88 protein-coding genes, 1 other RNA gene, 2 pseudogenes and 1 riboswitch (1 of these 92 running past the window's edge) are annotated in these 115,343 nt (G+C 67.0%); of the genes and pseudogenes, 27 read left to right on the top strand and 64 right to left on the bottom strand.

Annotated elements, in window-relative coordinates; genetic code table 11:
• On the bottom strand, positions 1-2,535 hold the 5' portion of the coding sequence (secA, locus tag H3005_RS13810; protein WP_099820293.1) for a preprotein translocase subunit SecA. Its footprint begins 183 nt before the window's first position; the window shows 2,535 of its 2,718 coding nt (coding positions 1-2,535); its start codon is at positions 2,533-2,535; its stop codon lies beyond the left edge, outside the window.
• A 264-nt stretch (positions 2,536-2,799) separates the two neighbouring features.
• Complete coding sequence (locus tag H3005_RS13805) at positions 2,800-3,753, bottom strand: M23 family metallopeptidase (RefSeq protein ID WP_089238787.1); 954 nt, start codon at positions 3,751-3,753, stop codon at positions 2,800-2,802.
• A gap of 12 nt (positions 3,754-3,765) precedes the next feature.
• Here H3005_RS13805 and H3005_RS13800 point away from each other — a divergent pair, with 12 nt between their 5' ends.
• The gene (locus H3005_RS13800; protein ID WP_162292002.1) at positions 3,766-4,215 is read left to right on the top strand and encodes a DUF721 domain-containing protein; all 450 of its coding nucleotides are present in this window, start codon (positions 3,766-3,768) and stop codon (positions 4,213-4,215) included.
• A gap of 280 nt (positions 4,216-4,495) precedes the next feature.
• Here the strand turns inward: H3005_RS13800 and lpxC are convergent, their stop codons facing one another.
• The 15 genes and pseudogenes from lpxC to mraZ form a co-directional block, all read right to left on the bottom strand.
• Positions 4,496-5,407, bottom strand: a complete 912-nt coding sequence (lpxC, locus tag H3005_RS13795; protein WP_089238783.1) for a UDP-3-O-acyl-N-acetylglucosamine deacetylase — start codon at positions 5,405-5,407, stop codon at positions 4,496-4,498.
• A gap of 206 nt (positions 5,408-5,613) precedes the next feature.
• On the bottom strand, positions 5,614-6,849 hold the full coding sequence (gene ftsZ, locus H3005_RS13790) for a cell division protein FtsZ (RefSeq protein WP_025876577.1): 1,236 nt from the start codon (positions 6,847-6,849) through the stop codon (positions 5,614-5,616).
• Positions 6,850-7,010: 161 nt separating this feature from the next.
• A complete protein-coding gene (gene ftsA, locus H3005_RS13785) occupies positions 7,011-8,246 on the bottom strand; it encodes a cell division protein FtsA (protein ID WP_025876580.1) in 1,236 nt (411 codons plus the stop codon).
• A gap of 68 nt (positions 8,247-8,314) precedes the next feature.
• A pseudogene (locus H3005_RS13780) lies at positions 8,315-8,992 on the bottom strand (cell division protein FtsQ/DivIB); the annotation flags it as partial.
• Positions 8,989-9,951 (bottom strand): D-alanine--D-alanine ligase, encoded by a 963-nt coding sequence (locus tag H3005_RS13775; protein ID WP_191078410.1) that lies wholly within the window; start codon positions 9,949-9,951, stop codon positions 8,989-8,991. The gene H3005_RS13775 and the pseudogene H3005_RS13780, both read right to left, overlap by 4 nt.
• Positions 9,948-11,384 (bottom strand): UDP-N-acetylmuramate--L-alanine ligase, encoded by a 1,437-nt coding sequence (gene murC / locus H3005_RS13770; RefSeq protein WP_089238777.1) that lies wholly within the window; start codon positions 11,382-11,384, stop codon positions 9,948-9,950. Before murC ends, H3005_RS13775 begins: the two co-directional genes overlap by 4 nt.
• Positions 11,385-11,424: 40 nt before the next feature.
• Positions 11,425-12,513, bottom strand: coding sequence for an undecaprenyldiphospho-muramoylpentapeptide beta-N-acetylglucosaminyltransferase (gene murG, locus H3005_RS13765; protein WP_191078409.1), 1,089 nt, complete (start codon positions 12,511-12,513; stop codon positions 11,425-11,427).
• Complete coding sequence (ftsW, locus tag H3005_RS13760; RefSeq protein ID WP_191078408.1) at positions 12,510-13,829, bottom strand: putative lipid II flippase FtsW; 1,320 nt, start codon at positions 13,827-13,829, stop codon at positions 12,510-12,512. The genes murG and ftsW overlap by 4 nt, the downstream gene beginning before the upstream one ends.
• Positions 13,829-14,914, bottom strand: coding sequence for a phospho-N-acetylmuramoyl-pentapeptide-transferase (gene mraY / locus H3005_RS13755; RefSeq protein ID WP_100551564.1), 1,086 nt, complete (start codon positions 14,912-14,914; stop codon positions 13,829-13,831). Before mraY ends, ftsW begins: the two co-directional genes overlap by 1 nt.
• The gene (gene murF, locus H3005_RS13750; RefSeq protein ID WP_191078407.1) at positions 14,904-16,298 is read right to left on the bottom strand and encodes a UDP-N-acetylmuramoyl-tripeptide--D-alanyl-D-alanine ligase; all 1,395 of its coding nucleotides are present in this window, start codon (positions 16,296-16,298) and stop codon (positions 14,904-14,906) included. Before murF ends, mraY begins: the two co-directional genes overlap by 11 nt.
• Positions 16,295-17,854 carry a UDP-N-acetylmuramoyl-L-alanyl-D-glutamate--2,6-diaminopimelate ligase gene (locus tag H3005_RS13745; RefSeq protein ID WP_223880239.1) on the bottom strand — a complete coding sequence of 520 codons (1,560 nt, stop codon included), beginning with the start codon at positions 17,852-17,854 and terminating at the stop codon, positions 16,295-16,297. The genes murF and H3005_RS13745 overlap by 4 nt, the downstream gene beginning before the upstream one ends.
• Positions 17,851-19,695, bottom strand: a complete 1,845-nt coding sequence (locus H3005_RS13740) for a penicillin-binding protein 2 (protein WP_100551562.1) — start codon at positions 19,693-19,695, stop codon at positions 17,851-17,853. Before H3005_RS13740 ends, H3005_RS13745 begins: the two co-directional genes overlap by 4 nt.
• A complete protein-coding gene (ftsL, locus tag H3005_RS13735) occupies positions 19,692-19,955 on the bottom strand; it encodes a cell division protein FtsL (protein ID WP_025876599.1) in 264 nt (87 codons plus the stop codon). The genes H3005_RS13740 and ftsL overlap by 4 nt, the downstream gene beginning before the upstream one ends.
• Positions 19,952-20,920, bottom strand: a complete 969-nt coding sequence (gene rsmH / locus H3005_RS13730) for a 16S rRNA (cytosine(1402)-N(4))-methyltransferase RsmH (protein WP_100551561.1) — start codon at positions 20,918-20,920, stop codon at positions 19,952-19,954. Before rsmH ends, ftsL begins: the two co-directional genes overlap by 4 nt.
• 14 nt (positions 20,921-20,934) lie before the next feature.
• Positions 20,935-21,381 carry a division/cell wall cluster transcriptional repressor MraZ gene (gene mraZ / locus H3005_RS13725; protein ID WP_025876601.1) on the bottom strand — a complete coding sequence of 149 codons (447 nt, stop codon included), beginning with the start codon at positions 21,379-21,381 and terminating at the stop codon, positions 20,935-20,937.
• A 324-nt stretch (positions 21,382-21,705) separates the two neighbouring features.
• On the opposite strand from mraZ, the pseudogene H3005_RS13720 reads away from it, so the two are divergent.
• Positions 21,706-22,481: pseudogene (locus H3005_RS13720) on the top strand (NRDE family protein).
• A 316-nt stretch (positions 22,482-22,797) separates the two neighbouring features.
• Positions 22,798-23,277, top strand: a complete 480-nt coding sequence (locus H3005_RS13715; RefSeq protein ID WP_100551559.1) for a DM13 domain-containing protein — start codon at positions 22,798-22,800, stop codon at positions 23,275-23,277.
• 78 nt (positions 23,278-23,355) lie between these two features.
• Here the strand turns inward: H3005_RS13715 and rnpB are convergent.
• The 3 genes from rnpB to rsmI form a co-directional block, all read right to left on the bottom strand.
• Positions 23,356-23,707: RNase P RNA component class A (gene rnpB, locus H3005_RS13710), an RNA gene on the bottom strand.
• 115 nt (positions 23,708-23,822) lie between these two features.
• Positions 23,823-24,590 carry a PDZ domain-containing protein gene (locus H3005_RS13705; RefSeq protein WP_165780959.1) on the bottom strand — a complete coding sequence of 256 codons (768 nt, stop codon included), beginning with the start codon at positions 24,588-24,590 and terminating at the stop codon, positions 23,823-23,825.
• Between the two features lie 163 nt (positions 24,591-24,753).
• Positions 24,754-25,572 (bottom strand): 16S rRNA (cytidine(1402)-2'-O)-methyltransferase, encoded by an 819-nt coding sequence (rsmI, locus tag H3005_RS13700; protein ID WP_100551557.1) that lies wholly within the window; start codon positions 25,570-25,572, stop codon positions 24,754-24,756.
• A gap of 81 nt (positions 25,573-25,653) precedes the next feature.
• Here rsmI and H3005_RS13695 point away from each other — a divergent pair, with 81 nt between their 5' ends.
• From H3005_RS13695 to H3005_RS13685, 3 genes are all read left to right on the top strand, one after another.
• Positions 25,654-27,375, top strand: coding sequence for a penicillin-binding protein activator (locus tag H3005_RS13695; RefSeq protein ID WP_100551556.1), 1,722 nt, complete (start codon positions 25,654-25,656; stop codon positions 27,373-27,375).
• Positions 27,341-27,733, top strand: coding sequence for a YraN family protein (locus H3005_RS13690; protein ID WP_100551555.1), 393 nt, complete (start codon positions 27,341-27,343; stop codon positions 27,731-27,733). Before H3005_RS13695 ends, H3005_RS13690 begins: the two co-directional genes overlap by 35 nt.
• A gap of 124 nt (positions 27,734-27,857) precedes the next feature.
• Positions 27,858-29,243, top strand: a complete 1,386-nt coding sequence (locus H3005_RS13685) for an FAD-linked oxidase C-terminal domain-containing protein (RefSeq protein ID WP_100551554.1) — start codon at positions 27,858-27,860, stop codon at positions 29,241-29,243.
• A gap of 207 nt (positions 29,244-29,450) precedes the next feature.
• On the opposite strand, the gene H3005_RS13680 is transcribed toward H3005_RS13685, so the two are convergent.
• Positions 29,451-32,705, bottom strand: a complete 3,255-nt coding sequence (locus H3005_RS13680; RefSeq protein ID WP_100551553.1) for an autotransporter outer membrane beta-barrel domain-containing protein — start codon at positions 32,703-32,705, stop codon at positions 29,451-29,453.
• A gap of 356 nt (positions 32,706-33,061) precedes the next feature.
• On the opposite strand from H3005_RS13680, the gene H3005_RS13675 reads away from it, so the two are divergent.
• Both H3005_RS13675 and H3005_RS13670 read left to right on the top strand, forming a co-directional pair.
• The gene (locus H3005_RS13675; RefSeq protein WP_100551552.1) at positions 33,062-35,449 is read left to right on the top strand and encodes an autotransporter outer membrane beta-barrel domain-containing protein; all 2,388 of its coding nucleotides are present in this window, start codon (positions 33,062-33,064) and stop codon (positions 35,447-35,449) included.
• A gap of 504 nt (positions 35,450-35,953) precedes the next feature.
• Positions 35,954-36,364 carry a hypothetical protein gene (locus H3005_RS13670; protein ID WP_191078406.1) on the top strand — a complete coding sequence of 137 codons (411 nt, stop codon included), beginning with the start codon at positions 35,954-35,956 and terminating at the stop codon, positions 36,362-36,364.
• A gap of 94 nt (positions 36,365-36,458) precedes the next feature.
• Here the strand turns inward: H3005_RS13670 and H3005_RS13665 are convergent, their stop codons facing one another.
• From H3005_RS13665 to H3005_RS20965, 3 genes are read right to left on the bottom strand one after another with little or no spacing between them, the layout of a single operon-like run.
• The gene (locus H3005_RS13665; RefSeq protein ID WP_223880238.1) at positions 36,459-36,968 is read right to left on the bottom strand and encodes a fimbrial protein; all 510 of its coding nucleotides are present in this window, start codon (positions 36,966-36,968) and stop codon (positions 36,459-36,461) included.
• A gap of 38 nt (positions 36,969-37,006) precedes the next feature.
• Positions 37,007-39,523, bottom strand: coding sequence for a fimbria/pilus outer membrane usher protein (locus tag H3005_RS13660; protein ID WP_191078405.1), 2,517 nt, complete (start codon positions 39,521-39,523; stop codon positions 37,007-37,009).
• On the bottom strand, positions 39,520-40,374 hold the full coding sequence (locus H3005_RS20965) for a fimbrial protein (protein ID WP_223880237.1): 855 nt from the start codon (positions 40,372-40,374) through the stop codon (positions 39,520-39,522). Before H3005_RS20965 ends, H3005_RS13660 begins: the two co-directional genes overlap by 4 nt.
• A 325-nt stretch (positions 40,375-40,699) precedes the next feature.
• On the opposite strand from H3005_RS20965, the gene H3005_RS13650 reads away from it, so the two are divergent.
• From H3005_RS13650 to H3005_RS13640, 3 genes are all read left to right on the top strand, one after another.
• On the top strand, positions 40,700-41,212 hold the full coding sequence (locus tag H3005_RS13650) for a fimbrial protein (RefSeq protein WP_191078404.1): 513 nt from the start codon (positions 40,700-40,702) through the stop codon (positions 41,210-41,212).
• Between the two features lie 60 nt (positions 41,213-41,272).
• Positions 41,273-41,995: a fimbria/pilus periplasmic chaperone gene (locus H3005_RS13645; protein WP_191078403.1), complete on the top strand. Its 723-nt coding sequence runs from the start codon at positions 41,273-41,275 to the stop codon at positions 41,993-41,995.
• 99 nt (positions 41,996-42,094) lie between these two features.
• The gene (locus tag H3005_RS13640) at positions 42,095-45,088 is read left to right on the top strand and encodes an ATP-binding protein (RefSeq protein WP_191078402.1); all 2,994 of its coding nucleotides are present in this window, start codon (positions 42,095-42,097) and stop codon (positions 45,086-45,088) included.
• A gap of 10 nt (positions 45,089-45,098) precedes the next feature.
• On the opposite strand, the gene thiL is transcribed toward H3005_RS13640, so the two are convergent.
• The 5 genes from thiL to H3005_RS13615 form a co-directional block, all read right to left on the bottom strand.
• Positions 45,099-46,064: a thiamine-phosphate kinase gene (thiL, locus tag H3005_RS13635; protein ID WP_191078401.1), complete on the bottom strand. Its 966-nt coding sequence runs from the start codon at positions 46,062-46,064 to the stop codon at positions 45,099-45,101.
• A gap of 125 nt (positions 46,065-46,189) precedes the next feature.
• On the bottom strand, positions 46,190-46,669 hold the full coding sequence (gene nusB, locus H3005_RS13630; protein ID WP_049469504.1) for a transcription antitermination factor NusB: 480 nt from the start codon (positions 46,667-46,669) through the stop codon (positions 46,190-46,192).
• On the bottom strand, positions 46,666-47,133 hold the full coding sequence (gene ribH / locus H3005_RS13625) for a 6,7-dimethyl-8-ribityllumazine synthase (protein ID WP_089238735.1): 468 nt from the start codon (positions 47,131-47,133) through the stop codon (positions 46,666-46,668). The genes nusB and ribH overlap by 4 nt, the downstream gene beginning before the upstream one ends.
• Before the next feature lie 149 nt (positions 47,134-47,282).
• Positions 47,283-48,383 carry a 3,4-dihydroxy-2-butanone-4-phosphate synthase gene (gene ribB / locus H3005_RS13620; RefSeq protein ID WP_100551545.1) on the bottom strand — a complete coding sequence of 367 codons (1,101 nt, stop codon included), beginning with the start codon at positions 48,381-48,383 and terminating at the stop codon, positions 47,283-47,285.
• On the bottom strand, positions 48,380-49,042 hold the full coding sequence (locus H3005_RS13615; protein ID WP_191078400.1) for a riboflavin synthase: 663 nt from the start codon (positions 49,040-49,042) through the stop codon (positions 48,380-48,382). The genes ribB and H3005_RS13615 overlap by 4 nt, the downstream gene beginning before the upstream one ends.
• Positions 49,043-49,119: 77 nt before the next feature.
• Positions 49,120-49,266, bottom strand: a riboswitch (FMN riboswitch).
• A gap of 243 nt (positions 49,267-49,509) precedes the next feature.
• On the opposite strand from H3005_RS13615, the gene H3005_RS13610 reads away from it, so the two are divergent.
• The 3 genes from H3005_RS13610 (at position 49,510) to H3005_RS13600 (ending at position 51,786) form a co-directional block, all read left to right on the top strand.
• On the top strand, positions 49,510-50,133 hold the full coding sequence (locus tag H3005_RS13610) for an outer membrane beta-barrel protein (RefSeq protein WP_108264804.1): 624 nt from the start codon (positions 49,510-49,512) through the stop codon (positions 50,131-50,133).
• Between the two features lie 149 nt (positions 50,134-50,282).
• Complete coding sequence (locus tag H3005_RS13605; RefSeq protein WP_191078399.1) at positions 50,283-51,164, top strand: hypothetical protein; 882 nt, start codon at positions 50,283-50,285, stop codon at positions 51,162-51,164.
• A complete protein-coding gene (locus H3005_RS13600; RefSeq protein ID WP_191078398.1) occupies positions 51,151-51,786 on the top strand; it encodes a hypothetical protein in 636 nt (211 codons plus the stop codon). The genes H3005_RS13605 and H3005_RS13600 overlap by 14 nt, the downstream gene beginning before the upstream one ends.
• 63 nt (positions 51,787-51,849) lie before the next feature.
• Here H3005_RS13600 and ribD read toward each other — a convergent pair whose 3' ends face one another.
• From ribD to H3005_RS13570, 6 genes are all read right to left on the bottom strand, one after another.
• Positions 51,850-52,935: a bifunctional diaminohydroxyphosphoribosylaminopyrimidine deaminase/5-amino-6-(5-phosphoribosylamino)uracil reductase RibD gene (gene ribD / locus H3005_RS13595; RefSeq protein ID WP_191078397.1), complete on the bottom strand. Its 1,086-nt coding sequence runs from the start codon at positions 52,933-52,935 to the stop codon at positions 51,850-51,852.
• 93 nt (positions 52,936-53,028) lie between these two features.
• The gene (gene nrdR / locus H3005_RS13590) at positions 53,029-53,550 is read right to left on the bottom strand and encodes a transcriptional regulator NrdR (protein ID WP_100551539.1); all 522 of its coding nucleotides are present in this window, start codon (positions 53,548-53,550) and stop codon (positions 53,029-53,031) included.
• A 94-nt stretch (positions 53,551-53,644) separates the two neighbouring features.
• Positions 53,645-54,088 carry a hypothetical protein gene (locus H3005_RS13585; protein ID WP_100551538.1) on the bottom strand — a complete coding sequence of 148 codons (444 nt, stop codon included), beginning with the start codon at positions 54,086-54,088 and terminating at the stop codon, positions 53,645-53,647.
• 52 nt (positions 54,089-54,140) lie between these two features.
• Positions 54,141-54,569 (bottom strand): hypothetical protein, encoded by a 429-nt coding sequence (locus H3005_RS13580; RefSeq protein WP_100551537.1) that lies wholly within the window; start codon positions 54,567-54,569, stop codon positions 54,141-54,143.
• A 67-nt stretch (positions 54,570-54,636) separates the two neighbouring features.
• Entirely contained in the window at positions 54,637-55,890 is a 1,254-nt protein-coding gene (gene glyA / locus H3005_RS13575; protein WP_191078396.1) for a serine hydroxymethyltransferase, read from the bottom strand.
• Positions 55,891-56,074: 184 nt separating this feature from the next.
• A complete protein-coding gene (locus H3005_RS13570; protein WP_100551535.1) occupies positions 56,075-56,551 on the bottom strand; it encodes an RcnB family protein in 477 nt (158 codons plus the stop codon).
• Positions 56,552-56,803: 252 nt separating this feature from the next.
• Between H3005_RS13570 and ettA the strand changes: the two genes are divergently transcribed.
• The gene (ettA, locus tag H3005_RS13565) at positions 56,804-58,468 is read left to right on the top strand and encodes an energy-dependent translational throttle protein EttA (protein ID WP_191078395.1); all 1,665 of its coding nucleotides are present in this window, start codon (positions 56,804-56,806) and stop codon (positions 58,466-58,468) included.
• Positions 58,469-58,628: 160 nt separating this feature from the next.
• Positions 58,629-59,945 (top strand): NCS2 family permease, encoded by a 1,317-nt coding sequence (locus H3005_RS13560; protein ID WP_025876668.1) that lies wholly within the window; start codon positions 58,629-58,631, stop codon positions 59,943-59,945.
• Between the two features lie 99 nt (positions 59,946-60,044).
• On the opposite strand, the gene H3005_RS13555 is transcribed toward H3005_RS13560, so the two are convergent.
• The 4 genes from H3005_RS13555 to H3005_RS13540 form a co-directional block, all read right to left on the bottom strand.
• Positions 60,045-61,079, bottom strand: coding sequence for a fimbrial protein (locus H3005_RS13555; RefSeq protein ID WP_191078394.1), 1,035 nt, complete (start codon positions 61,077-61,079; stop codon positions 60,045-60,047).
• Positions 61,070-63,634: a fimbria/pilus outer membrane usher protein gene (locus H3005_RS13550; protein WP_100551532.1), complete on the bottom strand. Its 2,565-nt coding sequence runs from the start codon at positions 63,632-63,634 to the stop codon at positions 61,070-61,072. The genes H3005_RS13555 and H3005_RS13550 overlap by 10 nt, the downstream gene beginning before the upstream one ends.
• Before the next feature lie 92 nt (positions 63,635-63,726).
• Positions 63,727-64,455 carry a molecular chaperone gene (locus H3005_RS13545; protein WP_089238705.1) on the bottom strand — a complete coding sequence of 243 codons (729 nt, stop codon included), beginning with the start codon at positions 64,453-64,455 and terminating at the stop codon, positions 63,727-63,729.
• 85 nt (positions 64,456-64,540) lie between these two features.
• Positions 64,541-65,080 (bottom strand): fimbrial protein, encoded by a 540-nt coding sequence (locus H3005_RS13540; RefSeq protein WP_049469455.1) that lies wholly within the window; start codon positions 65,078-65,080, stop codon positions 64,541-64,543.
• A gap of 421 nt (positions 65,081-65,501) precedes the next feature.
• Here H3005_RS13540 and H3005_RS13535 point away from each other — a divergent pair, with 421 nt between their 5' ends.
• Entirely contained in the window at positions 65,502-65,867 is a 366-nt protein-coding gene (locus H3005_RS13535) for a type 1 fimbrial protein (RefSeq protein WP_089238703.1), read from the top strand.
• Here H3005_RS13535 and pncB read toward each other — a convergent pair.
• The 17 genes from pncB to purL all read right to left on the bottom strand — a co-directional run bounded on the left by pncB (position 65,858) and on the right by purL (position 94,785).
• Positions 65,858-67,045 carry a nicotinate phosphoribosyltransferase gene (gene pncB, locus H3005_RS13530; protein ID WP_100551531.1) on the bottom strand — a complete coding sequence of 396 codons (1,188 nt, stop codon included), beginning with the start codon at positions 67,043-67,045 and terminating at the stop codon, positions 65,858-65,860. The two genes, H3005_RS13535 and pncB, sit on opposite strands and share 10 nt — an antisense overlap.
• Before the next feature lie 117 nt (positions 67,046-67,162).
• Positions 67,163-68,002, bottom strand: coding sequence for a glycosyltransferase family 2 protein (locus H3005_RS13525; RefSeq protein WP_191078393.1), 840 nt, complete (start codon positions 68,000-68,002; stop codon positions 67,163-67,165).
• Positions 67,999-68,853, bottom strand: a complete 855-nt coding sequence (locus H3005_RS13520) for a glycosyltransferase (RefSeq protein WP_100465672.1) — start codon at positions 68,851-68,853, stop codon at positions 67,999-68,001. Before H3005_RS13520 ends, H3005_RS13525 begins: the two co-directional genes overlap by 4 nt.
• A 583-nt stretch (positions 68,854-69,436) precedes the next feature.
• Positions 69,437-71,650, bottom strand: a complete 2,214-nt coding sequence (gene gspD, locus H3005_RS13515; RefSeq protein WP_100551529.1) for a type II secretion system secretin GspD — start codon at positions 71,648-71,650, stop codon at positions 69,437-69,439.
• A 9-nt stretch (positions 71,651-71,659) separates the two neighbouring features.
• The gene (locus H3005_RS13510; RefSeq protein WP_100551528.1) at positions 71,660-72,448 is read right to left on the bottom strand and encodes a general secretion pathway protein GspN; all 789 of its coding nucleotides are present in this window, start codon (positions 72,446-72,448) and stop codon (positions 71,660-71,662) included.
• Positions 72,438-73,157 carry a type II secretion system protein GspM gene (gspM, locus tag H3005_RS13505; protein ID WP_100551527.1) on the bottom strand — a complete coding sequence of 240 codons (720 nt, stop codon included), beginning with the start codon at positions 73,155-73,157 and terminating at the stop codon, positions 72,438-72,440. The genes H3005_RS13510 and gspM overlap by 11 nt, the downstream gene beginning before the upstream one ends.
• Positions 73,132-74,301, bottom strand: a complete 1,170-nt coding sequence (locus H3005_RS13500) for a PilN domain-containing protein (RefSeq protein WP_100551526.1) — start codon at positions 74,299-74,301, stop codon at positions 73,132-73,134. Before H3005_RS13500 ends, gspM begins: the two co-directional genes overlap by 26 nt.
• Positions 74,298-75,161 carry a type II secretion system protein GspK gene (locus tag H3005_RS13495; RefSeq protein ID WP_100551525.1) on the bottom strand — a complete coding sequence of 288 codons (864 nt, stop codon included), beginning with the start codon at positions 75,159-75,161 and terminating at the stop codon, positions 74,298-74,300. The genes H3005_RS13500 and H3005_RS13495 overlap by 4 nt, the downstream gene beginning before the upstream one ends.
• Positions 75,158-75,790: a type II secretion system protein J gene (locus H3005_RS13490; RefSeq protein ID WP_100462858.1), complete on the bottom strand. Its 633-nt coding sequence runs from the start codon at positions 75,788-75,790 to the stop codon at positions 75,158-75,160. Before H3005_RS13490 ends, H3005_RS13495 begins: the two co-directional genes overlap by 4 nt.
• A complete protein-coding gene (locus H3005_RS13485) occupies positions 75,787-76,206 on the bottom strand; it encodes a prepilin-type N-terminal cleavage/methylation domain-containing protein (RefSeq protein WP_100551524.1) in 420 nt (139 codons plus the stop codon). Before H3005_RS13485 ends, H3005_RS13490 begins: the two co-directional genes overlap by 4 nt.
• Complete coding sequence (locus H3005_RS13480; RefSeq protein WP_100551523.1) at positions 76,203-76,697, bottom strand: GspH/FimT family pseudopilin; 495 nt, start codon at positions 76,695-76,697, stop codon at positions 76,203-76,205. The genes H3005_RS13485 and H3005_RS13480 overlap by 4 nt, the downstream gene beginning before the upstream one ends.
• 6 nt (positions 76,698-76,703) lie before the next feature.
• Positions 76,704-77,147, bottom strand: coding sequence for a type II secretion system major pseudopilin GspG (gene gspG, locus H3005_RS13475; protein WP_032951922.1), 444 nt, complete (start codon positions 77,145-77,147; stop codon positions 76,704-76,706).
• 49 nt (positions 77,148-77,196) lie between these two features.
• The gene (locus H3005_RS13470; protein WP_100551522.1) at positions 77,197-78,417 is read right to left on the bottom strand and encodes a type II secretion system F family protein; all 1,221 of its coding nucleotides are present in this window, start codon (positions 78,415-78,417) and stop codon (positions 77,197-77,199) included.
• A 24-nt stretch (positions 78,418-78,441) separates the two neighbouring features.
• On the bottom strand, positions 78,442-80,163 hold the full coding sequence (gspE, locus tag H3005_RS13465; RefSeq protein ID WP_100462854.1) for a type II secretion system ATPase GspE: 1,722 nt from the start codon (positions 80,161-80,163) through the stop codon (positions 78,442-78,444).
• 135 nt (positions 80,164-80,298) lie between these two features.
• Complete coding sequence (locus H3005_RS13460) at positions 80,299-82,185, bottom strand: S8 family peptidase (RefSeq protein ID WP_180166718.1); 1,887 nt, start codon at positions 82,183-82,185, stop codon at positions 80,299-80,301.
• 161 nt (positions 82,186-82,346) lie between these two features.
• Entirely contained in the window at positions 82,347-90,461 is an 8,115-nt protein-coding gene (locus H3005_RS13455) for an ESPR-type extended signal peptide-containing protein (protein WP_100551521.1), read from the bottom strand.
• A 439-nt stretch (positions 90,462-90,900) separates the two neighbouring features.
• Positions 90,901-94,785, bottom strand: a complete 3,885-nt coding sequence (purL, locus tag H3005_RS13450) for a phosphoribosylformylglycinamidine synthase (RefSeq protein ID WP_100551520.1) — start codon at positions 94,783-94,785, stop codon at positions 90,901-90,903.
• Positions 94,786-95,631: 846 nt separating this feature from the next.
• Between purL and H3005_RS13445 the strand changes: the two genes are divergently transcribed.
• Complete coding sequence (locus H3005_RS13445) at positions 95,632-97,743, top strand: glycosyl hydrolase family 18 protein (protein WP_191078392.1); 2,112 nt, start codon at positions 95,632-95,634, stop codon at positions 97,741-97,743.
• Positions 97,744-97,863: 120 nt separating this feature from the next.
• Here the strand turns inward: H3005_RS13445 and H3005_RS13440 are convergent, their stop codons facing one another.
• Both H3005_RS13440 and xerD read right to left on the bottom strand, forming a co-directional pair.
• Complete coding sequence (locus tag H3005_RS13440; protein WP_032977259.1) at positions 97,864-98,655, bottom strand: thioredoxin fold domain-containing protein; 792 nt, start codon at positions 98,653-98,655, stop codon at positions 97,864-97,866.
• A 100-nt stretch (positions 98,656-98,755) separates the two neighbouring features.
• Complete coding sequence (gene xerD / locus H3005_RS13435; RefSeq protein WP_100551518.1) at positions 98,756-99,733, bottom strand: site-specific tyrosine recombinase XerD; 978 nt, start codon at positions 99,731-99,733, stop codon at positions 98,756-98,758.
• 56 nt (positions 99,734-99,789) lie between these two features.
• On the opposite strand from xerD, the gene H3005_RS13430 reads away from it, so the two are divergent.
• The gene (locus H3005_RS13430) at positions 99,790-100,278 is read left to right on the top strand and encodes an RDD family protein (protein WP_191078391.1); all 489 of its coding nucleotides are present in this window, start codon (positions 99,790-99,792) and stop codon (positions 100,276-100,278) included.
• Between the two features lie 41 nt (positions 100,279-100,319).
• Here the strand turns inward: H3005_RS13430 and lptG are convergent, their stop codons facing one another.
• Positions 100,320-101,426 carry an LPS export ABC transporter permease LptG gene (gene lptG, locus H3005_RS13425; RefSeq protein WP_099820361.1) on the bottom strand — a complete coding sequence of 369 codons (1,107 nt, stop codon included), beginning with the start codon at positions 101,424-101,426 and terminating at the stop codon, positions 100,320-100,322.
• Positions 101,423-102,505, bottom strand: a complete 1,083-nt coding sequence (gene lptF / locus H3005_RS13420; RefSeq protein ID WP_100551516.1) for an LPS export ABC transporter permease LptF — start codon at positions 102,503-102,505, stop codon at positions 101,423-101,425. The genes lptG and lptF overlap by 4 nt, the downstream gene beginning before the upstream one ends.
• A 104-nt stretch (positions 102,506-102,609) precedes the next feature.
• Here lptF and H3005_RS13415 point away from each other — a divergent pair, with 104 nt between their 5' ends.
• The 5 genes from H3005_RS13415 to H3005_RS13395 all read left to right on the top strand — a co-directional run bounded on the left by H3005_RS13415 (position 102,610) and on the right by H3005_RS13395 (position 108,663).
• Positions 102,610-104,088: a leucyl aminopeptidase gene (locus tag H3005_RS13415; RefSeq protein ID WP_049469788.1), complete on the top strand. Its 1,479-nt coding sequence runs from the start codon at positions 102,610-102,612 to the stop codon at positions 104,086-104,088.
• Positions 104,089-104,185: 97 nt separating this feature from the next.
• On the top strand, positions 104,186-104,611 hold the full coding sequence (locus H3005_RS13410) for a DNA polymerase III subunit chi (protein ID WP_025879359.1): 426 nt from the start codon (positions 104,186-104,188) through the stop codon (positions 104,609-104,611).
• Between the two features lie 19 nt (positions 104,612-104,630).
• Positions 104,631-104,822, top strand: coding sequence for a YqaE/Pmp3 family membrane protein (locus H3005_RS13405; protein ID WP_025879360.1), 192 nt, complete (start codon positions 104,631-104,633; stop codon positions 104,820-104,822).
• 34 nt (positions 104,823-104,856) lie between these two features.
• The gene (locus H3005_RS13400) at positions 104,857-107,685 is read left to right on the top strand and encodes a valine--tRNA ligase (protein ID WP_191078390.1); all 2,829 of its coding nucleotides are present in this window, start codon (positions 104,857-104,859) and stop codon (positions 107,683-107,685) included.
• 156 nt (positions 107,686-107,841) lie between these two features.
• The gene (locus H3005_RS13395; RefSeq protein WP_100551514.1) at positions 107,842-108,663 is read left to right on the top strand and encodes an EamA family transporter; all 822 of its coding nucleotides are present in this window, start codon (positions 107,842-107,844) and stop codon (positions 108,661-108,663) included.
• Between the two features lie 58 nt (positions 108,664-108,721).
• Here H3005_RS13395 and rimI read toward each other — a convergent pair whose 3' ends face one another.
• From rimI to pssA, 3 genes are read right to left on the bottom strand one after another with little or no spacing between them, the layout of a single operon-like run.
• Positions 108,722-109,219, bottom strand: a complete 498-nt coding sequence (gene rimI / locus H3005_RS13390) for a ribosomal protein S18-alanine N-acetyltransferase (protein WP_100551513.1) — start codon at positions 109,217-109,219, stop codon at positions 108,722-108,724.
• Positions 109,216-109,671 carry a hypothetical protein gene (locus H3005_RS13385; RefSeq protein WP_191078428.1) on the bottom strand — a complete coding sequence of 152 codons (456 nt, stop codon included), beginning with the start codon at positions 109,669-109,671 and terminating at the stop codon, positions 109,216-109,218. The genes rimI and H3005_RS13385 overlap by 4 nt, the downstream gene beginning before the upstream one ends.
• Positions 109,672-109,724: 53 nt before the next feature.
• Positions 109,725-110,504: a CDP-diacylglycerol--serine O-phosphatidyltransferase gene (gene pssA / locus H3005_RS13380; RefSeq protein WP_099820368.1), complete on the bottom strand. Its 780-nt coding sequence runs from the start codon at positions 110,502-110,504 to the stop codon at positions 109,725-109,727.
• A gap of 80 nt (positions 110,505-110,584) precedes the next feature.
• Between pssA and H3005_RS13375 the strand changes: the two genes are divergently transcribed.
• The 3 genes from H3005_RS13375 (at position 110,585) to H3005_RS13365 (ending at position 113,862) form a co-directional block, all read left to right on the top strand.
• Positions 110,585-110,962 (top strand): DUF4124 domain-containing protein, encoded by a 378-nt coding sequence (locus tag H3005_RS13375; protein WP_191078389.1) that lies wholly within the window; start codon positions 110,585-110,587, stop codon positions 110,960-110,962.
• Positions 110,963-111,553: 591 nt separating this feature from the next.
• Positions 111,554-113,257: a proline--tRNA ligase gene (locus tag H3005_RS13370; RefSeq protein ID WP_100551510.1), complete on the top strand. Its 1,704-nt coding sequence runs from the start codon at positions 111,554-111,556 to the stop codon at positions 113,255-113,257.
• Between the two features lie 221 nt (positions 113,258-113,478).
• Positions 113,479-113,862 (top strand): H-NS histone family protein, encoded by a 384-nt coding sequence (locus tag H3005_RS13365; protein WP_089238647.1) that lies wholly within the window; start codon positions 113,479-113,481, stop codon positions 113,860-113,862.
• A gap of 132 nt (positions 113,863-113,994) precedes the next feature.
• On the opposite strand, the gene H3005_RS13360 is transcribed toward H3005_RS13365, so the two are convergent.
• Positions 113,995-115,254: a threonine/serine exporter family protein gene (locus H3005_RS13360; protein ID WP_025878492.1), complete on the bottom strand. Its 1,260-nt coding sequence runs from the start codon at positions 115,252-115,254 to the stop codon at positions 113,995-113,997.
• Positions 115,255-115,343 lie beyond the last annotated feature (89 nt).

The raw sequence follows: 115,343 nt of genomic DNA, 5'->3' as shown, positions 1-115,343 counted from the left end.
CACCTGCTGGCGCTCGGCCGCTTCCAGTGCCTGCACTTCCTCGTCGCTGCGGATGCGCACACGAGCCAGCAGGGTCACCACTTCGCGCTTGACGTTCTCCAGCATGTCCGAGAACAGCTCGAAGGCTTCCTTCTTGTATTCCTGCTTCGGCTGCTTCTGCGCATAACCGCGCAGGTAGATGCCCTGGCGCAGGTAATCCATGCGGGCCAGGTGCTCCTTCCAGCTCTGGTCGAGCACGGTCAGCATCACGTGCTTCTCCAGTGCGCGCATGGTCTCTTCGCCCACACCCGCTTCCTTCTCGGCGAAGTGCTGGTTGATGCGTTCCTGCACCTTGGCGGTGATGCCTTCGGCGTCCAGTTCCTCGTGCGACTTGACCAGATCGGTCAGCGACATGTCCACGCCGAAGTCCGACTGCAGGGTGGCTTCCAGGCCACGCAGGTCCCACTGTTCGTCCACCGAGTTCGGCGGCACGAAGCGGGCGACGATGTCGAAGATCACGTCGTCGCGGATGCCATCGACGTTGTCCTTCACCGACTCAGCGTCAAGCAGTTCATCGCGCTGGGCGTAGATCACCTTGCGCTGGTCGTTGTTGACGTCGTCGAAATCCAGCAGGTTCTTGCGGATGTCGAAGTTGTGGGCCTCGACCTTGCGCTGCGCCTTTTCAATCTGGCGGCTGACCAGGCGGTCCTCGATGACGTCGTCTTCCTTCATGCCCATCATGCGCATGGCCTTCTGCACCCAGTCGGAGGCGAAGATGCGCATCAGGTTGTCTTCCAGCGACAGGTAGAAACGGGACGAACCCGGGTCACCCTGGCGGCCCGAACGGCCACGCAGCTGGTTGTCGATACGACGCGATTCGTGGCGCTCGGTGCCAACGATGTGCAGGCCGCCCGCCGCCTTGACCGCGTCATGGCGCTTCTGCCACTCGGCCTTGATCGCCGCCTTCTGCTCGTCGGTCGCGCCTTCGCCCAGCTCGTGGATTTCCGCTTCCAGCGAACCACCCAGCACGATGTCGGTACCACGACCTGCCATGTTGGTGGCGATGGTCACGGCCGCCGGACGACCGGCGTTGGCGACGATGGTCGCTTCGCGGTCGTGCTGCTTGGCGTTGAGTACTTCGTGCTTCACACCCGCCTTGCGCAGGTGCTCGGACAGCATTTCCGAGGTTTCGATCGAGGTGGTACCCACCAGCACCGGCTGGCCGCGCTTGGCGCACTCTTCGATGTCGGCCAGCACCGCATTGAACTTGCCCTTGCGGTTGAGGAACACCTGGTCCGGGCTGTCCTTGCGGATGGTCGGACGGTTGGTCGGGATCACCACCACTTCCAGGCCGTAGATGCTCTGGAACTCGAACGCTTCGGTATCGGCCGTACCGGTCATGCCGGACAGCTTCTTGTACATGCGGAACAGGTTCTGGAAGGTGATGCTGGCCAGCGTCTGGTTCTCGCGCTGGACCGGCACGCCTTCCTTCGCTTCCACCGCCTGGTGCAGGCCATCGGACCAGCGGCGGCCGGCCAGGGTACGGCCGGTGAATTCGTCGACGATGACCACTTCGCCATCGCGCACGATGTAGTCCACATCACGCTGGTAGATGGCGTGCGCGCGCAGCGCGGCGTTGAGGTGGTGGACCACGGTCAGGTTCTGCGCGGCGTACAGGCCTTCGGTCTCGGCATCGAGGATGCCCGCTTCGACCAGCAGCTGTTCGGCGTGCTCCATGCCCGCTTCGGACAGGTGCACCTGCTTGCCCTTCTCATCGACCCAGAAGTCACCCTCACCGTCTTCCGCTTCCTGCTTGACCAGGTTCGGCACGATGCGGTTGACGCGGATGTACAGCTCCGGGGAATCGTCGGCCGGGCCGGAGATGATCAGCGGGGTACGCGCTTCGTCGATCAGGATGGAGTCGACTTCGTCGACGATGGCGTAGTGCAGGCCGCGCTGGTAGCGGTCAGCCTTGGACAGCGCCATGTTGTCGCGCAGGTAGTCGAAACCGAATTCGTTGTTGGTGCCGTAGGTGATGTCCGAACCATAGGCTTCACGCTTGTCGCTGTGCGGCATGCCCGGGTAGACCACGCCCACGCTCAGGCCCAGCCAGTTGTACAGCTTGCCCATCTGCGCGGCATCGCGGCGGGCCAGGTAGTCGTTCACGGTGACCACGTGCACGCCCTTGCCTTCCAGCGCGTTGAGGTACACCGGCAGGGTCGCCACCAGGGTCTTGCCTTCACCGGTGCGCATTTCTGCGATCTTGCCCAGGTGAAGCACCATGCCGCCGATCAGCTGCACGTCGTAGTGGCGCATGCCGAGCACGCGGCGACCGGCCTCGCGGCAGACCGCGAAGGCTTCCGGCAACACCTTGTCCAGGGCTTCACCACCGGCGATGCGCTGCTTGAACTCCGGCGTCTTGGCCTGCAGCTGCTCGTCGGAAAGCTTCTCGATCTCCGGCTCCAGCGCATTGATCTTGGCGACGATGCGGTTGAGCTGGCGCAGCTGTCGTTCATTACGACTGCCAAATACGCGGGTAAGCAGGCTGTTGATCATTGAAGGAACCGGGTTGGATGGGAATGCCGCACGGCTCCGGGAGGATCCGTCCGCCGCAAACGAAACAGGGCGCCTGGCGCCCTGTCGATGGCAACACCCATTGTAGCTTGGGATGGGCGGCAGGGGTTTCAACCCTTTGCGGTCGTGTAGGCGGCCGGGACCGGGGTCCTGGCGGCCGCGCTTCGCGCTCGCGGGGCATGGCCCCGCGCTACCGCCGGGATCCGACGGCGTCCCGGTAGCGCCGGGCCATGCCCGGCGTTGGGATCAACCGCGGGTGATGCGTCCGACCGGGGTATTGCCGCCATCGCCGAGGAACTTGCGCGGGTTGACCACGTTGCCGTTCTCCCACACCTCGAAGTGCACGTGGGCGCCGGTCGAACGACCGGTGGAACCGGCCTTGGCCACTTCCTGGCCGGCGCGGACGAGGTCGCCGACCTTCACCACCAGGCGCGAATTGTGCGCGTAGCGGGTGACGTAGCCATTGCCGTGGTCGACATCGACCACGTTGCCGTAGCCGCCCTTGACCCCGGAGAAGCTGACCACGCCGTCGGCCACCGACATCACCGGGTCACCGACGCGGGCGTGGAAGTCCATGCCCTTGTGGGTAGCGGCACCGCGACCGAACGGGTCGGCGCGGGTACCGAAGCCGGAAGTGACATAGCTGTTGCGGATCGGCATGCGCGAGGGCACGGCGTTCTGCTGCAGCTGGTGGTCGAACATCAGCGATTCCATCACCGACAACTGGCGGCCTGAAGCAGCGAAGCGCTGCTCCAGCATCTGTAAGTCGGCGTTGACGTCCTTCACCGGGATGTCGGCAGTCGGGCCGCCGGCATCACCGTCACCGAGGCCGGGGGTCTCGTTGAAGTCGAATTCGCCGTCTTCCAGCTTGCCCATCTGGGTCAGCCGCTCGCCCAGGGCGTTCAGGCGGGTGGCCTGTGCCTGCAGCTCGCCGAGGCGGGCGGCCAGCGCGTTGACCTGGGTCTGCGCATCGCGCTGGACCTTGGCCAGCTCGGCCTCCTGGCGGTCGACCTTGGCCTGCAGGCGCGAATCATTGAGCGCACTGGCGCCAATGCCGCCGGCAAGGCCGATAATGCAACCTGCGCCGAGCACGCTGCCCAGCAGGGCTCGGGGGCGGTCCTCGAAGTAGAACCGCAAACGCGTGAGCGCCGATTTGGCCTGTCCTTCACGCGTTTTGATTACGATCTTTTTGAATGCCATCAGTGAGTTTTCATGTCTGAGCCGAAATCCAGCGTTCGTCCCGCATCCAGACCGAAACCGGCCCTGGATGTAGTGATGGCGGACAAAAGCGGGAACCCGCTGCGGCGTGCCCTATGGCTCGACGCGCTGGACCGTCAGTTGCGCCCCCAGTTGCCGCCACCTCTGCGCAGCCGTTGCCGGCTGGCCAATGTGGACGGGGAACACCTCGTTTTTCTCGTCGAGTCCCCGGTCTGGCATGCCAAGTTGCGGCTTGCCGAAGCCCAGTTGCTCGACGCGGCCCGGTCCATCGGGCTGAAGGCCACCAAGGTGACCGTCAAGACTGCGTCTCCCACTCCCACGCGCTCCCCAGCGCTCGACAACCGGAATGGACCCCACGCAGTTTCAGCCGCCACGCACAAAGGGCTACGCGACGCCTTGGCAGCTCTGCAGGACCTTCCTTCGAAACCGAAGCGGGAAACCTGAAAGCAGCGGAGCGTCCTGCTCCACTCCCCGTCGCGCGTGTCACCGCAGCGTGAAACATTTCGGGGGCCGGGTCGCATCCTAGCTGGCCCCGGTGGGGCAGTCGTTAGATTGTTGTTAAAACAACGTTAAATTCAGGCTTCCGATCCAACAGGTTCACAAAACCGTGACCTCGACCCGGCCGTCGCGTCACCCACTGCGCCAGCGCCTCAAGGAACGTCGGAAACGCAAACGCCGCCCTGGAAGGCGGCGCTTTTGTCTTTCAAATCAATAGCCTGTGGAATCAGGCATAGGCCGGCGTGGCGTACACCACCGGGTCCGGCACCGCCGGCGAGTCGTAGGTGACCCATTCCCAAGCGGTGGCATCGGCCATCAGCGCCCGCACCAGCTTGTTGTTGAGCGCGTGGCCGGACTTGAAGCCCTCGTAGGCGCCCAGCACCTGGCCGCCGGCCAGATAGAGGTCGCCGATCGCATCGAGGATCTTGTGGCGCACGAATTCGTCGGCGTAGCGCAGGCCGTCTTCGTTGAGCACGCGGAACTCATCGAGCACGATGGCGTTGTCCATCGAACCGCCCAGGCCGAGGTTGCGCTCGCGCATGTATTCCAGGTCGCGCATAAAGCCGAAGGTGCGCGCGCGGGAAATTTCCTTGGTGTAGGCCATCGTCGAGAACTCGATTTCCTGGCGCGACTGCTTGGCCGGGATCATCGGGTGGTCGAACTGGATGGTGAAGCCCAGCTTGTACCCCTCATACGGGGTGAAGCGGGCTACCTTGTCGCCCTCGGTCACTTCCACGGTCTTCAGCACGCGGATGAAGCGCTTGGGCGCATCCTGTTCCACGATGCCTGCCGACTGCAGCAGGAACACGAACGGGCCGGACGAACCGTCCATGATCGGCAGCTCGGCCGAGGACAGTTCGACGATGATGTTGTCCACACCCAGGCCGGCCAGGGCCGACATCAGGTGTTCGACGGTCTGGATCTTGGCGTCGTTGCAGGTCAGGCCGGTGCACAGGGTCACTTCGGTGACCAGTTCGGCTTTGGCAGGCACTTCCACCACCGGGTCCAGGTCCACGCGCCGGAACACGATGCCATGGTTGACCGGCGCCGGACGCAGGGTCATGTAGACCTTGTCGCCACTGTGCAGGCCTACGCCGGTGGCGCGGATCGTGTTCTTGAGGGTGCGTTGCTGGATCATGGGGGGACGACCGGAAGTGACACATTAGATTAACACGCAGGGTCCCCTACCCCGGCTGAAACGCAGGTAGAAGCCGCCGGCAGCACACACCGGCGCGCCGGTAGGACGCGCGTGAAGCAGGGCGGCCGGGCCCATCCTGGCCCGGCGCCCGCGTTTTCAGGACATGGTGGCGCAACCCGGGGGGGACAAGCCCCGGGCAGCGTCGATCAGTCCGCCTGGCGGCGCAGGAACGCCGGGATGTCCAGGTAATCGTTCGGCAGTTCCGCCGCGGCCGGGGCCGAGGAGGCCGGAGCCGACGGGGTGGAAGCTGCCACGCTGTCGCTGCTGGCCCGACGCAGGCCCAGGCCCATGCCGCCGACGGCCTTGGACACCGCATCGCCGCCGTTGTCGAACTCGCCGAACTCCGGCTGGCCGGTGGTAGCGTTGCGGACCAGCTTGATCGGTGCACGCTCGCCCGGACGCTGGGTCTTGCTGGCCGAGACGCGGTTCAGACCCGTGGCGACCACGGTCACGCGCACTTCGTCCTGCATGTCCGGGTCAAGCACGGTACCCACCACCACGGTCGCGTCTTCCGAAGCGAAGCCGTCGATGGTGCGGCCGATCTCGTCGAACTCGGCCATGGTGAAGTCGGCACCGGCGGTGATGTTGACCAGGATGCCGTTGGCACCGGCCAGGTTCACATCGTCCAGCAGCGGGTTCTGGATGGCCGACTCGGCTGCGGCCTGCGCGCGGTCATCGCCGCGGGCGGTACCGGTACCCATCATCGCCAGGCCCATTTCGGACATGACGGTGCGCACGTCGGCGAAGTCGACGTTGATCAGGCCCGGACGCACGATCAGGTCGGCGATGCCCTGCACGGCGCCCTGCAGCACGTCGTTGGCGGCACGGAAGGCCTGGATCATGGTCGCGTTGCGACCCAGCACGGTGATCAGCTTCTCGTTGGGGATGGTGATCAGCGAGTCGCAGTGCTGGCTCAGTTCTTCGATGCCCTTCAGCGCGACCTGCATGCGGCGACGGCCTTCGAACGGGAACGGCTTGGTGACCACGGCCACGGTCAGGATGCCCATTTCCTTGGCCAGTTGTGCCACCACCGGCGCAGCGCCGGTACCGGTGCCACCGCCCATGCCAGCGGTGATGAACACCATGTCCGCACCCTGCAGCGCGTCCATGATGCGCTCACGGTCTTCCAGCGCAGCCTGGCGGCCGACTTCCGGATTCGCGCCTGCGCCCAGGCCCTTGGTGACATTGGTACCCAGCTGCAGTTGCAGCTTGGCACCACAATTCTTGATGGCCTGCGAGTCGGTGTTGGCGGTGATGAATTCCACGCCATCCACTGCCGAGTTGACCATGTGCGCCACGGCATTGCCGCCGCCGCCGCCCACGCCAACAACCTTGATCACCGCATTGGGTGCCATCTTTTCGATCAGTTCAAAATGCGCCATGTCCGTGTCCTCGTTGTATCCGCTTTCGATTGCATGGGCCTTCGGGCGTCCTGCCTTCGTGCTGCATGCCGTCGTTGCGGCTGTGTGGGTTATGTGTTGCCGGTGTTGCGTCGTGTTGCCGGTGTTGCAACCGGGCGAGCCCGGGTAGTGCAGGTTCCGCGTCAGAATTCGCCGCGGAACCAGGTCTTGAGTTTCTTGAACATGCTTCCAGCGCGGCCAGTCGGCAGCGACGGCCGGCGCGGATGCTCGATCTGGCTGCCCATCAGCAGCAGGCCGACGCCGGTGGCGTGCACCGGGTTGCCAACCACTTCGCCCAGCCCGGTGACGTGCTGCGGGATGCCCACGCGCACCGGCATCTGCAGCATTTCCTCGGCCAGTTCGACCACGCCTTCCATCTTCGAGGCACCACCGGTCAGGACCATGCCGGCGCGCACCAGTTCCTCGAAGCCGGAGCGGCGCAGTTCGGCCTGCACCATTTCGAAGATTTCTTCGTAGCGGCCCTGCACGGCCTGCGCCAGCGCGTGGCGCGGCATGCGGCGCGGCGGACGATCACCGACCGACGGCACCTGGATGCTTTCCTCGGCGGTGGCCAGCTGGGCCAGGGCACACGCGTAGCGCACCTTGATCTGCTCGGCTTCCGGGGTCGGCGTGCGCAGCATGTGCGCGATGTCGTTGGTCACGTGGTCGCCGGCGATCGGCAGCGAGGCGGTGTGGCAGATCGCACCCTGCACGAACACTGCGATGTCGGTGGTGCCGGCGCCCATGTCGACCAGCACCACGCCCAGCTCGCGCTCGTCGGCGGTCAGCACCGCCACGCTGGAGGCCAGCGAGGACAGCACCAGGTCGTCCACCTGCAGGCCGCAGCGCTGCACGCACTTGCTGATGTTGGCGGCGGCCGACTGCGCGCACACCACCAGGTGCGCATGCACCTCCAGGCGCACGCCTGTCATGCCGACGGGGTTGCGGATGCCTTCCTGCGAGTCGTCCAGCACGTACTCGCGCGGGATCGCATGCAGGATCTTCTGGTCGGCCGGAATCGCCACCGCCTTGGCCGCATCGAGCACGCGATCCAGGTCGCCCCAGGTCACTTCGCCGTCGCGGATCGGCACGATGCCGGGCGAGTTCTTGCACTGCACGTGGTTGCCGGAGATGGAGGCGTACACCGAGCGGATCTCGCAGCCGGCCATCAGCTCGGCTTCTTCGACCGCGCGCTGGATCGACTGCACGGTCGATTCGATATCCACCACCACGCCGCGCTTGAGGCCGCGCGACTCATGGGAGCCGATGCCGATCACTTCGATCGGGTTGCCCGGCGAATACTCGCCCACCAGCGCCACCACCTTGGAGGTGCCGATATCCAGGCCGACGATCAGCGATTTGTCACCCTTGCGATTCATGTTCTTTCCTGCGTCCTTCTTGCCGGGGTGCCCGGTGCATTGGCGGGGGCGGCCGGAGTGCCCCAGCTCAGCGTGAAACCATTGGTATATCGGAGGTCGGCGCGCTCGATCGGCGCGGCCTGGTTGGCCAGCTGCGGCAGCACGCGCACGAAGCGCTGCAGGCGCGAACGCGCGTCATCGCGGCCGACCACCACTTCAGTGCCGTTGCTCAGCAGCAGCGACCAGCTGCCGCGCGCGTCCATGGTCAGCCGGCGCACATCGACACCAGCCGGCGCGAACAGCGCGCGCGAATCGTTGTAGAGCTTGACCACTTCTTCGGTCTGGCTGTCCGGGCCATCCAGCTCGGGCAGCTGCAGGTCGGCCAGCTTTTTCGGCGTGGGGAACAGCTTGCCCTGCTCGGACAGCAGGCGACCTTCGCCCCAGCGCGCGAACGGCTTGTGCTCGACCAGCGTCACTTCCAGCACGTCCGGCCACTGCTTGCGCACCTGCGCGCTTTCCACCCACGGCAGTTTTTCCAGCGCGTCCTGCGCGTCCTGCAGCTTGACCGCGAAGAAACCGGCATGTGCATACGGCAGCAGCACCTGCTGCAGCTGTTCCGGCGGCACCCGCTTGAACTCACCGTGCACGCGCAGCTTCGCCAGCGGCCAGCGCTCGGCGCCGACCCAGCCATTGACTACGGCCACCACCGGCAGTGCAACCACCGACAGTGCCAACAGCCAGACGAAGATGCGCAGCACCGCGTTCATGCGTGCGATGCCTCCAGAGTCTGTTCCAGCACGCGCCACACCAGCTCCTCGAAGCTGATGCCAGCCTGCCCGGCCGCCTTGGGCACCAGCGAATGGCTGGTCATGCCCGGCGCGGTGTTCACTTCCAGCAGGAAGAAGCGGCCGCTGGCGCGATCACGCATCACATCCACGCGACCCCAGCCACGGCAACCCGCGGCGCGGAAGGCCGCCAGCGCGATGCGGCGGATCTCTTCTTCGTCATCACCATCCAGGCCCGGGCACAGGTACTGGGTGTCTTCGGCGATGTACTTGGCGTTGTAGTCGTACCACTGGCCCTTGGGCACGATGCGGATCGACGGCAGCGCGACATCACCCAGGATGGCCACGGTCAGTTCATCGCCGACCACCATCTGTTCCATCAGCAGCTGGCCGTCGTAGCGCGCGGCCAGGGCCACCGCTTCGTCCAGGCCGGCGTCGTCGGTGACCCGGCTGATGCCCACGCTGGAGCCTTCGTTGGCCGGCTTGACCACTACCGGCAAGCCGAGCTCGGCCGCCAGCGCATGCACCGTCGATGCATCGACCTTCCGGTACTGCGGGGTCGGCAGGCCCAGCGACAGCCACACCTGCTTGGTGCGGATCTTGTCCATGCTCAAGGCCGAGCCCAGTACGTTGGAACCGGTGTAGGGCACGCCGAACGCGTCCATCAGGCCCTGCACGATGCCGTCCTCACCACCACCGTTGTGGCCGTGCAGGATGTTGAACACGCGATCGATGCCGCCAGCCGCCAGCGCCTTGGCCAGCGCCGGAATGCCATCGATGGCGATCGCATCGACACCACGCGCCTGCAGTGCTTCAAGTACGTTGCGGCCCGAATCCAGCGACACTTCACGCTCGCTGGAGCTGCCACCGAGCAGCACGGCAACGCGGCCGAACACGGCCGGGTCGGTGCTGCGCAGCGACGGGAAGGTCAGCGTGCTCACGCCTCGCCCTCCGCCTTGAAACCTTCCACTGCAATGTGGCTGGCGACGGCGCCGATGTCGCCGGCCCCCATCATCAGCAGCAGATCACCGTCCTGCAGTACGTCCGGCAGCACGGTGGCGAGTTCGGACGCCTTGCCGACCACCACCGGCTCGCTGCGGCCACGCGCACGGATGGCGCGGGCCAGCGCGTGCGAATCAGCACCGGCGATCGGCTCTTCGCCGGCCGGATAGACCTCGCTCAGCACCAGCGCATCGACGCTCGACAGCACCGCTGCGAACTTGTCGAACTGATCGCGGGTACGGCTATAACGGTGCGGCTGGAAGGCCACCACCAGGCGCTTGTCGGCCCAGCCACCGCGCGCGGCGGCGAACACGGCTTCCAGCTCGCTCGGATGGTGACCGTAGTCGTCGATGATGCGGACCTTTGCACCCGTGGCGGTGGTCACTTCGCCCAGATCGTTGAAGCGGCGACCGACGCCAGCGAAGCTGGCCAGCGCACGCGCGATCGTGTCCGGAGACACACCCAGCTGCCAACCCACCGCCGCAGCGGCCAGCGCATTGAGCACGTTGTGCTTGCCCGGCAGCGCCAGCACCACTTCCTGGCTGGTGCCCTGCGGCAGGCGCAGGGTGAAGCGCATGCGCGAACCTTCCTGCACCACGTTCTCCGCGCGCACGTCGGCCTGCGGGCTCATGCCGTAGCTCATCACGTGGCGCGGGGTCTTGGCGGCCAGTGCGGCCACTTCCGGGTCGTCGATGCACAGCACCGCCAGGCCGTAGAACGGCAGGCGCTGCAGGAACTCGGCGAACGCCGCCTGCACGCGGGCGAAGTCGTTGCCGTAGTTCTCCAGATGATCGGAATCGATGTTGGTGATGATCGACATCAACGGATTCAGGCGCAGGAAGCTGCCATCGCTCTCGTCGGCCTCGGCCACCAGCCACTGGCCTCCGCCGAGCTTGGCGTTGGCACCTGCCGCCAGCAGCTGGCCACCGATCACGAAGGTCGGGTCCAGCCCGCCTTCGCTCAGCACCGCAGCGGTCAGGCTGGTGGTGGTGGTCTTGCCATGGGTACCGGCCACGGCGATGCCGCGGCGGAAGCGCATCAGTTCGGCCAGCATCGCCGCGCGCGGCATGATCGGGATGCGCTGGCTGCGCGCTTCCATCAGCTCCGGGTTGTCTTCGCGGATCGCGCTGGAGACCACCACGCAGTCGGTGCCCAGCACGTTGGCGGCGGAATGGCCGCGCATGATACGCGCGCCCAGGCCGGCCAGGCGGCGGGTGGCAGCGTTGTCGGCGTTGTCCGAACCGGACACTTCATAGCCCAGCGTCAGCATCACTTCGGCGATGCCGCTCATGCCGGTGCCGCCGATGCCGACGAAATGCACGCGCGGGAATGCGCGCACCAGATCGTTGGTGTCATGCAGGCGGCGGATCATGCGCGGCCTCGCGCAGGGCAGGCGTTGGAGCGTGCCTTCTTCATACAGCTTCCTCGAGAATGATATCGGCGATGCGCTCGGCGGCATCGACCTTGGCCAGGGCACGCGCGGCTTGCGCCATCTGCATGCGGCGGGCGGGATTTTCGGACAGATCACGCAGCAGCGCGGCAATGCCGTCTGCCAGCGTTTCGTCCTGCTTCAGCAATACGGCCGCGTCGCGCTCGACCAGATACTCCGCATTGCGGGTCTGGTGATCGTCGACAGCAGCGGGGAATGGCACCAGCACACTACCGATGCCGACCGCACAGATTTCAGCCAGCGTGGATGCGCCGGAACGGCACACCACCAGGTCGGCCCAGGCGAAGGCTTCGGCCATGTCGGCGATGAACGGCGTCACGTCGCCCTGCACGCCGGCCTTGGTATAGGCCTCGACCGCTTCGGCATGCAGCTTTTCGCCGCTCTGGTGACGCACCACCACCGGCACCTGCGCACCGAGCGCTGCCAGTGCCTGCGGCACGCCACTGTTGAGCGCGCGAGCACCCTGGCTGCCGCCGAGCACCAGCAGGCGCAGCGGACCACTGCGATCGGCCAGCCGCTGTTGCGGCGGCGCGACGGCGGCGATTTCGGCGCGCACCGGATTGCCCACGAACTCCTCGCGTGCAGCGAAAGTGCCCGGGAAACCGGTCAGCAGGCGGCGCGCGTAGCGCGACAGGATGCGGTTGGTCAGGCCCGGCGCGCGATTCTGTTCGTGCACGATCAGCGGCAGGCCGTGCAGGCGCGCGGCCATGCCACCGGGGCCGGAGGCGAAGCCACCGAAGGCGACCACCGCACGCGGCTGGCGATCACGGATGATCAGGCCCGCCGCACGCAGCGCGCGCATCAGGCGCCACGGAGCGGCCAGCAACGCCAACTTGCCCTTGCCGCGCAGACCGGTGATGGCCAGCGTATCGATGTGGATGTCGTGCTGCGGAACCAGGCGGGTTTCCATGGCGCCATCAGCACCCATCCAGGTGACCGGCACGCCACGGGCGCGCAGCACGCGGGCCACGGCCAGGCCCGGGAAGATATGCCCACCGGTACCACCGGCCAGGATCATCACCGGCCGGGCGTTGTTCTGGACCGCGCTCATCCGAGCCTCCCGAAGGTAGGTTCGACGCGCGACTGCAGGCGGCTGGTGCCGCGCACGGCAGTGGACTCGGCCGCAGCCGGTTCAGCAGCCATCGGCACATTCTTTGCCACCGGTGCGGCCGGCGCATCGGCCGGAGCCGGGCCGGCCACATCGTCAGCAGCGCCCATGCGCACCGCCTGGCGGCGTTCGGCACGCTTCAATTCATAGGAGACACGCAGCAGCAGGCCCATCGCCACGCAGGTCATCAGCACCGACGAACCACCGGACGAAATCAGCGGCAGGGTCAGGCCCTTGGTCGGCAGGATGCCCAGGTTCACGCCGATCGACACGAAGGTCTGCATGCTGATCCACAGGCCGATGCCGAAGGCGATGTAGCCGGAGAAGTGGCGCTTCATTTCCACGCAGCGCATACCCAGCCAGAACGTACGGCCGACCAGCAGCGCGTACAGGGCCACGATCGTGCAGGTGCCGAGGAAGCCGAATTCCTCGGCGGTGACCGAGAAGATGAAATCGGTGTGCGCCTCGGGCAGGTAGTACAGCTTCTGCACCGAATTGCCCAGGCCGACGCCGGTCCACTCGCCGCGGCCCACCGCCATCAGCGCGTTGGACAGCTGGTAGCCGTCGCCCTGCTGGTCGGCCCACGGGTCGAGGAAGGAGGTGATGCGGCGCATGCGGTACGGCTCGATGATCGCCAGCGCGCTCATGCCGACCAGGCCGATCACCACCGGCATCGACATGCGCGGCATGTTCACCCCGCCCAGCACCAGCATGCCGGCGGTGATCGCCAGCAACAGCGTGGACGAACCGAAGTCGGGCTGCAGCAGCAGCAGCACCACCAGCGCACCGGCCACGCCCAGCGGCTTGAGCATCGCCGGCCAGGTGGCGTTGACCTCGTCGCGGAAGCGCACCAGGTAGCTGGACAGCCAGACGATGTAGAGCACCTTCACCGCTTCGACCGTCTGGAACTTCGAGATGCCCAGGTTGATCCAGCGGCGGGCGCCGTTGACGCTGCTGCCCAGGCCGGGAACGAACACCACCACCAGCAGCGCGAAGCAGCCCAGCAGCAGCATCTGGTTGTACTGCTCGATGGTCTTCAGCTCGGTGCGCGCAGCCATGATGGCCAGCACGATGCCGACCGCCAGGAAGATCAGGTGGCGGTTGAGGTAGTAGAACGGGCTGCTCATCAACGCGATCGAACTGGACGCGACCATCACCACGCCCAGCCCGGTGAGCGCGATCATCGCGCCGAGCAGCCACTTGTCGTAGCTGCCACCGATGGCCTCAAGGCGTGTTGCCTGGTGCGACAGGTCATTCATCAGCGTACCTTCAACGTGGCCAGGCCGATCAGCACCAGCACGACGGAGATGATCCAGAAGCGCACGATCACGCGCGGCTCCGGCCAGCCCTTCAGCTCGAAGTGGTGGTGGATCGGCGCCATGCGGAACACGCGCTTGCCGGTCAGCTTGAACGAGGCGACCTGGATCATCACCGACAGCGTTTCGATCACGAACACGCCGCCCATGATCACCAGCACCAGTTCCTGGCGGGTGATCACCGCGATGGTGCCCAGCACCGCGCCCAGCGACAGCGCGCCGATATCGCCCATGAACACCATGGCCGGATAGGTGTTGAACCAGAGGAAGCCAAGGCCTGCACCCGCAATCGCGGCGCAGATGATGACCAGCTCGCCGGCGCCCGGAATCTGCGGGATCTGCAGGTAGTTGGCGAACACCACGTTGCCCGAGGCATAGGCGAACACGCCCAGGCCGCAAGCCACAAGTACGGTGGGCATGATCGCCAAGCCGTCCAGGCCATCGGTCAGGTTGACCGCGTTGGAGAAGCCGACGATCCAGAAGTAGGCGATGGCCACAAAGCCGACACCAGCCAACGGCAGCGCCACCGACTTGAACATCGGGATATAGAAGGTCAACGCCGCCGGCACATCCGCGGTCTGCAGCAGGAAGATGCCCGCAGCCAGACCGAAGATCGACTGCAGCAGGTACTTCCAGCGCGACTTCAGGCCGTTCGGGTCGCGACGGACGATCTTGATCCAGTCGTCGTACCAGCCGATGGCGCCGAAGCACAGCATCACCGCCAGCACCAGCCACACGTAGCGGTTGCGCAGGTCAGCCCACATCAGCACCGACAGGGTGACGGTGAGCAGGATCAGCGAACCGCCCATGGTCGGCGTACCGGCCTTGGAGAAATGGGTCTGCGGGCCGTCCTTGCGGATCGGCTGGCCGCCCTTGAACTGGGCAAGCTTGCGGATCATCGCCGGGCCGAGCCACAGCGACAGGAACAGCGCCGTCAACGCGGCAAGGATGGCGCGGAACGTCTGGTAGTTGAACAGCCCGAACAGGCTCTCCAACTGCTGCAACCATCGAGCCAGTTCATACAACATGCGGGGATTCCTCTCCTTGCGCCAGCAGCGCTTTGACAATCGTGTCCATGGCGCTGCCACGGGAACCCTTGACCAGGCAGCGCACGCCGGCGTGCAGCTCGTCCTTCAGCGCCTGCGACAGCGCGTCATGGGTGGTGAAATGACGTCCGCCCTCGCCAAACGCGGCGGCAGCGGCAGCGCTGAGCGGACCCAGCGCATACAGGCGCTTGAGGCCGGCGGCACGCGCGCGGATGCCCGCCTGTGCATGCAGCGCCTCGGCATCGGGGCCCAGCTCGCGCATGTCGCCCAGCACCAGCCAGCCCTCTTCCGGTGCGGCGGCCAGCGCGTCGATGGCAGCGGCCAGCGAACCGGGATTGGCGTTGTAGCTGTCGTCCACCAGCACCGCGCCGTTGTGCAGCTGATGGGCGATCTGGCGGCCCGGCACCGGCTGTGCTTCAGCCAGGCCGGTAGCCACCAGTGACAGCTCGATGCCGGCGGCAAGCGCCAGGCTGGCGGCGGCCAGTGCATTGCTGATGTTGTGGCGGCCCGGCAGACCCAGCACCACGCCCGCCTCGCCCATCGGCGTGACCAGGGTGAAGCGGCTGCCCTGCGCACCGGCGCGGATGTCGCGCGCGGTGACGTCGGCAGTGTGTTCCAGGCCATAGCGCAGCACCCGGCAACGTGCCGGGGTACCGATGAAATGCTGTTCGAACCAGCGCCCGTAGGCGTCGTCGATATTGATTACCGCCACGCCATCGGCCGGCAGTGCGGCGTAGATCGCGCCCTTGGTCACGGCAACGCCGAGCAGGCTGCCCATCCGCTCCAGGTGCGCCGGGGCGATGTTGTTGACCAGGGCATAGCGCGGGCGCGCGATGTCGGTCAGGTAGGCGATGTCGCCCGGCTTGCCGGCGCCCATCTCGTAGACGGCGTAGTCGGCATCTTCCGGTGCGTCGATCACTGCCAGCGGCAGGCCGATCTCGTTGTTGCGGTTGCCCGGGTTGGCGTAGACCACCTTGTGTGCGTGCTGGGCCACCTGCTGCAGGATCGCCAGCAGCAGGCTCTTCACGCTGGTCTTGCCGTTGCTGCCGGTGATGGCGAACAGTTCGGTCGCACGGTCGCGCTGCATGCCGGCGGCGATCTTCGCCAGCGCGCGCTCGCTGTCGGCCACCAGCACCTGCGGCAGGTCCAGCGGCAGCAGGCGCTCGACCAGCAACGCGCTGCCGCCACGAGCCTGCGCGTCAGCGGCGAAGTCATGGCCGTCGAAGCGTTCGCCACGCAGCGCCACATACAGGCTGCCCGGGCCAAGGCTGCGGGTATCGTTGCTGATGGCGTCGATGGCCACATCGTCGCCGTGGATCTCGCCACCGGCCCAGTGCGCGATCAGCGAAAGCAGGGTGCGCTTCATGCCGCGCCCTCCCCTGCCTGCGGGCCCTCTTCCGCGTCCTGCGGCCGGGCCACTAGCGCATCCATGCGCGTCGCCGCCAGCACACCGACCTTGGCGGCCAGTGCAGCAGCGGCCACTTCGGTGTCGTCGAAGTCATGGCGCACCCCATTCACTTCCTGGTACGGCTCATGGCCCTTGCCGGCAATCAGGATGATGTCGCCGTCACCAGCGCGCTTCACCGCCAGGCCGATCGCGCGCGCGCGGTTGCGCTGCACGGTCACGGTGGAGGCATCAGCGAAGCCGGCCAGGATATCGGCCACGATCACGTCGCCATCTTCGCCACGCGGGTTGTCGTCGGTGACGATGACCTGGTTGGCCAGGCGTTCGGCAATCGCAGCCATCTGCGGGCGCTTGCCGGTATCGCGCTCGCCACCGCAGCCGAACACGCAGAACAGCGTGCCCTGCAGGTGGCCGTGCAGGCTGTCCAGCGCCTGTTCCAGCGCGTCGGGGGTGTGTGCATAGTCGACCACCACGGTCGGCAGGCCGTCTTCGCCGCCGAGGCGGTTCATGCGGCCACGGATCGGCTGCAGCGCCGACAGCACCTCGGCGATGCGCGGCAGCGGATGCCCCAGCGCATGCAGGCTGCCGGCCACGGCCAGCAGGTTGTCCACGTTGAAGCGGCCCAGCAGCGGCGACTGCACCGCAGCGCGCTGGCCGTCGATGACCAGCTCGAAACCGATGCCGCGGCCATCCAGCTGCAGTGCGTCTGCGCGCACGTTGGCGCCGTCGGCACCGCGCGAGCTCAGGCCGATCGCCTGCACGCCCGCCGGCAGGCCGGCGAACAGCTGGCGACCGAACGCATCGTCAAGATTGATCACCGCCGCCTTCAGGCCCGGACGATGGAACAACCGCGCCTTGGCCGCGCCGTAGCTGGCCATGTCGCCGTGGTAATCAAGGTGATCGCGGGTGAGATTGGTGAACACCGCCACGTCGTAGTGCACGGCATCCACGCGGCCCTGGTCCAGTGCGTGCGAGCTGACTTCCATCGCCACCGCACGCGCGCCGTCGTCGCGCAGCTGTGCCAGCAGCGCATGCATCTGCAGCACCAGCGGGGTGGTGAAACCGGTCGGCTCGACGGCACCATAAAGTCCGGCGCCCAACGTGCCGATACTGCCACTGGGCGTACCGAGCAGATGCCAGGCCTGGGCCAGCAGCTGCACGGTGGAGGTCTTGCCGTTGGTGCCGGTCACGCCAACCATGGTCATCGCCCGCGAAGGCGCGCCATGGAACTGGTCGGCCATCGCACCCAGCCGCGCGCGCAGGCCCGGCACGGCGATGGCATCGGCCGGTGCAGGCAGTTCGGCGGGCGCCGGCGCTTCGAACAGGATCGCGCCGGCACCGGCGGCGCGCGCCTGCTCGACAAAGCCCAGGCCATGCGCGCCGAAACCGGCGATGGCGACGAAGGCATTGCCGGGGCGCACGGCACGGCTGTCCAGCACCAGGCCGGTCAGAACGGGATCATGGCCCGCCAGGGCCACGTCCGGAAGCAACTGCGAAAGCAACATCGAAGGACTCATTGCGTGCCTCCCGTAGCGGGTGGCACATGGGATTGCGCGCTCGGCAGCGCGGCATCGAATTCAGCGGCGGCATCCACCGGCAGTGCGGCTTCGGCCGGCGGCACCGGCAGTACCGACGCCGAATGGCCGATCTTTCCGGACTGCTGCGCCGCCAACCACGACTGCAGGTCGTCCAGCGGCACGTCCATCAGGCGCAGGGTGCCTTCCATCACGTTGTGATAGACCGGCGCCGACACCAGGCCGCCGTAGAACTTGCCGCCCTGCGGATCGTTGATGACGATGACGGTGGCAAACCGCGGATTGGTGGCCGGCACAACGCCGGCGAACAGCGCGTTGTAGTGGCCCCGCTCGTAACCGCCAGGGCCGGTCTTGCGCGCGGTACCGGTCTTGCCGGCCACGCGATAGCCCAGCACCGCCGCCTGCTTGGCGCCGCCCTGGGTGACCACCGTTTCCATCATCGCCACCACCTGCTTGGCGACGTTCTCGTCGATGATCTGCTGACCTTCGTTGCGCTGGCCCTTGACGAACGTCGGCGCGATCAGCTTGCCGCCGTTAGCCAAGGCCGAATACGCGGTAGCGATCTGCAGCGGCGTGACATTCAGGCCATAGCCGTAGGACATTGTGGTCTTGGTGGTGCCCGACCAGCGGGCCGGACGCAGCACCACGCCACCCGACTCGCCCGGGAAGCCGCTATGCGGTACCGAGCCGTAGCCGAAGCGGCGCACACCGTCGTAGAACACCTGGTCGGGCATCTTCGCCGCGACCTTGGCCGCACCCACGTTCGAGCTGCGGGTGATCACGCCGGTGACGTTCAGCACGCCGTTGTTGCGCGGCACGTCGCGGATGGTGAAACGACCCAGGGTCATGTAGCCCGGGTTGGTGTCGATGACGGTGTCCTTGGTCACCGCACCGGCCTGCAGCGCGGTGGCGATGGTCAACGGCTTCATCGTCGAACCCGGCTCGACCAGATCGGTCACCGCGCGGTTGCGGCGCGTGTCCGGGGCCGCGCCGCCCACCGAATTCGGGTTGTAGGTCGGCAGGTTGACCATGGCCAGGATCTCGCCGGTGGTCACGTCCATGATCACCATCGAACCGCCTGCCGCCTTGTTGGCGACCAGCGCGTTGCGCAGTTCCTTGAAGGCCAGGTACTGGATGCGGCGGTCGATGCTGAGGGTCAGGTCCTTGCCCGGCTCGGCGGCACGCAGCAGATCGCTCTCGACCGTCTCGCCCTTGCGGTTGCGGATCACCCGCTTGCCGCCGGGCTTGCCGCGCAGCCATTCGTCGAAGGCCAGCTCCAGGCCTTCCTGGCCACGGTCATCGATGTTGGTGAAGCCCAGCACGTGCGCCATCGCCTCACCCTGCGGGTAGAAGCGGCGGAACTCGCGCTGTGCCGCCACGCCCGGAATCTTCAGGGCAACCACGCGCTCTGCCTCGTCCGGATTGATCCGGCGACGCAGGTACATGAATTCCTTGTCCGACTTCTGCGACAGGCGGCTGCTCAGCTCGTCCACCGACATGCCCACCGCCTGTGCCAGCTCGGGGATGCGCTCGGGCGAACGCAGCAGGTCCTGCGGATTCACCCAGATCGAAGCGACCGGCGTGGACACGGCCAACGGCTCGCCGTTGCGGTCGGTGATCATGCCGCGCGAAGTCTTGATCGGCAGTTCGCGCAGGTAACGTGCTTCACCCTGGCGCTGGTAGAAGTCGCTGTTGATGATCTGCACGTAGGCGGCACGACCGACCAGCGACACCGAGCACAGGCCGAGTGCCAGGGCCACCCAGCGCAGGCGCTGGCGCAGGTTGAAGGCGTTGCGGGGACGGTTGCGGCCGGTCTTGCTCATGGGCGCACCACCACGACGTCGGCGGCCTCGGGGAACTTCATGCCGAGCTTTTCGCGGGCGATGCTGTCCACGCGGTTGGCTTCGGCCAGGGTCGCCTGCTCCAGCTGCAGGCGGCCGAATTCGATGTTCAGGTCATCACGCGCACGCTCGGCGCGCGACAGCTCGATGAACGTCTGCCGGTGACGATGACGCACGAACACGACGCCGATCGCCGAGGCCACGGTGCAGGCCAACAGGATGATCAGCAACAGCCGGCTCATGCATCGGCCTCCCGCTTCTGGGCAACACGCAGCACGGCGCTGCGGGCGCGCGGGTTCATCGCCAGCTCTTCGTCAGTGGCCTTGATGGCGCCACCGATCAGGTCCAGCGTCGGCACGAACACCTGCGCCTCGGGCAGCCGGCGGTTGGCCGGCGGCGCCTTGGCCAGGCGGTTCATGTACTGCTTGACGATGCGGTCTTCCAGCGAGTGGAAGCTGATGACCGCCAGCCGGCCACCGGGCTTGAGCCGCTGCACGGCCGCATCGAGCCCGGCTTCGAGATCGGCCAGTTCGCGGTTGATGTGGATGCGGATGGCCTGGAAGCTGCGCGTGGCCGGGTGGATCTTGTCCTTGCCACGCGGCATCACGGAGGCGATCAACTCGGCCAGTTCTGCAGTACGCGAGAACGGCTGCTTGTCCCGGCGGGCCACGATGGCCTTGGCGATACGTCGGCCCTGCCGCTCTTCGCCATAGGTCCACAGCACGTCCATCAGCTCGCGCTCTTCAACGCGGTTGATCCACTGCGCAGCGCTTTCGCCGCTGTCAGGGTCCATGCGCATGTCCAGCGGGCCGTCCTTGCCGAAGCTGAAACCCCGCTCGGCGACATCCAGCTGCGGCGAGGACACGCCAAGGTCGAACAGCACGCCATCCAGGCCTTCGGCGGTCTCGTTCCACTGCAGCAGCTGGGCGAAGCTGCCGCGGAAGATCGACACGCGCGGGTCCGGCGCGAAATCGCGCTCGGCAACGGCAATGGCTTCCGGATCCTTGTCCATGACCAGCAGGCGTCCCTCGGGACCGAGCTGGGTGAGCACGCCACGTGCATGACCGCCACGACCGAACGTGCCATCCAGATAACGTCCGTTTTCGATCACCCTCAGGCCTTCCAGGACCTGGGTGTACAGGACCGGCAGATGCACCGCCGGCGACTGCGACACCGGAAGGTGACCGGTCTGCGCTTCTGGGCGCATCCGGGCACCCCGGCTCACAACTTCAGGTCGAGCAACCCATCACCCAGATCCTCATCAGACAACGTCTGCTGGATCAGGGCCCGATGCGCCTGCTCGCTCCACAATTCGAATTTGTCGCCCATACCGAGCAATACCGCCTTCTTCTCAATGCCCACCGCACCGCGGTGGCTGGCGGGAATGCTGATGCGACCGTTGCCGTCCAGCTCCAGGTGGGCGGCTGAACCGACCAGCTTCTGCTGCAGCAGACGTACGACGCGCTGTGTGTTGGGTTTGGACATGACGTCGTCGCGTACCCGCTCCCATTCCGACTCGGCATACAGCCACAGGCAGCCCGATTCGAAGGGGTTGTAGGTCAACACGAGACGGTTGTTGCTGACGCGCGCAACGAGGTCGCGGTGAGCGGTGGGAACCGCCATGCGTCCTTTGTCGTCAACTGTGATGGCCGTCTCGCCCTGGAACACGACGCCTGCACCTTATCCTTCGCCCGGTGAAACATTGAACCACGAAAATCCACAAAACACCCGGATTTCCCTCTGATGCCCACCTTAGCAGCGGCCAAAGGGTTGTCAACAACTTTTCAGCAGGGAAATCGCCAGCCGCATCAATGGCTTGCGCCAATGTTTAGAGAGTTGTTCAAGGTTTATCCACAAGTTGCTGATCCGTCTCAATTTTTGAGATTGAACGGAAGTTCAGGGGTGTGGAGGGCGCGTGAAACATGGCCTGCGCATTCATCCAGAACGGGCCGAAAGCGACGCCACTCTGCGCAAACCGGGCACAATGGCCCCATGTGCCTGCTTGCTCTTGGCTGGCTGCACCACCCGCGCTGGCGGTTGGTCATGGCCGGCAACCGTGATGAGTTCCACGCCCGCCCGACTGCGGCCCTGGCCCCCTGGCAGGATGAGACGTCCGTCATCGGCGGGCGCGACCTGCGCTCCGGCGGCGGCTGGGCCGGCGTCGGTGCCGGCGGCAGGATGGCGGTGGTGACCAACGTCCGCGATCCGCAGGCTGCCCAGACCGGGCCGTCACGTGGTGCGCTGGTAGCCGACTACCTGCGTGGCCGCGATCCGGCGGGTACGCATATAGAACGTCTGGCCGGAATCTCCGCTGCCTACGCACCGTTCAACCTGCTGCTGGCCGATGGCCACAGCCTGGAATACCTGGGCAACCACCCGGCCGAGCGACAGACGCTTGGCCCGGGCGTACATGGCATGTCCAATGGCGCCATCGACGCGCCCTGGCCGAAGACCCGGCGGTTGATGGACGCCCTTTCCGCTTGGCTGGAACAGGACGGGGTCAGATCCCGTTCCCAAGGGGAAAGGGATCTGACCCCACTGTGGAACGCCCTGGCCGACGAACATCGCCCGGCCGACAGCGACCTGCCCGATACCGGCATCGGCATGGAGCGCGAACGCTGGCTCAGCCCGCCTTCATCCGTGGCGACGATTACGGCACCCGCGCCAGCACCGTGCTGCTGATTGACGCGAACGGCCACGGCGAAATCCATGAACGCCGCTTTGGACCGCAAGGCGTACCCAGCGGACAGAGTCACGTCATTTTCTGACCCGGTAGTGCCGGCCGCTGGCCGGCAACCTCTGCACCTACGGGCAGGTCACGTGCCTGCCGGCCAGCGGCCGGCACTACCAGCGCCCCGCGTGTCGTGTTCTCCATCAAATGGGCCGTCGACGGGACAGACCAAACGCGTCATTCAGCTTCAGGGCGCGACCAATACCCGCCTCTGCCACAAGGGCTACAGCACCACAGACACCCCGCTGTGCCCTTTTCGCCTTCGGCACTGTGTCTATAAATGTCGCCCCCAGCCTCCCAAGGTGGTCCTGCCCGGCGCCATGCCGCGCGATCCACACCCACAAGGAGGCCCCATGCGCCGCATCCTCATCCTGCTCGCCACCCACGCACTCACCCTCGGCCTTGGCTTCGGCCTGGGCGTGTATTTCCTGCCCATCCTGATCGCCCCCGACGATCCGCCGGTCGAGCAGGTACAGACCGCGATGGCCGACGCTACTTACCGCACCACCTTCCGCCGCGACCTCAAAGGCAGTGACGCGGTGCATTGGGCCGATGGCAAGGTCAGCGTCAGCGCCCGCCAGGTCGCCTTCGACGGCAAGATGGGCCCGGGCCCGGACTACAAGGTCTACCTGGTCCGCGACTTCGTCGACAACAAGGCCGACTTCCTGAAGATCAAGGACAAGGCCCAGCGCATCGGCGAGGTCAAGACCTTCAACCGCTTCCTGGTGGATGTGCCGGCCGATGTGGACGTGGATGAGTTCACCACCGTGGTGGTGTGGTGCGAGCGCTTCTCGCAGTTCATTTCCGCCGGGCAGTACCGGAAGCCGGGCTGAGGCCGGCAGGTGATTCCGGGTGCCGGCCAGCGGCCGGCACTACCTGGTAGATCCACGCCATGCGTGGATGGAATGAAGGGGCGGAGCCGGCCGATAAGCCGGGTTCTGTCGTGGACAGTCATTCCTCTAGGCGTTACGTCGCCGCAACGCTCAAGCAACCTACCCGGATCCAACGCGGGCCGCGCCAATGGATCCCTATTTGGTCTTGCTCCAGGTGGGGTTTGCCGTACCGGTCTGTTGCCAGACTCGCGGTGCGCTCTTACCGCACCATTTCACCCTTACCGGCCTTCCGAAGAAGACGTAGGCGGTATCTTTCTGTTGCACTTTCCGTCGGCTTGCGCCGCCCAGGCGTTACCTGGCACCTTGCCCTATGGAGCCCGGACTTTCCTCGGCACCCCCGAAGGGATGACGCGACTGTCTGGCCGACTCCGCCGCGCGCATTCTACCGCACGTGGACCTGCCCTGCCGGGTTGATTACGGCGCGCGGTTCATCCATCCCGGCAGTAGAGCCACGCCATGCGTGGCTGCACAGGCCACCTGCAGGCTTAACGCGCCTGCGCAGGCGTCAGCAACGCCGCCCGTGATTCCAGCACCAGCGCGATCTCCAGCGCCTGCGACGAGGCACCGGTTGCCAGATCCAGCACCGTGCGGCGCACCTTCAGCTGTACGCGGTCACCAGGCGCATATGCGCGAAGGACCTGTTCGATGCCGTAGGTCGTCGCCACGGCGGTGCCCTGCACCGACAGCACCACGTCATTGGCGCGCAGGCCGGCCCGCTCGGCGTTGCTGCCGCTGAGCACGTGATTGACCAGCGTTCCTCCCGCCATTCCCAGCCCCAACGCCGGACGCAAGGCGTCGGCGCGATCATCGACGGCGCCGTTGGCAGAGCGCGACATCTCGGTGTGGGCGAGCAGGCGCCCCTCCAGCCGTTCATCGAAATGCGGCGCCTGCAAGGCAAAGGCGCCACATTCCAGCACGCCACGCAGCGGCGGTTGTTTGTAGCTGCCGTGCAGCGCTCGACGCAACTGCGTCCACTGGCGCGCACTGACATACCTGTGCTGGTCGGCCGCCATCTGCTGGTAGGCCTGCTCGATCTCTTCGCGCGCGGCGGGATCCACCTGCGGGCAGCCCTCGGCCAGGTCTACTGCTTCGCGCGCCGCGGTGTAGATGACCATCGCGTGGTTGCCTTCCACATACGGCCCCTGCTGCAGCTGCACCAGGCCAGGATCGAACAGCGCATAGCCGGTGAAGCCAGGCCCCAGCTCGGAGGGGCGGATCTCCTCGCCCGCCCACGCGTGGGCGGAAACCGCCATGGCCAACACCAGTGAAAATCCTTTTGCCGACATCATTTTCGTCCTTGTCTGCGGTTTCTTCATCCACGCATGGCGTGGATCTACCGTGCACGCGCAATGGGGTGGATCCCGCCGCACCGCAGTAGAGCCACGCCATGCGTGGCTGCGATTCACCCAACCTCGATCAACTGCCGTACAACGCCTTGCGCGGTGCACCGGTCAACTCGGCGGCCAGCTTGGCCGCGGTCGACGGCGGCAGGTGCTCGCTCAGCTTGGCGTAGACCTGGCGGCCGTGCGCCAGCTGCGCCTCGGCATCATCACCAGCGCCCTGCACCATCACCACGAACTCGCCCTTGCGCTGGTTGTCGTCCGCTTCCACCTGCGCCAGCAGCCCGGCCAGGTCGCCGTCCAGCACGGTCTCGAACAGCTTGGTCAGCTCACGCGCCAGCACGGCCGGGCGCTCGCCGCCAAAGATCGCCGCCATGTCGGCCAGGGATTCGGTGATGCGGTGCGAGGATTCGTAGAACACCATCGTGCGCACTTCGCCGGCCAGCCCCTGCAGGCGGTCGCGGCGGCCGCTGGCCTTGGCCGGCAGGAAGCCCTCGAACGTAAAGCGGTCGCTGGGCAGTCCGGCCACGCTCAACGCGGCAATGGCGGCGCAGGCGCCGGGAATCGGGCTGACCTTGATGCCGGCCGCGCGCGCCGCGCGCACCAGGCGGAAGCCCGGATCGCTGACCAGCGGGGTGCCGGCATCGCTGACCAGCGCCAGCGACTCGCCGGCCTGCAGGCGTGCCACCAGGCGCTGGGCCAGGGCCTCTTCGTTGTGCTCGTGCAGGGCCACCAGCGGCTGCTGGATGCCGAAATGGGACAGCAGCTGGCCGCTGCGGCGGGTGTCCTCGGCGCAGATGGCCGCCACCGAACGCAGCACTTCCTGCGCGCGCGGGCTCAGATCGGCCAGGTTGCCGATCGGCGTGGCGACGACATACAGGGTTGGGACACTCATTTCAGCGGTACTCACGGGGCAAGGGTAGAATCCTAGCGTGTACCTGGCCAAGGCCGCTGCCCTCATCGCATGGACCCGATCATGAACAAGCCCGCCGCACGCATCTCTGCCCTGTCGCTGTCGTTGATGCTGCTGGCCGGTTGTGCCACCACCAGCCTCGTCAGCGCGCCCGAATCGCCGGCCCAGAGCCAGGCGTTGGCGCTGATCGAACAAGGCAAGCCGCGCGACGCCGCCCTGCAACTGGAAGCGCTGGCCGCCACCCTGCGTGGTGGTGCCCGCAGCAACGCCCTGGCCGATGCGGCCTGGGCCTGGCATCTGGCCGGTGACAGCGCCCGCGCGCGCAGCCTGCTGGGCCAGGTGACCGCCCGCCAGGTGAACGGCGCCAGCCTGCAGCGCTACCAGCTGGCCAGTGCCGAACTGGCGCTGGCCGACAAGCAGCCGGCGCAGGCGCTGGCCCTGCTGAAGGATCATGGCGACAACGTGCACCCGAGCCTGCGCACGCGCTGGTTCTTGGCCCGCGCCAATGCCCTGCAGGCCACCGGCGACGCGTTCGGCGCCGCCACCGAACGCGCCCGTGCACATGCCGGTCTGGCCGGCGCTGCGCGCAGCGAGAACCAGGCGGCCATCTCCGGTCTGCTCGGCACCCTCGACGATGCCACCCTGCGCAGTCGTGCCGCTGCATTGCCGGCCAATGACCCGCTGTACAACTTCGCTGGCCGCGCGCTGATCGCCCGTGGCCTGCCGCTGCCGCGCCCGTTCGATCGCGATGGCGCCGCCCAGTTCGACACCAGCAAGCGCCCGCCGGCGATGAGCGATGGCTACCGCCCGCCGGCCAAGCTGGCCGTGCTGCTGCCGCTCAGCGGCCGCCTGGCCACGGCCGCGCAGCCAGTGCGCGATGGCCTGCTCAGCGCGTACTACGGCGAAACCCGTCGTCGTCCGGAGGTCAACTTCTTCGACACCGCCGGTACCCCGGCCGGTGCGCTGGCCGCGTATGACAAGGCCGTGGCGTCCGGCGCCGACTTCGTGGTCGGCCCGCTCGGCCGCGACGAGGTGGATGCCGTGTATGGCCGCCAGCAGCTGCCGGTACCGGTGCTGGGCCTGAACCGCGGCAAGGATGCGCCGCCGGCCGGCAGTGCCGGTTTCTCGCTGGCGCCGGAAGACGACGGCATCGTCGCCGCCGAATACATGCGTGGCCGCGAGCGCAGCAAGGCGCTGGTGATCAACAGCAGCGACGACACCGGCCGCCGCGCCGCTGCCGCATTCGCACAGCGCTTTGCCCAGCGTGGCGGCAGCGTCGCCGCCACCATTGCTGTCAGCGAAACGGTGGGTGATGTCAGCGCGCAGGTGCGCAACGCCGGCGCCGTCGATGCCGTGTTCCTGGCCGTACGTGCACCGCAGGCCCGCCTGCTGGCGCCGCAGCTGGCGCTGGCCGGTGCCGGTGGTGCCACCCGCGTGGGCACGTCGCAGCTGACCACCGGCAGCGGCAAGGTCGAAGAAGACGTGGCGCTGGACGGCATCATCTACCCGAACGAAGCCTGGAACGTGCGCAGCGTGTCCGGCGTGCCGTCCGCTGCCCAGGTCGCTCAGACCCTGCCCAGTGCGCGCGGCGCGGCCAGCCGACTGTTCGCCTTCGGCGCCGATGCCTGGAAGATCAGTTCCTACCTGGACAAGCTGGCCACCGAAGGCGGCCTGGACGGCGCCACCGGCACGCTGTACCTGGACAGCAACGGCAACATCCTGCGCCAGCCGGCATGGTCGACCTTCAGCGGTGGCCGGCCGATGCCGATCGCCGGTGGTCGCTGAGCACCTGCAACGTGGCTCGGCGGTGGAAACCGCCGCCGAGCAGCATCTGCAGCAGGCCGGCTTGCAGCCGCGCGCACGCAACGTGCGTTATCGCGGCGGTGAACTGGATCTGGTGATGGATGACGCCGGCACCGTGGTCTTCGTGGAAGTGCGCTACCGCGCACGACAGGACTTCGGTGGCGGCGCGGCCTCGGTCGATCCACGCAAATGCCGACGGCTGGTGCATGCCGCACAGCTGTACCTGCAGGAACATCCCGCCGTGGCCAATGCGCCCTGCCGCTTTGATGTGGTTGAAGCTACCGGTGATCCGCCGCAGCTGCATTGGCTGCGGGATGCGTTCCGGCTGGATGACTACTGATGCCTTCCATCATCACCCACGCGGTGGTGCCCCGCTTTGGTAGAGGCCGACCTTGGTCGGCGCCGTTATGCCAACCAAGGTTGGCATCTACCAACTGATTCCCTGCTGCCCCACGAGATCCGTCATGAGTACTGCCCTGCCCGCCGCATTGGTTGCCGAACTGTCCGCCCTGCTGGGTGCCGGTGGCTGGCGCATGGATGACGGCGCACTGGAAGCGAACGCGCAGGACAACTCCTGGCGCCACCAGCGCCCGGCAGCCGTGGCACTGCCGGCAGATGTCGAACAGGTGCAGGCGCTGGTGCGCGCCTGCCGTACGCATGGCGTGGCACTGGTCGCACGTGGAGCCGGCACCGGCACCACCGGTGCGGCGGTGCCATTGCCCGGCAGCATCGTGCTGTCGTTCACCCGCATGGACCGCATCCTCGAGATCCGCGCCGGTGACCGCTGCGCGGTGGTGCAGCCAGGCGTACTCAATGGAACGCTGCAGCAGGCGCTGGCGCCGCACGGCCTGTTCTGGGCGCCCGATCCTTCCAGCGCGGAGATCTGCAGCATCGGCGGCAACCTCGCCTGCAATGCCGGCGGCCCGCGCGCGGTGAAGTACGGCACCAGCCGCGACAACGTGCTGGGCCTGGTGGCGGTGACCGGTACCGGTGAGGTGATCCGCTGCGGCGGCGCCTACACCAAGGACGCCACCGGTTACGACCTCACCCACCTGCTGGTAGGCAGCGAAGGCACGCTGGCACTGATCGTGGAAGCGACGCTGAAGCTGACCCCGCTGCCGGTCAGCCAGGCTGGCCTGCGCGTGCTGTACCGCGATGCCGATGCGGCCGCCGCTGCAGTGTCGCGGCTGATGTCGCAACCCGTGGTTCCGACTCGATTGGAATTCATGGACGCACGCAGCCTGCAGCTGTTGCGCCTCAACGGTGCCGACGTGCCGGAAGCCGGTGCGATGCTGCTGGTCGAGGCCGATGGCGACCACGACACTCTGCCCTACCTGCTGCAGGCACTGGCCAACGCCGCCGAGGGCGACGGCATGATCGAGCTGGACGTGGCGATGGAAGGCCGTGCGCGCGATCAGTTGTGGGCCGCACGCAAGGCGCTGTCGCCCGCGCTGCGCAGCGTCGCCCCGGGCAAGATCAACGAAGACGTGGTGGTACCGGTGTCGCGCATTCCGGAACTCGTATCCGGCGTGCAGGCATTGGCGCGCGAGTACACGCTCACCATCGTCACCTTCGGCCATGCCGGCAACGGCAACCTACACGTCAACATCCTCTACCACCCGGACGACGCCGACGAGAACGCACGCGCACATGCGGCGCTGCCGAAGATCTTCGAACTGACGCTGGCATTGGGTGGCACGTTGTCGGGCGAACACGGGATTGGCCTGGCCAAGCGCGATTTCATGGCCCAAGCATTTACCCCGGCGACGCTGGCGGCGATGCGCGCGATCAAGCACGCGCTGGACCCGGATGGGATTCTCAACCCGGGCAAGGTGCTGCCGCCGGTGTGACACCCGCCGGGCATGGCCCGGCGCTACCGGGGCGCGCACCTGTAGAGCCGAGCCCATGCTCGGCTGCTCTCCGTTCAGATCACGATGCACCCGCGCTTCGCGCGGTGAGCCGAGCATGGGCTCGGCTCTACAGAAGTCCGTGTGCAGGAGTGGTTGGGGTCAGAGCCCATTGCCTTCGCAATGGGATCCGACCCCGGCATTCGCCGCTTACCAGGCCACGCGCATACCCACCTGACCACCCACGTTGCGGTAGCCATGGTCACCGTGCTGCACGGTCATTCCGCCCCACACGCCCCAGCGCTGGCCCAGCTTCAGCTCGGCACCGGCCTGCACTTCATAGCGATTGCGCGGCACATCCGCACCCAGCGTCTGTCCATTGAAATCCAACGTACTGGTGCCGCTGCTGTGCAACCAGTTCACGCCCAGATAGGGCTGCACCACGTTGCCGTCCACCGTGCTTCGGCCGAACACGCGCACACCCAGGCGGCTGCTCAGACCGCCTGCATCACTGCCATCGACCACCGTTCCGTTGCTTTCCACGTGACGGCCGGCCCGGAAATCCAGGTAGGACAGCTGCAGCTGCGGCTGCAGGTACAGCGCTGACGATGCCCCCTGCCACGCGTTGATGGTATAGCCACTTTCCAGCGACGCACTGGTCATGCGCGCGTCGTAATTCTCGCGCTCCAGCCCGACACCGTGCACGCGGTTGTCGAAACGCCCCACCTGCACGTTGGCATCCACGTACGCCCCCTCTTCCCCGCCGCCGTTCTGCAGCCAGGTGCCGTACACGCCCACAGCGTTGCCGCGCACGCGGCCCTTGGCGCCATAGCCGGTCAGCTGCGAAACCACGCTGCTGTCGGCGCGACCACTGCCCAGCATCACACCGAACACCACGTCACCGCGACGCAGCAGGTCACTGCCGATCTGCAGCACCGACGTCGAACCATCCACGCTCAGCTGCCCGCCCACCGCGCTGAAGTCAGCCTGCTGGCGGCCCACGCGGGCCCAGGCATTCCGCCCGTCGCCACTGTTCAGTGCACCGGTCCGATCGCTCAGGCGATGGGCGAACATGTTCACCGCCGCCGACTGGTTGGCCAGGTAAGCGCCAGCCTCCGGGCGCAACACCGGCGGTGGCCGGATCGGATCGACCGGACCGATGCCCTCCCCACCTTCACCGCCTTCACCCGGATCAGGCCCCGGGCCCGGGCCCGGATCAACCGCACAGCCCGGCGCCGCCGGGTCGTCCTCGCAGACATCGAACCACTGCGAGCGCAGGTACCAGTGGCCATCGTTCGGATCGGTCATGCCGCCCTGGAACAGGAAGTACTCATACGAACCACCCACGGCACGCCCGGTCAGCGTGTAGCTTGCCAGCGATGCACCCTCCACCTCGATGAGCTGGATGCCATCCACAGTGGGCGCGCCCACACCACCGATGTTGTTCACCGCAATCAAGGCATCACCGGAAGTATCGCCACGCACATGCAGGTGGTCGATGGCCGAATCATCACCAGCCAGCGCACCCTGGAACAGGAACAGCGCGCCCTCACTGTGCAGATCACCGTCCACGGTAAGCGTATTGAAGCGGCCGCTGCCATCGGACAACGCCACCACGCTGTCGCGCGCCTGCAGCTCGCCCACGGTGGCGTCACCGGTCAACGTCCACTGGCTGCCGCCTTCCAGCGCCAGGGTCTGCACCAGATCGGACGTACCCGCCCACAAGGAACCGTCGGCCAACCGCACATGCACGTCCGACTGCGGTACCAGACCCGCATCCTCGTCTGCCGGGGTGATGACGATGTCGCCCAACAGCTGCGAACGTCCCTCCAACGCCACATCGAAGCGCCCGGCCACGGCAGCATCCAATGCCAGGCCAATGCCGTTGCCGCCCGATACCACCGCGCCGTTGCTCAAGGTCAGGCCCGGATCGCGGCTGCTGCGCAGCCACACGCCGCCATGCCGGGCGCTGACCAGCGAGCCTCCGTCGATGGTCATGCGGCCGTTGTCGTTGATCACTGCGGCCCAGGCACCTTCACCTTCGGTACGCACATGGGTGCCGACCAGCCCCAAGGTGCCGCTGCCACCGGCCAGCACACCATGCGCACCGGCTCCCTGGGTCAGCACCTGACTTTCCAACAGTTCAAGCGAGCCCCCGTTGCGGGCAAGAGCGCCAACAGCGTTCGCACCGGAAGTCGCGATGCGGGATTCGGCGGCCTGGATCCGTGGGCGGCTGCCAAAACCGGCGAACTCCGAATACAGGCCATGGCTTGACACGCCTCCGGTCTGCACATCGACACTCTGCAGTGTCACCTCGCCCGCCCGGTTATCGATCCCCACTGCTCGGTCACCCTCGGTACGGATCGTACTGTTGGTCATGTCCAGGGTGGACGACTGGTAGATCTGGATGCCGGCTGCGGCGTTGCCCGTGCTGTGCAGGATGGAGTCCTGCACGTTCACTACGTTGCCCATGCCGTTGATGTCCAACGCCACCCCACTGGACATCACCGTGCTCCCGACCAGATCCAGGCGGCTCCGCTCGTGCAGGAGGATGCCGTTGGTTCCCTGCACCTGCACGTTTTCCACACGCGCCTGCCCCTCGTTGAGGCTCACCGCTGTACTGCCCGCACCCAGCGCGGTGATCGATCCGCCGGTCATGACAATCTCGCCACCACCTGACAGGCCAAAGGAATTGTCGCCCTGCATGAGGATATCGACGTTGTTCAACGTGGCTTGACTGCCCGCGTGGACGATCACGCCAAAGCCGTTGCGCTCGTTCACCACCCGGGTGTCACGCAGCTCCAGCGTGCCGCCCAGCGTCGCCAGTGCGGTCGTGGCGCCGGCGGCGCGAGTGGTCAAGGTTGCCGATTCAACATGCACGATGCTGCGTGCACCACTGGCCACTGCAGCATGTGCGTTGGCACCTTCGGCAACCACGGTCCCGCCGAGCAGATTGATGTAACCGCCACTGCTGGCGGTCAGACCATGCGCACCTTGCCCACGGGTGATGATGTCGCCCGCGCTTACGCCCGCGACTCCAGCGTCGGCCTCGATACCGTGGCTGTTCACACCTTGGGTATCGATGCGTACGTTCTCAGCACGCAACTGTGCGCGATCCTGCACCGAAATGCCTGCAGCACCATCACCCACTGTGACGATTTCCGCATACCCCATCAGGTCGACAGTAGTTCCGCTGTTCTCCAACCGGACGGCCGCGGCACCCGCACCTTCGGAGCGCAGCGAAATGGCATCCATCGCTTCGATGCGGCCACCATTGAGCGCATGGAAGACATAACCGGCCGGGTCACCAGGCAGGACCGGATCGGTGGTGTGGTACTCGCCAGCGGGCGGCTGCTGCAGGTCGCCGTCGGCCACCACCTGTTGCGCAAGCACGGTTGGCGAAGCAATAAGGGCACCTGCCAGGGCAGTAGCCAAGCGGTGGCGATGAAGAGGTGCGGTATGCATGGGGGGCTCCTGAGCGGGGGGCACAGGCTCCCGCCTTGCGGTACCGCACACCATCGAATTGCTTGCAATCGCACCTGCGCTCCATTGTCGCAGGCGACCGTGCCGTGTCCGGCCACACGTTGATCCGGGCTTAACCCTTCCCATATCGCCCTGGGTAAGAAGCGGCCTTTGCAACTAATTGCATGGGAACTGCCGGGGCGGAGTTGGACACTGGCGGCCGATCAGGACACAGCCGTTCGTATCTCGCCCGGAACTTCACAAGAATTTCACGATGTGATGATCATATCCATCTGCCTGAACAGGGGTGTTGTCGAACGTTGAGGTGTCCCCAGCCGTTTCCAGCCAAAGGACCCACCATGACTCACTCCCTTCCCCGAAGCCTGCCCGCACTGCGTCCCTTGGCGCGTGGCCTCCTGTTGGCCCTCGCTGTTGCACCGGTGGGCGCAGTTACCGCCGGTGATCTTGATGGACAGACCGCCGAGGTGGTTGCCGGCGACCTAGTGGAAGTCTGGAAGCTGATCAACGGCTCGACGCTGACGGTCAACGGCGCGCAGGCCGACTCCATCAATAGCTTCGACTCGGTGGTAAACCTCAATGGCGCGACGATCGCCTCGACCACCGCGGGTGACCGCGCCCTGGTGCAGATGAGGGGCAACTCTCATCTGAAAATGTCCGGCTCCTTCGTGCGCGACGGCACTGTCAGCCTCTACGAAACGGCGTCCGCAAACATCGTGGGCAGCAGGATCACCAGCTCCAGATTTATAGGCGTTGACCTTACTCAGAGCTCCAGTGGGAGTACATCCAACGCATCCGCCATCATCGATTCCAGCTTCGTCCGCGCCGAACAGACCGCCGGTGCACCCGACTTGAACAATGGACATGGCATTCGGATGTTCTTCGGCAGCATGACCATCCAGAACGGATCCCGCATCGAGGGTGGCAACACGGCGGCCTACCTTGCCGCTCGAAGTGATCTGCCCGGCTTCACCGGCGTTATTGCGGTCCGCGTCGACAACTCGGTACTGAAGTCCGATACAGGTGCTGCCATTCGTGTGGTTCCGTTCTCGCTGACTCCGGACGCGCGGTACGACATCACCGTGACCAACGGCTCGCAGCTGATCTCCGGTGACGGCAACCTGCTGCTGCTCCGCACCTCCAATCCGGCAGTGGGTGCCGGCGAAGGCACGGTCAATTTCACCGTGGATGACGCGCGATTGATCGGTAACGTCAACTTCGATACTGCTACCACGCTCGGGGAATTGAACGTAGCCCTGCGCAACAAGGCGCAGATCAATGGCCGCTTCCTCAACGTCACCAGCGCCACCATCGACACCGACAGCGCCTGGCTGATGACCGGCGACAGCAACGTCGGCCACCTCACCCTGGGCGGCACCGGTACCGTGGCGCTGGGCGATGGCAGCACCTTCAACACCCTCAGCGTGGATACCTTCACCGGCAATGGCGGCACGCTGGGCTTCAACACCGTGCTGGGCGATGACGCCTCGGCCACCGACAAGCTGATCATCGCCGGTGATGCCAATGGCCAGGCCAACGTGCGCGTGCTCAACGCCGGCGGTGCCGGTGCGAAGACCGACAAGGGCATCGAGCTGATCCGCGTGGGCGGTGCGTCCAATGCGCAGTTCGACCTGAGCGGCCGCGCCGTGGGTGGGCAGTACGAGTACTTCCTGTTCAAGGATGCGACCAACGGCGGCTGGTATCTGCGTTCGGAGCTGGCCACCGCGCCGGACCCGTGCCTGGCCGACCCGACCCTGCCGCAGTGCAAGCCGATCGTGGATCCGATCGACCCGGTGGACCCGATCGATCCCATCCCGGTGCTGCGCCCGGAGACCGGCGCCTACCTGGCCAACCAGTTCGCGCTGGACCAGCTGCTGCGTCATGGCTGGCGCGACCGCCAGGGCGGCGCCGCTGCAGCGGATGGCGTCCGTGGCTGGGCCCGTGTTGACGCTACCCAGAGCAAACTGGGCGCAGTGGATGACCAGCTCGACCTGCGCGTGGACCGCTCGCGCCTGCAGCTGGGCGCGGACATCGGCGTGTTCGACAACGGCCGTGGCCGTGTGGGCGTGATGGGTACCGTCGCGCAATCCAGTGCCACTTCGCGCTCGCAGCTGACCGGCTACAGCGCACGCGGCAAGGTGGAAGGCGGCGCGCTGGGCGTGTACGGCAACTGGAACAGCGATGCGTTGTATGTGGATGCCAGCGTGCAGCGTGGCCAGTTCCGCAACCGCGTGCAGGGCGAAGGCCTGGCCGAAGAGCGTTACGACTCGGGTCTGTGGCAGTCGTCGTTGGAGGCCGGTTACCGCATCGGTATCGGTGCGATCGGCAGCACCGCGCTGAGCCTGCAGCCGGAATTGCAGCTGGTGTACACCGACGCCAACACCGACCGCCACGCAGAAGCCAACGGCACCGTGGTGCGCAGCCTGGGCGACAGTGGCCTGTCAGGCCGTGCGGGCCTGCGCCTGCAGGGTGAAGGCCACAGTGCCGCCGGCGCCTCGGTCAGCCCCTACGTGGTGGCCAACTGGTACCGCGATGGCGCCAGCAACGGCATGGCGTTTGACGATGAAGCGTTGAAGGCCAGCGTGCCGCCCAACCGCTACGAGTTGAATGCCGGTGCACGCGTGGACTTCCGTTCGGGCCTGAGCGCATGGGGTGGCTTCGGTGTGATGCGCGGTGACCATGGTTACCGCGAGGCGACTGCCAATCTGAGTGTTGCGTACAAGTGGTGAAGTAGAAACACGCACGGCGCCGGATGATTCCGGCGCCGTGCTCTGCTTTCTGTAGAGCCGAGCCATGCTCGGCTGCTTTTCGATAGAACGCGGTGAGCCGAGCATGGGCTCGGCTCTACAGAAGTGTCGCAACTGCCACGCCGATGTGAACCTGGCTTCGCGCATTGCATGCTCAGTGAATCTGCAACGTTTTCGAAATTGAAACTTTTCTGATTGGTATAGCAGCACTTCCGTGCACATCATGGCGCGCCACCGACAACGGGTGGCACGGGCTTGCAATCCCGTTTGGCAAAGACGTTGTTTACGCTTGCCTGTCGGCGTCGCTCTTTCCTTGTTGGGCGGCGTCGGCAGGCAATCCGTCCGTGTATCTATGGCGGGCGGTGCGTGGGGGCTTCGTGCCCGCCGGCGTTTCGCGTTTTTGCCACCGGTATTGCAACCACGCACCGTCCGCCGCCCTCGCCCAGCGCGAGGGCGGCCCCTTGCTTCGCACTCAAGGACGCCGCCATGACTTCTTCGCTCTATCCCTACCTCTTCGCCACCCTGGGCGATGCCGTCGAACGCCTGCCGGAGGACCTGGCAAAGGCATTGGAAACCACCCTGGGCAGCACGATGGGCGCCCACGCTGACGCAGGCATCACTCTGCTCGGCTGCCTGCAGCGCATTCGTCATGTGGAAGCCGCCGATGGCCGACCCTGGCCCTGTAAAGGCCGCAATCAGGGCCAGGGCATCGCGATGGCACGCATCGACCGCGCCAATGCCGGGCTGACACTGCTGCTGGAACTGCTGCACGCCATCGAGCGTGTGCGCGTGGATGGCGACGAGGGGCAGCAGGTAGGCGATGACGTGCGTGAGGGATTGCTGCTGGCCTGCCGTGGGCTGGCCGAGTATGTGGATGTGCAGTTGCGGGCTGCTTAGCGGCACTTGTAGAGCCGAGCCCATGCTCGGCTTGCCTGGATCCTGATCGAAGAGCAGCCGAGCATGGCTCGGCTCTACAGGGCCGGATCGGCGATCAATCGTAGGCAGCTGTTACCACGATCTCGGTGGAAATGTTGCCGGCGTTGATGCCACTGGTGTTGGGGATGAAGTAGCCCGCCCGCAGCGGATAAGAGGCCGTGGCACCAGAAACCGCCACCGGAATGTCGGCGTCGCCTTTCTTCAGGTACGTGTTGCCGGTCGCGCCAGCCAGCAGCGCGACCGTCACACCCGTTGCTGGCGTGGCGGCGGCAGTGTTCTTCCAGCGCTCCGGGTCGCCGTCGGCGGCCGTGCCATCGAACGACAGGCGCGCGCGGCTGACGCCCACACAGCCGGTGAAGTTCAACGCACCTGCCTTCACGCTGTTGGCGGCACCTGGCGTCATCTCATCGGCCTTCACCGGGTCCAGCGCGATCGCCGGGGCTGCAAGCGTGCAGGTGCCCGGCAGCACGCGACCGCTGATGGTGAGGGTGGCCTGCGCACCTGCGGCCGACGCGATCAGGCACAGCATCGGCCCCCCGATCAACTGAAGAAGGGAACGGGACATGGCTGGACTCCTGTGAACGATGAAAGGAAAGACGAAACTCATGGGGCGGCGCCCTCTTCCCGCTCCGGCGTGCCCGCCTGCTGGCTCTCCGGCGGCAACGGCTGCGGCACGCACACCGTCTGGCTCCATGACAGGCCGTAGGCGTCCGGTGCATCGGGCATGCGGTAGTCGATGCGGCAGCGTCGCTTGCCATCGGGGTCGACAATCAACGCGCCACTGTCCTGTGCACCCCGCAGCTGGATCACCCCGCCCTGCCCCACCGCACCGGCCGGCGTACCGTCTTCGGTCTGCACCACCGCGGCAAACGGCAGCGGCTGGCCCAAGGCATCGGTGGCGTCGATGAACAGCGTGCGTTCGCGACGCACCTGGAACGGCACGCGCACGATGCCACCGGCGGTGGGCGCCACACGCTGCGAGGTCTGCAGCAGCTCCACCTCGATCGGCAGACCGGAGGGATCCAGATCAATGGTGTTCCAGCGATAGGGGCTGATGTGCGGCAGCAACGCGTAGCCATTGCGCGCAACGCGCAGGTCGGTACTGCTGCCGATGCGCGCGCCCTGCGCACCTGGCGCCTGCACCAGCGCGAAGCCCTCGCCCACCGGCGCGCCCAGGTTGAGGCCACCGCCATGCAGCACCACGCTGCCGGACGCACCCAGCGACAGGCTGCGGTAGTCGCCGCTGCGGCTGTAGCCGGCGTTGAGGTTGCCACGGCTGCCCTGCCACGCGGCATAGGCACTGTGGCTGTTCTGTCCGTTGCCCTGCGCGCCGGACAGGCTGTAGCTGAGCGCACGTGACTCACCCAGGCTGCCGCTGATGCCCAGCTGCGATTGCCGCCCACTGTCGGCCTGGCTGAGCTGGGTGCTGGCACGCGGTGCGTTGGCACTGCGGCCCAGCGGCACGCTGAGGGTGAACGCATAGCGCGTGTCCTGGCGGCCATCGCCCAAGCGGTAGCGCAGTGCCGACACGCCATAGTTGACCCGCCCCAACGTGCTCTGGAAGCCCAGCTGGAAATCGTTGCGGCGTCGCGCACTGTCCCAGTACGCCACGTGGCCGCCGCTGAGATACAGGTTGCTGCGCTGCCCCACCTTCTGCGAGAAGTTCACCTGGTAGCGCTGGCGGGCGCGCTGGCCATAGCCCCAGTCGTCGTTCTGCGCACGCGCCACGTCGTTGAGGCTGAGGAAGCCACGCGTGCTGTAGCGGTACGCGGCCAGGCCGAAGTTGGTACCGGTGCGCGCCACGTAGCGCTGATAATTCAAGCGGAAGCTGTTGCCGGTGACCGTCTCGCTGCCGCGCAGGCGCGCGCGCGAATGGGTCACATCGGCACCGAACGCACCGATGGCCGTGTTGACCGCGGCACCGGTGAGCAGCGCGCGATAGTCCTCACCCAGCTGCGCGCCACCCAGCACGGTAAGCCGGTTGTTCACGCCGCGCGCGTAGGTACCTTCGGTGAAGCGCAGCGCCTGCAGCGTATTGCCGGTGTCGCGCAGCTCGCCGGCGGTGACCGCAAAGCGCGACGACCCGGCACGCAACGCCTGCGGCACGGCGGAGAAATTGACGCTGAAGCGCTGCACGCGCCCATCGGCTTCGGTGACGCTGACGTCCAGGTCGCCGCCGAAGTTGGTGGGGTAGAGATCCTCGATGGTGAACGGACCGGGCGCGACGTTGCTCTCGTGGATGATGTTGCCGTTCTGGCGGATGGTGACCACCGCGTTGCCTTCGGCAATGCCCTGCACTACCGGTGCATAGCCACGCAGTGAATCGGGCAGCATGCGTTCGTCGCTGGCCACGCGCACACCGGTGAACGGCACGCTTTCGAACAGCTCGCCACCGGTGTTGCCCTGGCCCAGCAGCAGCTGGCTGTTCCAGCGCGGAATGTCGCGCTGCAGGTGGCTGCTGATGACCTGGTGGCGGGTGCCCTGGCTGCCATGGGTGAGCGACGCGCGGTGGCGCAGGCGCCATGCGCCCAGGTTCAAGCCCGCCTGCAGGCCGAGGTAGCTGCTGTCGTTGCCCTGGCTGCGGTAATGGTTGGCGCTGTAATCGATGAAGGCAGCGGTGATGCCGTCGTCGCGCAGTTCCGGCGCCACGAAGCCGCGCGCGGCGATGGCTTGCGCCGCTTGCGGAATGCTGAGGGACAACTGCAGTTCGCCGCTGTCGAAGGTGGTGCTGGCGCCCTCAACCAGCGCAGGCAGATCCACGCAGGTGTTTTCCTCGGACGGCAGTGCCTCCAGGAACGCAGGCTTCAACGGCAGCCCGCGCACCAGCGTCGGTGACAGGCAGGCCACGGCAATCTGCGGATCGTCTTCAATGACGAAACGGATGTCCTGGCTGCGCAAGTACTCGCCGTTCACGTGCACGTCCACCGCGTAGTCGCCGGCCGGCAACGGATTGCCGTTGGCGTAACGCGCCATGTCGATGGCTTCGCCGCCGATCAGGAAGCCTTCGCTGAACTCGACCGGCGCGGCGGCGGCATCGAACGCCAGCCCCGTCGACAACACCGCACCGATGGCGCCGCAGAGCGATCGCGTGACGGCTCGGGCATGGCCAACGGCAATCATCGGTAGTCAGCGGTCAGCACCGCCTCGCCTTTGACGTCGCCGGGCACCAGCGGGTCGGCCGTACGCAGATAGCGCGCACTGAACGGAATGGCCTGCTGGCCCTTGCTGGACCAGCCGTGCGACCACGCCTGGCCGAACTGCACCGGCTGGCCACCACGCAGCAGCTGCACCTGCACGCCGCCAGCGGTGGCACCGGGGGCTGGGGCAAGCTGGCCGTTGCTGCTGCCTGGATCATTCGCGTCGGCCAGCGACAGCTGCACGTCGATGTTGTCCATCGGGCAGTTCATCGCGACGTCGAAGCTGGATTCCTTCGCGTTGCTGCCGCTGGCGGCGAGTTCGTTGGCGAGAACGTCGTCGAGAGTGTGGGAGGCGTTGGCAAGGGTGCAGGTGACGGGGGGAACGGTAAAACCCAGCGCGATGGGCGAAAGCAGGCGTTGACTGGGATCACTCACCGGCCAGGCTTCGACTGTGCCGAGATGCCTGTAGGGCACGCTTTCCATGGCGCCCCCCCGAAAGAAGTACCGGATGATCACACCAGCATTCTTCTTGCCGTTGCTCGTAACGGAAGCATCAAGGGTGATGCGCTGCCCAGGGTGCAATGGTTGGTTTGAGCTGCCAGTCAGCTGGTACACCATGCCAATCAACGGCGAGCGATCGCTGAATCCGTAGGCTGCCCATACCATGCCGTCATAGACGATGTCGCGCACATAGGTCAGGCCTGCCAGAGATACATCCACCACGAACTCGGCCGTTCCCGCCGGGCACTCGTACGCATCGGTCAGGTAGCCCCCCGTGCCACGGTAGTAACGGTCTGGCAGGTCCAGATTGGGCATCGTAATGTTGTCGTCCAAGGTTTGATCACCGAGGACCAGTCGCTGGCAGGCGACAGCCGGAGATGCCAGCAACAGCGCTGCCGGTGCCAACAGCAGCAATCGCCATGACAGCGCGCGCCAGTAGTTTCGGCGGAGTACCAATTCAAGTCCTTCGACAACCAATCGAGGCCGCGCAGTCTAGGCAGCGGCACTGCCACTTCCAATCGGATTAATTGCAGTTCGCGAACGTCAACGCGCTTTTACAACTTGTTGCATACCGCAGCCTGACGCGCGCATCGAAACTACCCGGGCTGACTGCCATGGGCGGTCACCGCGTGCCTCCATTCCACTACAGAGAACTGTCATGCCACTTTCACTCCGCCTCCTGTCGCTTTCGGCCCTCGCGGTCGTCGCGCCGTCGGTGTCTGCCGAAACGCTGGAAATCACTGGCGAACTGATGACCTCCACCTGTTCGGTGGGCTCCACCGGCGGCACCATCACCGTGCCGATGGGCAAGGTCGATCTGGCCTCGGTCAACGCCAGCACCCGCGCCGGCCAGAAGAACTTCACCATCGCGCTGGATTGCTCCGGCTCGGGTGCATCACAGGATGTGGGTGTGCGCTTCGGCGGCACGCCCGATGGCAGCACCGGCAACCTGGCACTGACGGCAGCGTCTTCTGCAGCCAATGTTGGCGTGGCCCTCTACGACGCCGCGGGCAACCAGCAGAAGATCGGTGAAGACCCGGCCGTGTGGGTGACCATCGCCGCTGGTGGCAGCGGCCAGCTGGACTACAGCGCGTGGTACGCCTCACCGGCGCAGAACGCGCAGGCAGGCACCGCCAATGCCTCGGGCGACTTCGTGGTGCTCTACAAGTAATCCACTTCCGGCAGGCCAGCACCACGCTGTGCTGGCCTGCACCTTTCAATGAGGTTGACCATGAAACTCCGCGCCAGGACGTGGATATGCGCGCTGCTGGCCGTGTCGGTGGCGCTGCCGGCATCGGCTGCGGTGACACTGCAGGGCACGCGCATCGTGCACGACGCCAGCAAGGGCCGCGACGTGACGGTCAAGGCCAGCAACGTGGGCGAGTTGCCGGCGATGACGCAGGTGTGGATCGACGACGGCGACAGCCAGTCGCGCCCGGAGAACGTGCGCACTCCCTTCAGGCTGACACCGGCCGAGCCACGCCTGCTGCAGCCGAAGCAGGGCCAGGCATATCGCGTCACCTACGCACCGCGCCCATCGGAGGCGCCGCTGCCGACCGATCGCGAATCGGTGTTCTATTTCAATCTGCTGGACATTCCGCCCAAGCCCAGCGATGCCAGCGGCAAGAACCTGCTGCAGTTCGCGGTGCGTACGCGGGTGAAGCTGTTCCATCGCCCCGCCGGACTGCCGGGCAATGCGCGCGACGCAGCAGCCACGCTGCAGTGGTCTGCCGATGGCGATACCCTGCAGGTACGCAACCCGAGCGCGTACCACGTGACGTTGAGCACGTTGACGCTGGCCGATGGAAGCAGCGTGGAGGTGGACATGATTGCGCCGGGGGCACAGGTGCGTTATGCGCTGCCGGAGGGTGCCACGATGCCAGCGACGGTGGCATTCAAGTGGCTGGATGATTACGGCACGCCGCGCGAAGCCGAAGCGCGCGTTGGACGGTAGGCGCAAACTGCGCTTACGCACTGCATCGGCGACTGCTTGCATTGAGGGCGGCCCGCGCGGCAGGCTGTAGTCCACACCCGCACGTCGCAGGTTCGCACCATGGCGTCACCCTCGGGCTCCGTGCTGGCCACCCTGCAACGATTGCAGCGCCGGCTGCTGTTCGGCGGCGGTGCCATCCTGACCCTGCTGCTGCTGGCTGCCGGCTGCGCGGCGCTGTGGCTGCGCCTGGAAACCGTGCATATCAACGAGCGCGAAGCACTACGACGCGGCCAGCAGACGGTGGATCGCTACATCGGCGAGCGCAGGCGGGCCTACGTGGCCAGCTTGAACACCAACGCCACGTTGTGGGCCACCCAGCAGCCCGCGCTGGTGGCCGGAGGCATGTCCATCAGTGAGCGCTTTTCGGCACAGGAGGGCGCCGCAGGCGTCATGGCACCGGGCGCCCTGTCCGTCCCCTGGCTGGCGCTGTCCCCGCGCGATGGCCGTCTTCCGCCCCAGGCGGAGGCGGCGTACCTGGGCATGGTGCAGACTTATTCGGCGTACATGGCCGCAACCGTGGCGGCGCAGGATTCGCCCACCTCCTTGATCTCCTTCGCCTTCGAACCGGAAGGCCGCCTGTTTGCGATTGCTGGACTGCATGATGAAGCGCAGCTGCTGCAGCTCATGAAGGTGCAGAGCCGTGAGCAGGCGCTGGCCGTGCTGGTCCAGACCGCCGATGCGGGCTGGCAGTCGGCGGGTGCGGACTCCGAGCTTCAACTGGCCAGCGGTTGGCTGCGCGCCTACTTCGGCCGCAATCCCTTCACCGGCGAGGATGCGCTGGTCACCCAGATGCGTCTGCGCAGCAACGGTACCCCCTTCATCAACCGGCTGACGTTTGAACCTCTGCAAGGCCTGCGCGAGCGGTTGGAGGAGGCCAGCCCGGGCACGTGGGTGGTGCTGGACCGCCAGCAGAACGATGTTCTGCGCAGCGCGGTGGACGCTGCAATTTCCGGGCCTGCGCTGCGCGCCGTGCCATCGCCCCGGCCTACGATGCTGGCACTGCCTGACGGCTGTGCCTTCGTGGTATCCACGCCATTGCATGGCATCGACTGGACACTGCTGCGGCTCTACCGCTGGAGCGACATCTGGGCGGCGCAGCGGATCTATCTGCTCGGCGGTGGGCTGGCCCTGGCAGCGTTGCTGGCCGCGCTGTGGACGCTGTTGCTGCTGGTGGACCGGCGCGTGCTGCGGCCGGCGCTGGAGGAAGCCGCACGGGTGCATGAAAGCGAAGCGCTGAGCCGCACGCTGATCGAAACCTCGCCGGTGGGCCTGTGCCTGCTCGACCAGCAGAGCGGGCAGGTGATCCTGCATAACCAGGCACTGGAGCAGTTGATCGGCGACGCCGCCGGCAACCTGATGGACGTGCTGGTCGGCCGCCTGGTGCAACGCGTTGACGGCCAGGTGCACGGCCAGCTGTTCGAGGCACCCTCCTCGGATGAGCAAGGCTCCCCGCGCTACCTGCAGTCCATCGTGGCCGCCTCGCGCTACCAGCGGCGGGCGATCTGGGTCTCCGCGGTAACCGATGTGACCGCGCAGAAGGAAACCCAGCAGCGCCTGCTGGATGCACGCCGGCATGCCGAACAAGCCCAGCACGATGCCGAGGCTGCGGACCACGCCAAGACCGCCTTCGTGGCGATGATCAGCCACGAAATACGCACCCCCTTGAGCGGCGTGCTCGGCCATCTTGAACTGCTTGCGCACCAGGCCATGCCACCGGCGTCGCACGCGCATGTCACGCGTGCGCGCAGTGCCGCTGATGTGCTGCAGGGGCTGGTGAACGACACCCTGGATCTTTCCCGCATCGAAGCCGGGCTGATGACGCTGGAGCCGGCACCTTTCAATCCGCGTGCGCTGCTGCAGCAGACTGCGACGCTGTTCGAACCACAGGCCAGCGCGAAGGGCCTGCGCCTGGAGCTGCACACGGGCGATGCGCTGGGACCCGCCTACGTAGCCGACGCAGGCCGCTTGGCGCAGGTGATCAACAACCTGGTTGGCAATGCAGTGAAGTTCACGGCATCGGGAATGGTGGCGGTCAGCGTTGATGCCTCGGTGCGGCCTGATGGCACGGAATGGCTGCACGTGGAGGTCCGCGATACGGGCCCGGGCATCGATGCCGAGGCGCAGGACAAGCTGTTCAAGCCGTTCGTGCAGGTCGGTGCCGGCTCGGCACGGCAGCACGGCGGCAGCGGCCTAGGGCTGGCCTTGTGCCAGCGCTTCACCGAACTGCTGGGCGGCACCATCGGCGTGCGCAGCACGCCGGGCAACGGCAGCGTTTTCCACGCGGACATTCCGGCACGCCGGACCACCGCCGTGGCAGACGCGCTGCCACGGCCGGCGCCTGTCGAGCGCGCGCATCCCTCGCGCGGCCACGCGTTGCTGGTGGATGACAGCGTGATCAGTCGTGACGTGACGCTGGGACAGCTGCGTGCACTCGGCTGGCAGGTCACCCTCGCGGCCGACGGAGAGGAGGCGTGGCAGCGCTGGCGCGAGGACCGGTTCGATATCGTGCTGACCGATCTGAACATGCCACGCATGGACGGATACGGGCTGGCCCGGAAGCTGCGTGCGGACGATCCCTCCATCCCCATCGTGGCGCTCACCGCCAACGCGATGCCCGAAGATGCGCGACGCGTACGCGAAGCAGGCATGTCCACCCTGCTGCTGAAGCCACTCGACCTGCCCTCGCTGGAGGCCGCGCTGCACGGATTCGATCTTGATCGCACGATCCGGCCAACGTTACCCCCGGCAGTAAGCGAGGTGGTTCAGCGGCAGATGCGCGAGGCGTTCCTGCAAACCGCGCATCGTGATTACACGGCGCTGATCCAGGCGCTGGACAGCGCCGATGCACCGGCCCTGATCGATCTGCTGCACAGCTTTGCCGGCGCGCTGGCATTTCTGGGGGAGACCCAGGCGGCGCGCAGCTGCCAACAGGCCGAGCAGGCCCTGCACAGCGCCGGTGTGACAGATGCGACGTCGAAGGCAACCGTCGTTGAAGCTATCGCGTTGATCGCGGCGAGCATCGAACGACAGGTTGCCGCGCAACAGCGGGCATGACGTGGTGTGCTCAGCCGGCGAAGTGCTCGTACCCGCTCGGGCCGTCGTGGCCTTCGGTATGCACGCCCTGCCCTTCCATGATCCGGCCGATGCGGGTGATCGGCAGATCCAGCGATTCGGCAACGAAGTGCAACGCGTCGCGCTGGTCGGCGGCGGCGGTGAAGCACAGTTCGTAATCGTCGCCACCATGCAGAGCGCACTCACGGGCAGCATCGCGGCCCAGTAGTTCGCGCAGCGCCGCTGACATCGGCAACGCATCGGCATCGACTTCGGCGCGCACGCCGCTGCGGGCAGCAATGTGGCCAAGGTCGGCCAGCAACCCATCGGAGATATCCACGGCGGCATGCGCGAATGCACGCAGGCGCAGGCCGAGGGTGACGCGCGGGGTGGGACGCAGCAGGCGCAGGCGCAGGGTTTCGTAGTCGGCCAGCAGCGTGGCGGCGGTCACGTTCAATGCGCCCTGCTGCCACAGCCGCAGCGCGCCGGCAGCGTCGCCGAGGGTGCCGCTGACCCAGATGTCATCGCCAATCTGTGCGCGATCACGACGCAGCGCCTGGCCACGTGAGACCTGACCCATCGCGGTGACCGACAGCGACAGCGGGCCACGCGTGGTGTCACCACCAATCAGCGCGATGTCGTGCTGGTCGGCCAGTGCGAAGAAGCCATCGGCAAACGCCTCGATCCAGTCTTCGCTGGCCTCGGGCAATGACAGCGCCAGCGTGCACCACGCGGGGCGCGCGCCCATCGCGGCGAGGTCGGACAGGTTGACGGCCAGCGTCTTCCAGCCGATGTCGAACGCCGGGGTTTCTACCGGGAAATGCACGCCGCTGTTGAGCGTGTCGGCAGTGACCACCAGCTGTTCGTTCGGGCGCGGCTGCAGCAGTGCAGCGTCATCGCCGATGCCGAGCACGATGTCGTCGCGCTCGACGGTGCGGGCGCGGATGCGGTCGATGAGGGTGAATTCGGCCAGGGACATGGGGCGTTCTGCTTTCTTGTAGAGCCGAGCCATGCTCGGCTGCAGTTCGATCACGCGCCGCACTGCCGGACGCAACCGTGCGCTGCACGGTGAGCCGAGCATGGCTCGGCTCTACAGAAACCGGGTCAGTGACCCGATTCGACCTTGCGCCATTCCACGGCGGCACGATCCAGCACGCCGTTGACGTAGGTGTGGCCATGTTCGGAACCGAAGCGCTTGGCCGATTCGATGGCTTCGTTGATGACCACGCGGTACGGCACGTCCAGGCGGTAACGCAGCTCGTAACCGGCCAGACGCAGCACGGCGCGTTCGATCGCGTCCACTTCGTCGATGCTGCGGTCCAGGTACGGGCCGAAGGCTTCGTCGATGTCGCGACGGTTGTCGAGCACGCCATGCACCAGCGCTTCGAAGTACGCCAGGTCGGCGATTTCGCGGGCCTGCTCGTGGGCGAACTGGGCGATCAGCGACTGGCCGTTGCCGCCGGAGATCTGCCAGGCGTAGATGGCCTGCACGGCACGACGGCGCGCGCGCGAGCGCAGCACCGGATCGATGCCATCGCGGCGGACGGGTTTACCGGAGGGCTTGCCCTGGGTGTTCTTGTTCATGGCAGCTGCTCCAGAAGGTTGACCATTTCCAATGCGGCGAGTGCGACTTCCTCGCCCTTGTTGCCGTGGCTGCCGCCTGCGCGGGCCTCGGCATCTTCCACACGTTCCACTGCCAGCACGCCGTTCAGCACCGGCACGCCGAAGTCCAGCTGCACGCGCATCAGGCCTTCGGCACAACGGTCGGCCACGTGTTCGTAATGGCGGGTGTCGCCGCGGATCACGCAGCCCAGGGTGAGGATGGCGGCGTGTTCGTGGGCGGCGGCCAGGCGCGCGGCAACCAGCGGCAGTTCCCAGGCACCCGGCACGCGGATCACGTCGATGCTGGCTTCGGCAATGCCGTTGCCGGCCAGGCTCTGGCGGGCGCCAGCGACCAGCACGTCGGTGATGCGGGCATTCCAGCGGCTGGCCAGGATGGCGAAGCGCGCCGATTCGGGAGTGCGAAGATCGCCTTCGTAGTGGCTCATATGCGGCTTGGGATTCGATTAAGGGGTAATTCTACCGTGGATGGGCCCCGGCCGTGGCTGGCGGGGGCCTGGAGGCGTGCCGACCAACGGTCGGCACCCACCAGAGGGCAGACGGTGGGTGCCGACCGTTGGTCGGCACGCCAAGGGGGTTACGGGGTGACCGTCTCCACCACTTCCAGGCCGTACCCGGCCAGGCCGATCTGGCGGCGCGGGGTACCCAGCACGCGCAGCTTGCCCAGGCCCAGGTCGGACAGGATCTGCGCACCGGCACCGTTGCGGCGCCACTGGCTCACGTCCTTGTCCTTGCCCGGCACCACCGGCGCCGGCTGCTGGCGCAGGCGGGCCAGCAGGCCTTCGCCGTCGCGCGGGGCCTGCAACACGACCATCACGCCACTGCCCTCGGCATCGATGGCACGCAGGGCATCGGTGGCGGCCACGCCGAAGTCGTCGCGACGCCAGTGCAGCAGGTCGGCCAGCGGGTTTTCCACCTGCACGCGCACCAGGGTCGGGGTATCGGCATCCGGGGTGCCACGGACCAGGGCGAAATGCAGGTCGTGGGCGATGCGGTCGCGGTAGGTGACCAGCTTGAACGGGCCGAATTCGGTCTCGATCTCGCGCTCATCGACGCGCTCGACGGTCTTTTCGGTGGCCAGGCGATAGGCGATCAGATCGGCGATGGAGCCCATCTTCAGGCCGTGCTCGCGGGCGAACACTTCCAGTTCCGGGCGGCGCGCCATGCTGCCGTCGGGGTTGAGGATCTCCACCAGCACGCCGGCCGGTTCCAGCCCGGCCAGCATCGCCAGGTCGACGCCAGCTTCGGTGTGGCCGGCGCGGGTCAGCACGCCACCCGGCTGGGCGATCAGCGGGAAGATGTGGCCCGGCTGGTGCAGGTCGGCCGGCTTGGCGTTGGGCTTCACCGCGGTGCGGATGGTGTGCGCGCGGTCATGCGCCGAGATGCCGGTGGTGACACCTTCGGCGGCCTCGATGCTGACGGTGAAGTTGGTCTGGAACTGCGCGGTATTGGCCTGCACCATCGGCGCCAGGCCGAGGTCGGCGGCGCGGGTGCGGGTCAGCGGCAGGCACACCAGGCCGCGGCCGTGGGTGACCATGAAGTTGATGTCGCTGGCCTTGACCAGCTCGGCCGCCATGATCAGGTCGCCTTCGTTCTCGCGGTCTTCGTCATCGACGATGACGACCATGCGGCCGAGGCGGATGTCTTCCAGGATGTCGGGGATGGGGGCGAAGTTCATGGGGTATCTCCCTGTGGGTGCTGACCGTTGGTCGGCACGGCATCTCCCTGTGGGTGCAGACCGTTGGTCGGCACACTGATCAGCCGCTCGACATAACGAGCGACCAGATCGATTTCAAGATTGATCGCGTTGCCCACGCCGGTGGCGGAGAACGCGGTATTGGCCACGGTGTGCGGGATCAGTGCGACTTCAAAGCCTTCGTCGTCCACTTCGTTGACGGTGAGGCTGACGCCGTCCACGCAGATGGAGCCCTTCTTGGCGATGTAGCGGCGCAGCGCGGCCGGCGCGGCGAAACGCCAGCGCTGCGCGCGGGCATCTTCGTGGATGGACAGCACCTGGCCGAGGCCATCAACGTGGCCGCTGACCAGATGGCCGCCGAGGCGGTCGGTCGGGCGCATGGCACGTTCGAGGTTGATCACAGCACCTTCGGCCAGCTGGCCCAGCGTGGTCAGGCCCAGGGTCTCGGTGGACGCATCGGCCTGGAAGCTGCCGGCGTCAAACGCGATGACGGTGAGGCAGACGCCGTTGATGGCGATGCTCTCGCCCATCTGCACGTTGTCGAACGGCAGATTCCCGACATTGAAGGTGAAGCGGACATCGCCGCCGATGGATTCGCGAGCGGCCAGACGGCCGACGCCTTCGATGATTCCAGTAAACAAGTAACGTTCTCCGCGAAAAGTGAGCGAAAAACGCCGCAAGGCAAACAGGCGGGCGCAGGGCCGCATAGGCCCTGTGGCACCGTCTTCTTTCATCCGGACTATGACCGTCGGCTCCGGCATTGGACCGGATCTGCTGACCCCCGACGGTAAGGCCGGGGCGCTCGCGGGCTCGTGCTTGCGCACCTACCGCCGGTGGGGAATTGCACCCCGCCCTGAAGACGTTTGTGTACCGGCGAACCGGCCCGCCAAGTGTAACAGCCCGGGCTGAACGGGGTCGGATGCCATGGGGTCAGAGCCGTTTCCCGATGGGAAACGGATCCGACCCCGCCCGGGCGTGCCCTGGCCTGTGACGGCCGTCGCTCGCATTTCGTAAAACTTTCATTAAAATCGGCGCTCGGACGACATGAGGTCGCCACGGACTGCCGCACAGGTGGACCGCCAATGGACTGAAATTCACAGGAATTCCCATGCGCAAGATCCTGATCGTGGCCGCCCTGCTGGCCGCCGCCCCGTTCTCGGCCTCGGCCGACGCCCTGAGCTACACCTACGTCGAAGGCGGCTGGACCCAGGTCAAGACCGATGACGAAGCATTCAACGACCCGAAGGTCGATGGTGGCTATGTGCGCGGTTCGATCGCGCTGGCCGAGCAGGTGCACGTGTTCGGCGGCTGGAACTACGGCAGCAAGTCGTACGACTACGACTACGGCTCGATGAAGCTGAAGTTGAACCAGCCGGAGTTGGGCGTCGGCTACCACATGCCCTTCAGTGATCGCGTCGATTACACCGCTGACATTGCCTGGGTCCGCCAGCAGGCGGAAGTGACCGTCAAGGACGTGGACTACGGCCGCTTCACCATCAAGGACCACACCAACCTGGTGCGTGCCACCATGGGCCTGCGTGGCAAGCCTTCGCGCATGACCGAAGCCTGGATCAAGGCCGGTTACATGGACGGCGGCAACGAGTTCAAGGGCACCTGGGTCGGCACCCTCGGCGGCCAGATCAACTTCACCCGTACCTGGGGCCTGGTCGGTGAGATCTCCGGCTACCGCGACGTCACCCAGTACTCGGCCGGCGTGCGCGCCAGCTTCTGATTGCCCGATCCTCGTCGTGTGATCGAACGGGTCCCGCAAGGGGCCCGTTTTTTGTTGGCCGCCGCGCGCAACACGCTTGGCTGTCGCGCACCATCGAATGCCATGGCAATTGCGCTAGGCTTGCCGCCCTCTGGAACAGGAACACCGTCATGAAGACCCCGATCCGCGGCCTGCTGGCCACCGCACTGCTGTGCGCCCCGTTGTTCGCCTCGGCCGCACCTGCGCAGCTGACGCCGGAACAGACCTTCGATCTGTACGCACGCGCATTGCTGGAAGACGATGCCGCTGCCACGCGCACGCTCAACGACGCGCTGAAGCCGGCCTTCGATGGCCAGGACTCGGTAACGCCGGTGCCGGGCATGATGGCGCAGGCCCTTGCCGAGCCGTGGCAGACGGTGCTGGCCGTGGCCGGCGTGAAAGGCGATCCTGCAGTGGCGGAAGCAATGTACGCCAAGGCGCTGAAGGCCTCGCAGTGCCGTGCTACGCGCAGCACGGTGGAAGACAACGAGTACGTGGACGACCAGAAGATCGCCAAGGTCGATTTCAGCTGCCAGCTGGCCGACCTGGCCAGCGTGCATCCGTTGTTCACTGCCAGCCTGACCAGTGATGAGCAGGCTACCCGCACCCGCTTTACCGAAGCCTATACCAAGGCCCTGCAGACTGGCCCGCGCAAGGCAGTGACCGGCACCCTCACCCTGTACACCGCCAAGGACAAGGGCTACTGGTACAGCAGCAACTTCGACGATCTGGTGGGCCCGGTGCTGGGTGCGCTGGCGCCGTTCGAAGAATGGATCCAGGACGTTGAAGCGGCCAAGGCACCTAAGGTGACCGGCGTGCCGGCCTGCGACCTGCTGCTGCAACAGCACCGCAGCTGCGTGGCGAAAATTGCGCCGGACCAGATCAGCGGTGTTGATGCGATGGCCGAAGAGCTGAAGGCCAAGACGCAGGTGATGTCGGCCGAGGAGATGACGCAGGAGTGCAAGGCACTGCGTCCGATGGCCGAGATGATGTGGACCGATGAGTGCGCGTGAGGTCACTGCGCTGAAACGACTGGGGCTGGCAGCGCTGCTGCTGGCCCCTGGTACTGCACTGGCGTCGGCACCTGCGCTGGCGCCCGTGCAGGTATTCGACCTGTATGCACAGGTGATCGTGCACGGCGATGCAGCAGCACAGGCAACGCTGGCCCGCTATCTCGATACCGACAACGGGGCTGCCCTCGCGGCGGCACTGGCGGGTGCAAGTCATCTGGACGAGGCGCCCGAACTGGCTGATTGGCCAAAGGCTGCTGCGGCGCTGCGCAAGCGGCAGAAGTCGGTGCATTGCGCTACCGACAGCGTGCGCCATGCGCAGACCGACAGCGCCGACGTCGACTATCGCTGCCACCTGCCTGACCTGTCGGCACTGCTGCCCGTGTATCGACAGCATCGCGTGCCGTTCAATGGGCCGCATCCGCCGCAGATGGCAAGTGAACTGGCGACGGCATATACGCAGATGATCGCCGTGGCACCGGACCGGGAAAGGATCATCACGGTGTCGTTCCATCGCGACCATGACGGTGGCGCCTGGCACGTACAGAACCCAACGCCGCTGATGAGCGGACTGGCGGATGCATTCCTGCCGTTCTTCGAGTGGAACGAGCACCTGCCGAATTGAAAAAGGGACGGAGGGGATTAAGTCGTTTGTGGCATAAACGACTTAATCCCCTCCGTCCCTTTTTCAGGGGCGCAGCAGCAGACGCAGATCCTCACCCACCTGGCGCTGATCGACCACGCGCAGGCGGCGCTGCTGGTCCATCGCGTCGATGCCAAGACCAGCCAGCAGCGGGCGGCCGCTGTCGCCGAGCAGGGTCGGCGCCTGGTACAGCAGCAGCTCGTCCACCCAGCCACCGCGCAGCAGCGCACCGGCCAGCGTCGCGCCGGCTTCGGTATGCACTTCGTTGATGCCGCGTTCGGCCAGCAGCGCCAGAACCGCGCCCAGATCCAGGCGGCCGTGACGCACGGCCACGCTGGCGAATGCCGCGTCGGCTGCGTCGGGCGGGCTGATCATCGCATCGTGCAGGTACAGCGTGTGCGCCCCACCCTCGCGCACACGGCTGCATTCCAGCGAGCGCAGGCGCGAATCCAGCACCACGCGCAGTGGTGGCATCACCTCGGTGTCGGCCAAGCGCACGGTCAGCATCGGGTCGTCGGCGATCACGGTGTCGGCACCGGTGAGGATCGCGCCGGCGCGAGCGCGCCAGTGCTGCACATCCTCGCGCGCGGCGGGGCCGGTGATCCACTTCGAGCTGCCGTCAGCCATCGCAGTACGGCCATCCAGGCTGGCCGCCAGCTTCACCCGCAGCCACGGACGACCGCGCTCCACGCGCGACAGGAAGCCCCTGTTGAGTTCGCGCGCCTGCTCGGCCATCAAGCCCTCGGCGACCTCGATGCCAGCTTCGCGCAGCAGATCGAAACCACCGCCATCCACTTTCGGGAACGGGTCGCGCATCGCGGCCACAACACGCGACACGCCGGCGTCTATCAGCGCCAACGCGCACGGCGGCGTGCGTCCGTAATGCGCGCACGGTTCCAGGGTGACGTAGGCGGTGGCGCCACGCGCGTCGGTGCCGGCCTCGCGCAATGCGAACACTTCGGCGTGCGGGCCGCCGGCACGCTGGTGCCAGCCCTGCCCGACCACGCGCTCGCCATGGGCGATCACACAGCCGACCATCGGATTGGGGCGGGTGGTATACGCACCACGCTCGGCAAGCCGCAATGCGGTGGCCATGTGCAGGTGGTCAAGGACGGTGAACGATGTGCTCATGCCGCCATGGTAGCGCCGTTGGTACGGATCCACGCCATGCGTGGATGGCGGCAAAGCGCCAACCAAGGTTGGCATCTACCAGAGCAACGGGCGTCAGCCCTTCTTCTTCTTGGTCAGGGCGATCACATCGCCCAGCAACTGCAATTGTTCGGTGCTCGACGGCAGGTCGCGTTCGAGCTTCTCGATCTCCTCGCGGAAATCGGCCACGTCCTCGAAGCTGCGGTAGACCGAGGCGAAACGCACATAACCAACATGGTCGAGCTTGCGCAGTTCATTCATCACGAACTCGCCGACCTTGATCGAGGGCACTTCGCGTTCGCCGCTGATACGCAGCTGATGCACCACCGCGCGTACCGCCGCTTCGATCTTCTCTTCCGGCACCGCACGCTTCTGCAGCGCACGGTCGAAGCCGGCACGGACCTTGCGGGCATCGAAGGCTTCGCGGGTGCCATCGCTCTTGACGATGGCCGGCAGCTTCAGTTCAACGGTTTCCAACGTACTGAAGCGTTCGTTGCACGACTCGCACTCACGCCGACGACGAATCGTCGCGCCGTCTTCGGAGACGCGCGAGTCGATGACCCGTGTATCGGCATGCTGGCAGAAGGGGCAATGCATTGAACGCCTGGCTCAGGAAAATACCTGCTGCCACGGTCGTGGCAGCGTCGCAACGGTACCTGAGAAGGGCTTTCCCAGCAAATGCCGGCTGCAATCAGCCTTGTTCGGCAACGCCGGGGACGCGACGCAGCCAACCCAGATGCGCCGCTGGCAGCAGCAGTGGCACGCCCAGCACCAGATACCCCAGCACCTGCCAGGGGCTGCCGGCAAACAGGCTGAAAAGCACGACGCCGACCACGGCCAGTGCCGCGATGGCGCCAAGCACCAGCCCGATCCATGGCAGCGCTGGTGACTGCCGCACGCCATCGCGCCCCCGCCGCAGGTAACGGATGCTGAGCCACAGCCATGCCAGCAACCCGGCAATGCCGGCACTCGCCCACAGGAACAGCACGGCACCTTCGTCGCCGCGCATCAGTCCATGACGGACCAGGAAGGTGTAGATGCCGAACCCGGCGACGCCACCACCGGCCACCAGCGCAGGCAGCCCCAGCAGCAGGCATTGGGCGATATACAGGCGTTTGTGCAGACGCTCATCCATGCGTTCGAATCTCTTTTAAGGTCGCTCGCTTCAAGCGCTAAGGTCGCTCGCTTCAAGCGCGCGGTCGCAGCCACAAAAGCATGGCGGCCGGAACCAGCAGCGAAGGCCCCGTCAGCAGCAGACCCAATCCCTCAACGCCGTGTGTGATTCCCAGCCACAGCCCCATGCCCAACAGCGGCAGCGCCGCGAGCATGCCAAGCAGCAGCGCGCCCCACTGCACCCGGCTGCGGGTGCGCAGTGCGCTGCGTCCTCCAAACAGGTATCCACAACTGAGATCGAGCCAAGCAAGGCAACCGGCGAGGCCGGCCAATCCCCACACCAGCATCAACGCCTGGCTGGGCAGATCGACAGTGCCGTCGGCGAGTGAAAGCACGCTTCCCGCCATGCCGATCACCGCCATCGCCCCGCCGAACAGCACGCTGGGTGCACCCAACGGCACCGCCAGCGCTGCATAGAGATACTTGAGGCGGCGCTCATCCATGCGCGGTACTCAGGTGCCCGGGGTCAGAGCCCTTCCCACAAGGAAGGGATCCGACCCCAGTGCCCGATCAACCGTAAACCGGGTACTTGCGGCACTGCGCGCTGACGGCATCGCGCACGCGGGCGATCACGGCTTCATCGGCCGGCGCGTCGAGCACGTCGGCGATCCAGTTGGCCAGGTCCACGCAGTCCTGTTCCACGTAACCACGGGTGGTCACCGCCGGGGTGCCCAGGCGCAGGCCCGAGGTCACGAACGGCGAACGCGGGTCGTTCGGCACCGAGTTCTTGTTGACGGTGATGTGGGCCTTGCCCAGCGCGGCTTCCGCGTCCTTGCCGGACACTTCCTTGCCGATCATGTCCACCAGCATCAGATGGTTCTGGGTGCCGCCGGAGACGATCTTGTAGCCGCGCGCGATCAGCGTGTTGGCCATCGCCTGGGCGTTCTTGACCACCTGCTGCTGGTAGGCCTTGAAGCCCGGCTCCAGCGCTTCCTTGAAGGCCACCGCCTTGCCGGCGATGACGTGCATCAGCGGACCGCCCTGGATGCCCGGGAACACGATCGACTGCAGCTTCTTGACCAGGTCCTCGTCGGCGCCCTTGGCGACGATGATGCCGCCGCGTGGGCCGCGCAGGGTCTTGTGGGTGGTCGAGGTGACCACGTGGGCATGTTCCAGCGGGCTCGGGTAGACACCAGCGGCAACCAGGCCGGCGACGTGCGCCATGTCGACGAACAGGTAGGCACCGACCTTGTCGGCGATGGCGCGGAAGCGCGCCCAGTCGATCACCTGCGAGTAGGCCGAGAAGCCAGCCACGACCATCTTCGGCTTGTGCTCCAGGGCCAGGCGCTCGACTTCGTCGTAATCGATCAGGCCCTGGTCGTTGACGCCGTACTGCACGGCGTTGAACAGCTTGCCCGAGGCGTTCACCTTGGCGCCGTGGGTGAGGTGGCCGCCGTGGGCCAGGCTCATGCCGAGGATGGTGTCGCCCGGCTGCAGCAGCGCGAAGTACACGGCCTGGTTGGCCTGCGAACCGCTGTGCGGCTGCACGTTGGCATAGTCCGCGTCGAACAGCTGCTTGAGGCGGTCGATCGCCAGCTGCTCGGCGATGTCCACGTATTCGCAGCCACCGTAGTAGCGCTTGCCCGGATAGCCTTCGGCGTACTTGTTGGTCAGTTGGCTGCCCTGGGCTTCCATCACCGCCGGGCTGGTGTAGTTCTCGCTGGCGATCAGCTCGACGTGGTCTTCCTGGCGCTGGGTCTCAGCGGCGATGGCCTTGGCCAGTTCGGGATCGTAGGTTTCGATGCGGACGTCACGCGGGAACATCGGGTACTCCAGCAGGCGGGGAAAGGGGTACGACTCAGCCCTAGATTGTAGCCCCGCCCCGGCCTGCTGGGGCCGAAACGACCGGGGCCGGATTCGACGAACGAATCCGGCCCCGTATGGTTCCGCATGGCGTTGTGGGGTCAGAGCCCTTTCCTGCGGAAAGGGATCCGACCCCGGCGCTGCATCAACGGTTGCTGACGATGTAGTCGGCGATGATGCCGCTGGCGATGGCCACCAGCAGCATGTTGCCGCGGTCATCGCGGATCCACTGGTGGCCGTACGGCGGGCGGCGCAGCTGGTAGCGCGGGTAGTCGTTCACCACGTAGATCGGGCCACGGTAGTAATCGCGGTAGCGGTGGCCGCGCTGCCAGCCATAGCCATGGCCGGGCCGGTAGCCGGGGCTGTAGACCACGCGCGGCGGCGGCGGTGCCGGACGGTAGTAGCCATGGTCGTAGCGGCGATCGTGACGGTAATCGCGGCGCGCTTCGCGGCGGTCGCGTTCCCAGTCGCGACGATCGTGACGCCATTCCCGGCGATCCTCGCGCCACTCACGGCGGTCGTGGTCGCGGCCACGGTGGTCGTTGTCGGCAAAGGCCGGGGCGATGGCACCCAGCGCCAGTACGGAGGCAACGGCGCCGGCCATGAGTCGATGGAGTTGCATGGGAGACCTCTGCTGGGTGGGTGGTGATCCCATCTTGCGCATGCGATCTGAACGGTTTCCGGCTGGAAACGCTTCCCGCTGCGGGACTGTGACGGGGTATTCAGGCCGCGGCCAGCCCCGGGCGCTCAGGCCAGCGCGGGCCGGAACCGGTTCCGGCTATAATTGGGGGTATTCCATTCAATCTGTGCCCGCTGCCGCAACGGGAAGTTCCCCGTGACGGACCGGGCGCAGGGTCGCGCCTACGGAGACCTCATGTCCTCGCAATACATCTACACCATGAACCGCGTGTCCAAGGTGGTCCCGCCCAAGCGGCAGATCATCAAGGACATCTCGCTGTCCTTCTTCCCGGGCGCGAAGATCGGCCTGCTGGGCCTGAACGGCGCCGGCAAGTCCACCGTGCTGAAGATCATGGCCGGCGTGGACACCGATTTCGAGGGCGAGGCCCGTCCGCAGCCGGGCATCAAGGTCGGCTACCTGGCGCAGGAACCGGAGCTGGACCCGACCAAGACCGTGCGTGAAGCGGTGGAGGAAGGCGTGGGCGAAGTGCTGCAGGCGCAGTCCGCACTGGACGCCGTGTACGCCGCCTATGCCGAGGAAGGCGCTGATTTCGACGCGCTGGCCAAGGAACAGGAACGCCTGGAGGCGATCCTCGCCGCCGGTGACGCGCACACCCTGGAAAACCAGCTGGACGTGGCCGCCGACGCGCTGCGCCTGCCGCCGTGGGAGGCCATCGTCGGCAAGCTGTCCGGTGGTGAAAAGCGCCGTGTGGCGCTGTGCCGCCTGCTGCTGCAGAAGCCGGACATGCTGCTGCTCGATGAACCGACCAACCACCTCGACGCCGAGTCGGTGGAATGGCTGGAACAGTTCCTGGCGCGCTACACCGGCACCGTCGTGGCGGTCACCCATGATCGCTACTTCCTGGACAACGCCGCCGAGTGGATCCTGGAACTGGACCGTGGCCGCGGCATTCCGTGGAAGGGCAACTACACCGACTGGCTGACCCAGAAGGACGAGCGCCTGAAGCAGGAAGACAACCAGGAGAAGTCCCGCCAGAAGGCCATCCAGAAGGAACTGGAGTGGTCGCGCCAGAACGCCAAGGGCGGCCGCACCAAGGGCAAGGCCCGTCTGGCCCGCCTGGAAGAGCTGCAGTCGGTCGATTACCAGAAGCGCAACGAGACCAATGAAATCTTCATCCCGCCGGGCGAGCGCCTGGGCCAGGCGGTGATGGAATTCAAGAACGTTTCCAAGAAGTTCGGCGACCGCCTGCTGTTCGACAACCTGAACTTCCTGGTGCGCTCGGGCGCCATCGTCGGCATCATCGGCCCCAACGGTGCGGGTAAGTCGACCCTGTTCAAGATGATCACCGGCAAGGAAAAGCCGGACACCGGCGAGATCGTGGTCGGCCCGACCGTGCAGCTGTCCTATGTCGACCAGAGCCGTGACGCGCTGGAAGGCAACCACAGCGTGTTCCAGGAAATCGCGGGCGGCCTGGACATCCTCAACATCAACGGCATCGAGATCCAGTCGCGCGCCTACATCGGCCGCTTCAACTTCAAGGGCCAGGACCAGCAGAAGATGGTCGGTTCGCTGTCCGGTGGTGAGCGTGGCCGCCTGCACATGGCCAAGACCCTGCTGCAGGGTGGCAACGTGCTGCTGCTCGATGAACCGTCCAACGATCTGGACATCGAAACCCTGCGTGCGCTGGAAGATGCGCTGCTGGAGTTCCCGGGCAACACCTTCGTCATTTCGCATGACCGCTGGTTCCTGGATCGCATCGCGACCCACATCCTGGCGTTCGAAGGCGATTCGCACGTGGAGTTCTTCCAGGGCAACTACCGCGAGTACGAAGAAGACAAGCGCCGCCGCATGGGCGACGACGCTGCGCCGAAGCGCCTGCGCTTCAAGGCGCTGAAGTAAGGCAACCGGAAAGGCCGCGCTCGCGCGGCCTTTCTCATTTAGGTAGGTCACCACCGTTGGTGGTGAAGTAAGGCGTACCGACCAACGGTCGGCACCCACGTTCTGCATCCGGGTAGGTCATGACCGTTGGTCGTGACACCTTATTGTCGTGAGAACCCCCATGTCCCTGTTCGAACGCCTGTTCCAGCTGCAGCAGCACGGCACCACCGTGCGCACCGAACTGCTGGCCGGTGTCACCACGTTCCTGACGATGTCCTACATCGTCTTCGTCAATCCGGAGATTCTCGGCACCACCGGCATGGATGCAGGTGCGGTGTTCGTGGCCACCTGCCTGGCCGCCGCGCTGGGCTCGGTGGTGATGGCACTGGCGGCCAACTTCCCGGTGGGCATGGCGCCGGGCATGGGCTTGAATGCGTTCTTCGCCTTCACCGTGGTCGGTGCTGCCGGCCTGCCCTGGCAGCAGGCGCTGGCGGCGGTGTTCATTTCCGGCCTGGTGTTCCTGGTGCTGTCGCTGACCGGCGTGCGCGCGTGGCTGGTGTCGGGCATTCCGGCCTCATTGCGGTCGGCGATCGTGGCCGGTATAGGCCTGTTCCTGGCGATCATCGCGCTGCAGAAATCCGGCGTGATCATCGGCAACGAGGACACGCTGGTCGCGCTGGGCCCGCTCAATACCGCGCCGCCGTTGCTGGCACTGGGCGGCTTCCTGCTGATCGCGATCCTGGAAGCGCGGCGTGTGCGCGGCGCGATCCTGATCGGCATCCTGGCGGTGACCGCGGCCGGCTGGGCGTTGGGCGATCTGCAGTACCACGGATTGGTGTCGTTGCCGCCGAGCCTGGCACCGACCTTCCTGCAGCTGGACCTGCCCGGCCTGCTGCACCACAACGGCGGTGCGCCGATTGCGGTACTGCTGCAGGTGGTGCTGGTGTTCGTGCTGGTGGAAGTGTTCGATGCCACCGGTACGCTGTACGGCGTGGTCGGCCGTGCCGGCCTGCTGAAACTGCCGGGCGCACAGAAGCGATTCGGGCGCGCGCTGCTGGCCGACAGCACGGCGATTGTCGCCGGCTCGCTGCTGGGCACCAGCAGCACCACCGCCTTCGCCGAAAGCGCCTCTGGCGTGCAGGTGGGTGGCCGTACCGGTTTGACCGCGCTGGTGGTGGCCGCGCTGTTCCTGGCCGCACTGCTGTTCTCGCCACTGGCGGCGATGGTGCCCGGCTATGCCACCGCGCCGGCGCTGCTGTTCGTGGCCGGGCTGATGCTGCGTGAACTGGTGGAAGTGGACTGGAGCGACCTGACCGAGTCGGTGCCGGCGGCACTGTGCGCGCTGGCGATGCCGTTCACCTATTCCATCGCCAACGGCCTGGCCTTCGGCTTCATTGCCTATGCCGCGCTGAAGGCGGGCACCGGCCGCTGGCGCGAGGTGCATCCGGCAGTGTGGCTGGTGGCGGTGCTGTTCGTGCTGCGCTACGCGTTGGAGTAAGCCGGTGGCTGTTGCCGGCCGCTGGCCGGCAACCTCACATGCCTCGGGAATCCTGCAGTTGCCGGCCAGCGGCCGGCACTACCCGATGCCGCGTGGCCTTCACTCGTACTGGATGGTGAAGGTTGCCTGCCCGTTTGCAATACCGGCACCCACGGTACCGGCCTGGGTCTGCACGTAGCGGGCGCGCAGCGGCAGGCTCAACGTAGAGCTGCCGACCGTCGTCGTGCCGACGTTGATGGTCTGGCCGAAACGCACTTCGCGCTCGCTGCTGCCATCGCGCTGCACCATCTGGATGCCGATGCGCGTAGCGCTGTTGGCAGCGGCGCTCAGCTTGAGCACGCCCGGCATGTTCGAACCATCCTGGTCGGCATCCAGGCGGATGCCGACCTTGCTCTGGAACTGCGCAAGGTTGCTGCCCTGGCAGTTCAGGCGGATGTCGAAATCACGGTTGACGGCCTTGGAGCCGACGCCGGTGAAGCTGGTGTTGGGCACGCTGCCGAAATCCACCGGGATGTTGCGGCTGCCGGCCTGTACTTCGCAGGTCGGGCTGACCACGGTGGTGCCCGAACCCTTGAAGGTGGAGGTCAGTTCCGGACGGCCGGGACCGTCGCCATCAAGATAGTAGGTGGTGAAACGACCATTGGGCGCGATGGTGCCCGAACCGGTCTGCGCAGCAGTCTTGATCAATTCCACCCGGAAGCGGCCGCCATTGAGGGTCAAGTTGCGGTTGCCCCCCAATTGCAGGGTGTGGGGGTAATAGGTCTGGATGGAGCCCGAATCGCGATAGACACGAATACCGACACCCGCTACGTCGGTGGCATAGACATTGCTGAAGCCTGGCACAGCGCTCTGCTGCGCAGCGTTCACGAAGCGACCGTTGGCGCTGCCACCCCAACGATCACAGTAACCAATGTTGTCGCGCTGGTTGATCGGCACGATCAGTTCCTTGATCACACCACCGACTGGCAGATTGGGCAGGATGACGATCTGACCCATGTCCATCTGCACGTCCTGCGCGACGAACCCCTGCTGGGTGATATAGCAGGTGGCCAGCGCCGGGCCGGCCAGCAGCACGCCGCCAAGCACGGCAAGGGTGGCCAGCGCCTTGCGGCGACGGAAGAGAATCATCGGCATGCTGCCTCCAGCGGGATGAAGCCGGTCTTGGACGCATCGGCGCCCGCCGGTACCTGGTAATCAACCGTGCAGCGCTGGTCAGCACCGGAGCCCCATTCAACCTGCAGGCTGCCCTGGTTCTTCTCGCTGCGCACGTACAGGCGGCCGCCCTGGCTGACCATGCCCACCGGCTGGCCAGTTTCGTCCTTGACCTGCGCGCCGAACGGCAGCGTGCGACCGTCGGCGTTGCGCACCTGGATCAGCAACGCGTTGCCCTTGCGGGTGTCGAAGCGCAGGTAGCTGATGGCACCGGCGAACGGAGCGATCGACTGGCTGCTGCTTTCCAGCTCGACATCGTGAGCCATGCCCTGCGGGTCCAGGGTCACGGTGTTGAGACGATACGGCGACACGTAGGGCACCACGGCGTAACCGCGACCATCGATGCGCAGGCCAGGCGCGTTGCTGACCATGGCATCACGTGCACCCGGTGCCTCGACCAGCACCATGGTTTCACCGCGCTGCGGGGTGAAGGTGACGCCACCCGGGTGCATGACCAGGCTGCCGTTGGCACCGAACGATGCCTGGCGGAAGTCACGCGAATGGCCGTAGGTCGCGTTCAAAGCGGTGTAGCGGCTGCGGTACTCGGCATTGCCGACGGCGGTGGTGCCACCGTCGCGGGTATCGGACAGGGCCACGCCGTAGCTGAAGTTGTTGTCCACGCCTGCGGCGCCGGTGATGCCTACGCGACTGCTGTCGTAGCCACCGCGTTCGCGCACACCGACATCGGCACTGAGCGAGACCGGGCGGGTTCCGCGGCCCAGCGGCACGCTCATCGACAACAGGTACTGGGTATCGGAACGGCCCAGCGCACCTTCTTCGGTACGCAGTGCGGAGAAACCGAAGTTCACCGAGCGCCAGGCGTTGTTGTAGCCCACCTGGTACTGCTTGGCAGTACCGGGGCGATCATAGAAGTCACGCACCGAGCCGGTCACGTACAGCGCGCCCCAGCGACGGCCGAGCGGCTGGTTCAGGGTCAGCTGGAACTGGCTGCGCTGGCGGCCGCGGGTGCTCGGATCGATGCCACGATCATCGGCGTCGCGTGCATACAGCGCATCCTGCAGGCTGTAGAAGCCTTCAGTGGAATAGCGGTAAGCAGCCAGGGTCAGGTTGGTGCCGGTCTCGCCGATCATGTTGCTGTAGCTCAGGCGCACGCTGGCGCCGGTGCTGTTGCCGTAATGATCGAACGAGGTACGGGCATGGGTGACATCAGCGGCGAAGGCACCCAGCGGCGTGGACACGCCGATACCGTACAGCAGCGAGAGGTAGCCATCGCTCAACGCGCTGCCACCGTACAGGGTCAGCTGGTTGCCGATGCCGCGCTGATAGGTGCCCTGCATCAGCCACGGCTCATCGCGCAGCTGCTTGTTGCGGACCTGGCCGGCAGTAATCGCATAGCGGGATACACCGGCGCGCAGCATCTGCGGCACCGAACCGAACGGAACCTTGAACTCGCGGCGACGGCCATCGGCTTCGACCACGCTCACTTCCAGGTCGCCGCCGTAACCGGTCGGGTACAGGTCGTCGATCACGAAGTTGCCCGGCGACACCGAGGCCGAATAGATCAGCTGCTGGTTCTGGCGCACTTCGACGCGCGCATTGGTCTCGGCGATGCCACGCACGATCGGCGCGTAACCGCGCAGCGAATCGGGCAGCATGCGATCGTCGCTGGCCAGGCTGGCACCGCGGTAGCCGATCGAATCGAACAGCTCGCCGCTGGTGTAGGCCTCACCCAGGGTGAGCATGCCGCGCACCTGCGGAATACCGCGCTGCGCATAGGTGGCGATGCTCTGCCAATGACGGCCGTCGCCTTCGTTCCAGGTCAGGTTGGAATCGTGGCGGAACTGCCAGCCGCCCAGGTTCAAGCCTGCGTTGAGGCCCAGGTAGGCGCTGCGGTTGCGGTTGCCACCGTCGGTGCGGCTGTCACTGTCGATCGCGTTGAAGCTGTAGCCAACGAAACCGGCATTGATGCCGCGGTCCCACAGTGCGGGATTGACGTAGCCTCGTGCTTCGCGGCGCATGAACGCCTGCGGGATGCTGAGGTCGTAGCGCAGGTTGCCGCTGTCATAGGTACCGTAGGCGTTGGCCATGCGCTGCTGCACCGGCACACAGGTGCTCTTGTCCAGCGCTGCGGACGGATCCTGCTGGAGCAGGACCGCTTCGCTGTCCACGCCCAGCTCTTCCAGCGTCGCGACATCCAGGCAGGCATCGACACGGCCCTGCGCATCTGCCTTGAACTGCAGATCGCGGCGGCCCTGCCATGCGCCGTTGACGTAGACGTCGACTCGGTAGTTGCCGGCAACCATCGGGTTGCCATTGGAGAACGCTGCCAGGTCGACCTGCTTGGCCTGGCCAGACAGGAAGCTGGAATTGAACTGCGCCTGTTCCGGCGCACGCGCCGTTGCCGCACCGCTTTGCGCCATCAGCGCTTGTTCGCCGAGATTGGCCGGTGCAGCCAGTGCCCATCCTGGGCAGGCGACGCCAGCAGCCAACAGGCAAAGCGCCTGATGGATCGACAATGTCAATCTGTTTCCGATCACACTGACATTCCTTCAATTCGCCGCACGGCGGCAGTTGCGGGATGCGCAGGCCAATGGCCCACGCGGCGCTTTCAGCCCCCGGTAGCGGACAGGCGGATCGTGTGTTCGACCCGGCCGCCGTAGTCGTTGATGGTGATGAAGCGGACCTGCTCGATGCCGGCCGGAGCCGCGAAATCGAGGCTCTGCTTCGGTGCAACCATCTTTCCCTGCTCTTCGACCGGCCGTTCGCCGCTGCCGGTCACGGCATGCACTTCAGCCAGGGTCACGTGGAAGGGACTGGGGTTTTCCACCCGCAGGCGATCACCGCTGCGGGTCCAGCGCAGTGCTGCAGGCGCGTCGTTGGCGACGCCCTTCAGGCCCTGCGGCCGGTAAAAAAGCTTGAGGCGCGAACGAAACGCGACCTGCAGGTAGTTCTGTTCGCCACTGTCGGCGCTTTCCGGCGACGGCGGCACATCCAGCACGTTGAGCCAGAACACCGATTCGTGGTCGGTCGGCAGCTGCGCGCCAGAGAAGATCAGGCGCAGCGCCTGGCTGCGACCGGGCTCGACACGGCTGATCGGCGGCGTCAGCACGAACGGTGCATCACTGGTATCAGCGGTCTGGTTGGCGTCGCCACTGTCGACCCACGCCTGCACCAGCGCGGGCGAGTCGCCCACGTTGTCGACCTGCACGGTGACTTCGCGCGATTGCGCCGGGTAGATCACTCGCGTGCCATTGACCACCACGCCGGCCAGAGCGTTCTGGCAGAAGGGCAGCGTGAACGCTGCCAGCAGCAGCGCCCGGGGAAAGATTGCTTTCATCGGAATTACTACGCTCGAGATGTGTGGCCAGGGGCCGCGAAGCACTGGCCGGCGCGTACGCCGGCCAATGCGGGTACGGCTACGATCAGTTGTAGATGATCGTGTACTTGACGTTGCTGGTGACTTCACCGGCAGTCGCGGCGGCGGTCGCGTAGTACTCAGCGTAGTAGTTCAGGTTGGCGGTGCCATCGGCAGCAACGGTCACCCACTGCGAGTTGTCCTGGGCCTGGTTGGCGCCCGAGGCCTTGACCGGCAGGAACTGGTTGTTCGAGCCCAGCAGCTGCAGCTGCACGTTGCCGGCAGCATTGGCCGCAGCCTGGTTGTTCAGGCGGCCGCTGTTGAAGTCAACGGTCGAACCCGGCTCGAAGTAGGTAGCGACGTTGCCGGCGCTGCACTTGGTCAGGTTGATCGCGAACGGGGTACGACCAGCGACGGCACCGGCGGCAGCCAGGGTGCTCTTGGACACGGTCGGCAGGTTGACAGAGAAGTCCTTGCCACCCGGGGTCGAGATGGTGCAGGTCTTGTCGGTGACCTTGCCGTTGAAGGTGATGGTGCCGTCGGCAGCATTGGCGGCCAGCGGAGCGGCAGCCAGCATCAGAACCGCGATGAATTTGATCTTGTGCATTGCTTGTACCTAACCCTACTGAAGAGATGGAAAGTAGAGGAGGAAGCAAGGAGCACTGCCGGGCATCGGACCCTTCCTTGCGTCTCACCTGTCGCCGGATTCGGACGTACCTCTCCCTGAATCCGTGACGCAAGTATATGCATAAATGTGACCCAGTTCTCATAATTTTTTATGAACACAACATCTTGACGCCAATAAATTGACGTGATAGCTCAAAAATGGAGGATGCCCGGGAAGCCAAGGCAGGCTTAGCGTGCGACGCAAATGGCACTCGATCGTCGACCGCGTTTGCAGGTAAAAACGGCGTTATTTGACGCGCATCACCCTTCTCGGGTGATGGCCCTAGCAGAACGAAACACTGCCTATCAATGACTGTTCGCGGTTGTCGCTAACTAGGACACACCGAACCAGAGAACGTGTCATGAAGAGCTCGATCCTGCTGTGCGTGGCCTTGATGTCCGTCAGCGCACTGGCCCAGGCCAGCAGCGGAAGCGTCCGCTTCAGCGGTCGCATCGTCGATCCCGGCTGCACGACGCGCCTGTCCCAGCAGGAGCTGAGCCTGGAAGCGTGCCCGCCGTCGGCCAAGGGCGCCAAGGTGGCGGTGACGGCGCTGGGCGAAGGTGAAACGGCAACGCTGCGCGAAGGCGGCCGCCATGGCCAGCAGCTGGCCGTGGCCGCACGCACGATGCGTGCCGGCGACCTGTCGTTCTCCGAGCGCTATCGCCTGGAAGCCTCCCAGCGCCAACCGCTGCGAGGCGCCTATCTGGTGGTGGTCGACTACCCCTGAACCGGGTCCGGCAGTTCGAACACCTGCCGCAGGTAGGACAGGTAACCCGGGTCATCGCACATGCTCTTGCCCGGTGAGTCACTGAGCTTGGCCACCGGCTGGCCATTGCAGCGGACCATCTTGATGACGATGTTGAGCGGGGTCGGCCCCAGATCGTTGGTCAGATGGGTACCCACGCCGAACGCCACCTGGCAGCGGCCGCGGAAGTAGTCGTACAGGCGCATCACCTTGGTGATGTCGAGCCCATCGCTGAACACCAGCACCTTGCTGCGCGCGTCGACGCGGCGCTGCTGGAAGTGGGCCAGCATGCGGTCGCCCCAGTCGAACGGGTCGCCGGAATCATGGCGCACGCCATCGAACAGCTTGCAGAAATACATGTCGAAGTCGCGCAGGAACGCATCCAGCCCGACCACGTCGGACAGCGCGATGCCGAGGTCGCCGCGGTACTCGCGCGCCCACGATTCCAGTGCCGCCACCTGCGAATCGCGCAGGCGCGGACCCAGCGCCTGGAATGCCTGCAGGTATTCGTGGGCCATGGTGCCGTGCGGGGTCATGCCGTACAGGCGGGCGAAGTGCACGTTGCTGGTGCCGACCAGCTGCGGGCCCAGCGCGTCGCGCAGCAGCGGCAGCAGGCGCGCATGCCAGTCGCGCGAATAGCGGCGGCGGCTGCCGTAGTCGGCGATGCGGCACTGTTCGAAGCCGGGGGTATCGCGCAGCAGCGCGGCCTTGGCCTGCAGCCGGCGTTCGCCTTCGGCGAAATCCGCCGTGGTGGTGTTGCGGAACCAGACTTCGTTGATGATCGCCAGCAGCGGCACTTCGAACAGGATGGTGTGCAACCACGGACCGGTGATATCCAGCTCGATCTCACCAGGCACCGTCTTCGACGCACGCAGCTGGATGTACTTGCGATCCAGGTGGAACAGGCCGAGGAAGTCGGCGAAATCCGGCTTCACGAAGCGCAGGCCGCGCATGTAGTCCAGCTCTTCATTGCTGAAGCGCAGGCTGCACAGGTGGTCGATCTCCTCATCGATCTGGTCGATGAAGCGGGCCAGCTCGATACCAGGTGTGCGGCATTTGAAACGGTATTGAACCTGCGCGCCGGGGTGCTGGTGCAGCACCGCCTGCATCATGGTGAACTTGTACAGGTCGGTGTCGAGCAGGGACTGGATGATAGGCATGGCTGGAATTATGCGCCTGTAGGGGTGAACCGGGGTCCGCGGGGAGGTGGAGCCCTATCGCACGGCGTGGCTCTGCAGTAGATCCACGCCATGCGTGGATGATCCTGACGCAGCGGGTTACAGCGACCTGCGCAGCAGCCTCGGTACCTGCACCAGCGCGTGGGCCCAGATCGCGCCCCACACTGCCACCCGCACCGGCAACGACCGCTGCGGCCCTTCGAACTTGCTGAAGTAGCGCCACAGCCCGCGATGCTTGTGCCATTCCACGAAGAACGGCCGCGAACGGCTGGACACCCCGCGCACATGGGTCACCTTCAGGTCGTTGGCGATGGCGACCACGCCACCGGCATCACGCACGCGGCGGCACAGGTCCAGGTCTTCGGCATGCAGCCGGTAACCGGCATCCCAGCCGCCGATGCGATCAAACAAGGCGCGCGGCATCAGCAGCAGCGCACCGGACAACGCCGGTACCTGCTGCAACGGCTGCACCGGGTCGCGGGCAATGGCCAACCGCGCGCCGCGCCCGGGCGAGCGCAGCATGGCGAGGAAGTCCGGATCACGACGCCTTACCGCGTCATCGGCCTGGCCGTGCTCGTCCACCTGCTCCACACCCAGCAGACTGTCGCCCACCGCACCGGCGCGGTCACGCAGTGCGGCGAGGGTATCGATTTCGACCATCAGGTCGGGATTGATGAAGGCCAGCCACGGGCTGCGTGAATCAGCAGCGCCCTGGTTGTTGGCTGCGGCGAAACCGGGATTGTCCGGGTTGGCAATGAAACGCACGCGCGGATCGTGGCTGGCGTGGCGCTGTATGACTTCCAGGGTGTCATCCAGCGAACCGTTGTCGATCACCCGGATCTCGGCCACGTCCTGCGCCTGGCACAGTCGCGACAGGCAGGCATCGATGGTGCTGCCGCTCTGGTAGGTGACGACGATGGCGGCAATGGCGGAATTCAAACAGGCGGCTCCAGCGGTGATGGCGGGACGAACAGGTCGCCCTGCCCGCGCGGCATTATCGCCTGCTGCAGGTTGTGCTGCAGGTCCTGGCGCAGCGCGTGCAGCGGATCATGCATCAGGAAGTCAGCCAGCCGCGGTACCCAGCCCGGCCAGCGCGCGGCCAATGCCTCCAGATCGCCGTCGCGGCTGGGCGCTTCACTGGCACGGCTGACGAAGGCGTTTTCGCACAACACGTTGCGCCAGCCGAGGCCGGCCATGCGCAGGCTCAGATCGACCAGCGCCGCGTTCCAGCCCAGGTAGCTTTCTGCATCCAGGCCACCGGCGCGCCGCCGCGCATTGGCGCGCACCAGCACCGCATGAGTGACTGCCGAGGGGAGTTCAGGATGCAGGGTCGGCAGCGCCGCGCAGACGTGGGCCAACAGCGCCGGGTCGCTCGGTTCGGGGTTGAGTTCACCCAGCCGCGGCCAGGCAGCGGTTTCGCCCACATTGCACCACGGCGTGGCGGTGGCGATGGCGGCGTCACGAGCGAAGGTGGCCTGCAACTGCTGCAGCCATCCCGGTGCAGGCACGCTGTCCGGGGCCAGCACCGCGACGTCCAGGCCGTCGCAGGCACGCAGCATTTCGTCCAGATGGGCGACCTCGCCGAGGGGTCTGGCGCGGCGGGTGTATTCGGCCTGCAGCGGCGTATGTGCCAGCCAGTGTTCGACCACCGCCTGTGCACGTGGCCCGGCTTGCGCGTCATCGCCCAGCCAGATCGATGTACCCGCTGCGGTACCGGCATCGAGCGCGGCCAGGCAGCGGTCAAGCACCGCGTCGTCCACGCCGAGCGGCAACAACACGATCGCCCCCATCCCGCCTCCGTGGTTGTCGGTGGCCACAGCGTAGCATCGGGTGGGTGTCGGCCGGGTTGCACCCGGCACCTGCAGAGGCCGCAGCAACGGCGACAGCAACAGCCGAAGCGGGTTTCCTGTGGGATGGCGGGGTGTGTCCGGTGGCGGGGGACGCCGTAAATACGTCCCTGTAGGCTCGGTCGCGCCATCCATGGCGCTCACGCCCCCGCCACCGGACACACCCCGCCTTCGACAGTTTCCCGCGAACTGTCGGAACGACTCTTGGGGTCAGATCCGTTTTCCGCAGGAAAACGGATCTGACCCCAGAATTTCATTCGATATCTGAAAGAGATTCATCCACGCATGGCGTGGATCTACTGGCCACCGGCCAACTGTCGAAGGTGGGGCACTGTGGGTTTGCGGGGTGTGAGCCGCATGGATGCGGCGACCAAGCCTACATGGACGTATTTACGGCGTCCCCGCAAACCCACAGTGCCCCGCCCTCCCCCAGTAAACCCGCTGTTGCTGTTGCTGCTGCCGTTGCTTCGGCTTCGGCTTCGGCTTCGGCTTCGGCGGGTGCCGGGCGCAGCCCGGCCGAACCCACCTACTTCTTTGAGCCCGGCTGGTTCAGCGGCTCCATCGCGCGGAAGCGCTGGCTGTATTCGTCGGTCAGGGTGCGTGCTTCCTGGCCGTTGCGGACGATGGTCGGGGTCAGCAGCACGATCACTTCCGAACGACGGCTGGTGCGGCTCTTCTGGCCGAACAGCGCACCCAACACCGGAATCCGGCTGAGGCCGGGAATGCCGCTGCTGCCATCAGTGGCCGAATCGGTGATCAGGCCAGCCAGCATGATGGTGTCCCCGCTCTGCACCGCCGCCTCAGTAGCCAGCTTCTTGGTGGAGATGCGCGGATTGCAGTTGCGCTCCTGCGGATTGCAGTTCTCCGGTACGTCGGAGGCGCTGCTGATCTCCTGCACGATGTCCAGGAACACCGTGCCGTCGCGGGTTACGCGCGGGCGCACCTTCAGGATCACGCCGGTGTCGATGTACTGCACCGAGCTGTAGCTGCTGGTGCCGATGCCGGTGTTGACCGTGGTGGTGTTGATCGGCACCTTGTCGCCCACGTTGAGCGTGGCTTCGGCGTTGTTGCGCACGAACACCGAGGGTGTCTGCAGCAGGCGCACGTCGGTGACCTTGTCCAGTGCGCTGACCACGGCCGCACCGTTGTGCCCGGTAAATGCCCAACCGGCGCCATCGGTGCCGGTCACCGCACCGGCGAAGGTGTTCCAGGATCCGCCGGCCGCCGCCGGCAGGGACAGCCCAGCCAATGCTCCAGTCAGCGCGCGCCCTGCCACGGCGTTGTCGAAGTACCAGTTCACGCCGTACTTCAGGTCGCCGGTCAGCCCGACCTCGGCCACCTGCGCTTCGATGTGCACCTGCAGCGGCATCACGTCCAGCTTTTCGATCACCTCGCGGATCGAGCGCCAGGCCTGCGGCGTCGAACGCACCAGCAACGTGTTCGTCTCTTCCACCGCCGACACGCCGACACGATCGCCCTCCACTTCCAGGCTGATGCTGACGTTGCCCGACTGGCGCTGCGGCAGGTTCAGGGAACCGGAGCTGCCGCCGCCACTGCTGCCGCTGCTGCCACCCACCGTGTTGTTGAAGCTGCTGCCGTTGTTGGCGTCCATGCCGCGGTCGCCATCACTGCCCAGCTGCGACGGAATGGCGCCCGGTGCCAGCGATGCCGGGCCGGCGCCGCTACGGTTGCCGCTGCTGGCAAAGGCTTCGCTGAGGCGTTCAGCCAGATCGCGTGCCTTGATGTAACGCAGTTCATGCGAGAACAGGCGCGCGCTGCCACCGGCGGTATCGATGCGGTCCAGCCACTGCTGGATCTGGTCCAGGTAGCGCACCTGCGGGGTGATCACCAGCACGGCGTTGGCGTTTTCCAGCGGCAGAAAACGGAACATGCCGGCGCTGGGCGTCTTGCTCTCCTCGCCGAATACCTTTTCCAGATCGGCCGCGACCTGCTCGGCCTTGCCGGACTGGATCGGGAACACGCCCACCGACATGCCCGAGAGCCAGTCGACGTCGAAGATCTCGACGGTGTGCAGGTAGTTCTCGAGTTCGGCACGGGTGCCGCCCAGGGTGATCACGTTGCGGCCGCTGTCGACGTTGACGATGGCATTGGGCCGCGCATAGGGCTCCAGCACCTTCTTCATCTCGGTGGCGGAGATGAACTGCAGCGGCACCACGCGCACTTCAAAGCCGCGTGCACTGGAGGCGGGCGCAGTGCTCGGCGCCACGGTCCCGGCCAGTGCCTGGTCGGCGGCGACGATGTTGTAGCGGCCACCGCTGTAGACCATGCGGGCGTTGTTCCAGCCCAGCACCATCTCCAGCAGGTTCAGTGCCTGTGCCGGCGATACCGGCTTGGGCGTGGCCAGGGTCACTGTGCCCTGCACCCCCGGGGCAATCACGTAGTTCTGGCCGAGCATGTCACCGAGGATGGCCTTGACCACCGCGTGCACCGACTCGCCCTCGAAGTTGAAGGTGGCTTCGCCGGAGCTGGCCGCATGCAACGCGGGCGACGGCTTGCGCGCGGCCTCGCGGTTGATCATGGTGCCGGTGCCACGGCGGATCACCGCCTGCGGCGTCCCCTGGGCTTGATCGGCCGCTTCGGTCTGCGCATCGGTGGCGGCCTGACCGGCGCTGGCCGATGGCTGCAGGTTGCCGTTGCGTTGCACATGCGGGGCGGACACGGTGCTGCAGCCGACCAGCAGTGTCAGGGCAAGGGACCAGGGAAGAAAACGCAGATTCATGCATTCACTCTATCGGTTGGTGCCATCGCCCGGGGGCGGCGACGGTTGTTGCTGCTGTTGCTGCAGCTGACGGCGGCGGGCCTGGATGCGTTCGCGGATGGCCTGCATCTGCGCTTCGCTGGGACCGTTGGTGTTGGCAGGTGGCGCGGCGGCCGCGGCCGGTGCAGGCGACGCGGGAGCCACGTTGCCATCGGTGGCACGTGGGTTGGGCTGGGTCTGGCTGGGCGCCGGCTGTGGCGGCGGCGGCGGAACCACCGCGCCGGGCACAGGCGGTGCGCCATTGGCCCCGCGCAGGACCGTCGGCGCTTCACCGCCCTGGCCATTGAACACGGCCAGCTCCAGCACCTGGCTGCCACTGGAGCCGATCACCGTGGCCTGGCGTGGTTCCAAGGCGACCAGTTGCCAGCCATCGACTGCATCGCCATTGAGGCGCAGGCGCAGCGAGCGGCCCTGCTCGGTGGTGAAGGTGGCCATGCTGAAATCGCGGGTGAGCAGCACGCCGGTCAGGCGCAGCGCGGGGCTGGCGGCGGCTTCGCTGCCCCCCAGCAGATACGGGCGCGGCTTGCGGTCTTCGGCGAACAGGGGCCGTTCGCTGATCACGCTGTAGCTGTCTGCGCCGGCCATGCGTTCGGGCGCCAGCACGGGCAACGCCGGCAGCGCGGCCTGGGCATCGCCCTCCGTGCTGACCGTGGGCAGCTGGCTGCCAAGGCCGAAGCCGGTGGCCAGCCAGGTCGCAGCGGCCCATCCGGCCACCGCCAGCAACAGCCCGGTGCGCAGGTTGATCTGTTCAAGCTTCATCGGCCACCTCCTGCGCATCGGCAGCAGGCTGATCCGCCGGTGCCGGTACAGGTGCCGGCGGCGACACCACCGGCGCCGCTGCAGGTGGCGTGGCCACGGGCGCTGTGGCGGGATCGGCAGCCGCACCTGGCAACAGGTAGCCGGCCAGCTCGAAGGACACATCGAGACCGAGGCCGGATTCGTTCGGCGATTGCTGGAAGCGCTGTGCGATCAGGTTGAGGTTGTCCACGAACAGGCGCGGGCTGCCGGTCTCCAGGCTGTGCAGCACGGTGGCCAGTTCGGCCACGCCACAGCGCAGGCGCACCTGCATGGCCACACGGACGAACGCAGCATCGCGACGGTTGTCGCTCAATGGCGTGCGGTTGCTGATGGTGCAGCTGCGGTTGCCCGGGCTGGCCATCGCCACCGCATCCTGCAGGCGTGCGCCGAGCGCGGCCGCAGCGGCCTCGGCGGTGGCTTCCTGCAGGAACCCCGGGCGCTGCTGCAGGGCGTCGCGGGTCGCGCGCAGCCGCTGTTCGATCTGCGGCTGCTGCTGCAGCTGCGCCTGTACGCGCTGCTGGCGTTCGCGCAGGGCAGCGGCATCGGCGTCGATCGCGAGCAATGGCTGGGTGAACCACGGGTGCACCAGCAGCAGGTAGGCCAGGCCCAGCACTGCCAACAGCAGTGCCAGTGCCAACCAGCGGTCACGGCGTGCGCTTGGCATCGGCATGGGCCGCCTCCGTGGTTTCAGTCGGGGCGGCTGCGGGCGCAGGTGCCGCCGAAGGCAATGGCTGCAGCTCGGCGGTCAGGGTGAAGCGGTCGCGGCCACTGGCGGCACCATCGGCCTGCAGCACGCCGGTGAGGTTCACCTTGCGCCATTGCGGCGCGTCCTGCAGCAGCGGAACCAGCTGCGATGCTTCGCTGCTGAGGCCGATCAGCTGCAGGCTGTTGTTCTCGATTGCCAGTTTTTCCAGGTAGGTGCCATCGGGCAGGCGCCGGGTCAGCTCATTCCACACTTCGACGGTACTGGCGCGCTGGTTGCGTTGTGTTTCCAGGAACGTCGCTCCATCCAGCAGCGCCTGCAGCTGGCTGCGTTCGCTGGCGACGCCACGCGCGCTGCGGGCGCTGCGCTCGACGTCTTCGCGCAGCGCATCGACAGCAGCGCGGCGATTGTCCAGCAGCTGCATCGCCGCCAGCACCAGCATCACCAGGGCCGCTGCGGCAAGCAGCAGGTTCCAGCGCCGCATCGGGTCCGGCCGCTGTTGACGCTGCGCGGGCGGCAGCAGATTGACCTGCAGGGCGCGGCCCTGTGTATCTATCGCATCGACACCGGCCAACGCATCTGCCCACTCGCCGATCTGCGCGCGCCAGTCATCGAGCTGACGCAGCGGCCAGGCCACCAGCTCTACCTGCAGCAGGCCTTCGCCGGCACTGCCCAGTTCACGGATGTCATAGCTGACCTGGCTGGCTTCGAACGGTGTCTGCCGGTCGATCTCGTAGCCGACCACCGCACGCAGGCGGTCACCGGCCGCGGCGGGCAGACGCAGCGTGCGCCGCAGGACCTGCCCGGCGGGCAGCAGCCACACCCGTGGCAGGCTGCGCAGGCGCGGCTCCAGCACGCGGTCCAGGTCCGCCGGTTGCAGCGGCCACGGAAGACGGGCCACGGGCTCGAGGCCGTCACCGGTTTCGCGCCAGACCTGCAGCTGCCCGTCTTCGCACTGCAGCAGCAGGCGGGTCTGCGACCAGCCCAGCGCCCATTGCCAGCGCATCGGCACCCAGGCCAGCAACGACTGCCGCCACCAGCGCAGGAAACGGCCGGCACCGGGGCCGATCTGGCCCTGCACCTGCCGCAGACTGTCCTGCCAAGCCGTCATCTTGCTGCCATTCCCTGCTCCCAGCGAAGCACTGTGTAGGTCCGGCCGGGCACCCCGCCCGATCCGTTGCGCACCACCGCCTGCAGCACCGACAGGCGTCCGCTGCCGTCAGTGGCGCGGGACTCGATACTATAGGTGCCACTGCTGCTGGCAAGCGCCGATGCACCCGCAGCGTTATCTCCGTCACGCTCCTGCTGGGCGCGTTGCGCCAGCAGTTGTTCCGCATCCAGGCCCATTGCCGTCAACACCGGGCCACCGGCGAAGCGTGGATCCGGGCGCGCCTGCCGGCTGTAGAGCGTCAGGTGCGGCAGCATCGCGGCGTACAGCGACCCGCGCATTCCCAGCACCCGCTGCAGTTCGCCCAGGGTTTCAAAGCGCTTGTTGCGCGGGCCGTAGGGCAGGCCTGCGGCGGCGTACTCGGGCGCCTCGGCACCGCCACCGGGCTGCAGCAGACTGTCTTCGTCGCGCCAGTCGATGATCGCACCGGCCAACTGCCTGGCGGTTTCAGCCGGCTCGCCCAGTGCCTGCATGAATGCGGACAGCAGGGCCGCATCCGCCAGGTTGAGGTTGATCTTGCCGTTCTCGTCCAGCACCCGGATCTCGATGCGGGCGTCGTCGAACTGCCAACGATAGGCCCGGCCGTCGGCCTGCCACGGCGGACGCTGCGGGTCTGGCTGCAGCCGCAGCAGTGCGTATTCCAGGCCCGCGCGCGCGCGCTCCTGGCCGCGTGCATCATCACCGAGCACCCGCTGCTGCAGGTGCTCGACCCGTGCGCTGAGCGCAAAAGCGCCGACCAGCGCGGTCATCAGCGCGATCAGCCACAGCACCAGTACCAGCGCGGCACCACGTGGACGCTTCATCGCGCGCCTCCGCTGCCGCCGGCGCGCAGTGCCACCACCAGCGGCGGCCACGGCGTGCCCCTGCTTGGCACGATCTGCACTTCCACCAGCAGCGGCAGGCGCCGGGTGTCATCCCAACGTGGCAACCATTCGGTCATCTGCCCGTTGCTGGCGTCGACACCGCGATAGCGCAGCCGTACATCCTTCAAGTCCTCCGCCAGCACTTCGGGCGGGCGCGGCGGGCTCTCTTCGATGCGCTCGCCTTCCTGCAGCAGCACCAGCTCCAGCAGCAAGCGGCGGTGGCCGGCTGCGCCATCCACCTGCAGCGCATGCAGGTACGGGCCGCCGCGACCGAGATAGCCCGGCAGATCGGCTACGAACTGCATGCCCCGATCATCGCCCTGGAAGAACACCGGTTCGCGGGTGGGATCGGGCACTTCCAGCGGGCTGCGCAGGGCGCTGGCGAGCTGGCGCCGCAGCAGGGCCTGCACTGCGCGCATGCGTTCGCTCTGCGCGGCAATCTGCTCACCGCGCTGGCTGATCGCCATCGCCGAGCGCACGCTGGCGAACGCCAACGCCAGGCCGCCAGCTAGAAGCACGGTGGCCAGCATGACTTCGATCAGGGTGAAGCCCCGCGCGCGGCGCCTCATCGCGCATTCTCCAGCGCAGGCGGCAACAGGCGCAGGCTGCGCCAGCGCAACTGCTCGCGCTCGCCGTCGCCCCAGCGCACCTGCAGCTGCAGTTCCGCCAGCCAAGGCGTACCCGGCGACTGCGCAGCGGGCAGCGCACCACTGCGCGGCTCGGCCCAGGGCTGCACCTGCAGCTGCCAGTGATATCGCCCCTGCTCCCACTCGCCCTGTTGGCTGCCGGCCTGCAGTGGCGTTTCCACGCCAGCGGCAGCCAGCAACGACTGCGCGTGCAGCACCGCGCGCGTGCGCAGCTCGGCATCACGCACCTGGCGCGCGCCACCGGACAGGCTGCCCAGCAACAGCGTCAGTGCCAACCCAAGCAGTGCGAAGGCAACGATCACTTCAAGCAGGGTGAAGCCACGGGCGCGCGACCTCATTGCGCCCGCCACGGTCCGGAACGGACTTCACCGGTCAACCAGCCCACATCGATACGCCACTCGGCGCTCTCCAGCTGCAGGCGGATGCGGCCGCCGCTGGAGCCACCGTCGGGATGGAATTCGATCACGCCCTGACCGGGTGCGGTGGCCAACTGCGCGGCACCTTCGAACTGCACCTTCAGCTTGGCCGGCACTTCGCCGTGTCGCTGGTTGGCGCCCTGCCAGCGATGCTGTGCCGGTTCGATCACGAAGCGCTGCGGCTCACCGCGGGCAATCGCCTGCGCGCGCACCATGCGCAGCTGGTTGGCGATGTCCTTGCCGGCACTGCGCAGCTGCATGCCAGCAAAGCCGCGCGACATGCCAGCGGCGGTGATCAGGCCGATGGCCGCGATCAACGCGATCACCAGCAGCATTTCCAGCAGCGACAGGCCTGCTGCGCGCCTGCCGTGCAGGCGCGGGCGTGACAACCGGCGCGGCAGGAAAAGCAGCATGCGTGCTTACGGCTGGTAGCGGATGTCAGCGTCGACGCTGCTGCCGCCGGCCTTGCCGTCCTTGCCCAGGCTGATCAGCTCATACGCCTGGCCTTCGCCCGGTGCGCGGTACTCCAGCGCGTGGCCCCACGGGTCGTTGAGGTCGGCGGGCTTGGCATACGGGCCCAGCCAGCCACCGACGCCGGCCGGTGCGGTCACCAGGTCGTTGAGCGAGGCAGGCAGCTTGCCGGTGTCGATCTGGTAGTTGTCGACCTTGGAGGCAACGGTCTGCACCTGCGCCTTGGCGATGTTGGCCTTGCCGCGATCGGCGCCGCCGAGCACGCGGCTGGCGACCAGGGTCAGCACCGCGCCGATCAGCACGATGACGATGATGATCTCCAGCAGGCTCATGCCCGACTGGTGGCGTGCGGCAGTGAAGGAAAGGCGGATCGGTCGACGGGAAGCAATCATGGTCGGTCCTTTCAGGTACGGGATGTCGGGGTTGCGAAGGAGGCCATCGTCAGCCGATGGCGTTGGTGAGGTCGTACAACGGCACCAGCACGGCCACGATCACCGCGCCGACCACCGAGGCCAGCACCAGGGTGATCGCCGGCACCATCGCCGCCAGCAGGCGGTCGATGCGGCGGGCGCTGTCCTGTTCGAAAGTATCAGCAGCTTTCAGCAGCATGGTATCGAGTGCGCCGGACTCCTCGCCGACCTGGATCATCTGCAGCGCCAACCGGGGAAAGCGCTTGCCGCGCGACAGTGCCAGCGACAGGCCGGTGCCGTTCTTGACCTCGTCGGCGGCAGTTTCCAGGTCCGCTGCCAGCGCGCGGTTGCCGAGCACGTTGCGGGCGATGCCCAGCGCCGCCAGCAGCGGCACGCCGTTGCGCAGCAGTGTCCCCAGGGTGCGCGCCAGCCGCGCGGTTTCCAGTTCGCCCAGCAGGCGGCCGATGCCGCGGCGCTGCAGCAGCCAGCCATCCAGCGCCAGACGGAACGCGGGCTGCCGCGCCTTGCGTTCGAACAACAACAGCAGCACGCCCGGCACCACCAGCAGCAGCACCCACCAGTCGCGTACGAACAGGCCCAGCTGCAGCACCAGGTTGGTGAACCATGGCAACGCCACGTCCAGGCTTTCGTACATCTGTGCGAACTGCGGCACCACATAGCCCAGCAGGAACAGCAGCGCACCGCCCACCACCACCAGCAGGATCGCCGGATAGACCAGCGCGTTGATCACCTTGCCCTGCAGCGCACGGCTGCGTTCAAGATAATCGGCCAGGCGCTGCAGGGTGTCGTGCAGGCTGCCACCGGCTTCACCGGCGCGCACCATGTTCACGTACAGGCGCGAGAACAGGCCGTGCTGGCGTTCCAGCGCAGTCGACAGCGGCGCGCCACCGCGCACCACGTCGCGGATGTCGGTGATCGCGCGGCGCGAGCGCTCGTCTTCGGGCAGGCTGAGCAGGATCGACAGCGCGCGGTCCAGCGGCTGCCCGGCACCGAGCAGCGTCGCCAGCTGCTGGGTGAACTGCAGCAATGCCGCGCCCTGCAGCGGACGCTGGCGGAACAGGCCGCGCAGGCTGCTGCCGCCAACCGCCCCGCCGTCGGCCAGCTGCGTTTCCATCGGCAGATGGCCCTGGTCCTGCAGGCGCGCGACCAGCTCGGCCTCGCTGGCCGCTTCCATCTGCCCGTCGAACACTTCACCGTGCGTATTCAGCGCCTTGTAACGATAGTTCGGCATGTCAGCGTCGTCCCTGCGCGCGCATCAGCCTTCCTCGGTCACGCGCAGGACTTCCTCAAGGGTCGTCTGCCCGCTCAGGGCCTTGCTCAGGCCGTCCTCGTACATGGTGCGCATGCCGGCTTCACGGGCGATGCGTTCGATCTCGCCCATGCCATCGCGGCGCATCACCGCACGCCGCAGCGCGTCGTTCATCACCAGGAATTCCATGATGGTGGTGCGCCCCAGGTAGCCGGTCGGCGCCAGTGCCGACGGCTTCGGCCGATACAGGTGGATCGTTCCCTGCGGCTGCAGGCGACGCAGGTCGAAGCGCTCGATTTCTTCCGGCGAGGCTTCATAGCGCTCGGCGTGGGTCGGCTCCAGACGGCGCACCAGGCGCTGGGCCAGGATGCCGTTGATGGTGGAAGTGAGCAGATAGTCTTCCACGCCCATGTCGAGCAGGCGGGTGATGCCGCCCGCCGCATTGTTGGTATGCAGCGTGGACAGCACCAGGTGGCCGGTCAATGCCGACTGGATCGCGATGCGCGCGGTTTCCAGGTCGCGCATTTCGCCGATCATGATGATGTCCGGATCCTGGCGCACGATGCTGCGCAGGGCATTGGCAAAGTCCAGGCCGATCTGCGGCTTGGCCTGGATCTGGTTGATGCCTTCGATCTGGTATTCGACCGGATCTTCAACGGTAATGATCTTGACGTCGGCGGTGTTGAGCTGGCTCAGCGCGGTGTACAGCGTGGTGGTCTTGCCCGAGCCGGTGGGACCGGTCACCAGCAGGATGCCGTGCGGCTGTTCAAGCACCTTGCGGAACTGCGGCAGGAAGGCATCGGTGAAGCCCAGCCGGTGGAAGTCGAACACCACCGTCTCGCGATCGAGCAGGCGCATCACCACGCTTTCGCCGTGCGCGGTGGGTACCGTGCTGACACGCAGGTCCAGCTCTTTGCCCTGCACGCGCAGCATGATGCGGCCGTCCTGCGGCAGGCGGCGCTCGGCGATGTTCAGCCGGGCCATGATCTTGATGCGGCTGATCACCGCGGCGGTCAGGTTGGCCGGCGGGCTCTCGCCTTCGACCAGCACGCCATCGACGCGGTAACGCACTTTCAGCCGGTTCTCGAAAGGCTCGACGTGGATGTCAGAGGCGCGCAGTTCGACCGCGCGCTGGATCACCAGGTTGACCAGGCGGATCACCGGCGCTTCCGAGGCGAGATCGCGCAGGTGCTCGATATCGTCCACTGCGCCGCCTTCGCCATCGGCGGTTTCCACGATCGCCCCCATCGCACTGCGGCCCTGGCCGAACCAGCGCTCGACCAGGTCATCGATCTCCGCGCGCATGCCCAGCAGCGGCGTGACCGGCACGCCCAGTGCCAGCTGCACGGCCTGCTGCGGGTACGGATCGTGGGCGTCGGCCAGCCACAGCTGCACGCCGTGTTCATCCAGCGCCAGCGGGCATACGTGGAACTGCTTGAGGAAGCGCAGCGACAGCGGCAGGCCTTCGGCCAGTGCCTGCGGTGGCGATTCAGGCAGCTGCCGTCCTTCCAGCAGCGGCAAGCCCAACACATCGGCGCTGGCCTGCGCCTGGTCACGTTCGGAGACCAGCCCAAGCCGGACCAGCAGGCCGAGCAGGCTGCCACCGGCCTCGGCATGCAGTGGCCGCGCACGCGCCAGATCTCCTTCCTTGAGCCGACCACGTGCCAGCAGCGCATCGAGGATGCGGCCTTCAGTGTCGTCGATGGCGGTGGCAGCGAGCGCGTTCACGTGACTCTCCTGTCGATCGTCCCGACTTTAGCAGTTAAGCCGTGGTTTCCACCCTCTCCGATTCTTCTTTCGTAAAAAGACGAAGCCCGTCACACAGGTGACGGGCCTCGCTTATTCATTTACGACAGTCGGTTATTACTGGGTCGCCAGAATGCTCACCCCGCTGTAAGCGGCCTCACCCACCACCTTGATGTAGTAGGTACCGGCCACCGGCTTGGCTACGCGCACGGTTTCGGTATTGCCTGGGCGGGTCGACTTGGCATCGTTGTCGGTCGCGGTGGGCACGCGGCCCTGCGCCAGATACACCGACACGTTGCCGCTGCCGCCGTAGGTCAGCACGCTCAGCGTCTTGCCGGCCGCCGCTTCGAAGGTGTAGACGGTTTCGCTGGCGGCCGCACCGGCCAAGCCACCCACGGTCACCTTGTTGGTCAGCGGAATGCCTTCCGGCTCGCAGTTCTCGGTGCACGGCTCCTTCAGCGCGGCATCCAGTGCGGCCTTGGCATCGAGGATGCCGGTGCCGATCGGGGTCGCCGCCGGGATGGTCACCGGGAACTTGCGCGCGCTCTGCTTCAGCAGCGTTTCCAGTGCGGCCGGAGCCAGCGGCTCCTTGCCCTTGGCGATCAACGCGCTCTGCACCATCGCGGCCACGGCGGCAACATGCGGCGAGGACATCGACGTGCCGCCCTTGCCCATCAGCACCCACTCACCAGCGTCCGGGGTGGTTTCCGAACTGGAGCCGACCTGCCAGATGTAGCCGTTCGGGTTGCCGTCGACGCTGCCGCCACCGCCCGGGGCCGACAGGTCGACCGCGGTGCCGTAGTTGGAGTAATAGGTGATGCCACCGGTGACACGGGTCGCACCCACCGCCACCACGTTGTTGCAGCTGGCCGGACGGTACTTGGATGCGTTATCGGTTTCGTTGCCGGCCGCGACCACCACCAGGGTGCCGCGCGACACCGCGCCGTTGATCGCGTCCTGGTAGGCGGCATCGCATGCGCCGCCACCGCCCAGACTCATGTTGATGATCTCGGCCGGGTTGGTGTTGGCCGGAATGCCCGGCACGGTGCCACCGGAGGCCCAGGTGATGGCGTCACTGATGTCGGCCAGGGTGCCACCGCACTTGCCCAGCACGCGCACCGGCAGCACCTTGGCCTTGTAGGCCAGGCCCGCCAGGGCGCTGCCATTGTTGGTCACTTCGGCAATGGTGCCGGCAACGTGCGTGCCGTGCCAGGAACTGCCTTCCGGTTCAGAGCCGGTGTAGCACTCGTTGGCCGTTTCCACCCAGTCACCGTAGTCGGTGGCGCCGGGCGCGCGGCCGTCGTTCGGGCGGCGCGAGGATTCCTTGTCACTGATGAAATCGTAGCCTTCCAGCAGGTTGCTGCCGAAGTCCGGCACGCCCGGCAGGATGCCGGTATCGAGCACGGCGACCACGATGCCCTCGCCCTGCGAGAGATCCCATGCGGCCGGGGCGTTCACGCCACCGGTGGCATTGAAGAAGTTCCACTGGTACTGCGCGTAGTTGGGGTCGTTGGGCACCAGTGCCGGCTGCGCGTTGGTGGCACGCAGGTCCGAACGCTGCAGGCGCACGTTGGCCACCGCGTACTGCACCGACGGATCGGCATTCAGTTCAGCCAGCACCTTCTGCATGTCGGCCGAACCCAGCTTGGACTTCAGGCGGATCAGGTCGCCACCGGCACCGAGCTTGCGCTCCACCAGCGGAGACAGTGCCGCGGCGCGGCTGGTGGTGCCGCTGCTGACGATGGCACGCGACAACGCCGACTGCACGACCGAGAGCTTGGTCGAACGATCGCTGGCGGCAGCAGTGCCGTTGCGGTACTTCACGATGATGCCGTCCACGCTCTGCTGGGCAGTGCTGGCCACGCGTGCCGGTTCCTTGGCCACGCCCGGCTTGGCCGCATGCGCCGCACCGACGCCAACAGTCAACGACAGCACGGCGGCAGCCAGCACATTGATGCGAAGGGTCTGCTTCTTGGTCACGTTCGAAATCCTCTTCAAGGTCATGGTTGAGCTTTCCTTCTCCGCCCGTTGCACGGACGGAGCTCACTACGGCCATCACTCCCTGCGACTGCCCTGGCTGGCCCACCAGGGTTGCCGGCCACGCCCCTTTGGCGCTCACTGCTCGACGTGCCGATGGGGTTGCCCACCGGCACGTTGTTGCGCACTTACCAGCCGAAGCCGGCACCAACGCCGACCGAGCTGTCATCACTGCTGAAGGCACCACCGATGGTGACCGTGGCGCGATCGCTGATCGCACGCTGGTAGCCCAGCGACATGGCCGACTCGCCGCCCTGGAAACCGATGCCGACGCCGACCCGGTTCTGGGTACGGATGCCGGCGGCACTGGTGGCCATGTTGAGCATCGCCGAGCTCATCGCGCCCTGACGGTCGATGCGGCGATCCATGTGACGCAGGCGTCCATCCACTTCGCCCTTGAACACATCGAAGCTGTCGGTAACCGCCTGCACGCGGCTGTCGGTGTAGCCGTTGGCGGTGGTGATGCCACGGTCCAGCTGGCCCTTGTTGACCGCATCGGTTGCGGTGGTACCGGCCGCCACGTTGGTGACCTGGCGTTCGTTGCCCTCGCTGCCGACCGAGACGGTGTTCGCGCGATCGGCAACCGAGCCCTGGCCCAGCGCCACCGCATTGGCTGCCGTTGCACTCGCGCCCTGGCCGACCGCGGTGGACGATGCACCACTGGCGACAGCGCCATCCCCCATCGCGACGGCGTTGATGCCACCGCCTGCGACCAGTGCCGGCTGTGCACTGCCTGCGCTGGCTGCGGTCGGGGTGCCCTGCACACGGGTGGCCGTTGCCGATCCGCTATCCGCCAGGCTCGCATCGGCGGTGGCCGAAGCCGTGGCCGCGCTGGCCGCGTCGGCGTCCAGCGGAGCGGCCATCGAACGCAGGCTGGCCGCGCCGGAACGCGTGCCGCTGGCGGTGCGACGATCGATCTCGCTGACCTTGCGGTCCAGTGCGCCCAGTGCGTCGCCGACGTTGCTGTAGGTGGAACCCTGGATCACATAGTTCGGCGCAACGAACACCCCCTGCATGCCGACGCTGGCACCGCCGCCGAGGAAGCTGGCGGCATCGCTGAGCGACTGGAACAGCTGGCCACCATTGATCGCCTGGCGGCTGCCGGAGGCGATGCTGCCGGCGCCGACGTTGTCGATGGTGGTGCCCTGGATACCGGCCAGGGTCAGGCGGTCACGGCTGGCGTCGTCGTAGCCGACCGAACTGGCCGCGCTGGTTTCAACGGTGGCGATGCGCGAGTCGAAATCACCGACCCGGGTTTCCACCGCGCCCACGCGCTGGTTGGTGACGTTGAGCTGTGAACCGGTCACGGCATCGCTGCTGCCGGCGGTGATGCGGCCATCGGCGACGTTGACGATGCGGCGCGTGGCAGGGCCGGCAGTGCCGTTGCCGCCACCGACCGACACCACGTTGGCTTCCAGGGCGCGCGCACCGGTGCCGAGGGCGACCGAGTTGGCCCCGGTGACGCCGCTGTTGGCACCCAGCGCAAGCGCGCCGCCACCAATGGCCGAGGCATTGGCACCCAGTGCGTTGCTGCGTGCACCGCCGGCGTTGGCCGCCGAGCCGATGGCCACAGCGTCGGTGCCGCTGGCGGTTGCGGTGCCACTGCCGCTGGCGCGGAAGTGGCGGCTGGTGGTGTCTGCGGTGGAAGCGACCGCATCCAGCTGCGCGCGGTTGACTGCATCGGTGGCCTGGGTACCGGCGGCAACGCGGGTGATCTGCCGCTCCGCGCCCGCACTGCCCACCGATACCGTGTTGGCCCGATCGGCCACTGCCGACGCGCCCAGCGCCGTGCTGTTGGCGGCACTTGCGGTGGCACCGAAGCCAACCGCCGTGGCACCGGCGGCGGTTGCCTTGGCGCTGTAGCCGACAGCCGTACCGAGGCGACCGCTGGCCTCGGCGTAGCTGCCCAGCGCCGACGTACCGTCGGCCGTTGCGGTGGCACGGAAGCCACTGGCCTGCGACTGCGTGCCGCTGGCGGTGGACTGCGCGCCGCTGGCGGTGCTGTAGGCACCCTTGGCCTGCGCACCGGCGCCGGTGGCGCTGGCGCCGAGCTCGCTGGCGACAGCACCGCTGCCCAGCGCCACGCTGTCCACGCCGGTAGCCTGTGCCGCATTGCCCAGCGCAGCGCCATTGGCGCCGCTGGCCAGCGCATTGAAGCCCACTGCGGTGGCGTTGGCGGCAACCGCGGTGGCACCGCTGCCGAGCGCACTGGCGCCGTTGCCGATCGCATTGGCCGCTTCACCCGCGGCCAGCGCGTTGTCGCCTTCGACGTACGCCCCGGCATCGCTGTCGGCACTGCCACTGGCCTGGAAGTGCTTGCTGGTCTTGTCGGCGACACTGGCCACTGCATCCAGCTGGCCCTTGTTCACCGCATCGGTGGTCTCGGTGCCAGCGGCAACATGGGTGACCTGGCGTTCGCTGCCTGCGCTGCCGACGGCCACCGTGTTGGCACGGTCCGCCTTCGAGCCTGCGCCGAGGGCGACGCTGTTGGCTGCGCTGGCCGTAGCGCTGGCACCCAGAGCGGTGCTGTCAGCCGCATCGGCCCACGCATTCCAACCAATTGCGGTGGCGTAGTCGTCGGTGGCCCAGGCACCGGCACCGAAGGCGGCCGCACCGGTACCGCTGGCACGCGACGGAATCAGACCGAAGAAGGTGCTGCCACCGATGGCGACACTCTCTGCGCCACTGGCTTCGCTGGATTGACCCACGGCGACCGCGCCGCTGCCTGCCGCTGCTGCACCGAAGCCGACAGCCGTGGTGTTGGCACCGGTCGCCGCCGAGCCGTAGCCCAGCGCGGTGCCGAGGCGGCCGCTGGCTTCGCTGTAGCCACCGATGGCGGTGGTGCCATCGGCCGAGGCCGCACTGCGGAAACCACTGGCCAGCGACTGCGCACCGCTGGCGACAGCCTCCGCACCGTTGGCCGTGCTGTAGACGCCGCTGGCCTGTGCAGCGGTGCCGGTGGCGGTAGCGCTGATGCCACTGGCTACCGCGCCGTTGCCGAGTGCGGCACTGTCTGCGCCGGTGGCCTGTGCATTGCTGCCCACCGCGGCCGCATTGCTGCCCGTGGCCAACGAGTTGAAGCCCACGGCGGTCGCGTTCGCGGCCACGGCCGTGGCACCACTGCCGAGCGCGGTGGCGCCGTTGCCGACCGCATTGGCCGCTTCACCGGCAGCCAGTGCGTTGTCGCCTTCCACGTAGGCACCGGCATCGCTGTCGGCGCTGCCGCTGGCCTGGAAGTACTTGCTGGTCTTGTTCGCCGTGGCAGCGACGGCATCGAGCTGGTTCTTGTTCACCGCATCGGTGCCTTCGGTGCCTGCGGCGACGTGGGTCACCTGGCGTTCGCTGCCGGCACTGCCGACGGCCACGGTGTTGTCACGGTCGGCCTTGGAGCCTGCGCCCAGGGCCACGCTGTTGGCACCGTTGGCGGTAGCGCTGGCACCCAGCGCGGTGGACTCGGCGCCATCGGCCCACGAGTTCCAGCCGATGGCGGTGGCGTAGTCGTCGGTGGCCCAGGCACCGGCGCCGAACGCCGCTGCGCCGTAGCCACTGGCACGCGACGGCACCAGGCCGAAGAAGGTGCTGCCACCGATGGCCACGCTCTCATCGCCGCTGGCTTCGCTGGATTGACCGACGGCGACCGCGCCGCTGCCTGCCGCTGCTGCACCGAAGCCGACAGCCGTGGTGTTGGCACCGGTCGCCGCCGAGCCGTAGCCCAGCGCGGTGCCAAGGCGGCCGCTGGCTTCGCTGTAACCACCGATGGCGGTGGTGCCATCGGCCGAGGCCGCGCTGCGGAAACCACTGGCCAGCGACTGCGCACCGCTGGCGACAGCCTCCGCACCGTTGGCGGTGCTGTAGACGCCGCTGGCCTGTGCAGCGGTGCCCGTGGCGGTGGCGCTGATGCCGCTGGCCACCGCGCCGTTGCCGAGCGCGGCACTGTCTTCACCGGTCGCCTGCGCGTTGTTGCCCACTGCGGCCGCGTTGCCGCCGCTGGCCAGGCTGTTGAAGCCCACCGCCGTGGCGTTCGCGGCCACCGCCGTTGCGCCACTGCCGAGCGCGGTGGCGCCGGTGCCGATCGCATTGGCGGCCTCACCCGCAGCCAGCGCGCTGTCGCCTTCCACGTAGGCACCAGCATCGCTGTCGGCGCTGCCACTGGCCTGGAAGTACTTGCTGGTCCTGGCCCCTTCGGCGGCCACTGCGTCCAGCTGGTCCTTGTTCACTGCATCGGTACCCTGGGTACCCGCTGCCACGTTGGTGATCTGGCGGGTGTTGCCGCCACCTCCGACCGACACGGTGTTGTCGCGGTCTGCAATCGAATCGGCACCCAGCGCCACGCTGTTGGCACCGCGCGATTCCGCCGCATTGCCCAGCGCGGTGCTGTTGGTGCCCGGCGCATAGGCGCCGCCGCCGACCGCGGTGGAATAGTCGCCGGATGCTTCGGTCGCCAGCAGGCCGAACAACGAGCCACCGACGGCCACGGCATTGGTGCCGGTAGCCAGGCTGCCCTGGCCGGTGGCGGTGCTGTAGGCACCGGATGCTTCCGAATCGCCGCCGAGCGCAACGCTGTTGGAGCCGGAGGCGTTGGCGAAGTTGCCGAAGGCGGTGGCGTTGAATGCCGACGCGTTGGCGTAGCCACCGATGGCCGTGCTGTAGCCGCCGGTCGCTTCGGCGCCGATGCCGAACGCGGCCGAAGCGGTGCCGCTGGCCACGCTTTCACTGCCGACCGCCGTGGCCGCCTCACCACTGGCGTTGCTGAAGTAGCCCACCGCCACGGCTTCCTCGCCGCTGGCCTCGGACAACACGCCGGTGGCGGTGCTGCCAGCGCCGCTGGCCACCGAGGCCGCACCGAAGGCCGCACTCTGCTCGCCGCTGGCTTCGCTCTCGGCACCGTGCGCGGTGGCGTATTCGCCGGTCGCCTGCGCGTTGGCACCGATGGCGCTGGCATTGGCTGCTGTGGCCAGCGCATTGAAGCCGATGGCCTGTGCATTGCTGGCCAGCGCATTGGCGCCACTGCCCAGCGCGGTTGCACCGTTGCCGATGGCGTTGGCCGATTCACCGGCGGCCAGCGCATTGTCACCTTCCACGTAGGCGCCGGCATCGCTGTCGGCGCTGCCACTGGCCTGGAAGTACTTGCCGGTGGTCGCCGCACTGGCTGCAACCGCGTCGAGCTGCGACTTGTTCACCGCATCGGTGGCCTGGGTACCGGCCGCCACACTGGTGATCTGCCGCTCGTTGCCGGCGCTGCCCACCGACACGCTGCGGTCACGGCTGGCCACCGAACCGGCACCCAGCGCAACCGCGTTGTTGCCACTGGCCGCGCTGCCCGCGCCCAGGGCGATCGCACTTTCACCGCCAGCCACCGTGTTGGTGCCGATGGCGATGCTGTTGATGCTGTTGCCCAACGCCTGGAAGCCCAGCGCAACACTGTTGTCGCCGTAGCTGAAGGCGCCGCGGCCGACAGCGGTGGAACTGATGCCGTTGGCCCAGCTGTTGTAGCCGATGGAGGTGGCACCGTTGGCGCTGGCCCATGCCGCCGGACCGAACGCCGAAGCATTGCGGCCGGTGGCCCAGGCACCGGCGCCAAAAGCGGTGGCGCCCTCCTCGCTGGCGGTGCTGTAACCACCCACGGCGGTGCTGTCGTCGGACTTGGCAAAGGCGCTGTCACCGATGGCGACGGCATAGCTGCCGGTAGCGCGCGACTTGCCGCCTGCCGCGAAGCTGTTGTCGCCGGTGGCCTGTGCAGCATTGCCGAAGGCGCTGCTGCTGGCACCGGTCGCCTGCGCGGCATTGCCGACGGCGGTGGAACCGGCCGAAGCGGTGGTGCCGATCTGCACCGGATTGCCCTGGTCATCCAGCAGGGGCTGGTTGTATTCGTCGTACGCCTGGCCGAGGCCACCCACGGCCACTGCACCGTCACCGTCGGCGAAGGTATTGCGACCCAGGGCCACGCTGTCGGCGCCGATGGCCGCAGCGCCTGCGCCCTGCGCCAGCGCGCCGGCACCGATGGCGTTGCTGGCCGAACCCGCCGCTACGGCACCCTCGCCTTCTGCATAGGCACCGGCATCGCTGCCGCTCTCCGGCTGCGCCTGGAAGAAGCGCGCGGTGGTGTCGGCGGTGCTGGCCACGGCGTCCAGCTGTGCCTTGTTCACTGCATCGGTGGCTTCGCTGCCGGCCGCCACGCTGGTGATCTGCCGCTCGTTGCCGGCACTGCCCACGGCCACGCTGTTGGCGCGCACCGCTTCGGAATTCGCACCCAGTGCAACGCTGTTGGCACCCCGCGCAGTGGCGTAGTAGCCGACGGCGGTGCTCTGCGCGCCACTGGCCCAGGTCTGCGCCCCCAGTGCGCTGGCGTTCTCGCCCGGTGCGTAGGCGAAGTAGCCCACTGCGACCGAATCGGTGCCGGAGGCCTCGGTCAGGCTGCCGTTGGCCACGGCATGGTCACCGCTGGCAATCGCGCCGGCACCGACGGCCGTGGCCGCTTCGCCACTGGCCTGGGTCTGCACGAAGAAGCCCAGGCCCGGAATCAGATCGGCCGGTCCACCGATGGCCACGCTGCTGGTACCGGTAGCGTTGCTCTGCGTACCGACGGCCGTTGAGTAATCGCCGATGGCATTGGAGACCGCGCCGAACGCCGACGACTGCACACCTGCCGCGTAGGCACCCACGCCGTACGCCGAGGCGGCGAAACCGCCGGCATCGGCGCTGGCGCCGACAGCGGTACCACCGACCCCGGCACTGGTGGCGCCGGTCTCTACCGGCACGCCACCACTGGTGATCAGCGGATTGCCATCAGCATCCACCGCAGCACCGCCGACGGCGACGCTGCCCGGACCGACTGCCTGCGCGTTGTTGCCGAAGGCCGCACTGTTCTGGCCCGAGGCCAGCGCGTTGTTGCCGACTGCAGTGGCGCTCTGCGCGACAGCGGTCGCACCTGCACCGACGGCGGTTGTGCCGTTGCCGATTGCATTGGCGGCTTCGCCAGCGGCGAGCGCGTCATCTCCCTCGGCCAATGCGCCAGCATCGCTGTTGCTGCTGCCGGTGGCCTGGAAGCGCTTGGCGGTGGTATCGGCTACTGCCGCCACACCCTTCAACTGGCCGACGTTGACCGCATCGGTATCTTCGGTACCTGCGGCAACACTGGTGATCTGCCGGGTCAGGCCGTAGTCGACCGCACCCACCGAAACGGTATCCACGCGATCGGCCAGCGAGCCGGCGCCCAATGCCACGCTGCCGGTGGCCACGGCGGCCGAGTTGGAACCCAGCGCGGTGCTGTACTCGCCCGCCGCCGTGCTGAACGCACCGACGGCAATGGAGGCTTCGTTGGCGGCAGTTGCACCGCGGCCCAGCGAGGTGCTGCCCGGGCCCATGGCCACTGCGCCTGCACCCACTGCCGTGGCGCCATCGGCGCTGGCTTCGGACAGTGCACCCAGTGCGGTGGCTGCGCCGTTCTCGCTGGCGGCCACGGCATGGGCACCGACGGCGGTATCGCCCAGGCCGAATGCCGCCGCGCTCTGCCCGACCACCACGCTGGCATCACCGAAGGCGAGCGCGTTCTGGCCGAAGGCACTGGCCCCGACGCCCGCAGCAATCGCCTGGGTGCCGACCGCAGTGGTGGCGTTGGCCAGCGACTGGCTGCCACTGCCGACCGCGATGGCGCCCTCGCCTTCGATCTTCGCCGCGTCGCTGTTGTCACCCGCGCCATCGGCCTTGAAATAGCGGCTGCCCTCGGCCGCCGCCTGCGCAAGCGCAGCCTGCGTGGCGCGTGCCTGTGCATCCAGCTGCGCCTTGTTCACCGCATCGGTGGCGGCGGTACCGGCGGCGACGTTGGTCACCTGCCGTTCCTTGCCGGCATCACCGACAGAGACGGTGTTGGCGCGAGCTGCCTTGGAACCGGCGCCCAGCGCCACGCTGTTGGCACCGGTGGCGCTGGTACCCGCGCCGATCGCCACCGCGTTGCTGCCCTTGGCGCTGGCAGTGCCATCGACCGCGCACTTGTCCACCACTTTGCTGTTGAGCACCACGCAGTTCGCGCTGCCGCCAATCTCGACCGACTGCGCCGAAACGATGCCGGTCATTCCCAGTCCCATTGCCAAGGCCAACGCTGCGGCCAGTCGTGCCGGCGCGGCATCCGTCGCACTGCGGCGCTGGTCGACGACCCCGCCTGATGAGCTGGAAGAGGCCAGTTCCGAGGCCACCACCAACTGACCCAATGCTTTGTTCCAGACCTTGCGATAAATCCGATTCATCGGTACGGCTCCTGATTGGACTGGTTTTGGGCAAAGCAACGCCACCGCCGAACCTTCGTGGTTCAACGTCCCCTGGGGGCGTTATTCGCGTGATTTACTGCGGTGTATTGCCGAACGGCGCGCAGGGACAGAAAACCGAGCGCGTGCGCCGTGCGGTTACTGCGGGATGAACAGATTTGAAACGGGGGTCAAGTGTTAACGGCATCTTTGCGAATCGTCAAGAGTTTGACGCAGCAAAAGCCATTGCCGTGAAGCAGTTCACTGTTTCACTTGTTTATGTACGTATTTTGTTAGGCATGCGTGAGGGAATCCTCACATATGAAAACGTATGTAACTGATGGACAGCACAGGAGTTTCCGTATTCAAAAAGAAAAACCCGCCGGTTTCCCGGCGGGTTTCCATACGCGATGGCATCGTCAGCTGCGCAACGCGTGTGCGATCAGCCGCACCACACCCGTGCGTTGCGGAACATGCGCATCCACGGTGAATCGCCCTGCCACTCGGACGGGGCCCAGCTCAGGTTGAGCGCGCGCGGGGTGCGCTCCGGGTGCGGCATCATGATGGTCACCCGGCCGTCGGTGCTGGTCAGGCCGGTGATGCCGTCCGGCGAGCCGTTCGGATTCAGCGGGTAGTGGCTGGCGACGTTGCCGTTGCCGTCGATGTAGCGCAACGCGACACGGGCTGTGGCCTGGTCGACGGCGTTGTCGAACACCGCCTGGCCTTCGCCATGCGCCACCGCCACCGGCAGCCGCGAACCGGCCATGCCACGCAGCAGGATCGACGGCGACTCCACCACTTCCAGCAGCGCGGTGCGGGCTTCGAACTGCTCGCTGGCGTTGCGGCGGAACTGCGGCCAGTGCTCGGCACCGGGGATGATGTCCTTCAGCTGGCTCATCATCTGGCAGCCGTTGCACACGCCCAGGGCGAAGCTGTCCTCACGCGCGAAGAACGCGGCGAAGGCATCGCGCAGCGCAGTGCGCTCGAGGATCGAGGTCGCCCAGCCGCGGCCGGCACCGAGCACGTCGCCGTAGCTGAAGCCGCCGCAGGCGACCAGGCCGGTGAAGTCCTGCAGCGCCACGCGGCCTTCGATGAGGTCGCTCATGTGCACGTCGAATGCGCGGAAGCCGGCACGTTCGAAGGCGTTGGCCATTTCAATCTGGCCGTTGACGCCCTGTTCGCGCAGGATCGCAACGCGCGGACGCGCCCCGGTCTGCACGAACGGTGCGGCGACATCCTCATTGGGATCGAAGCTCAACTTCGGCTTCAGGCCCGGCGCGGTGAAGGCGCGGGCGATCTCGCGCTCGGCATCGGCGTTGGCCGGATTGTCGCGGCGCTTCTGCATGGCGTGGGTCACCGACCACCAGGCGTCGAACAACGCTTCCCAGCGCCATTCGGCCAGCGAGTCACCGCCCAGCGACACCCGCACCACCGGCGCGGTGGTCGGCTTGGCGATGCGCTGCGCGCACTCGGTCAGCGCGTGGCGCTCGACCAGGTCGGCGAACGCGGCGCGGTCTTCGCGGGCGATCTGCACAACGGCGCCCAGTTCTTCATTGAACAGGCTGCGGAACGGATCATCGCCCCAGGCGTCGAGGGTGATGTCCAGGCCCAGGCGCGAGGTGAAGGCCATTTCGCACAGCGCGGCGAACGCACCACCGTCGCTGCGGTCGTGGTACGCGCGCAGCAGGCCGGCCTGGCGTGCATCGCGGATCAGCTCGAAGAAGCCACGCAGGCGCTGCGGGTCGTCCAGGTCCGGGGCGGCACCGGCGAACGCCGGCAGGTCGCCATGGTCGGCGTGCACCTGGGCCAGGATCGAACCGCCAAGGCGCTGCTTGCCGGCACCGAGGCCGATCAACCACAGCTCGCTGTCGATATCGCGGTCCAGCAGCGGGGTCAGCTGCTGACGCGCATCGGCCACCGGCGCGAACGCGGTGATCACCAGCGACACCGGCGACACGCTCTTGTGCGCCTCGCCCTGGTCGTGCCACTGCGCCTGCATCGACAGCGAGTCCTTGCCCACCGGGATGCTGATGTCCAGCTGCGGGCACAGTTCCATGCCCACCGCCTTCACCGCGTCGTACAGCAGCGCGTCTTCGCCCGGGTGGCCGGCCGCGGCCATCCAGTTCGCCGACAGCTTGATTTCATCCAGCGCATCGACCGGGGCCGCGCACAGGTTGGTCAGTGCTTCGCCAACGGCCATGCGGGCCGAAGCAGCCGCGTCCAGCAGCGCCAGCGGCGTGCGTTCGCCCAGTGCCATCGCCTCGCCGGCCACGCCGTCGAAGTCGGCCAGGGTGATCGCCACGTCGGCCACCGGCAGCTGCCACGGGCCGACCATCTGCTCGCGTGCGGTCAGGCCGCCCACACTGCGGTCGCCGATGGTGACCAGGAAGTTCTTGGAGGCTACGGTCGGGTGCGCGAGCACGCGCAGACCGGCTTCCTGCAGATCCATGCCACCGGTCTTCAGCGCCGGCCAGCGCGGTGCCGGCGGGTGCGCGGTATCGCGGTGCATCTTCGGCGGCTTGCCGAACAGCACGTCCATCGGCAGGTCGATCGGCGCATCGGCCGGGATGTTGCCCGGCACGGCGCCATAGGCCACCACCAGGTGTTCGGCTGCGGTGGCGACACCGACCGCAGCGAACGGGCAGCGCTCGCGCGCGCACAGCGCCGCGAATTCGGCCAGGCGCTCCTGCGCCACACCGAGCACGTAGCGCTCCTGCGACTCGTTGCACCACAGCTGCATCGGCGACAGCGACGGATCGTCGGTGGGCACCTTGCCCAGGTCGATGATGCCGCCCACGCCGGAATCGTGCAGCAGTTCGGGAATGGCGTTGGACAGGCCACCTGCACCGACGTCATGGAAGAACTTGATCGGGTTGTTGGCACCCATCGCCACGCAGCGGTCGATGACCTCCTGGCAGCGACGCTCCATTTCCGGGTTGTCGCGCTGCACGCTGGCGAAGTCCAGATCCTCGGCGCTTTCACCGGAGGCGACCGAACTGGCGGCACCGCCGCCGAGGCCGATCAGCATCGCCGGGCCGCCGAGCACGATCACGGCATCGCCGTCCTGCAGCAGGATCTTGTCGACCTGCACGCGGTCGATGGCACCGAGGCCACCGGCCAGCATGATCGGCTTGTCGTAGGCGCGTACCAGGTCGGCGCCTTCCGGCAGTTCGAAGCTGCGGAAGTAGCCGAGCAGGGCCGGGCGGCCGAATTCATTGTTGAACGCAGCGCCGCCGAGCGGGCCGTCGGTCATGATTTCCAGCGCCGGCGCCATGCGCGGGTTCAGCGCACGCGGCGCTTCCCACGGCTGCGGCAGCTCGGGAATGCGCAGGTGCGAGACCGAGAAACCACTCAGGCCAGCCTTCGGCTTGCCACCACGACCGGTTGCACCTTCGTCGCGGATTTCACCACCGGCGCCGGTCGACGCGCCCGGGAACGGCGCGATCGCGGTCGGGTGGTTGTGCGTTTCCACCTTGATCTGGAACGCGCTGGGCACCTGCGGTTCGCGGCGGTACTCGCCGCTGGCCGGGTCCGGGCGATAGCGCGAGGCCGGGTGGCCTTCGATCACCGCCGCATTGTCGCTGTACGCGCTGAGCGTGTGCTGCGGCGTCTGCTGGTGGGTGTTCTTGATCATCCGGAACAGCGAGCGGTCCTGCTCCTGGCCGTCGATGGTCCAGCTGGCATTGAAGATCTTGTGCCGGCAGTGCTCGGAATTGGCCTGCGCGAACATCATCAGTTCCACGTCCGACGGCGACCGGCCCAGCGCGGTGAAGCGTTCGCGCAGGTAGTCGATCTCGTCCTGCGCCATGGCCAGGCCGAGGCGCTGGTTGGCGGCCTCCAGCTGGTCCACCGGCACGCGCTCCAGTTCGCCACGGGCCGGGGTCGAGAACAGGGACTGGCCCTGATCGACGGTCTCCAGCACCGACTGCGTCATCGGGTCGTGCAGCACCTTGATCAATGCCTGCTGGGCGGCGGCATCGGCCGGCCATCCCAGTACGTCGATGCGCAGGCCACGCTCGACCCGGCTCACCGGCTGGCCGGCACCGCGGACCAGTTCGCTGGCCTTGCTCGACCACGGCGACAGCGTGCCCAGGCGCGGCACCACGATGCGGCTGACCGCACCGTCAGCGACCGCCTCGGACTGCGGACGGGCTTCCAGGATGCGGCACAGGGTATCGACGTCGGGGGCGGCAGTGCCCTCGGCCTGCACGAAGTAGACGTGCCAGGCACCGCTGATGCGCAGGGAGGGAGCGATGGACTGCAGGCGGGATTCAAGACGTTCGCGGCGGAACGGCGACAGGGCGGGCGCGCCCTCGAGGACCATCATGTCCGGGGAACCGTAGTTGGGAAACGGGCCCGACATTGTACCGGAAGCGGGGGTAGGCTTCGGCCGGGCGGCGCCCGGCACCCGCAGAGGCCAGAGCGCAGGCAACGGCAACGGCCAAAGCCAAAGCGGGCATTCCGTGGGATGGCGGGGCGGGTCCGGTTGCGGGGGACGCCGTAAACCCGTCCCTGGGGGCTTGGCCGCGGCATCCATGCCGCGGACACCCCCGCAACCGGACCCACCCCGCCTTCGACAGTTTCCTGCTGCTGTTGGTAGGTGTCGACCTTGGTCGACACGGTAGATCCACGCCATGCGTGGATGCTTCCGGTAGTGCCGGCCGCTCGCCGGCAACCAAGGAATGCCTGGAATCAAACGCCTGAGAGCGAAGCGATCGGCGTTTGATTTTGATTTTTTGTTCGTCTTTCGTGGCTGGCGCCGCAGGAACCTGTCCGTGGCCGGGTGGGTGGGCTGCGCAGGGGCGTAAGCGCCATGGATGGCGCGCCCGAGCCTACAGGGACGTATTCACGGCGCCCCCTGCGCAGCCCACACACCCGGCCAACCCCCAGAAATCCGCTGTAAACGACCACCCCAACCACGAGGGGGGCTCCGCCGATGGCTGCCGACCACGCGCCAGCGCCGCTCTCCGCCAAATCCCCGAACCATGCACTCGCTCACGGATTGACCACGCAATTGATGACAACGTTGTCCCTACCTGGCGCCGGACTCTCTCCCCGGCCCACCAGGTACCTCCGTCCGCCCCCTCCGTCGCCTTCCCGGGCGATGTCCGGACCCTGCGTTACGTGCGGCGCCGTCGTGGCCCGTGCGCCAACCATCGATCGGAGACACACCATGTACGACCCGCTTGTGCAGAGTGCCGATGTACGCAGTGCCCACCCTTCCCTTCAACGCTGTCGCCCGCGCCGTCTGGCCTGGCTGCTGGCCCTCGCCGGGGCCGTTGCCCTGCCCGGCCTGGCCCAGGCCGCCAGCTGTGCCGGCGTGGCCGAATGGGACCAGGCCAAGATCTACCGGAGTGGCGATACCCTGCAGAAAGGAGGCGTCCTCTACCGGGCGAACCAGGACATCTGGAACGCACCGCCGGACCATCCGGCCGGGGCGCCCTACTACACCAACCTCGGCGCCTGCGACGGCAGCGGCGCCAACCAGCCGCCGGTGGTCAGCCTGACCTCGCCGGCCAACGGCGCCACTTTCAGCGCCGGCAGCACGGTCAATGTGACCGCCAATGCCAGCGATGCGGACGGCAGCGTCAGCAAGGTCGAGTTCTTCCGCGACGGCAGTTCGCTGGGCGTCGACACCAGCGCGCCGTACAGCGCCAGCTGGGCCAACGCCAGCGCCGGCAGCCATACCCTGCGCGCGGTCGCCACCGACAACAACAACGCCACCGCCAGCACCGCGACCATCACCATCACCGTCAACGCGGCCAGTGGCGATACCACCGCACCCAGCGTGCCCGGCGGCCTGGCCGTGGGCACCCGCACCGCCAACAGCATCGCGCTCAGCTGGAGTCCCTCCACCGACAACACCGGAGGCAGCGGCCTGGCCGGCTACGACGTGTACCGCAACGGCAGCCTGGTCGGTTCACCGTCCAGCGCCAGCTATGTCGATGGCGGGCTGACCGCCTCCACCAGCTACAGCTACCGCGTGCGCGCCCGCGACAACGCCGGCAATGCCTCCGCACAGGGCACGGCGGTGACCGCCAGCACCCTGGCCGGCGACGGTGGCACCACCGGCAAGCGGGTCATCGGCTACTTCACCCAGTGGGGCATCTATGGCCGCAACTACCGGGTCAAGAACATCGACAGCAGCGGTTCGGCCGCGCGCCTGACCCACATCAACTACGCCTTCGGCAACGTGCGCAACAACCGCTGCGAAGTGGGCATCACCCAGGCGTCGGACCCGAACAGCGGTGCCGGTGGCGATGCCTTCGCCGACTACAGCAAGGCCTTCGGTGCCGGCGAAAGCGTGAGCGGCAGCGCCGATACGTGGGACCAGCCGCTGCGTGGCAACTGGAACCAGCTCAAGCAGCTCAAGGCCAAGTACCCGGGCATGAAGGTGCTGATCTCGCTGGGTGGCTGGACCTGGTCGCGCGGCTTCTCCAGCGCGGCGCAGCCGGCCAACCGCCAGGCCTTCGTCGCCTCGTGCATCGACGCCTACATCAAGGGCAACCTGCCGGTGACCGACGGCGCCGGTGGCCCGGGGGCAGCACTGGGCGTGTTCGACGGTATCGACATCGACTGGGAATACCCGGTGGCCTGCGGTATCGCCTGCGGCACGCCCGAGGACAGTGCCAACTTCACCGCGCTGATGGCCGAGTTCCGTCGCCAGCTCGATGCGGTGCGTCCGGGCCTGCTGCTGACGGTGGCGGTCGGCGCCGGCATCGACAAGATCCGCGTCACCGATCCGGCCGCGTACCACCCGTACCTGGACTACATCAACGTGATGACCTACGACTTCCACGGCGCGTGGGATGCGAAGACCAATCACCAGTCGGCGCTGTTCGATTCGCCGAGTGATCCGTCCACCGGCGACCAGAAGCTGTACAACAGCAACGATGCCATCGAGGCCTTCATCAGCCGCGGTGTTCCCGCCGCCAAGCTCAACCTGGGCATCGGCTATTACGGGCGCGGCTGGACCGGGGTGACCAACGCCAACAACGGCCTGTACCAGAGCGCCACCGGTGCGGCACCGGGCACCTACGAGGCCGGCATCGAAGACTGGAAGGTGCTGAAGAACCTGGCGTGGCAGGGCTATACCGACAATACCGCCGGGGCCACCTGGATCTACAACGGCAGCACGCTGTGGAGCTTCGATACCCCGGCCAACATCACCCGCAAGATGGGCTACGTGAAGACCCAGGGACTGGGCGGTGCGTTTGTCTGGGAGTTCAGCGGCGACGACGCGCAGGGCACGCTGACCAAGGCGGTCAGTGATGGCTTGAAGTAGGAAAAAGGCCGGGGACGCACTACGTCCCCGGCCTCGTTCGCGTTGCCACATCCGCCGGGCATGGCCCGGCGCTACCCGCCCATCCACGGTAGCGCCGGGCCATGCCCGGCGGCGTTTCGGTCAGCGCTTGGCCGACAGCTTCTCCAGCGCGGCACGCAGCTGCGCCGGCGGCAGGTAGCCGCCGAGCTGGGTGCCATCCGGCGCGAAGATGGCCGGCGTACCGTTCACCCCCAGCTGCTGGCCCAGGGCGTACTGCATGGCCACCGGGTTGGTGCAGTTCTTCGCGGCCACCGTGCCACCACGCTTGGCATTGGTCAGGGCCTGGCGACGATCGGCCGCGCACCAGACCGAGATCATGTCGGTGTAATCCTTGCTGCCCAGCCCCATGCGCGGGAACGCCAGGTATTCAACGGTGATGCCGTTGCGGTTGAGCTCGGCGATGTCCTGGTGCAGCTTGCGGCAGTAGCCGCATTCGATATCGGTGAACACGCTGATGGTGTATTTCGCGTTCGGCGCGGCGAACACGATGCGGTCACCATGATTGGCCTTGGCCAGCAGGTCGCGACGGTAGCCCAGCAGGCCTTCGCTGTTGGCCGGGCTCTTGGCGCGGGTGTCGTAGGGCTGCGACTGGAACAGGTAGCGGCCGTCGTCGGAGACGTACAGCAGCTGGCCGGAGACCACCACTTCACGGAAGCCAGGGAAGGGCGCGGCGCCGATGTAATCCACCTGGAAGCCGGGGTTGAGCTCGGTCAGTGCCTTGCGCACGGCCTGCTCGGCCGGAGCATTGGCGGTGGCGGCAGGACCGGCCTTGGCTGCCGCTGCGGCGGGCGCCTTTGCGGCGGGCGGGGCGGGCTGGGCGCAGGCACTCAGGCTGAGCGCGCCGAACACGGCGGCGATGGCGAATCGGAGCATGGAGCAGTCCGCAGCAGAAAGAAGACTTCGGATTCTGACACAGCCATCCTGAGCGGTCCGCGATGCCGCGCACAGGCCCGGCAGGGGTTCAGCCGTGGGCTCAGCCGCGTGGATGATGGCGGGCGTGCAGTTTCTGCAGGTGTTCGCGTGCGACCAGCGTGTAGATCTGGGTAGTGGACAGTGAGCTGTGGCCCAACAGCATCTGCAGCGCGCGCAGATCGGCGCCACGGTTCAGCAGGTGGGTGGCGAAACTGTGCCGCAGGCCATGCGGACTGATCCGCGCTGGGTCGATGCCGGCCACCGCCGCATAACGCTTGACGAGGTGCCAGAACGCCTGGCGGGTCAAGCCATGCAGGGCCGGTTCGATGAACAAGGGCGTCTGCCCGTCGGCCAGCGCCTGCACCTTGCCCTTGCCCACCAGTTGCGGTCGCGACTGCTGCAGGTAACGTTCCAGCCAGTACTGCGACTCCTCGCCCAGCGGCACCAGGCGCTCCTTGCTGCCCTTGCCGGTCACCCGCAGCACCCCCTGGCGCAGGTTCACCGCCGTGGCAGGCAGCAGCACCAGCTCGCTCACGCGCAGCCCGGCGGCATACATCAGTTCCAGCATGGCGCGGTCGCGCAGGCCGAGCGGACTGTCGATATCCGGCGCCGCCAGCAGCGCATCGATCTGGCTCTCGGCCAGCGCCTTGGGCAGCAGCCGTGGCAGCTTCGGCGGATCGAGCAGTGCACTGGGATCTTCACTGCGTTCGCCACGCCGCACAGCGTCGGCAAAGAACGCGCGCAGCGCCGACAGCAAGCGCGCGTTGCTGCGCGGCGACCAGTTGTGACGGGTGCGCCATGCCAGGTAATCGAACAGGCCGGCACGTTCAACACCGGCCAGCCCCCCGTCGCGTCCATCACACCAGCGCGCCAGGCCTTCGAGGTCGCGGCGGTAGCTGTCCAGCGTGGCACGGGCCAGGCCGTGCTCGGCCCAGATCGCGTCGAGGAAACGCAGGATGCGCTGGCTGTCCTCGCCGCGCAGCTCGGGCAGTTGCTGGACCAGCTGACGACGTTCGGCGGGAGTGGAAGTGGCGGCCATGCACGCAGGATACGAGGCCAACTGCGGGCACGGCCAGCATTGCGTATGCTCGGCACATGTCGAGCCCCGCCACCGATGCGGCCCACGTCGCCGCTGATACGCCCCGCCCGCGCGCGCTGCTGCTGTGGCGCCTGCTGGCGATGATCTATGACGCGTTGCCGGTGCTGGCCTTGTGGATGCTGGCCGGCACCGTGTTCACCCTGGCCTATACCTTCAGCGGCCATGCGCAGCGCGACAACATCGCGCCTTTCAGCGCTTGGCAATGGCTGCTGTGGGCAGTGTGCTGGGGCTTGACCGGGTGGTATGCCACCGCCAGCTGGCGGCGCGGCGGGCAGACACTGGGCATGCGCCCGTGGCGCTTGAAGCTGGAATCACGCGATGGCACGCCGTTGCGACGCGGCCAGCTGTGGCTGCGGTTTGCGGTGGGCACGCTGTCGTTGCTGCTGGGCGGAGTGGGCTTCTGGTGGGCGCTGGTGGATCGCCAGCGGCTGACCTGGCACGACCGCGCGAGCGCCACGCGGGTGCTGCGGATGCCGAAGCGCTGACCTGTCCTGGGAGCGCCGGGCCATGCCCGGCGCTACCGGAATCAGCCCGATTTGCGCCGGAACAACAATCCGGACACCGCCAGCATCACGATCGGCGGCAGCGCGTAGGCAATGCGGTAGTCGAACTTCAGCGCGCCGGCCATGCGACCGAAGAACAGCTGCAGCAGCCAGAACGCCAGCGCGAACAGGATGCCCAGGAACAGGCGCTTGCCCATGCCGCCACTGCGCAGCGAACCGAACGCGAACGGCACCGCCGCCAGGCACAGCGCCAGCACATTCAACGGATAGAACCAGCGGCTCCAGTACACATCCTCATAGTCGCGTGCATCCAGCCCGTTGCGCTCGCGGTAGGCGATGCTGGTGCTCAGCTCGGACACGCTGAGGTTGCGCGGCTTGGCGATGCCGGTGGCCAGGGCTCCGGCGTCCAGCTTGGAATTCCACGGCTCACGGGCCACTTCCTGGCGCGTTGCCGAGCGCTCGCCGAAGGTGTCGCGGCGCACGCCGGTCAGCACCCAGCCGTCCTTGTCATGCTCGGCGGTGGCGGCATGGGTCAGCGTGCCGACCCGCCCGTCCTCGTTGATCCTGTAGAGGCGCACGTCACGCAGGATCAGCCGGGTGCCCTTTTCGCCCACCAGCTGTTCTTCGCCCGTCTGTGCGTTGAGGAAGGTGTCACCCTCGCGCGCCCACAGGCCGGAGTAACGCGCCACCGCCATGTCGGTGCCCCACTTGGCACTCATCTTCAGCGAATCGGCGCGGTTCTGGCCCCAGGGCCCCAGGGTCTCGGCACTGATCACCATCAGCCCGGTCAGCAGCGACAGCGCGATCGCCACCGACACGCTCAGGCGCTTGCGCGACAGGCCCAGCGCGCGCAGCGCGGTCAGCTCCGAGGTCGCGGCCAGCTGGCCCAGGCCCATCAGCGCGCCGATCACCGCTGCGGTCGGGAACATCGTGTAGGCCCGGCGCGGCACGGTGTACAGCACCCAGGCTGCCGCATGGCCCAGCGAATAGCCGTTCTTGCCGATGTCCTTGAACTCGCCGGAGAAGGCCATCAGCACGTCCAGGCCGACCAGCACCGCCCAGGTCAGCAGCACGGTACCCAGCACCGCGCGGCCCAGGTACAGATCGAAACGCATCGGTCGCAGCATCATGCGCGGGCTCCCTTCGGGCGGGCCATGCGGCCGTCACGCGCGTACATCCAGATCGCCAGTGCCAGCAGCGGCAGGGTCAGCCACCACAGGCCAAGCGCCGACGGAATCTGGCCGTTGGCAATCCAGCCGCTGCCGATGAACATCATGTTGGTGCCGACCATGTAGGCCAGCAGGGCCAGCATCATCCGGCCGTAACGCTGCTGGCGCGGCGAACTGCGGCCCAGCGGCACGGTCAGCAGGGCGAAGGCCAGCGCGATCAGCGGCGGGGCCAGGCGGCGGTGCAGCTGTGCCTGCGCCTCGGGACGCTTGTCGCCGAACAGCGCGGTGGTCGGCATCAGTTCGGGATCATCACTCTTGCGGGCCTCACTGCCGTCGGGCAGGGCCACGTCGTTGCGGGCGAAGGTCGCCAGACGGTAATCCAGTGCGCCGGCCGCCGGCCCTTCCAGCTGGTGGCCATCATCCAGTTCCAGGAAGCGCTGGCGGGCGCCTTCGAAGTACATGCGACCGCTGGCGGCGGACACCACTTCAAGGCGATCCTCCTTCTGCCGCTGCAGGAACACCCGGCCCAGCTGGCTGCCATCGGGGGAGATCGAGGCGACGTAGACCACGCCGCCATTGGGCAGCGGGGTGAACCGGCCAGGCTCCAGGCCGGCCATCAGCACGCTGCGGTTGGCGTCCTGGATCATCTGTTCGGCGGTGCGCTGGGCCCAGGGCCCCAGCCACAACGAACAGGCGCCGACCACCGCGATCACCGGCAGCACCAGCAGCAGCAGGGGCTTGAGCAGGCGTTTGGGGCCGACACCGATGGCGGTGATGACCGCCATTTCCGAGTCGCGGTAGAGGCGGGCGATGGCCAGCAGCAGGCCCAGCATCAGTGCCAGCGGCAGGATCAGCGGCATGTAGACGATGAACTGCAGGCCCAGCTGCGAGAACAGCAGCTTGGCCGGCAGCCGCCCGTCGGCGATGTTGCCGAGGATGTCCACCAGCACGCCGCCCACGCTGACCACCAGCAGGACGATCAGGGTAGCCAGGAAACTCTGGACGAAATCGCCCAATAGATAGCGGTCGAGCTTCAACATGGGGCGGTGGTTTAAACTCTCAGGTTCGTTCGCGGTGCCGCCCAGTCTAGCGTCTGGGCGTAAACGGTCCGCGATTGTACGGACTTGCCAATGGAATCTGCTCAATGGCTCTCGAATTCACCCTGAACCACCTCGCTGCGGCTTCGGCCGCCGTTGACTGCCTCGTCGTCGGCGCCTATGCCGACCATACCCTGACTGCGTCCGCGCAGGCACTGGATGCTGCGAGCGGTGGCCGCCTGGCCGCCCTGGCCCAGCGCGGCGACCTGTCCGGCAAGACCGGCGCCACCACCCTGCTGCACGACCTGCCGGGCGTGACCGCTCCGCGCGTGCTGGTGGTCGGCCTCGGCGATGCCGCCCGCTTCGGCGTGCCGCAGTACCTGAAGGCGGTCGGCGATGCCGTACGCGCGCTGAAGGCCGGCGCTGCCCGCAGCGCACTGTTCACCCTGTCCGAGGTGGCGGTGAAGGACCGCGACGCGGCCTGGGCGATCCGCCAGGCGGTGATTGCCGCCGACCACGCGGCCTACCGCTACACCGCCACCCTGGGCAAGAAGAAGGCCGACGATGCCGGCCTGGCCCAGCTGGCTATCGCCGGTGATGACGCGCAGGCCCTGGCCCAGGGCCAGGCCATCGCCGCCGGCGTCGAGTTTGCCCGCGAGCTGGGCAACCTGCCGCCGAACTACTGCACCCCGGCCTACCTGGCTGAAGTGGGCGTGAAATTCGCCGGCGAGCATGACGGTGCCGAAGCCGAGATCCTCGACGAGACCCAGATGGAAGCGCTGGGCATGGGCTCGCTGCTGGCCGTGGCCCGTGGCTCGGCCAACCGCCCGCGCCTGGTGGTGCTGAAGTGGAGCAATGGCGGCGACGCCAAGCCCTACGTGCTGGTCGGCAAGGGCATCACCTTCGATACCGGTGGCGTCAACCTGAAGACCCAGGGCGGCATCGAAGAGATGAAGTACGACATGTGCGGTGGCGCCAACGTCATCGGCACCTTCGTCGCTGCGGTCAAGGCCAAGCTGCCGTTGAACCTGGTGGTGGTGGTGCCGGCGGTGGAAAACGCCATCGACGGCAATGCCTACCGCCCGTCCGACGTCATCACCTCGATGTCGGGCAAGACCATCGAAGTCGGCAACACCGACGCCGAGGGCCGCCTGATCCTGTGCGACGCCCTGACCTACGCGCAGCGCTTCGAGCCGCAGGCGCTGGTCGACGTGGCCACCCTGACCGGTGCCTGCATGGTCGCCCTCGGTCACCAGACCGCGGGCCTGATGAGCAAGCACGATGACCTGGCCAACGAGCTGCTGGCCGCCGGCGAGCAGGTCTTCGACCGCGCCTGGCGCCTGCCGCTGTGGGACGAGTACCAGCCGATGCTGGATTCCAGCTTCGCCGACGTCTACAACATCGGCGGCCGCTGGGCCGGTGCCATCACCGCCGGCTGCTTCCTGTCGCGCTTCGCCGAAGGCCAGCGCTGGGCCCACCTGGACATCGCCGGCGTGGCCAGCGATGAAGGCAAGCGCGGCATGGCCACCGGCCGTCCGGTCGGCCTGCTGAGCCAGTGGCTGCTGGACCAGGTCGCCCGCGCCTGACGCTGTACCTGACCCTGGCCGGCAACCGCCGGCCGGGGCCTCGCCGCTCCAGCCGTCAGCCGGCATGGATCGGCACCTGCCTCACCTGGATGCCGCCATGCCCCGCGCCGACTTCTACCTGATCGCCAAGCCCCGCTTCCTGACCGAGCCGTTGCGCCTGGTCTGCGAACTGGCGCGCAAGGCCAACGACGCCGGGTTGTTCACCCTGGTGCTGGCCCGCGACCAGGCCCAGGCCGAAGAACTGGACGAACTTCTCTGGTCGTTCGACGACGATGCCTACATTCCGCACCAGATCGTGGGTGAGGATGTGGACGAGGAAGAGGCGCTGGTACTGATCGCCCCGCCCGGCGGTGAGGCCCCGGTGCGGCCGCTGGTGATCAACCTGCGCGACGAACCCTGGCTGGGCCAGTGCGAGCGCGTGCTGGAAGTGGTGCCGGCCGATCCGGAAGCGCGCGAACCGCTGCGCGAGCGCTGGCGCCAGTACAAGACCGCCGGTTACGACCTGAACAAGCACGACATGTAAGCCCTGCGAGGACCCCTTGATGCGCCTGCTGATCGCCCTGATTCTTCCCTGGCTGTCCTTTTTCACCATCGGCCGGCCGTTTGCCGGCATCGTCTGCCTGATCCTGCAGATCACCCTGATCGGCTGGCTGCCCGCCGCGATCTGGGCTGCCTATTCGGTCAGCCAGTACCACACCGACCAGAAGATCCGGCGCACCCTCGGGTCGCGCTGATCTCCCTTCCCGCCTTGATGACTGGTTCCCCCGCATGACCCAACTCGCCTCCAGCTACGACCCGAAGTCCTTCGAGACCGACCTCTACGAGGCCTGGGAGAAGGCCGGCCATTTCAAGCCGTCCGGCAAGGGCGAGCCGTACACCATCCTGCTGCCGCCGCCGAACGTGACCGGCACCCTGCACATGGGCCATGCTTTCCAGCAGACGCTGATGGATGCGCTGGTGCGCTACCACCGCATGCGCGGCTACGACACGCTGTGGCAGGTCGGTACCGACCACGCCGGCATCGCCACCGAGATGGTGGTCAGCCGCAACCTGACGCTGGAAGGCAACGGCGAGACCCGCGATTCGCTGGGCCGCGAGGGCTTCATCGGCAAGGTGTGGGAGTGGAAGCAGCAGTCCGGCGACATCATCGAACGGCAGATGCGCCGCCTCGGCACCTCGGCCGACTGGTCGCGCAGCACCTTCACCATGGACCCGCAGCCGTCCGAAGCGGTGATCGAAGCCTTCGTGCGCTGGCACGAACAGGGCCTGATCTACCGCGGCCAGCGCCTGGTCAACTGGGACCCGGTGCTGAAGACCGCGATCTCGGACCTGGAAGTGGAAAGCGCCGAGGAAGACGGTTTCCTGTGGTCGATCGCCTACCAGCTGGATGAAGGCCTGAGCTACGAGCACGTCGAGCGCGATGCCGACGGCGTCGAGACGCTGCGCGAAACCCGCGATTACCTGGTGGTCGCCACCACCCGCCCGGAAACCCTGCTGGGTGACACCGCGGTGATGGTGCATCCCGAAGACGAGCGCTACCTGCACCTGATCGGCAAGAGCGTGGTGCTGCCGCTGACCGGCCGCCGCGTGCCGGTGATCGCCGACGACTACGTCGACCGTGCGTTCGGCACCGGCGTGGTCAAGGTCACCCCGGCGCATGACTTCAACGACTACCAGGTGGGCGTGCGCCACAGCCTGCCGATGATCAACCTGTTCACCCCGGTGGCCGCGATCAACGACAACGCGCCGGAACGTTTCCAGGGGCTGGACCGTTACGACGCGCGCAAGGCCGTGCTGGGTGAACTGGAAGACCTCGGCATCCTGGTCGAGACCAAGGCGCACAAGCTACAGGTGCCGCGCGGCGACCGTACCGGCCAGGTGATCGAGCCGTACCTGACCGATCAGTGGTTCGTGAAAATGGACGAACTGGCGCGTCGTGGTCTGGAGCTGGTCGAGGACGGGTCAATCGCCTTCGTGCCGCCGAACTGGATCAACACCTACCGCCACTGGATGAACAACATCCAGGATTGGTGCATCAGCCGCCAGCTGTGGTGGGGCCACCGCATTCCGGCGTGGTTCGATGCCGCCACCGGCAACTGCTACGTCGGCCGCAGCGAAGAGGAAGTGCGGGCGAAGAACAATCTCGGCAGCGACGTCGTGCTGAGCCAGGAAAGCGACGTGCTGGAGACCTGGTTCTCCTCGCAGCTGTGGCCGTTCTCCACCCTGGGCTGGCCGAACGAGCAGGCGATGGCCGAGCGCGGTTTCGACCGCTACCTGCCGTCGTCGGTGCTGATCACTGGCTTCGACATCATCTTCTTCTGGGTGGCGCGCATGATCATGGCCACCGACAACCTGACCGGAAAGGTCCCGTTCAAGGACGTCTACTTCACCGGCCTGATCCGCGATGGCCAGGGCCAGAAGATGTCCAAGAGCAAGGGCAACGTGCTCGACCCGCTGGACATCATCGACGGCATCACCATCGATGACCTGGTGGCCAAGCGCACCGGCGGGCTGATGCAGCCGCGCATGGTGGAGAAGATCGAGAAGGCCACGCGCAAGGAGTTCCCGGACGGCATCGCCGCCCATGGTGCCGATGCGCTGCGTTTCACCATCGCCGCACTTGCCACCCATGGCCGCGACATCAAGTTCGACATGAACCGCGCCGAGGGCTACAAGAATTTCTGCAACAAGCTGTGGAACGCCAGCCGCTTCACCCTGATGAACACCGAAGGTGCGGCGTTCACTGGCGTGCCGACGCCGCGTACCGATGCCGAGCGCTGGATCCTCTCGCGCCTGGCCGCTACCACCGCCGAAGCGCAGGGCCATTTCGCCGCCTATCGCTTCGACCTGCTGGCGCAGTGCCTGTACGAATTCGCCTGGAACGAGTTCTGCGACTGGTTCCTGGAGCTGAGCAAGCCGGCGTTGAATGGCGCCGATGCTGCCGACGCTGACAGCACCCGCCACACCCTGTTGTATGTGCTGGAAGCGCTGCTGCGCCTGCTGCACCCGCTGACCCCGTTCATCACCGAACAGCTGTGGCAGCAGCTGGCCCCGCGCCTGGGCCTGGCCGAAACCACGCTGTCGCTGCGTCCGTACCCGACCGCCGCCGAGTTCGAGGGCGATCATGCACAGGCCGAGGCCGACGTTGAATGGTTGAAGGCGGTGATCAGTGCCGTGCGCCGCGTGCGCAGCGAACTGAACGTCGCCCCGTCCAAGCTGGTACCGCTGCGCCTGCTGGCCGGCCTGGAACAGGACCGCGTGCGCATCGAGCGCTTCAGTGCCTCGCTGGCTTTCCTGCTGAAGCTGGACAGCATCCAGTGGCTGGCCGACGCACAGAGTGCGCCGCCGGCAGCCGCCGCGATCGTCGGTGAGCTGAAGCTGCTGGTACCGCTGGAAGGCCTGGTTGATCTCGATGCCGAGCGCGCGCGCCTGGACAAGGAGATCAAGCGCGTGGAAGGCGAGCAGGAGAAGAGCGAGACCAAGCTGGCCAAGTTCTCCGACAAGGTTCCGCCAGCGGTGATCGAGCAGGAACGCGTGCGCCTGGTCGACTGGAACAACCAGCTGGCTGGCCTGCGCGAGCAGCGCGCGAAGCTGTAACGCCTCCGTGGTGGGTGCGGACCTGGGTCCGCACCGCTGTGACGTGCCAACCAAGGTTGGCACCTACCAGAACGCCAACCTTGATTGGCACATTTTCAAGGCTGACGCCGGGCAATGCCCGGCGTTTCATTTTTCCCCGCATGGCATCATCACCCGATGCCGCTTTCCCTCTTCCTGCTGGTCCTCGCTGCCGCTGCACTGCACGCCAGCTGGAACGCGATCGTCAAACGCGGGCCGGACAAGTTTCTCGGCACGGTGCTGGTCACCGGCAGCGCCGCGCTGTTGTCTGCGCTCGTCTTGCCGTGGCTGCCCTTCCCCGCCGCGGAAAGCTGGCCGTGGCTGATCGCATCGGTGCTGCTGCAGGTGACGTACTACGCGTTGGTCGCACGCTGCTACCAGCAGGTCGACATGAGCCTGGCGTATCCGATGATGCGCGGCTGCGCGCCGATCCTGGTTGCGTTGGCCGGCGCCGCGCTCGGCGAACGCCTGCCGCCGTCGGCCTGGCTCGGCGTCATTCTGGTGAGTGGCGGCATCCTGTGCATGGCCCGCGGCGCACGCAGCGGCCAGCTGCGGCTGCCGTTGCTGACCGCCGCGATGATCGCCACCTACACGCTGGTCGATGCGCAGGGCGCACGGCTGTCCGGCAATGCGCTGAGCTACACGTTGTGGCTGTTCCTGCTGTCGGGCATTCCGTTGCCGCTGTGGGCGCTGCATCGGCAGCGCGGCAAGTTGCTGGCGTATGCGCGCCAGCACTGGCCGCTGGGCGTGGCCGGCGGCATCGGCACCACCGCATCGTATGCGATGGCGCTGTGGGCGATGACCCAGGTGCCGGTGGCCATGGTGTCGGCGCTGCGCGAATCGTCGATCCTGTTCGCGCTGCTGATCTCGGTGTTCCTGCTGCGCGAGCGGGTGCCGCGCGCGCGTTGGCTGGCGGCGGCGTTGATCGTGGCCGGCGTGTTGGCCCTGCGGCTGGCGTAAACAACGCATCGGTAGCGCCGGGCCATGCCCGGCGTGCGCAGCGGCCACGCGACGCCGACTACAGCGGCGGCATTGTCTCCAGCTCGCCGTCCACCAGTTCGATCGCCATCACCAGCGCATCTTCGCGCCCCTGCGCGGCAGGGTAGTAGCGAGGGCGCCGGCCGATCTCGTTGAAGCCTTCGCTGTGATACAGCGCCAGGGCTGGCGTATTGGACGGACGCACTTCCAGGAACACCCGCTGCGCGCCTCGATCAGCGGCCAGACGGACCAGCGCACGCAGCAGCTGGCGGCCGAGCCCACGCGACTGCACCAGCGGATCGATGCAGATGTTCAGCACATGCGCTTCATCGGCAGCGAGGCTGAGCACGCCATAGCCGATCAACAGGCCATCGCGCTCCATCGCCAGGCCGGGATAACCGGCACGCAGGCAATCCAGGAAAATGCCGCGGGTCCACGGATAGGGGTAGCCACGCACTTCGATGGCCATCACCGCATTGAGATCGCTCTCACGCAGCGCGCGCATCGCCACCGGCCCGGGCTGGCTGACCGCACTCATGCGGTTGCGCCCTTGCGCAGCGCGCGCAGCTGCGGCCACAACGCGCGCTTGGCTGCAGGGTCGCGACGCAGTTGTTCCAGCGGCCAGCTTTCCATCAGCGTCTGTGTGGCCGGGTCGTTCGGATTGCAGCCCGAGGCGCGCAACAGCGCGATCTGCAGGCGATCAGGCAGGCGCACCAGCGGCTGGCGCGCGTTGCCGGTGGGCAGCGGACGGGCCGCAGCCGGTACGGTATCCGGCGCCGCCACCGGCACGGCAGTGCGTGGTGGCGCGCGCTCGAGCCGAGGTTCCGGCGCCGCGTCGCGCTGGCTGGGTGCGTGCTGCATCGATGGTGGCGCCGTGCGCGTCGGCGCGACCGGCGCGGGTGCCGATGCCGCGGCTTCAGCCACGCTCAGCTGCAATGCCGCGTCCATTTCGGCGGCCAACTTGCCATCGTGATAGACGGTATAGCCCATGGCCTGCAGCCAGGCCTGCTGGGCCGGGGACCACAACACGGGCAGGTCCTGGCTCACGCCGCCTCGGGCTTCTTGCGCAGGCGCTGCACGCCCCACATCACCGGGCCTGACAGCGCGTACAGGATGCCGACGACGAACAACACGCGTGGCAGGTCGATCACCGCGATGGCGATGGCGATCGGCACCAGTGCCAGCACCAGGAACGGGACGCGGTCCGAACGGGCGCCCTCCTTGGCCGCGCCGCCCTTGAAGCTCCAGAAGCGGATGCGGCTGACCATCAGCAGTGCGGCGACCAGGGTCACCGCCAGCGCCACGAAGCGCAGCTCGTTGCCGTTCCAGCCCAGGGTGCCATCGGCGAAGGCCCAGACGAAGGACATCATCAGGCCGGCGGCAGCCGGGCTGGCCAGGCCGACGAACCAGCGCTTGTCGACCACGGCCACCTGGGTGTTGAAGCGGGCCAGGCGCAGCGCCGCGCAGGCGGCGTACAGGAACGCCACCGCCCAGCCCAGACGACCGACCAGCTCACCGTCGTATTTCAGTTCCGACAGGGACCAGTGGTACATCACCAGGGCCGGCGCCATGCCGAAGCTGACCAGATCGGCCAGCGAGTCGTACTGCACGCCGAACTCGCTGCTGGTACCGGTCAGGCGCGCGACACGGCCATCGAGGCCATCCATCACCGCCGCCACGAACACGGCGATGCTGGCGTTGACGAAGTCTCCGTTGGCCGCGGCGATGATGGCGTAGAAGCCAGAGAACAGCCCAGCCGTGGTGAACAGGTTGGGCAGCAGGTAAATCGTGCGCGAGCGCGGCGGCGGTGTGATCGGGTCCATGGAATCCAGTTTAATCGACTTGCCAGCGGTCGGCGCCAATGCTGCAATCGGCGTTCTACGCCCATTCTGCGGAGTTTGCCATGCGTGCCCTGTCCTGCCTGGGATACCTGCTGCTGTTGGCCAGTACCACTGCGCTGGCAGGCCCCGTCTACAAGTGGAAGGACGCCAAGGGCGTGACCCAGTATTCGGAAACGCCGCCGACCGGGGCCAAATACGAGACCCGAGCCCAGGCCAGGACACCGGCGACGGACGCGGCCCCGGAGCCTTCCGCCGCGCCGGTACCGGAACAATGCAGCACCGCCCGCGCCAACGTGGCGCTGCTGGAGGGCAGCGGCCCGGTGATGCAGGACACCGATGGCGACGGCAAGGCCGATACCGCGCTTACCCCGGAACAGCGCAGCGCGCAGAAGGGCCTGGCCGAGGCGGCAATCAAGGCGTACTGCCCACCGGCGGGTTGAAGGGGGGATCGGCCGGGCGGCGCCCGGCACCCGCAGAGGCTTTCAAGCAACAGCCGGAGCAACGGCAACAGCCAAAGCGGCTTCCCGCGGGATGGCGGTGCACTGTGGGTTTGCGGGGACGCCGTGAATCCGTCCATGGAGGCTTGGTCGCCGCATCCATGCGGCTCACACCCCGCAAACCCACAGTGCACCGCCTTCGACAGATTCCCGGTGGCCAGTAGATCCACGCCATGCGTGGATGAATCTCCATCGAAATCGGATATTTCGAAATCGGGACGAAAAACATCCACGCATGGCGTGGATCTACCTGTCGACCAAGGTCGACACCCACCAAGAGCAGCCCATGCCATTCCGACAGATCGCAGAAATCTGTCGAAGGCGGGGTGGGNNGTCCGCGGCATGGATGCCGCGGCCAAGCCCCCATGGATGGGTTTACGGCGTCCCCCGCAACCGGACCCACCCCGCCATCCCACAGAAATCCCGCTTTTGACGTTGCCGTTGATTCGGCGGGTGCCGGGCGCCGCCCGGCCGATACCCCTCCCCCGGCCGGGCTGGCAGAATAGGTGTCTCTGCCGTAATCCGAAGCCGACGATGCGCCTCTCCCAGTTCCACCTGCACACCACCAAGGAAACCCCCAGCGACGCCGAGCTGACCAGCCACCGGCTGATGCTGCGCGCGGGCATGATCCGCAAGCTCGCGTCCGGCCTCTACACCTGGTCGCCGCTGGGCCTGCGCGTGCTGCGCAAGGTCGAACGCATCGTCCGCGAGGAAATGGACCGTGCCGGTGCCGTCGAATTCCAGATTCCGACCATCCAGCCGAAGGAACTGTGGGAGCAGACCGGCCGCTGGCAGAAGTTCGGCCCGCAGCTGCTGAAGATCAAGGACCGCAAGGAACAGACCTTCTGCTACAGCCCTACCGCCGAAGAAGCGGCCTGCGATTTCGCGCGCAGCGAACTGTCCAGCTACAAGCAGCTGCCGGTGAACTTCTACCAGATCCAGACCAAGTTCCGCGACGAGATCCGCCCGCGCTTCGGGGTGATGCGTGCGCGCGAGTTCCTGATGAAGGACGCCTATTCGTTCCACCTGCACGACGAAGACCTCGTGCGTGAGTACGAAAACATGAAGGTGGCCTACAGCCGCATCTTCACCCGCCTGGGTCTGGACTTCCGCATGGTGCAGGCCGATTCCGGTGCGATCGGCGGTGACGCCTCGCAGGAATTCCACGTGATCGCCGATTCCGGTGAAGACGCGCTGGTGTTCTCCACCGGTTCGGACTACGCCGCCAACATGGAAGCGGCCATTGCCGCCGATCCGGCTGCGCGCGCTGCGGCCAGCGAAGCGCTGCGCAAGGTCGAGACCCCGATCCAGAGAACCTGCGAAGACGTTGCCGCCCTGCTCGGCATCGACCTGCAGCGCACCGTGAAGTCGGTGGCGCTGATCGCCGGTGAAGGCAAGGAACAGCAGTTCGTGCTGGTGTTGGTGCGTGGCGACCACGAGGTCAATGAGATCAAGCTGGGCAAGGTTGCCGGCCTGGACGAGCAGCGTTTTGCCAGCGAAGCAGAGATCGCCGAATACCTCGGCAGCGTGCCGGGCTTCCTCGGTCCGGTCGCGCCGGCCAAGCCAATCCGCGTGGTCGCCGATCGCGAAGTGGCGGCGATGTCCGACTTCGTCGTCGGTGCCAACGAAGCCGGTTTCCACCTGGCCGGCGTCAACTGGGGCCGCGACCTGGCCGAACCGGAAGTGGCCGATATCCGCAACGTGCGTGCCGGTGATCGTGCGCTGGATGGCGGCGAACTGAAAATCGCCCGCGGCATCGAAGTCGGCCACGTGTTCCAGCTGGGCCGCACCTATGCGAAGGCGCTCGATGCCACCGTGCTGGACGAGAACGGCAAGGCTGCGGTGATGACGATGGGCTGCTACGGCATCGGCATTTCGCGCGTGGTCGCCGCCGCGATCGAACAGAACCACGATGACGCCGGCATCATCTGGCCCGACGCGATGGCGCCGTGGCAGGTGGTGGTGTGTGTGATCAATCCGAAGGGCGACGCTGCCGTGGCCGATGCGGCCGCAGGCCTGCTGCAGGAGCTGCGCGACGCCGGTCTGGATGCCGCACTGGACGACCGCGGCCTGCGCCCGGGCGCGATGTTTGCCGACATGGAACTGATCGGCATCCCGCACCGGGTGGTGGTCAGCGAGCGCGGCCTGGCCGCAGGGACCTTCGAGTACCGCTCGCGCCGCGCCGCCGAAGCGGAAAGCCTGGACAAGGCCACCCTGCTGCAGCGCCTGCAGGGTTGATCGGAAAAGACCGGGGTATACCCCGGTCTTTTTTTGCCGGATGGCCGCCCCCGGAAAATCGCAGCGGACATAATCCGGTCAAAATGGTCGCAACCGGGCCAGCCAGCCGACAGACGGTGACCGCAACTGTTTGTGCTGGGATTAATTCCTCATTACTCTGTCCCGCGACGCCACGGACCGGCTCGTCCCTGTCCCTAAATTAGTTTCTGGAGTAATCGTTGATGAGCATCGACCTGACCGGCCTGTCGGCACGTGAGCTGGGCGCATTGATCCGCACAGCCAAGAAGCAGCAGACCATCGTCGCCAAGCGTCGCCCGATCACCAAGGTGCGTGCCCAGCTGAGCAAGCTGGCCAAGACCGAGGGTTACACCATCGAGGAACTGTTCGGTGGTGAACCCGCACCGCGTGCGCGCAAGGTCGCCAAGGCCACCAAGGCCCCGTCCAAGACCGCCGGCCGCAAGCTGGGCAAGGTTGCACCGAAGTACCGCAACCCGGCCAACCCGAAGGAAACCTGGACCGGTCGTGGCAAGCAGCCGCGCTGGATGGCCGAGCTGACCGCCAAGGGCAGCAAGAAGCCGGAAGATTTCCTGATCAAGAAGGCCTGAGGCCAGATCGGGTCGCAATGAAAAACGCCGGCGAAAGCCGGCGTTTTTTTGGGGTAGCGCCGGGCCATGCCCGGCGAGCGCAGCGGTTGGTTTCCCGATCCGCCGGGCATGGCCCGGCGCTACCGCCCCCGATCACAGGGTCTTGCGCGCCGGCATCAGCAGGTTGCCGAACAGCAGGCCGGCGACCAGCGCCATCACCACGTTCAACACGGTCAGGAACACACTCTGGCCGGCGCCCACGTCCTGTTGCTGGACCAGGGTCAGCACGCCGCGCAGGCTGGTGCTGCCGGGCACCATCATGATGATGCCCGGCAGGCGGATGATCGCGCCGGGACGGCCGACCACGCGCCCGAACAGGTTGCCGCCGGCGGTCAGCAGCATCGCCGACAGGAAGATGCCGGCCGGCGTACCCCAGGCATGACCACCAAATTTGGAGATCGCGTAACCGGCCACCGAGGCGGCGATCACCCATGGATAGTCGCGACGATTGGCCTTGAACAACATGGCGAAGGCGAACGCCGCCGTCAGCAGGGAGCCCCACTCGACCCACGGCCCCTGTGGCCGCGAGGCACGGATCATCGGGTCCAGCCCCAGCACATCGGCCAGTGTCACCGCGATCATCGCGCCGACACTGAGCTTCATGATCGTGGTCAACGCGCCGGCAAAGCGCGCGGTGCCGGACACCCAGTGCTGGCTGGCCAGTTCATTGACCGCATTGGTCAGTGACATGCCCGGCAGCAGCACCACCAGCGAAGCGATGATCACCGTGTTGAGATTCAGCGCGCCCACGAAGGTGGCAACCACGGTGGCGACCAGGCCGGCCAGCAGCGCCGCCAGTGCTTCGGCCGCTTCACGGCTGGCCGGGCGCTTGTCGGTGACCATGCCGAGCAGGCCGATCAGCAGGCCGATGACACCGGCGGTGGCGATGTCCAGCCACGGCAGCTTCCACATGCCTGCAACGCCGGCCGCACCGAGGGTGAAGGACAGGATGGTGCGCAGCTTGCCGCGCCGGCCCGGATCCTTGTCCAGCTGGCGCAGCGCGGTGTGACCCTGGGCGATGCTCATGCGGCCGTTGGCCACTTCTTCGGCGATTCCGTCAGCCACGCTGAGCTTGTGCAGGTCGTTCTCGCCGGGCGCCAGCCGGATCACCCGGGTGATGTCACTGGAGCCGATGGCCTGCGCCGGATCGCTGAAACTGAGGATGATGCCGGTGGGGTTCGACCACGGTTCACAATCCAGATCGAGCTGCCGGGCCAATGCAACCACCGCCGCTTCCAGGCGCTGGGCCGTTGTGCCGTAGCTGTGCAGGCGGCCGGCGATCTCGGAAACAAAGGCCACGCGCTGCGCGTAGGTGGCCTGGGGCGTGGGGATCGTGTGAGCGTCTGCGGACATGCGCCGTAGTATTACCTACGTCAGGCTCTGCTGGAGAAATTCATCCTGGTTCGACGCGACGTGCAATTCAGAACGGTTATGCTGCGACC

This window comes from Stenotrophomonas sp. Br8 (genome assembly GCF_014763005.1).
Taxonomy (GTDB): Bacteria; Pseudomonadota; Gammaproteobacteria; order Xanthomonadales; family Xanthomonadaceae; genus Stenotrophomonas; species Stenotrophomonas lactitubi.
This window is presented reverse-complemented; position numbering and strand designations above follow the sequence as displayed.

Bases quoted from the DNA above. Each gene is read 5' to 3' on its own strand.
- H3005_RS13805 (WP_089238787.1), bottom strand. From the start codon at position 3,753: ATGGCATTCAAAAAGATCGTAATCAAAACGCGTGAAGGACAGGCCAAA.
- H3005_RS13800 (WP_162292002.1), top strand. From the start codon at position 3,766: ATGTCTGAGCCGAAATCCAGCGTTCGTCCCGCATCCAGACCGAAACCG.
- lpxC (WP_089238783.1), bottom strand. From the start codon at position 5,407: ATGATCCAGCAACGCACCCTCAAGAACACGATCCGCGCCACCGGCGTA.
- ftsZ (WP_025876577.1), bottom strand. From the start codon at position 6,849: ATGGCGCATTTTGAACTGATCGAAAAGATGGCACCCAATGCGGTGATC.
- ftsA (WP_025876580.1), bottom strand. From the start codon at position 8,246: ATGAATCGCAAGGGTGACAAATCGCTGATCGTCGGCCTGGATATCGGC.
- murC (WP_089238777.1), bottom strand. From the start codon at position 11,384: ATGATCCGCCGCCTGCATGACACCAACGATCTGGTGCGCGCATTCCCG.
- murG (WP_191078409.1), bottom strand. From the start codon at position 12,513: ATGAGCGCGGTCCAGAACAACGCCCGGCCGGTGATGATCCTGGCCGGT.
- ftsW (WP_191078408.1), bottom strand. From the start codon at position 13,829: ATGAATGACCTGTCGCACCAGGCAACACGCCTTGAGGCCATCGGTGGC.
- mraY (WP_100551564.1), bottom strand. From the start codon at position 14,914: ATGTTGTATGAACTGGCTCGATGGTTGCAGCAGTTGGAGAGCCTGTTC.
- murF (WP_191078407.1), bottom strand. From the start codon at position 16,298: ATGAAGCGCACCCTGCTTTCGCTGATCGCGCACTGGGCCGGTGGCGAG.
- H3005_RS13745 (WP_223880239.1), bottom strand. From the start codon at position 17,854: ATGAGTCCTTCGATGTTGCTTTCGCAGTTGCTTCCGGACGTGGCCCTG.
- H3005_RS13740 (WP_100551562.1), bottom strand. From the start codon at position 19,695: ATGAGCAAGACCGGCCGCAACCGTCCCCGCAACGCCTTCAACCTGCGC.
- ftsL (WP_025876599.1), bottom strand. From the start codon at position 19,955: ATGAGCCGGCTGTTGCTGATCATCCTGTTGGCCTGCACCGTGGCCTCG.
- rsmH (WP_100551561.1), bottom strand. From the start codon at position 20,920: ATGCGCCCAGAAGCGCAGACCGGTCACCTTCCGGTGTCGCAGTCGCCG.
- H3005_RS13715 (WP_100551559.1), top strand. From the start codon at position 22,798: ATGCGCCGCATCCTCATCCTGCTCGCCACCCACGCACTCACCCTCGGC.
- H3005_RS13705 (WP_165780959.1), bottom strand. From the start codon at position 24,590: ATGGCGGTTTCCGCCCACGCGTGGGCGGGCGAGGAGATCCGCCCCTCC.
- rsmI (WP_100551557.1), bottom strand. From the start codon at position 25,572: ATGAGTGTCCCAACCCTGTATGTCGTCGCCACGCCGATCGGCAACCTG.
- H3005_RS13695 (WP_100551556.1), top strand. From the start codon at position 25,654: ATGAACAAGCCCGCCGCACGCATCTCTGCCCTGTCGCTGTCGTTGATG.
- H3005_RS13685 (WP_100551554.1), top strand. From the start codon at position 27,858: ATGAGTACTGCCCTGCCCGCCGCATTGGTTGCCGAACTGTCCGCCCTG.
- H3005_RS13680 (WP_100551553.1), bottom strand. From the start codon at position 32,705: ATGCATACCGCACCTCTTCATCGCCACCGCTTGGCTACTGCCCTGGCA.
- H3005_RS13675 (WP_100551552.1), top strand. From the start codon at position 33,062: ATGACTCACTCCCTTCCCCGAAGCCTGCCCGCACTGCGTCCCTTGGCG.
- H3005_RS13670 (WP_191078406.1), top strand. From the start codon at position 35,954: ATGACTTCTTCGCTCTATCCCTACCTCTTCGCCACCCTGGGCGATGCC.
- H3005_RS13665 (WP_223880238.1), bottom strand. From the start codon at position 36,968: ATGTCCCGTTCCCTTCTTCAGTTGATCGGGGGGCCGATGCTGTGCCTG.
- H3005_RS13660 (WP_191078405.1), bottom strand. From the start codon at position 39,523: ATGATTGCCGTTGGCCATGCCCGAGCCGTCACGCGATCGCTCTGCGGC.
- H3005_RS13650 (WP_191078404.1), top strand. From the start codon at position 40,700: ATGCCACTTTCACTCCGCCTCCTGTCGCTTTCGGCCCTCGCGGTCGTC.
- H3005_RS13645 (WP_191078403.1), top strand. From the start codon at position 41,273: ATGAAACTCCGCGCCAGGACGTGGATATGCGCGCTGCTGGCCGTGTCG.
- H3005_RS13640 (WP_191078402.1), top strand. From the start codon at position 42,095: ATGGCGTCACCCTCGGGCTCCGTGCTGGCCACCCTGCAACGATTGCAG.
- thiL (WP_191078401.1), bottom strand. From the start codon at position 46,064: ATGTCCCTGGCCGAATTCACCCTCATCGACCGCATCCGCGCCCGCACC.
- nusB (WP_049469504.1), bottom strand. From the start codon at position 46,669: ATGAACAAGAACACCCAGGGCAAGCCCTCCGGTAAACCCGTCCGCCGC.
- ribH (WP_089238735.1), bottom strand. From the start codon at position 47,133: ATGAGCCACTACGAAGGCGATCTTCGCACTCCCGAATCGGCGCGCTTC.
- ribB (WP_100551545.1), bottom strand. From the start codon at position 48,383: ATGAACTTCGCCCCCATCCCCGACATCCTGGAAGACATCCGCCTCGGC.
- H3005_RS13610 (WP_108264804.1), top strand. From the start codon at position 49,510: ATGCGCAAGATCCTGATCGTGGCCGCCCTGCTGGCCGCCGCCCCGTTC.
- H3005_RS13605 (WP_191078399.1), top strand. From the start codon at position 50,283: ATGAAGACCCCGATCCGCGGCCTGCTGGCCACCGCACTGCTGTGCGCC.
- H3005_RS13600 (WP_191078398.1), top strand. From the start codon at position 51,151: ATGAGTGCGCGTGAGGTCACTGCGCTGAAACGACTGGGGCTGGCAGCG.
- ribD (WP_191078397.1), bottom strand. From the start codon at position 52,935: ATGAGCACATCGTTCACCGTCCTTGACCACCTGCACATGGCCACCGCA.
- nrdR (WP_100551539.1), bottom strand. From the start codon at position 53,550: ATGCATTGCCCCTTCTGCCAGCATGCCGATACACGGGTCATCGACTCG.
- H3005_RS13585 (WP_100551538.1), bottom strand. From the start codon at position 54,088: ATGGATGAGCGTCTGCACAAACGCCTGTATATCGCCCAATGCCTGCTG.
- H3005_RS13580 (WP_100551537.1), bottom strand. From the start codon at position 54,569: ATGGATGAGCGCCGCCTCAAGTATCTCTATGCAGCGCTGGCGGTGCCG.
- glyA (WP_191078396.1), bottom strand. From the start codon at position 55,890: ATGTTCCCGCGTGACGTCCGCATCGAAACCTACGATCCCGAACTGGCC.
- H3005_RS13570 (WP_100551535.1), bottom strand. From the start codon at position 56,551: ATGCAACTCCATCGACTCATGGCCGGCGCCGTTGCCTCCGTACTGGCG.
- ettA (WP_191078395.1), top strand. From the start codon at position 56,804: ATGTCCTCGCAATACATCTACACCATGAACCGCGTGTCCAAGGTGGTC.
- H3005_RS13560 (WP_025876668.1), top strand. From the start codon at position 58,629: ATGTCCCTGTTCGAACGCCTGTTCCAGCTGCAGCAGCACGGCACCACC.
- H3005_RS13555 (WP_191078394.1), bottom strand. From the start codon at position 61,079: ATGCCGATGATTCTCTTCCGTCGCCGCAAGGCGCTGGCCACCCTTGCC.
- H3005_RS13545 (WP_089238705.1), bottom strand. From the start codon at position 64,455: ATGAAAGCAATCTTTCCCCGGGCGCTGCTGCTGGCAGCGTTCACGCTG.
- H3005_RS13540 (WP_049469455.1), bottom strand. From the start codon at position 65,080: ATGCACAAGATCAAATTCATCGCGGTTCTGATGCTGGCTGCCGCTCCG.
- H3005_RS13535 (WP_089238703.1), top strand. From the start codon at position 65,502: ATGAAGAGCTCGATCCTGCTGTGCGTGGCCTTGATGTCCGTCAGCGCA.
- pncB (WP_100551531.1), bottom strand. From the start codon at position 67,045: ATGCCTATCATCCAGTCCCTGCTCGACACCGACCTGTACAAGTTCACC.
- H3005_RS13520 (WP_100465672.1), bottom strand. From the start codon at position 68,853: ATGGGGGCGATCGTGTTGTTGCCGCTCGGCGTGGACGACGCGGTGCTT.
- gspD (WP_100551529.1), bottom strand. From the start codon at position 71,650: ATGAATCTGCGTTTTCTTCCCTGGTCCCTTGCCCTGACACTGCTGGTC.
- H3005_RS13510 (WP_100551528.1), bottom strand. From the start codon at position 72,448: ATGAAGCTTGAACAGATCAACCTGCGCACCGGGCTGTTGCTGGCGGTG.
- gspM (WP_100551527.1), bottom strand. From the start codon at position 73,157: ATGCCGATGCCAAGCGCACGCCGTGACCGCTGGTTGGCACTGGCACTG.
- H3005_RS13500 (WP_100551526.1), bottom strand. From the start codon at position 74,301: ATGACGGCTTGGCAGGACAGTCTGCGGCAGGTGCAGGGCCAGATCGGC.
- H3005_RS13495 (WP_100551525.1), bottom strand. From the start codon at position 75,161: ATGAAGCGTCCACGTGGTGCCGCGCTGGTACTGGTGCTGTGGCTGATC.
- H3005_RS13490 (WP_100462858.1), bottom strand. From the start codon at position 75,790: ATGAGGCGCCGCGCGCGGGGCTTCACCCTGATCGAAGTCATGCTGGCC.
- H3005_RS13485 (WP_100551524.1), bottom strand. From the start codon at position 76,206: ATGAGGTCGCGCGCCCGTGGCTTCACCCTGCTTGAAGTGATCGTTGCC.
- H3005_RS13480 (WP_100551523.1), bottom strand. From the start codon at position 76,697: ATGCTGCTTTTCCTGCCGCGCCGGTTGTCACGCCCGCGCCTGCACGGC.
- gspG (WP_032951922.1), bottom strand. From the start codon at position 77,147: ATGATTGCTTCCCGTCGACCGATCCGCCTTTCCTTCACTGCCGCACGC.
- H3005_RS13470 (WP_100551522.1), bottom strand. From the start codon at position 78,417: ATGCCGAACTATCGTTACAAGGCGCTGAATACGCACGGTGAAGTGTTC.
- H3005_RS13460 (WP_180166718.1), bottom strand. From the start codon at position 82,185: ATGACCTTGAAGAGGATTTCGAACGTGACCAAGAAGCAGACCCTTCGC.
- H3005_RS13455 (WP_100551521.1), bottom strand. From the start codon at position 90,461: ATGAATCGGATTTATCGCAAGGTCTGGAACAAAGCATTGGGTCAGTTG.
- purL (WP_100551520.1), bottom strand. From the start codon at position 94,785: ATGATGGTCCTCGAGGGCGCGCCCGCCCTGTCGCCGTTCCGCCGCGAA.
- H3005_RS13445 (WP_191078392.1), top strand. From the start codon at position 95,632: ATGTACGACCCGCTTGTGCAGAGTGCCGATGTACGCAGTGCCCACCCT.
- H3005_RS13440 (WP_032977259.1), bottom strand. From the start codon at position 98,655: ATGCTCCGATTCGCCATCGCCGCCGTGTTCGGCGCGCTCAGCCTGAGT.
- xerD (WP_100551518.1), bottom strand. From the start codon at position 99,733: ATGGCCGCCACTTCCACTCCCGCCGAACGTCGTCAGCTGGTCCAGCAA.
- H3005_RS13430 (WP_191078391.1), top strand. From the start codon at position 99,790: ATGTCGAGCCCCGCCACCGATGCGGCCCACGTCGCCGCTGATACGCCC.
- lptG (WP_099820361.1), bottom strand. From the start codon at position 101,426: ATGATGCTGCGACCGATGCGTTTCGATCTGTACCTGGGCCGCGCGGTG.
- lptF (WP_100551516.1), bottom strand. From the start codon at position 102,505: ATGTTGAAGCTCGACCGCTATCTATTGGGCGATTTCGTCCAGAGTTTC.
- H3005_RS13415 (WP_049469788.1), top strand. From the start codon at position 102,610: ATGGCTCTCGAATTCACCCTGAACCACCTCGCTGCGGCTTCGGCCGCC.
- H3005_RS13410 (WP_025879359.1), top strand. From the start codon at position 104,186: ATGCCCCGCGCCGACTTCTACCTGATCGCCAAGCCCCGCTTCCTGACC.
- H3005_RS13405 (WP_025879360.1), top strand. From the start codon at position 104,631: ATGCGCCTGCTGATCGCCCTGATTCTTCCCTGGCTGTCCTTTTTCACC.
- H3005_RS13400 (WP_191078390.1), top strand. From the start codon at position 104,857: ATGACCCAACTCGCCTCCAGCTACGACCCGAAGTCCTTCGAGACCGAC.
- H3005_RS13395 (WP_100551514.1), top strand. From the start codon at position 107,842: ATGCCGCTTTCCCTCTTCCTGCTGGTCCTCGCTGCCGCTGCACTGCAC.
- rimI (WP_100551513.1), bottom strand. From the start codon at position 109,219: ATGAGTGCGGTCAGCCAGCCCGGGCCGGTGGCGATGCGCGCGCTGCGT.
- H3005_RS13385 (WP_191078428.1), bottom strand. From the start codon at position 109,671: ATGGGCTATACCGTCTATCACGATGGCAAGTTGGCCGCCGAAATGGAC.
- pssA (WP_099820368.1), bottom strand. From the start codon at position 110,504: ATGGACCCGATCACACCGCCGCCGCGCTCGCGCACGATTTACCTGCTG.
- H3005_RS13375 (WP_191078389.1), top strand. From the start codon at position 110,585: ATGCGTGCCCTGTCCTGCCTGGGATACCTGCTGCTGTTGGCCAGTACC.
- H3005_RS13370 (WP_100551510.1), top strand. From the start codon at position 111,554: ATGCGCCTCTCCCAGTTCCACCTGCACACCACCAAGGAAACCCCCAGC.
- H3005_RS13365 (WP_089238647.1), top strand. From the start codon at position 113,479: ATGAGCATCGACCTGACCGGCCTGTCGGCACGTGAGCTGGGCGCATTG.
- H3005_RS13360 (WP_025878492.1), bottom strand. From the start codon at position 115,254: ATGTCCGCAGACGCTCACACGATCCCCACGCCCCAGGCCACCTACGCG.